Origin of the sequence: Paenirhizobium selenitireducens ATCC BAA-1503, from assembly GCF_000518785.1 — a bacterium.
In the GTDB taxonomy this organism is placed as follows: domain Bacteria; phylum Pseudomonadota; class Alphaproteobacteria; order Rhizobiales; family Rhizobiaceae; genus Allorhizobium; species Allorhizobium selenitireducens.
In genome coordinates this window covers 1-113,581 of record NZ_JAEG01000008.1, presented here as the reverse complement: position 1 = coordinate 113,581, position 113,581 = coordinate 1, and the positions used below count along the sequence as shown (strand labels likewise).

At 64.1% G+C, this 113,581-nt stretch carries 106 protein-coding genes, 1 tRNA gene and 1 pseudogene (1 of these 108 cut by a window edge); 70 read left to right on the top strand and 38 right to left on the bottom strand.

The annotated features are described in order from the left end of the window. The 4 genes in view from L867_RS0112225 to L867_RS0112210 are tightly spaced (at most 32 nt apart) and all read left to right on the top strand, a layout consistent with a single transcriptional unit that may run on beyond the window. Positions 1-279, top strand: partial view of an NAD(P)H-dependent glycerol-3-phosphate dehydrogenase gene (locus L867_RS0112225; protein WP_028737155.1) — the final stretch only. The gene continues 705 nt to the left of window position 1, outside the view; the window shows 279 of its 984 coding nt (coding positions 706-984); its start codon lies beyond the left edge, outside the window; it ends in the stop codon at positions 277-279. 32 nt (positions 280-311) lie between these two features. Further along, on the top strand, positions 312-605 hold the full coding sequence (locus tag L867_RS0112220; protein ID WP_028737154.1) for a YciI-like protein: 294 nt from the start codon (positions 312-314) through the stop codon (positions 603-605). A gap of 6 nt (positions 606-611) precedes the next feature. Continuing rightward, positions 612-1,043: an EVE domain-containing protein gene (locus L867_RS0112215; RefSeq protein ID WP_028737153.1), complete on the top strand. Its 432-nt coding sequence runs from the start codon at positions 612-614 to the stop codon at positions 1,041-1,043. Positions 1,044-1,052: 9 nt separating this feature from the next. After that, the gene (locus L867_RS0112210; protein WP_028737152.1) at positions 1,053-1,697 is read left to right on the top strand and encodes a class I SAM-dependent methyltransferase; all 645 of its coding nucleotides are present in this window, start codon (positions 1,053-1,055) and stop codon (positions 1,695-1,697) included. Positions 1,698-1,706: 9 nt separating this feature from the next. On the opposite strand, the gene L867_RS26430 is transcribed toward L867_RS0112210, so the two are convergent. Next, positions 1,707-2,075 (bottom strand): hypothetical protein, encoded by a 369-nt coding sequence (locus L867_RS26430; protein WP_051438947.1) that lies wholly within the window; start codon positions 2,073-2,075, stop codon positions 1,707-1,709. 301 nt (positions 2,076-2,376) lie between these two features. On the opposite strand from L867_RS26430, the gene sdhC reads away from it, so the two are divergent. The 17 genes from sdhC to L867_RS0112120 all read left to right on the top strand — a co-directional run bounded on the left by sdhC (position 2,377) and on the right by L867_RS0112120 (position 20,056). Continuing rightward, on the top strand, positions 2,377-2,772 hold the full coding sequence (gene sdhC / locus L867_RS0112200; RefSeq protein WP_028737151.1) for a succinate dehydrogenase, cytochrome b556 subunit: 396 nt from the start codon (positions 2,377-2,379) through the stop codon (positions 2,770-2,772). A 10-nt stretch (positions 2,773-2,782) separates the two neighbouring features. Next, the gene (gene sdhD, locus L867_RS0112195; RefSeq protein WP_028737150.1) at positions 2,783-3,163 is read left to right on the top strand and encodes a succinate dehydrogenase, hydrophobic membrane anchor protein; all 381 of its coding nucleotides are present in this window, start codon (positions 2,783-2,785) and stop codon (positions 3,161-3,163) included. Between the two features lie 5 nt (positions 3,164-3,168). Beyond that, on the top strand, positions 3,169-5,010 hold the full coding sequence (sdhA, locus tag L867_RS0112190) for a succinate dehydrogenase flavoprotein subunit (RefSeq protein WP_028737149.1): 1,842 nt from the start codon (positions 3,169-3,171) through the stop codon (positions 5,008-5,010). Positions 5,011-5,028: 18 nt separating this feature from the next. Continuing rightward, the gene (locus L867_RS0112185) at positions 5,029-5,808 is read left to right on the top strand and encodes a succinate dehydrogenase iron-sulfur subunit (RefSeq protein ID WP_028737148.1); all 780 of its coding nucleotides are present in this window, start codon (positions 5,029-5,031) and stop codon (positions 5,806-5,808) included. Positions 5,809-6,002: 194 nt separating this feature from the next. Next, on the top strand, positions 6,003-6,530 hold the full coding sequence (locus L867_RS0112180; protein WP_028737147.1) for a protease inhibitor Inh/omp19 family protein: 528 nt from the start codon (positions 6,003-6,005) through the stop codon (positions 6,528-6,530). A 74-nt stretch (positions 6,531-6,604) separates the two neighbouring features. Beyond that, positions 6,605-7,768: a cell division protein ZapE gene (gene zapE / locus L867_RS0112175; RefSeq protein ID WP_028737146.1), complete on the top strand. Its 1,164-nt coding sequence runs from the start codon at positions 6,605-6,607 to the stop codon at positions 7,766-7,768. A gap of 178 nt (positions 7,769-7,946) precedes the next feature. Then, complete coding sequence (gene mdh, locus L867_RS0112170) at positions 7,947-8,909, top strand: malate dehydrogenase (protein WP_028737145.1); 963 nt, start codon at positions 7,947-7,949, stop codon at positions 8,907-8,909. A gap of 32 nt (positions 8,910-8,941) precedes the next feature. Beyond that, entirely contained in the window at positions 8,942-10,135 is a 1,194-nt protein-coding gene (sucC, locus tag L867_RS0112165; protein WP_028737144.1) for an ADP-forming succinate--CoA ligase subunit beta, read from the top strand. A gap of 18 nt (positions 10,136-10,153) precedes the next feature. Further along, positions 10,154-11,056 (top strand): succinate--CoA ligase subunit alpha, encoded by a 903-nt coding sequence (gene sucD / locus L867_RS0112160; RefSeq protein ID WP_028737143.1) that lies wholly within the window; start codon positions 10,154-10,156, stop codon positions 11,054-11,056. Positions 11,057-11,218: 162 nt separating this feature from the next. After that, positions 11,219-14,203: a 2-oxoglutarate dehydrogenase E1 component gene (locus L867_RS0112155; protein ID WP_028737142.1), complete on the top strand. Its 2,985-nt coding sequence runs from the start codon at positions 11,219-11,221 to the stop codon at positions 14,201-14,203. A 60-nt stretch (positions 14,204-14,263) separates the two neighbouring features. Next, complete coding sequence (odhB, locus tag L867_RS0112150; RefSeq protein ID WP_028737141.1) at positions 14,264-15,496, top strand: 2-oxoglutarate dehydrogenase complex dihydrolipoyllysine-residue succinyltransferase; 1,233 nt, start codon at positions 14,264-14,266, stop codon at positions 15,494-15,496. A gap of 94 nt (positions 15,497-15,590) precedes the next feature. Beyond that, positions 15,591-16,226 (top strand): LysE family transporter, encoded by a 636-nt coding sequence (locus L867_RS0112145; protein ID WP_028737140.1) that lies wholly within the window; start codon positions 15,591-15,593, stop codon positions 16,224-16,226. Position 16,227: 1 nt separating this feature from the next. Further along, a complete protein-coding gene (locus L867_RS0112140) occupies positions 16,228-16,722 on the top strand; it encodes a hypothetical protein (protein ID WP_028737139.1) in 495 nt (164 codons plus the stop codon). After that, entirely contained in the window at positions 16,719-17,471 is a 753-nt protein-coding gene (locus L867_RS0112135; protein ID WP_028737138.1) for an SDR family oxidoreductase, read from the top strand. Before L867_RS0112140 ends, L867_RS0112135 begins: the two co-directional genes overlap by 4 nt. A 25-nt stretch (positions 17,472-17,496) precedes the next feature. Beyond that, complete coding sequence (gene lpdA / locus L867_RS0112130) at positions 17,497-18,903, top strand: dihydrolipoyl dehydrogenase (protein WP_028737137.1); 1,407 nt, start codon at positions 17,497-17,499, stop codon at positions 18,901-18,903. Between the two features lie 115 nt (positions 18,904-19,018). Then, positions 19,019-19,519, top strand: a complete 501-nt coding sequence (locus tag L867_RS0112125) for a cytochrome b (protein ID WP_028737136.1) — start codon at positions 19,019-19,021, stop codon at positions 19,517-19,519. A gap of 45 nt (positions 19,520-19,564) precedes the next feature. Then, a complete protein-coding gene (locus L867_RS0112120; RefSeq protein ID WP_028737135.1) occupies positions 19,565-20,056 on the top strand; it encodes a DUF2867 domain-containing protein in 492 nt (163 codons plus the stop codon). Here the strand turns inward: L867_RS0112120 and L867_RS0112115 are convergent. Next, a complete protein-coding gene (locus L867_RS0112115) occupies positions 20,046-21,140 on the bottom strand; it encodes a TraB/GumN family protein (RefSeq protein ID WP_028737134.1) in 1,095 nt (364 codons plus the stop codon). The two genes, L867_RS0112120 and L867_RS0112115, sit on opposite strands and share 11 nt — an antisense overlap. An 81-nt stretch (positions 21,141-21,221) precedes the next feature. Further along, on the bottom strand, positions 21,222-22,157 hold the full coding sequence (locus L867_RS0112110) for a tyrosine recombinase XerC (RefSeq protein ID WP_028737133.1): 936 nt from the start codon (positions 22,155-22,157) through the stop codon (positions 21,222-21,224). A gap of 140 nt (positions 22,158-22,297) precedes the next feature. Between L867_RS0112110 and L867_RS25135 the strand changes: the two genes are divergently transcribed. The 20 genes from L867_RS25135 (at position 22,298) to L867_RS0112010 (ending at position 48,562) form a co-directional block, all read left to right on the top strand. Then, positions 22,298-23,197 (top strand): GNAT family N-acetyltransferase, encoded by a 900-nt coding sequence (locus tag L867_RS25135; protein ID WP_037173261.1) that lies wholly within the window; start codon positions 22,298-22,300, stop codon positions 23,195-23,197. Between the two features lie 289 nt (positions 23,198-23,486). Further along, positions 23,487-25,850: a methyl-accepting chemotaxis protein gene (locus L867_RS27700; RefSeq protein ID WP_084638538.1), complete on the top strand. Its 2,364-nt coding sequence runs from the start codon at positions 23,487-23,489 to the stop codon at positions 25,848-25,850. Positions 25,851-25,984: 134 nt separating this feature from the next. Then, complete coding sequence (locus tag L867_RS0112095; protein WP_028737132.1) at positions 25,985-28,189, top strand: primosomal protein N'; 2,205 nt, start codon at positions 25,985-25,987, stop codon at positions 28,187-28,189. Positions 28,190-28,314: 125 nt separating this feature from the next. After that, positions 28,315-28,698, top strand: a complete 384-nt coding sequence (locus tag L867_RS0112090; protein ID WP_028737131.1) for an AGROH133_08824 family phage infection protein — start codon at positions 28,315-28,317, stop codon at positions 28,696-28,698. Between the two features lie 260 nt (positions 28,699-28,958). After that, positions 28,959-29,525, top strand: coding sequence for a F0F1 ATP synthase subunit delta (locus L867_RS0112085; protein WP_028737130.1), 567 nt, complete (start codon positions 28,959-28,961; stop codon positions 29,523-29,525). Beyond that, positions 29,525-31,054, top strand: coding sequence for a F0F1 ATP synthase subunit alpha (gene atpA, locus L867_RS0112080; RefSeq protein ID WP_028737129.1), 1,530 nt, complete (start codon positions 29,525-29,527; stop codon positions 31,052-31,054). Before L867_RS0112085 ends, atpA begins: the two co-directional genes overlap by 1 nt. 29 nt (positions 31,055-31,083) lie before the next feature. Then, the gene (locus L867_RS0112075; protein ID WP_028737128.1) at positions 31,084-31,962 is read left to right on the top strand and encodes a F0F1 ATP synthase subunit gamma; all 879 of its coding nucleotides are present in this window, start codon (positions 31,084-31,086) and stop codon (positions 31,960-31,962) included. A 24-nt stretch (positions 31,963-31,986) separates the two neighbouring features. Further along, the gene (gene atpD / locus L867_RS0112070; RefSeq protein ID WP_028737127.1) at positions 31,987-33,453 is read left to right on the top strand and encodes a F0F1 ATP synthase subunit beta; all 1,467 of its coding nucleotides are present in this window, start codon (positions 31,987-31,989) and stop codon (positions 33,451-33,453) included. A gap of 65 nt (positions 33,454-33,518) precedes the next feature. Next, a complete protein-coding gene (locus L867_RS0112065; protein ID WP_028737126.1) occupies positions 33,519-33,926 on the top strand; it encodes a F0F1 ATP synthase subunit epsilon in 408 nt (135 codons plus the stop codon). 200 nt (positions 33,927-34,126) lie between these two features. Continuing rightward, on the top strand, positions 34,127-35,062 hold the full coding sequence (locus L867_RS0112060; protein WP_028737125.1) for an L-lactate dehydrogenase: 936 nt from the start codon (positions 34,127-34,129) through the stop codon (positions 35,060-35,062). 153 nt (positions 35,063-35,215) lie between these two features. After that, complete coding sequence (locus tag L867_RS0112055) at positions 35,216-35,590, top strand: ArsR/SmtB family transcription factor (RefSeq protein WP_028737124.1); 375 nt, start codon at positions 35,216-35,218, stop codon at positions 35,588-35,590. Between the two features lie 106 nt (positions 35,591-35,696). After that, the gene (locus tag L867_RS0112050; protein WP_028737123.1) at positions 35,697-36,593 is read left to right on the top strand and encodes a LysR family transcriptional regulator; all 897 of its coding nucleotides are present in this window, start codon (positions 35,697-35,699) and stop codon (positions 36,591-36,593) included. 191 nt (positions 36,594-36,784) lie between these two features. Continuing rightward, a complete protein-coding gene (locus tag L867_RS0112045) occupies positions 36,785-37,264 on the top strand; it encodes a formate dehydrogenase subunit gamma (RefSeq protein ID WP_028737122.1) in 480 nt (159 codons plus the stop codon). After that, on the top strand, positions 37,261-38,817 hold the full coding sequence (locus L867_RS0112040) for a formate dehydrogenase beta subunit (RefSeq protein WP_028737121.1): 1,557 nt from the start codon (positions 37,261-37,263) through the stop codon (positions 38,815-38,817). Before L867_RS0112045 ends, L867_RS0112040 begins: the two co-directional genes overlap by 4 nt. A gap of 222 nt (positions 38,818-39,039) precedes the next feature. Beyond that, on the top strand, positions 39,040-41,919 hold the full coding sequence (fdhF, locus tag L867_RS0112035) for a formate dehydrogenase subunit alpha (RefSeq protein ID WP_028737120.1): 2,880 nt from the start codon (positions 39,040-39,042) through the stop codon (positions 41,917-41,919). A 146-nt stretch (positions 41,920-42,065) separates the two neighbouring features. Continuing rightward, entirely contained in the window at positions 42,066-42,884 is an 819-nt protein-coding gene (fdhD, locus tag L867_RS0112030; RefSeq protein ID WP_037173257.1) for a formate dehydrogenase accessory sulfurtransferase FdhD, read from the top strand. Beyond that, positions 42,874-43,104 (top strand): formate dehydrogenase subunit delta, encoded by a 231-nt coding sequence (locus tag L867_RS0112025; protein ID WP_028737118.1) that lies wholly within the window; start codon positions 42,874-42,876, stop codon positions 43,102-43,104. Before fdhD ends, L867_RS0112025 begins: the two co-directional genes overlap by 11 nt. An 84-nt stretch (positions 43,105-43,188) precedes the next feature. After that, on the top strand, positions 43,189-44,580 hold the full coding sequence (locus tag L867_RS0112020; protein WP_037173255.1) for a sigma-54-dependent transcriptional regulator: 1,392 nt from the start codon (positions 43,189-43,191) through the stop codon (positions 44,578-44,580). After that, on the top strand, positions 44,573-46,597 hold the full coding sequence (locus tag L867_RS0112015; RefSeq protein ID WP_028737116.1) for a sensor histidine kinase: 2,025 nt from the start codon (positions 44,573-44,575) through the stop codon (positions 46,595-46,597). Before L867_RS0112020 ends, L867_RS0112015 begins: the two co-directional genes overlap by 8 nt. Before the next feature lie 309 nt (positions 46,598-46,906). Next, entirely contained in the window at positions 46,907-48,562 is a 1,656-nt protein-coding gene (locus L867_RS0112010) for an OFA family MFS transporter (protein WP_028737115.1), read from the top strand. 129 nt (positions 48,563-48,691) lie between these two features. On the opposite strand, the gene L867_RS0112005 is transcribed toward L867_RS0112010, so the two are convergent. The 4 genes from L867_RS0112005 to rocF all read right to left on the bottom strand — a co-directional run bounded on the left by L867_RS0112005 (position 48,692) and on the right by rocF (position 53,429). Beyond that, positions 48,692-49,171 carry a chemotaxis protein CheW gene (locus L867_RS0112005; protein WP_028737114.1) on the bottom strand — a complete coding sequence of 160 codons (480 nt, stop codon included), beginning with the start codon at positions 49,169-49,171 and terminating at the stop codon, positions 48,692-48,694. Next, positions 49,171-50,949 (bottom strand): methyl-accepting chemotaxis protein, encoded by a 1,779-nt coding sequence (locus tag L867_RS0112000; RefSeq protein WP_028737113.1) that lies wholly within the window; start codon positions 50,947-50,949, stop codon positions 49,171-49,173. Before L867_RS0112000 ends, L867_RS0112005 begins: the two co-directional genes overlap by 1 nt. A gap of 307 nt (positions 50,950-51,256) precedes the next feature. After that, entirely contained in the window at positions 51,257-52,474 is a 1,218-nt protein-coding gene (gene rocD / locus L867_RS0111995; protein ID WP_028737112.1) for an ornithine--oxo-acid transaminase, read from the bottom strand. Positions 52,475-52,493: 19 nt separating this feature from the next. After that, positions 52,494-53,429 carry an arginase gene (rocF, locus tag L867_RS0111990; RefSeq protein WP_028737111.1) on the bottom strand — a complete coding sequence of 312 codons (936 nt, stop codon included), beginning with the start codon at positions 53,427-53,429 and terminating at the stop codon, positions 52,494-52,496. Between the two features lie 121 nt (positions 53,430-53,550). Between rocF and L867_RS0111985 the strand changes: the two genes are divergently transcribed. Beyond that, a complete protein-coding gene (locus tag L867_RS0111985; protein ID WP_028737110.1) occupies positions 53,551-53,976 on the top strand; it encodes an Lrp/AsnC family transcriptional regulator in 426 nt (141 codons plus the stop codon). A gap of 19 nt (positions 53,977-53,995) precedes the next feature. Here the strand turns inward: L867_RS0111985 and L867_RS0111980 are convergent, their stop codons facing one another. The 3 genes from L867_RS0111980 to L867_RS0111970 form a co-directional block, all read right to left on the bottom strand. Beyond that, on the bottom strand, positions 53,996-58,165 hold the full coding sequence (locus tag L867_RS0111980) for a translocation/assembly module TamB domain-containing protein (RefSeq protein ID WP_028737109.1): 4,170 nt from the start codon (positions 58,163-58,165) through the stop codon (positions 53,996-53,998). Between the two features lie 31 nt (positions 58,166-58,196). Then, positions 58,197-60,122 (bottom strand): autotransporter assembly complex protein TamA, encoded by a 1,926-nt coding sequence (locus L867_RS0111975; RefSeq protein ID WP_028737108.1) that lies wholly within the window; start codon positions 60,120-60,122, stop codon positions 58,197-58,199. A 153-nt stretch (positions 60,123-60,275) separates the two neighbouring features. Further along, a complete protein-coding gene (locus L867_RS0111970; RefSeq protein WP_028737107.1) occupies positions 60,276-60,539 on the bottom strand; it encodes a YMGG-like glycine zipper-containing protein in 264 nt (87 codons plus the stop codon). Positions 60,540-60,842: 303 nt separating this feature from the next. On the opposite strand from L867_RS0111970, the gene L867_RS0111965 reads away from it, so the two are divergent. The 4 genes from L867_RS0111965 (at position 60,843) to hemA (ending at position 66,071) form a co-directional block, all read left to right on the top strand. Continuing rightward, on the top strand, positions 60,843-61,331 hold the full coding sequence (locus L867_RS0111965) for a (2Fe-2S)-binding protein (RefSeq protein WP_028737106.1): 489 nt from the start codon (positions 60,843-60,845) through the stop codon (positions 61,329-61,331). Between the two features lie 140 nt (positions 61,332-61,471). Further along, positions 61,472-63,820, top strand: a complete 2,349-nt coding sequence (locus L867_RS0111960; protein ID WP_028737105.1) for a xanthine dehydrogenase family protein molybdopterin-binding subunit — start codon at positions 61,472-61,474, stop codon at positions 63,818-63,820. 14 nt (positions 63,821-63,834) lie between these two features. Beyond that, positions 63,835-64,635 carry an FAD binding domain-containing protein gene (locus tag L867_RS0111955; protein WP_028737104.1) on the top strand — a complete coding sequence of 267 codons (801 nt, stop codon included), beginning with the start codon at positions 63,835-63,837 and terminating at the stop codon, positions 64,633-64,635. A gap of 221 nt (positions 64,636-64,856) precedes the next feature. Beyond that, positions 64,857-66,071 (top strand): 5-aminolevulinate synthase, encoded by a 1,215-nt coding sequence (gene hemA / locus L867_RS0111950; RefSeq protein ID WP_028737103.1) that lies wholly within the window; start codon positions 64,857-64,859, stop codon positions 66,069-66,071. 62 nt (positions 66,072-66,133) lie between these two features. On the opposite strand, the gene dxr is transcribed toward hemA, so the two are convergent. After that, positions 66,134-67,327 (bottom strand): 1-deoxy-D-xylulose-5-phosphate reductoisomerase, encoded by a 1,194-nt coding sequence (gene dxr, locus L867_RS0111945; RefSeq protein WP_028737102.1) that lies wholly within the window; start codon positions 67,325-67,327, stop codon positions 66,134-66,136. A 117-nt stretch (positions 67,328-67,444) separates the two neighbouring features. Between dxr and L867_RS0111940 the strand changes: the two genes are divergently transcribed. The 3 genes from L867_RS0111940 to L867_RS27365 all read left to right on the top strand — a co-directional run bounded on the left by L867_RS0111940 (position 67,445) and on the right by L867_RS27365 (position 70,357). Continuing rightward, complete coding sequence (locus tag L867_RS0111940; protein WP_051438946.1) at positions 67,445-69,319, top strand: heavy metal translocating P-type ATPase; 1,875 nt, start codon at positions 67,445-67,447, stop codon at positions 69,317-69,319. Positions 69,320-69,419: 100 nt separating this feature from the next. Next, a complete protein-coding gene (locus L867_RS0111935) occupies positions 69,420-69,923 on the top strand; it encodes a YciE/YciF ferroxidase family protein (protein WP_028737100.1) in 504 nt (167 codons plus the stop codon). Between the two features lie 287 nt (positions 69,924-70,210). Further along, a complete protein-coding gene (locus L867_RS27365) occupies positions 70,211-70,357 on the top strand; it encodes a hypothetical protein (protein ID WP_156951562.1) in 147 nt (48 codons plus the stop codon). Between the two features lie 280 nt (positions 70,358-70,637). On the opposite strand, the gene L867_RS0111925 is transcribed toward L867_RS27365, so the two are convergent. The 3 genes from L867_RS0111925 to L867_RS0111915 all read right to left on the bottom strand — a co-directional run bounded on the left by L867_RS0111925 (position 70,638) and on the right by L867_RS0111915 (position 73,198). Then, positions 70,638-71,684: a hypothetical protein gene (locus L867_RS0111925; RefSeq protein WP_146086560.1), complete on the bottom strand. Its 1,047-nt coding sequence runs from the start codon at positions 71,682-71,684 to the stop codon at positions 70,638-70,640. Positions 71,685-71,836: 152 nt separating this feature from the next. Continuing rightward, positions 71,837-71,913: transfer RNA gene (locus tag L867_RS0111920), tRNA-Arg, on the bottom strand. A 121-nt stretch (positions 71,914-72,034) separates the two neighbouring features. After that, positions 72,035-73,198, bottom strand: a complete 1,164-nt coding sequence (locus tag L867_RS0111915; protein ID WP_028737098.1) for a M20 aminoacylase family protein — start codon at positions 73,196-73,198, stop codon at positions 72,035-72,037. A gap of 156 nt (positions 73,199-73,354) precedes the next feature. On the opposite strand from L867_RS0111915, the gene L867_RS0111910 reads away from it, so the two are divergent. Further along, positions 73,355-74,473, top strand: a complete 1,119-nt coding sequence (locus L867_RS0111910; RefSeq protein ID WP_028737097.1) for a D-alanyl-D-alanine carboxypeptidase family protein — start codon at positions 73,355-73,357, stop codon at positions 74,471-74,473. 14 nt (positions 74,474-74,487) lie between these two features. Beyond that, the gene (locus L867_RS0111905; RefSeq protein ID WP_028737096.1) at positions 74,488-75,678 is read left to right on the top strand and encodes a CobW family GTP-binding protein; all 1,191 of its coding nucleotides are present in this window, start codon (positions 74,488-74,490) and stop codon (positions 75,676-75,678) included. A gap of 18 nt (positions 75,679-75,696) precedes the next feature. On the opposite strand, the gene L867_RS0111900 is transcribed toward L867_RS0111905, so the two are convergent. The 5 genes from L867_RS0111900 to L867_RS27695 all read right to left on the bottom strand — a co-directional run bounded on the left by L867_RS0111900 (position 75,697) and on the right by L867_RS27695 (position 79,507). Beyond that, complete coding sequence (locus L867_RS0111900) at positions 75,697-75,924, bottom strand: sulfurtransferase TusA family protein (RefSeq protein ID WP_028737095.1); 228 nt, start codon at positions 75,922-75,924, stop codon at positions 75,697-75,699. Next, positions 75,921-77,192, bottom strand: coding sequence for a L,D-transpeptidase family protein (locus L867_RS0111895; protein ID WP_028737094.1), 1,272 nt, complete (start codon positions 77,190-77,192; stop codon positions 75,921-75,923). Before L867_RS0111895 ends, L867_RS0111900 begins: the two co-directional genes overlap by 4 nt. A 171-nt stretch (positions 77,193-77,363) precedes the next feature. Next, complete coding sequence (locus L867_RS0111890) at positions 77,364-78,317, bottom strand: acetyl-CoA carboxylase carboxyltransferase subunit alpha (RefSeq protein ID WP_028737093.1); 954 nt, start codon at positions 78,315-78,317, stop codon at positions 77,364-77,366. A 63-nt stretch (positions 78,318-78,380) separates the two neighbouring features. After that, entirely contained in the window at positions 78,381-79,325 is a 945-nt protein-coding gene (gene xerD / locus L867_RS0111885; protein ID WP_028737092.1) for a site-specific tyrosine recombinase XerD, read from the bottom strand. A gap of 17 nt (positions 79,326-79,342) precedes the next feature. Beyond that, a complete protein-coding gene (locus tag L867_RS27695) occupies positions 79,343-79,507 on the bottom strand; it encodes a hypothetical protein (RefSeq protein ID WP_028737091.1) in 165 nt (54 codons plus the stop codon). Between the two features lie 150 nt (positions 79,508-79,657). Between L867_RS27695 and L867_RS0111875 the strand changes: the two genes are divergently transcribed. The 3 genes and pseudogenes from L867_RS0111875 to L867_RS25125 form a co-directional block, all read left to right on the top strand. After that, a complete protein-coding gene (locus L867_RS0111875) occupies positions 79,658-80,254 on the top strand; it encodes a shikimate kinase (protein ID WP_028737090.1) in 597 nt (198 codons plus the stop codon). Then, positions 80,247-81,374 (top strand): 3-dehydroquinate synthase, encoded by a 1,128-nt coding sequence (aroB, locus tag L867_RS0111870; protein WP_028737089.1) that lies wholly within the window; start codon positions 80,247-80,249, stop codon positions 81,372-81,374. The genes L867_RS0111875 and aroB overlap by 8 nt, the downstream gene beginning before the upstream one ends. Positions 81,375-81,529: 155 nt before the next feature. Then, a pseudogene (locus L867_RS25125) lies at positions 81,530-82,258 on the top strand (transporter associated domain-containing protein); the annotation flags it as partial. 94 nt (positions 82,259-82,352) lie between these two features. Here L867_RS25125 and L867_RS0111860 read toward each other — a convergent pair. Further along, positions 82,353-82,634 (bottom strand): BolA family protein, encoded by a 282-nt coding sequence (locus L867_RS0111860; RefSeq protein WP_028737088.1) that lies wholly within the window; start codon positions 82,632-82,634, stop codon positions 82,353-82,355. A gap of 104 nt (positions 82,635-82,738) precedes the next feature. Between L867_RS0111860 and L867_RS0111855 the strand changes: the two genes are divergently transcribed. The 3 genes from L867_RS0111855 (at position 82,739) to cobT (ending at position 86,319) form a co-directional block, all read left to right on the top strand. Then, on the top strand, positions 82,739-83,359 hold the full coding sequence (locus tag L867_RS0111855; protein WP_028737087.1) for a J domain-containing protein: 621 nt from the start codon (positions 82,739-82,741) through the stop codon (positions 83,357-83,359). Positions 83,360-83,423: 64 nt separating this feature from the next. After that, positions 83,424-84,416, top strand: coding sequence for a cobaltochelatase subunit CobS (gene cobS, locus L867_RS0111850; protein WP_028737086.1), 993 nt, complete (start codon positions 83,424-83,426; stop codon positions 84,414-84,416). Between the two features lie 13 nt (positions 84,417-84,429). Continuing rightward, positions 84,430-86,319 carry a cobaltochelatase subunit CobT gene (gene cobT / locus L867_RS0111845; RefSeq protein WP_028737085.1) on the top strand — a complete coding sequence of 630 codons (1,890 nt, stop codon included), beginning with the start codon at positions 84,430-84,432 and terminating at the stop codon, positions 86,317-86,319. 29 nt (positions 86,320-86,348) lie between these two features. Here cobT and L867_RS26420 read toward each other — a convergent pair whose 3' ends face one another. Beyond that, complete coding sequence (locus L867_RS26420) at positions 86,349-86,774, bottom strand: hypothetical protein (RefSeq protein ID WP_051438945.1); 426 nt, start codon at positions 86,772-86,774, stop codon at positions 86,349-86,351. Between the two features lie 213 nt (positions 86,775-86,987). Here L867_RS26420 and L867_RS25115 point away from each other — a divergent pair, with 213 nt between their 5' ends. Next, on the top strand, positions 86,988-87,953 hold the full coding sequence (locus tag L867_RS25115) for an esterase-like activity of phytase family protein (RefSeq protein WP_084638553.1): 966 nt from the start codon (positions 86,988-86,990) through the stop codon (positions 87,951-87,953). A 27-nt stretch (positions 87,954-87,980) separates the two neighbouring features. On the opposite strand, the gene L867_RS0111830 is transcribed toward L867_RS25115, so the two are convergent. Then, positions 87,981-88,628, bottom strand: coding sequence for a queuosine precursor transporter (locus L867_RS0111830; RefSeq protein WP_028737084.1), 648 nt, complete (start codon positions 88,626-88,628; stop codon positions 87,981-87,983). A 114-nt stretch (positions 88,629-88,742) separates the two neighbouring features. After that, entirely contained in the window at positions 88,743-89,033 is a 291-nt protein-coding gene (rpmB, locus tag L867_RS0111825) for a 50S ribosomal protein L28 (RefSeq protein ID WP_028737083.1), read from the bottom strand. A gap of 247 nt (positions 89,034-89,280) precedes the next feature. On the opposite strand from rpmB, the gene L867_RS0111820 reads away from it, so the two are divergent. Genes L867_RS0111820 through L867_RS0111810 form a run of 3 tightly spaced genes read left to right on the top strand, consistent with a single transcriptional unit; the run spans position 89,281 to position 91,633 of the window. Beyond that, positions 89,281-90,045 (top strand): DUF3108 domain-containing protein, encoded by a 765-nt coding sequence (locus L867_RS0111820; RefSeq protein WP_028737082.1) that lies wholly within the window; start codon positions 89,281-89,283, stop codon positions 90,043-90,045. 35 nt (positions 90,046-90,080) lie between these two features. Continuing rightward, entirely contained in the window at positions 90,081-90,965 is an 885-nt protein-coding gene (yddG, locus tag L867_RS0111815; RefSeq protein ID WP_028737081.1) for an aromatic amino acid exporter YddG, read from the top strand. Positions 90,966-90,982: 17 nt separating this feature from the next. Continuing rightward, positions 90,983-91,633, top strand: coding sequence for a lysoplasmalogenase (locus L867_RS0111810; RefSeq protein WP_028737080.1), 651 nt, complete (start codon positions 90,983-90,985; stop codon positions 91,631-91,633). Positions 91,634-91,643: 10 nt separating this feature from the next. Here L867_RS0111810 and L867_RS0111805 read toward each other — a convergent pair whose 3' ends face one another. Together L867_RS0111805 and gloB are read right to left on the bottom strand one after the other, a co-directional pair. Beyond that, positions 91,644-92,084, bottom strand: coding sequence for a cupin domain-containing protein (locus tag L867_RS0111805; RefSeq protein ID WP_028737079.1), 441 nt, complete (start codon positions 92,082-92,084; stop codon positions 91,644-91,646). Then, positions 92,084-92,854 carry a hydroxyacylglutathione hydrolase gene (gene gloB, locus L867_RS0111800; protein WP_028737078.1) on the bottom strand — a complete coding sequence of 257 codons (771 nt, stop codon included), beginning with the start codon at positions 92,852-92,854 and terminating at the stop codon, positions 92,084-92,086. Before gloB ends, L867_RS0111805 begins: the two co-directional genes overlap by 1 nt. Positions 92,855-92,939: 85 nt before the next feature. Here gloB and L867_RS0111795 point away from each other — a divergent pair, with 85 nt between their 5' ends. From L867_RS0111795 to L867_RS0111785, 3 genes are all read left to right on the top strand, one after another. After that, the gene (locus L867_RS0111795) at positions 92,940-93,695 is read left to right on the top strand and encodes a class I SAM-dependent methyltransferase (RefSeq protein ID WP_028737077.1); all 756 of its coding nucleotides are present in this window, start codon (positions 92,940-92,942) and stop codon (positions 93,693-93,695) included. A 117-nt stretch (positions 93,696-93,812) separates the two neighbouring features. After that, a complete protein-coding gene (hisC, locus tag L867_RS0111790; RefSeq protein ID WP_028737076.1) occupies positions 93,813-94,919 on the top strand; it encodes a histidinol-phosphate transaminase in 1,107 nt (368 codons plus the stop codon). Next, positions 94,916-95,848: a prephenate/arogenate dehydrogenase family protein gene (locus L867_RS0111785; RefSeq protein WP_408605979.1), complete on the top strand. Its 933-nt coding sequence runs from the start codon at positions 94,916-94,918 to the stop codon at positions 95,846-95,848. Before hisC ends, L867_RS0111785 begins: the two co-directional genes overlap by 4 nt. Before the next feature lie 9 nt (positions 95,849-95,857). Here L867_RS0111785 and L867_RS0111780 read toward each other — a convergent pair whose 3' ends face one another. Beyond that, positions 95,858-96,871, bottom strand: a complete 1,014-nt coding sequence (locus L867_RS0111780) for a DUF2125 domain-containing protein (protein WP_028737074.1) — start codon at positions 96,869-96,871, stop codon at positions 95,858-95,860. Between the two features lie 64 nt (positions 96,872-96,935). Between L867_RS0111780 and L867_RS0111775 the strand changes: the two genes are divergently transcribed. Continuing rightward, the gene (locus L867_RS0111775; protein WP_028737073.1) at positions 96,936-97,472 is read left to right on the top strand and encodes a gamma-glutamylcyclotransferase; all 537 of its coding nucleotides are present in this window, start codon (positions 96,936-96,938) and stop codon (positions 97,470-97,472) included. Between the two features lie 3 nt (positions 97,473-97,475). On the opposite strand, the gene L867_RS0111770 is transcribed toward L867_RS0111775, so the two are convergent. From L867_RS0111770 to ftsE, 4 genes are all read right to left on the bottom strand, one after another. Then, on the bottom strand, positions 97,476-98,267 hold the full coding sequence (locus tag L867_RS0111770; protein ID WP_028737072.1) for a lysophospholipid acyltransferase family protein: 792 nt from the start codon (positions 98,265-98,267) through the stop codon (positions 97,476-97,478). Positions 98,268-98,355: 88 nt separating this feature from the next. Beyond that, a complete protein-coding gene (locus L867_RS0111765) occupies positions 98,356-99,075 on the bottom strand; it encodes a YdcF family protein (protein ID WP_084638552.1) in 720 nt (239 codons plus the stop codon). 76 nt (positions 99,076-99,151) lie between these two features. Then, the gene (locus L867_RS0111760) at positions 99,152-100,180 is read right to left on the bottom strand and encodes a cell division protein FtsX (RefSeq protein ID WP_028737070.1); all 1,029 of its coding nucleotides are present in this window, start codon (positions 100,178-100,180) and stop codon (positions 99,152-99,154) included. Beyond that, the gene (gene ftsE / locus L867_RS0111755; RefSeq protein WP_028737069.1) at positions 100,173-100,832 is read right to left on the bottom strand and encodes a cell division ATP-binding protein FtsE; all 660 of its coding nucleotides are present in this window, start codon (positions 100,830-100,832) and stop codon (positions 100,173-100,175) included. The genes L867_RS0111760 and ftsE overlap by 8 nt, the downstream gene beginning before the upstream one ends. A gap of 201 nt (positions 100,833-101,033) precedes the next feature. On the opposite strand from ftsE, the gene L867_RS0111750 reads away from it, so the two are divergent. The 3 genes from L867_RS0111750 to L867_RS0111740 all read left to right on the top strand — a co-directional run bounded on the left by L867_RS0111750 (position 101,034) and on the right by L867_RS0111740 (position 102,856). After that, positions 101,034-101,714 (top strand): hypothetical protein, encoded by a 681-nt coding sequence (locus L867_RS0111750; protein ID WP_028737068.1) that lies wholly within the window; start codon positions 101,034-101,036, stop codon positions 101,712-101,714. Between the two features lie 83 nt (positions 101,715-101,797). Beyond that, a complete protein-coding gene (gene hpt / locus L867_RS0111745) occupies positions 101,798-102,349 on the top strand; it encodes a hypoxanthine phosphoribosyltransferase (RefSeq protein WP_028737067.1) in 552 nt (183 codons plus the stop codon). 147 nt (positions 102,350-102,496) lie between these two features. Then, a complete protein-coding gene (locus tag L867_RS0111740; protein WP_028737066.1) occupies positions 102,497-102,856 on the top strand; it encodes a response regulator in 360 nt (119 codons plus the stop codon). A gap of 36 nt (positions 102,857-102,892) precedes the next feature. Here the strand turns inward: L867_RS0111740 and L867_RS0111735 are convergent, their stop codons facing one another. After that, positions 102,893-103,531, bottom strand: coding sequence for a TetR/AcrR family transcriptional regulator (locus tag L867_RS0111735; protein WP_028737065.1), 639 nt, complete (start codon positions 103,529-103,531; stop codon positions 102,893-102,895). A gap of 70 nt (positions 103,532-103,601) precedes the next feature. On the opposite strand from L867_RS0111735, the gene L867_RS0111730 reads away from it, so the two are divergent. After that, positions 103,602-104,321 (top strand): SDR family oxidoreductase, encoded by a 720-nt coding sequence (locus L867_RS0111730; RefSeq protein WP_028737064.1) that lies wholly within the window; start codon positions 103,602-103,604, stop codon positions 104,319-104,321. Between the two features lie 61 nt (positions 104,322-104,382). On the opposite strand, the gene L867_RS0111725 is transcribed toward L867_RS0111730, so the two are convergent. From L867_RS0111725 to argH, 4 genes are all read right to left on the bottom strand, one after another. Then, a complete protein-coding gene (locus tag L867_RS0111725) occupies positions 104,383-107,064 on the bottom strand; it encodes a TIGR02302 family protein (RefSeq protein WP_028737063.1) in 2,682 nt (893 codons plus the stop codon). Between the two features lie 175 nt (positions 107,065-107,239). Beyond that, positions 107,240-108,508, bottom strand: a complete 1,269-nt coding sequence (gene lysA / locus L867_RS0111720) for a diaminopimelate decarboxylase (RefSeq protein ID WP_028737062.1) — start codon at positions 108,506-108,508, stop codon at positions 107,240-107,242. A 13-nt stretch (positions 108,509-108,521) separates the two neighbouring features. Further along, complete coding sequence (gene lptM / locus L867_RS0111715; RefSeq protein WP_028737061.1) at positions 108,522-108,722, bottom strand: LPS translocon maturation chaperone LptM; 201 nt, start codon at positions 108,720-108,722, stop codon at positions 108,522-108,524. A 96-nt stretch (positions 108,723-108,818) separates the two neighbouring features. Beyond that, entirely contained in the window at positions 108,819-110,222 is a 1,404-nt protein-coding gene (gene argH, locus L867_RS0111710) for an argininosuccinate lyase (RefSeq protein ID WP_028737060.1), read from the bottom strand. A 24-nt stretch (positions 110,223-110,246) separates the two neighbouring features. Here argH and tlpA point away from each other — a divergent pair, with 24 nt between their 5' ends. Beyond that, positions 110,247-110,909, top strand: a complete 663-nt coding sequence (gene tlpA, locus L867_RS0111705; protein WP_028737059.1) for a thiol:disulfide interchange protein TlpA — start codon at positions 110,247-110,249, stop codon at positions 110,907-110,909. Between the two features lie 69 nt (positions 110,910-110,978). Here tlpA and L867_RS0111700 read toward each other — a convergent pair whose 3' ends face one another. The 3 genes from L867_RS0111700 to L867_RS0111690 all read right to left on the bottom strand — a co-directional run. Next, positions 110,979-111,860: a 3-hydroxybutyryl-CoA dehydrogenase gene (locus L867_RS0111700; RefSeq protein ID WP_028737058.1), complete on the bottom strand. Its 882-nt coding sequence runs from the start codon at positions 111,858-111,860 to the stop codon at positions 110,979-110,981. A 131-nt stretch (positions 111,861-111,991) separates the two neighbouring features. Further along, positions 111,992-112,921, bottom strand: a complete 930-nt coding sequence (locus L867_RS0111695) for an electron transfer flavoprotein subunit alpha/FixB family protein (RefSeq protein ID WP_028737057.1) — start codon at positions 112,919-112,921, stop codon at positions 111,992-111,994. A gap of 27 nt (positions 112,922-112,948) precedes the next feature. Continuing rightward, on the bottom strand, positions 112,949-113,581 hold a 633-nt coding region (locus L867_RS0111690; protein ID WP_028737056.1), incomplete at its 5' end, for an electron transfer flavoprotein subunit beta/FixA family protein.

Genomic DNA, 113,581 nt, shown 5'->3' with positions numbered 1-113,581 from the left:
CGGGGTCTGTCCGGCCTCGGCGATCTGGTCTTGACCGCCACCAGCCACCAGTCGCGCAACCTGCGCTTCGGCATTTCGCTGGGGCGCGGCGAGCCGATCGATTTTTCCCGCGGGCAGCTGGTCGAGGGCGCCTTTGCTGCGGCCGTCGCCTCGCGTCTGGCCGAGGGATGCTCGGTCGAGATGCCGATCACCGATGCCGTTGCCGCGGTCATCGAGGGGAGCCTCGACATCCCGACGGCCATCGAGCAACTGATGTCGCGTCCGATCACCACCGAGTGACGGGCTCAAGATAACGAAGGAGAGACGAGAACATGCTGTTTGCCGTGATCTGCACCGACAAGCCGGAACATCTGAACGTCCGGATGGAGACCCGCCCGACTCATGTCGAATGGCTGAACGGGCTCAACGCCGCCGGCACGCTGAAGATCGGCGGCCCGTTCCTCGATGCCGACGGCAAGCCCTGCGGCTCGATGCTGCTGATCGCCGCCGATGATCTCGATGCGGCCAAGGCGATCGCCGCGCAGGATCCCTATGCCCAGGTCGGTCTCTTCGCCCATGTCGAGATCAAGCCCTACAACTGGGTGTTCAACAATCCGGAGGCTTGAGGGCGAATGGCTTTCTGGCTCTATAAGTCCGAACCCTTCAAGTGGTCCTGGCAGATGCAGAAGGATGCGGGCGAGAAGGGAACCGAATGGACCGGCGTGCGCAACTATCTGGCACGCAACAACATGCGGGCCATGAAGATCGGCGACAAGGGCTTCTTCTACCACTCGAACGAGGGGCTGGAGGTCGTCGGCATCGCGGAAGTCTGCGCGCTCTCCCATCCGGATTCGACCGCCGAGGGCGATGCCCGCTGGGACTGCGTCGACATTCGCGCGGTGTGTGACATGCCGAAGCCGGTCTCGCTGAAGGACGTCAAGGCCAATCCGACGCTTGCCAACATGGCGCTGGTCACCTCGATGCGGCTCTCCGTCCAGCCGGTAACGGAAGAGGAATATCTCGAAGTCTGCCGCATGGGCGGCCTCGACAATCCGCCGCGCTGAGGAGTTGGCTTGAACACCGATCCAGAGACCTTCATCCGTGCCAATACCAGCCTGACGGCGCCGCCGCATGTGCCGGAAATCCGGTTGCGGCTGGCCAACGAGGTCCATGACCTCTGGCTGAAGACGGAAGAGGACCTCGAGGAGATCGGCCTGCCTCCGCCGTTCTGGGCCTTTGCCTGGGCGGGCGGGCAGGGGCTTGCCCGCTATATCCTCGATCACCCCGAAGAAGTGCGCGGCAAGCGCGTGCTCGATTTCGCCAGCGGTTCCGGGCTCGTCGCGATCGCGGCGAAGCTCGCCGGGGCAAGTGAGGTCATTGCCGCCGACATTGATCCCTGGGCGGGCACGGCGGTCGGGCTCAACGCCGCCGAGAATGGTGTCGAGATCGGCTTTACCGCGGAAGACCTGATCGGCAGGCCGATCGAGGCTGATATCGTGCTGGCCGGCGACGTCTTCTATGACCGGGATTTTGCCAGCGCGCTGACCGAATGGTTCGCGCATCTCGCTGCAGGCGGAACGCGGGTTCTCGTCGGCGATCCCGGGCGAAGCTATCGTCCGACCGAAAGGCTCGAGCCCCTCGCCACCTATGAAGTACCGGTCACCCGCGTCCTGGAAGACAGTGAAGTCAAAAGGACAACCGTCTGGCGTTTCCGCTGACGGATCTTGTCACTGAGGGCGAATGACGCAGACGCCGGCCTCGTAGGAGCAGGCGCTGTCGTCCATCTCGGCATCGATCTCGATGATCTTGGCTGCCGGCGGTCGGTACTTGATGACGTCGCTGCGGGATCCCTCGATCGCGAAGTAGATCCCCGAGCCTCGAACCCGCACCGCTGAAATCGAACCGGCGAAGGTACCGATGCCCGGAACGACGGAGGGAAGTCCTGCGCCGCCGACCACGGCGTCCTGGTGCTGACGGCCACGGTCGGGACTGTGCGGGGAGTGACCGTACTCACCGGCATTCAGCCATGTGGCGTTGAGAACAAGGGATAGGGTGCCGGCAATGACCAGTCCGGTGCGGGCAAGACGCGTGACCATGGATGCCTCTTCGTCGGGATCTTGGTGGTTAACAAAAGGTTAAGATCACCATGCCGGATATTTCCGGTAAAGTCATTGCGGCGCGTGATTTTTTAGCGATACATGATTAATCGGTGCGCCTTGGCATAAAGTTCTATTCATCCCAATCGATTAAAATCGAATCGGCGAGCGAATGGGCTTGTCGTCGGTCATTTCGGCGATTAAACGTCGCGTTTGATGCAATGCACCCACGTGTGGGATCAAGGCATTGCCCGGAGGATGTCCGAAAGTTCGGAACGCATTGAAACGCCGCGAGGTTCTGATGGCGAATCTGACAAATAACCGGCCCTTGTCGCCGCATCTGCAAATCTACAAGCCGATTCCCACGATGGTGATGTCGATCCTGCATCGCATCACCGGCGCCGCGCTGTACTTCGGCACCATTCTGGTCGCCTGGTGGCTGATCGCCGCCTCGACCGGTGCTGCCTATTTCGACTGGGTCAGCTGGTTCATGGGGACGATCATCGGCCGGCTCGTGCTGTTCGGTTACACCTGGGCCCTGCTTCACCACATGCTCGGCGGTCTGCGCCACCTGATGTGGGACGCCGGCTACGGTTTCGACAAGCATTTCTCCACCAAGCTCGCCAAGGCCAACATCATCGGTTCGGTGGTGCTGACCGTTCTCGTGTGGGCGATCGCCTACGCCGTCCGCTCCTGAGGTGACCAACATGGATATGCGCACTCCGCTCGGTAAGGTCCGCGGTCTCGGTTCGGCCAAGGACGGCACGGATCACTTCTGGCGTCAGCGGGTCACGGCCGTTGCCAATATTCCGCTCATCACATTCTTCATCGGCTTCCTGGTCTGCTATGGCGGCGCTCCCTATGCGGATGTCGTCGGCGCTCTGGCCAATCCGGTCGTCGCCGTCATCATGGGCCTGGTCGTCATTTCCGGCATCGTTCACATGAAGCTCGGCATGCAGGTGATCATCGAGGATTATATCCATCACGAACTCACCAAGATCGCCCTGCTGATGCTCAACATGTTCTTCGCGATCCTGATCGGCGGGCTCTGTCTTTTCGCCCTTCTGAAGATCGCCTTCGTAGGATAATCCCCATGGCACCGATCAACTCCCCCGCCCAGAACGGCAAGGCCTACAAGTATGTCGACCACTCCTATGACGTGGTCGTCGTCGGTGCCGGCGGTGCCGGCCTGCGCGCCACGCTCGGCATGGCCGAACAGGGCTTCAAGACCGCCTGCATCACCAAGGTTTTCCCGACCCGCTCGCACACGGTTGCGGCGCAGGGCGGCATCGCTGCCTCGCTCACCAACATGACGCCGGACTGCTGGCAGTGGCACCTCTACGACACCGTCAAGGGTTCCGACTGGCTCGGCGACGTCGATGCCATGCAGTATCTCGCCATGGAAGCGCCGAAGGCCGTCTATGAGCTTGAGCACTACGGCGTTCCCTTCTCGCGTAACGAAGAAGGCAAGATCTACCAGCGCCCGTTCGGCGGCCACATGCAGAACTACGGCGAAGGCCCGCCGGTGCAGCGCACCTGCGCTGCCGCCGACCGTACCGGCCACGCCATCCTGCACACGCTCTACGGCCAGTCGCTGCGCAACAATGCCGAATTCTTCATCGAGTATTTCGCCCTCGACCTGATCATGGCGCCGGATGGCCGCTGCACCGGTGTCGTCGCCTGGAACCTCGACGACGGCACGATCCATCGCTTCTCGGCCAAAATGGTGGTCCTGGCGACCGGCGGCTACGGCCGCGCCTATTTCTCGGCCACTTCGGCTCATACCTGCACCGGTGACGGCGGCGGCATGATCGCGCGCGCCGGCCTGCCGCTCCAGGACATGGAGTTCGTGCAGTTCCACCCGACCGGCATCTATGGTGCAGGCTGTCTGATCACCGAAGGGGCGCGCGGCGAAGGCGGCTATCTCGTCAACTCCGAAGGCGAGCGCTTCATGGAGCGCTATGCGCCCTCGGCCAAGGACCTTGCCTCGCGCGACGTCGTTTCGCGCTGCATGACGATGGAAATCCGCGAGGGTCGCGGCGTCGGCAAGAACAAGGACCACATCTACCTGCATCTCGACCACCTCGATCCGGCCGTTCTGCACGAGCGCCTTCCGGGTATCTCGGAATCGGCGAAGATCTTTGCCGGTGTCGACGTGACCCGCGAACCGATCCCGGTCCTGCCGACTGTTCACTACAACATGGGCGGCATCCCGACCAATTACTGGGGTGAAGTGCTGAATGCCGACGCCGACAATCCGGAACGCATCGCGCCCGGCCTGATGGCGGTCGGCGAAGCCGGCTGCGCATCGGTTCATGGTGCGAACCGCCTCGGCTCCAACTCGCTGATCGACCTTGTGGTCTTCGGCCGCGCCGCCGCCATCCGCGCCGGTCAGGTGATCGACAAGTCCGAGCCGATCCCGGCGCTCGACATCGCCGCCTGCGACAAGATCATGGAGCGCTTCGACAGCCTGCGGAATTCCTCCGGCTCGACGCCGACCGCCGTGCTGCGCGACAAGATGCAGCGCGCCATGCAGGAAGACGCGGCCGTGTTCCGCACGCAGGAAGCGCTGGAAAGCGGCTGCCGCCGCATTTCGGCGATCTGGAAGGAACTGCCGGACATCAAGGTCACGGACCGGTCCCTGGTGTGGAACTCCGACCTTGTCGAAACGCTCGAGCTGCACAATCTGATGGCCAACGCCATCACCACGGTCTACGGCGCGGAAGCGCGCAAGGAAAGCCGCGGCAGCCATGCGCGTGAAGACTATACCAGCGGCCCGTTCGCCGGTCGCGACGACGAGAACTGGCGCAAGCATACGCTCGCCTGGGTCTCCGAGGCCGGCGACGTGAAGCTGGACTATCGTCCGGTCCACACCGACCTGATCGCCGAAGGCATCGATCCCTACAAGATCGCGCCCAAGGCTCGCGTGTACTGATCTCGAGAGGAACTGGACATGGTTGAACTCGCTCTTCCGAAGAATTCGCAGATCAGTGAAGGCAAGGTCTGGCCGAAGCCGGCCAGCGCCAAGAACGTCCGCGAATACCGGATCTATCGCTGGAACCCGGATGACGGCCAGAACCCGCGCATCGATACCTACTATATCGACATCGATGACTGCGGCCCGATGGTTCTCGATGGTCTCCTGTACATCAAGAACAATATCGACCCGACGCTGACGCTGCGCCGCTCCTGCCGCGAAGGCATCTGTGGTTCCTGCGCGATGAACATTGACGGCACCAACACGCTCGCCTGCACCAAGGGCATGGACGAGATCAACGGTACCGTGAAGGTCTATCCGCTGCCGCACATGCCGGTGGTCAAGGACCTGGTGCCGGATCTGACCAACTTCTATGCCCAGCACCGCTCGATCGAGCCCTGGCTGAAGACGGTTTCGCCGCCGCCAGCCAAGGAATGGAAGCAGAGCCATTCCGACCGCCAGAAGCTCGACGGTCTCTACGAGTGCATCCTGTGCGCCTGCTGCTCGACCTCCTGTCCGAGCTACTGGTGGAACGGCGACCGCTATCTCGGTCCGGCCGTCCTGCTGCAGGCCTATCGCTGGCTGATCGACTCCAGAGACGAAGCGACCGGCGAGCGTCTCGACAACCTGGAAGATCCCTTCCGGCTCTATCGCTGCCACACCATCATGAACTGCGCGCAGACTTGCCCCAAGGGTCTCAACCCGGCCAAGGCGATCGCCGAAATCAAGAAGATGATGATCGAACGCCGCGTCTGACCGGCGACGAGGCAGCATGCGGGTTGCAATTCCAACCTTGCGACCCATGTAATTGCAAGCCGGCGAGGATCTCCTTTCGAGGTTCCGCCGGTTCGTGTATTTGCTAGTGTCTTGATTCGATCGTCCCATTCGCGATAATTCCGCCTTGTTTCGGGACGACAACCGGCCAAATGCGGTCAACCGGGAGTGTGATGATGAAGTTGAAATATGCGGCGACGGGCGTCGCGATCCTTCTGTCTCTGGCAGGCTGCCAGCGTACATCCTATAGCGGGCTCGATTCCGGCGCTTCTTCACTTCCTCCGCTAGAGGCGCAGCCTGTGCCTTCCGTCCAGTCCGGACAGCTGCCGCCGCCCGGTGCCGCCACGTCGCCGAATGGTTTCCCGGCAGCTCCCACGCCGGCGACCCAGACCGCCGCGACCGATGCCGCTCCCGCCACCGCGCTCGATGTGACCAAGGAATCCATGGTCGGCAACTGGCGCGTGTCGAACGCCGGCGCTTCGTGCGACATGTTCCTGACGCTTACCAATCTCGGCAGCGGTTCGCGCGGCGGCACACGCGGCTGCGCCGGCCCGCTCACCGCCATGGGCTCCTGGGAAGTGGCCGGCAAGCAGGTCGTGCTTAAGGACCGCAGCGGCAACGTGCTCGGCCGCCTCTACAAGTCCGCCGACGCGCGCTATGACGGCACGACCAATACCGGTCAGCCGATCAGCCTCAGCCGCTAAGTCTCCATCATCCATAGGCCGTGCGGCAGTCGCCCCGGCGACGCCGTCGACCCGTCTCCAAGCGGAGCCTGCGTATGCAGCCCATCCCCGACTATGCGCTGAGCGTCGCCGAGCAATTGCGCTCGATGACCGATGCGGGCACGCTGCAGGCCGACAAGGCCCAGATGGCGGTGGCCGGCCAGCTCGACCGCATCCTCCAGGACATGAAGCAGCGCAGGCCGGCGGCAAAGAAGAGCGCGCTTGGTTGGATGTTCGCCCAGAAGCGCAAACCGCTTCAGCCGGTGCGCGGGCTCTACGTGCATGGCAGCGTGGGTCGCGGCAAGACGATGCTGATGGATTTGTTCTTCAAGCTCGCGCCCGTCGAGAAGAAGCGACGCGCCCATTTCCACGAATTCATGGCTGACGTGCATTCGCGTATCCACGCGCATCGCATCAAGCTGAAGAACGGCGAGACGCGGCAGGCCGACCCCGTGCCGCCGGTCGCCGCGGCCTTGCGCGACGAGGCCGAACTCCTCTGCTTCGACGAGTTCACCGTCACCGACATCGCCGACGCCATGATCCTCGCGCGACTGTTCACCGAGCTCTTCGCCCGCGGCTGCACGCTGGTCGCCACGTCGAATGTCGAGCCCGACAATCTTTACCGCGACGGGCTCAACCGCGGACTGTTCCTGCCGTTCGTTGCGCTGCTGCAGCGCCATGTCGAGGTGACCACGCTCGATTCGCCGACGGACTATCGGCTCGAAAAGCTGGAGAGCCTTCCCGTCTATGTCTCGCCGCTCGACGCGGAGGCGGACCGGCTGATGGATCTGGCCTGGAAACGGATGACGGACGGGCGCCCCGAGGTGGCGACCGAGATCGAGATGAAGGGGCGTGTCGTTCCGGTGCCGCGTGCCGTCGACCGGGTCGCGCGCTTCACCTTTGCCGAGCTCTGCGAGCGGCCGCTCGGCGCATCGGACTATCTGGCGATCGCCAAGCGCTTCGATGTCGTCTTCATCGACCATATCCCGCATCTCGGGCCTGCCAAGCGCAACGAGACGAAACGCTTTATTATCCTTGTCGATGCACTCTACGACGCGTCTGTGCGGCTGTTCGCATCGGCCGCGGCGATGCCCGAGGCGCTTCTCACGGAGAAGAAGGGAACCGAAGGTTTCGAGTTCGATCGCACCGTATCGCGGCTCTTCGAGATGCGCAGCGCCGACTATTTGGCGCTTCACACCGGCCAGCGCGCGGATTTGTGACGATTCTGCGTCAGATATTTTGACGTTTACGTAAGAATTTTATGATCTAACCGATTGAAAATACTGCACCCAAATTAATCGGTTGCAGTTTTTCTCAAGTATCGTTATGCGAATTTTCACAATGCCCGGCTAAATACGGTCGTCAGCTTTGGTTTTGGATCTAAAAGGAAGCACTTCAATGGCGCGCAACAAGATCGCTCTTATCGGTTCTGGAATGATTGGTGGAACGCTGGCGCATCTCGCCGGCCTCAAGGAACTGGGCGATATTGTCCTGTTCGACATCGCCGACGGTATCCCGCAGGGCAAGGGCCTCGATATCGCCCAGTCCTCCCCGGTCGAGGGCTTCAATGCCAAGCTGACCGGCGCAAGCGACTATGCCGCCATCGAAGGCGCCGACGTTTGCATCGTCACCGCCGGCGTCGCCCGCAAGCCGGGCATGAGCCGCGACGATCTGCTCGGCATCAACCTCAAGGTCATGGAACAGGTCGGCGCCGGCATCAAGAAATATGCCCCGAACGCCTTCGTGATCTGCATCACCAACCCGCTCGACGCCATGGTCTGGGCGCTGCAGAAGTTCTCCGGCCTGCCGGCCAACAAGGTCGTCGGCATGGCCGGCGTTCTCGATAGTGCCCGCTTCCGCCTCTTCCTCTCCGAAGAATTCAACGTTTCGGTCCAGGACGTCACCGCCTTCGTTCTCGGCGGCCACGGCGACACCATGGTGCCGCTCGCCCGCTACTCGACCGTCGGCGGCATTCCGCTCACCGACCTCGTCAAGATGGGCTGGGTCACCAAGGAGCGCCTCGAAGAAATCATCCAGCGCACCCGTGACGGCGGCGCCGAAATCGTCGGCCTGCTGAAGACCGGTTCGGCCTACTACGCACCGGCCGCCTCGGCGATCGAAATGGCCGAGTCCTTCCTCAAGGACAAGAAGCGCGTCCTGCCCTGCGCCGCCTACCTTTCGGGCCAGTACGGCGTGAAGGACATGTATGTCGGCGTACCGACGATCATCGGCGCCGGCGGCGTCGAGCGCATCATCGAAGTCGAATTCAACAAGGCCGAAGAAGAAGCCTTCCAGAAGTCCGTCGGCGCCGTTGCCGGCCTCTGCGAAGCCTGCATCAATATCGCCCCCGCCCTCAAGTAAACGCCATTCGGCCCAGAACTAGGGACTAGACGATGAACATTCATGAATATCAGGCCAAGGCTCTTCTGAAGGGCTACGGCGCACCGGTTGCCGAAGGCGTTGCGATCTTTTCCGCCGAAGAAGCCGAAGCTGCTGCCAAGCAGCTTCCCGGCCCGCTCTACGTGGTCAAGAGCCAGATCCATGCCGGCGGTCGCGGCAAGGGCAAGTTCAAGGAACTCGGCCCCGACGCCAAGGGCGGCGTTCGCCTCGCCTTCTCGATCGACGAAGCCAAGGCTCACGCCAAGGAAATGTTCGGCAACACGCTGGTGACGGCCCAGACCGGCGAAGCCGGCAAGCAGGTCAACCGCCTCTACATCGAAGACGGCGCCGACATCGCTCGCGAGCTTTACTGCTCGCTGCTGGTCGACCGCTCCGTCGGCCGCGTCGCCTTCGTCGTTTCGACCGAAGGCGGCATGGACATCGAGGCTGTCGCCCATGACACGCCCGAGAAGATCCACACGATCGCCATCGACCCGGAAGCCGGTGTGACGGCTGCCGACATTGCGGCCATCTCCAAGGCTCTCGAGCTTGGCGGCGCTGCCGCAGAAGACGCCAAGTCGCTCTTCCCGGCGCTCTACAAGGCCTTCGTCGAGAAGGACATGGCGCTGCTCGAGGTCAACCCGCTGATCGTCATGAAGAACGACCATCTGCGCGTTCTCGACGCCAAGATGTCGTTCGACGGCAATGCGCTGTTCCGCCATGACGACGTGCGCGCCCTGCGCGACGAGACCGAAGAAGACGCCAAGGAAATCGAGGCCTCCAAGTGGGACCTCGCTTACGTGGCGCTCGACGGCAATATCGGCTGCATGGTCAACGGTGCCGGTCTCGCCATGGCGACGATGGACATCATCAAGCTGTACGGCAAGGAGCCGGCGAACTTCTGCGACGTCGGCGGCGGCGCCGGCAAGGAGAAGGTCGCGGCTGCCTTCAAGATCATCACCGCTGACCCGAAGGTCGAGGGCATCCTCGTCAACATCTTCGGCGGCATCATGAAGTGCGACGTCATCGCCGAAGGCGTTGTCGCAGCGGTTCAGGAAGTTGGTCTGAAGGTTCCGCTCGTCGTGCGTCTCGAAGGAACCAATGTCGAGCTCGGCAAGAAGATCCTGAACGAGTCCGGTCTGGCGATCACCGCCGCTGACGATCTGGACGACGCGGCGAAGAAGATCGTCGCGGCGATCAACGGCTAATTTGAAGGACCGGAAACAATGTCGATTCTCGTCAACAAGAACACCAAGGTCCTCGTGCAGGGCCTGACCGGCAAGACCGGTACCTTCCACACCGAGCAGGCTCTGGCTTACTACGGCACCCAGATGGTCGGCGGCATCCACCCGAAGAAGGGTGGCGAAACCTGGACCGGCTCCAAGGGCGAAAGCCTGCCGATCTTTGCGACCGTCGCAGAAGGCAAGGAAAAGACCGGCGCCGACGCGACCGTGATCTACGTGCCCCCGGCAGGTGCCGCAGACGCGATCATCGAGGCGATCGAAGCCGAGATCCCGTTCATCACCTGCATCACCGAAGGCATTCCGGTCATGGACATGGTGCGCGTCAAGGCTCGCCTCGACCGCTCCAAGTCGCGCCTGCTTGGGCCCAACTGCCCGGGCATCCTGACGCCAGAAGAATGCAAGATCGGCATCATGCCGGGCTCTATCTTCCGCAAGGGTTCGGTCGGTATCGTTTCGCGCTCCGGCACGCTCACCTACGAAGCCGTGTTCCAGACCTCGAATGAAGGCCTTGGCCAGACGACGGCCGTCGGCATCGGCGGCGACCCGGTCAAGGGCACCGAGTTCATCGACGTCCTGGAACTGTTCCTGGCGGACGAAGCCACGCAGTCGATCATCATGATCGGCGAAATCGGTGGCGCGGCTGAAGAAGATGCGGCGCAGTTCCTCATCGACGAAGCCAAGAAGGGCCGCAAGAAGCCGATGGCAGGCTTCATCGCCGGCCGGACCGCTCCGAAGGGCCGTACCATGGGTCATGCCGGTGCAGTCGTCTCCGGCGGCAAGGGCGACGCGGAATCGAAGATCGAGGCCATGGAAGCGGCCGGCATCAAGGTTTCGCCTTCCCCGGCTCGCCTGGGCAAGACGCTGGTTGAAGTCCTCAAGGGCTGAGACCACTTAACTACGACCAGGCAGGGGGACCATGCATGTGGTCCGCCTGCCTGATTTGGCGTTTTAGGAACTGGATCGCACGGGGCGGTCCAAGCAAGCGGCAGACCGGTCCCCGGTCATCACCTCAAGTCGGGAGGCGGACGCATACGTCCGCAGGACACCATGGCAAGGCAAGAAGCCAACGAGCAGTTTCAGATCACGTCGTTCCTCGACGGTTCGAACGCTGCCTATATCGAACAGCTCCACGCGTGTTACGAGGACGATCCGGCCTCCGTACCGGCCGAATGGCAGGCCTTCTTCAAGGCACTCGCCGAGAACCCGGCCGATGTGAAGAAAGCAGCCGCCGGCGCCTCCTGGCAGCGCAAGAACTGGCCGATCGCCGCCAATGGCGAGTTGGTTTCGGCGCTTGACGGCAACTGGGGCCAGATCGAAAAGGTCGTCGAGACCAAGGTGAAGGCCAAGGCGGAAGCCGCCGGCCAGCCGATTTCGAGCGAGCAGGTTCTTCAGGCGACCCGCGATTCGGTGCGCGCCATCATGATGATCCGCGCCTATCGCATGCGCGGCCACCTGCACGCCAATCTCGATCCGCTCGGCATCGCCGCCCCGGTCGAGGACTTCAACGAGCTGTCGCCGGCCGCCTACGGCTTCACCGAGGCCGACTACGGCCGCAAGATCTTCATCGACAACGTGCTTGGTCTCGAATACGCGACCATTCCGGAAATGCTTGACATCCTGAAGCGGACCTATTGCTCGACGCTCGGCGTCGAGTTCATGCACATCTCCAATCCGGAAGAGAAGGCCTGGATCCAGGAGCGCATCGAAGGCCCCGGCAAGGGCGTCGAGTTCACCGCGAACGGCAAGAAGGCGATTTTGCAGAAGCTGATCGAGTCGGAAGGCTTCGAGCAGTTCATCGACGTCAAGTACAAGGGCACCAAGCGCTTCGGCCTCGACGGCGGCGAATCGCTGATCCCGGCGCTCGAGCAGATCATCAAGCGCGGCGGCCAGGAAGGCCTGGAAGAAGTCGTGTTCGGCATGGCCCATCGCGGCCGCCTGAACGTGCTCACCAACGTGATGGCCAAGCCGCATCGCGCCGTGTTCCACGAGTTCAAGGGCGGCTCCTTCAAGCCGGACGAAGTCGAAGGTTCGGGCGACGTGAAGTACCATCTCGGTGCCTCGTCCGACCGCGAATTCGACGGCAACAAGGTTCACCTGTCGCTGACGGCCAACCCGTCGCACCTTGAAATCGTCAATCCCGTGGTCATGGGCAAGGCCCGCGCCAAGCAGGACCAGCTCGCCAAGGTCTGGGAAGGCGACATCATTCCGCTGCGCGAACGCGTCAAGGTCCTGCCGCTGCTGCTGCATGGCGATGCGGCCTTTGCCGGCCAGGGCGTGGTTGCCGAAATCCTCGGCCTGTCCGGCCTGCGCGGTCACCGCGTCGGCGGCACCATGCACTTCATCATCAACAACCAGATCGGTTTCACCACCAATCCGGCCTTCTCGCGTTCGTCGCCCTATCCGTCCGACGTCGCCAAGATGATCGAAGCGCCGATCTTCCACGTCAACGGCGACGATCCGGAAGCGGTCACCTATGCCGCCAAGATCGCCACCGAATACCGGATGAAGTTCCACAAGCCGGTCGTGGTCGACATGTTCTGCTATCGCCGCTTCGGCCATAACGAGGGCGACGAGCCCGCGTTCACGCAGCCGAAGATGTACAAGGCGATCCGCGCCCACAAGACGGTCGTGCAGATCTATGCCGAGCGGCTGATCGCCGAAGGCCTGATTTCCGAGGGTGAATTCGAGAAGATGAAGGCCGATTGGCGCGCCCATCTCGAACAGGAGTTCGAGGCAGGCCAGTCCTACAAGCCGAACAAGGCCGACTGGCTGGACGGCGCCTGGTCGGGTCTGCGTACCGCCGACAATGCCGACGAGCAGCGTCGCGGCAAGACCGCCGTGCCGATGAAGTCGCTGAAGGAAATCGGCCGCAAGCTGTCGGCCATTCCGGAAGGCTTCAAGGCGCACCGCACCATCCAGCGCTTCATGGACAACCGCGCCCAGATGATCGAGACGGGCGAGGGGATCGACTGGGCAATGGGTGAAGCCCTTGCCTTCGGTTCGCTCTGCGTCGAGGGCACCAAGATCCGCCTTTCGGGCCAGGACTGCGAACGCGGCACCTTCAGCCAACGCCACTCGGTCCTCTACGACCAGGAAACCGAAGACCGCTTCATCCCGCTCGCCAATCTGGCGCCGAACCAGGGTCGTTACGAGGTCATCAACTCGATGCTCTCGGAAGAGGCCGTACTCGGCTTCGAATACGGCTATTCGCTGGCCCGTCCGAATGCGCTGACGCTCTGGGAAGCCCAGTTCGGCGACTTCGCCAACGGCGCCCAGGTGGTGTTCGACCAGTTCATCTCGTCGGGCGAACGTAAGTGGCTGCGTATGTCCGGTCTCGTCTGCCTGCTGCCGCACGGCTATGAAGGCCAGGGTCCGGAGCACTCTTCGGCCCGCCTCGAGCGCTGGCTGCAGATGTGCGCCGAAGACAACATGCAGGTCGCCAACGTCACCACGCCGGCCAACTACTTCCACATCCTGCGCCGGCAGGTGAAGCGCGACTTCCGCAAGCCGCTCATCCTGATGACGCCGAAGTCGCTGCTGCGCCACAAGCGTGCGGTCTCCAGCCTGTCGGAACTGGCCGGCGAGAGCTCGTTCCACCGCCTGCTTTGGGATGATGCCGAAGTCGTCAAGGACGGCCCGATCAAGCTGCAGAAGGACAACAAGATCCGTCGTGTCGTCATGTGCACCGGCAAGGTCTACTACGACCTTCTGGAAGAGCGCGAGAAGCGCGGCATCGACGACGTCTACCTGCTGCGCATCGAACAGCTCTATCCGTTCCCGGCCAAGGCGCTGATCAACGAACTTTCGCGTTTCCGCAACGCGGAGATGGTCTGGTGCCAGGAAGAGCCCAAGAACATGGGTGCATGGTCGTTCATCGACCCCTATCTCGAATGGGTGCTCGCCCACATTGACGCCAAGTACCAGCGCGTGCGCTACACCGGCCGTCCGGCCGCCGCATCGCCGGCGACGGGCCTGATGTCCAAGCACCTCGCCCAGCTTGAAGCCTTCCTCGAGGATGCGCTGGGGGGCTGATGCCTCCCACCGCCGAGACCCCATCGACAGAAACGTTCTCTGATCAACGGAATTGAGATCATGGCCACAGAAATCCGCGTACCCACCCTGGGTGAATCCGTCAGCGAAGCCACTATCGGCACCTGGTTCAAGAAGGTCGGCGATGTCGTCAAGGCCGACGAGCCGCTCGTCGAGCTGGAAACCGACAAGGTCACCGTCGAAGTTCCGTCTCCGGTTTCCGGCGTGCTGACCGAAATCGTCGCCGCCAACGGCGAGACCGTCGGCCTCGGCGCCCTGCTCGGCCAGATCGCCGAAGGTGCTGCCGGCGCCGTCTCCGCCGAGCCGGCCAAGGCGGCCGCACCGGCTGCTGCCGCACCCGCGGCACCGGCCGTCTCCGCTCCGGCACCGGCCGCCGCTGGCGCCATGCCGGCTGCTCCTGCCGCTGCCAAGATGCTGGCCGAAAACAACCTGTCGGCCGATCAGGTCGACGGTTCGGGCAAGCGTGGCCAGGTTCTGAAAGGCGATGTGATCGCCGCGGTCGCCAAGGGTGTCACGACCGCCGCTGCTCCGGCACCGGCTGCCGCTCCGCGCCCGCCGTCGGCCACCGACGATGTGGTCCGCGAAGAGCGCGTCAAGATGACCCGCCTGCGCCAGACGATCGCCAAGCGCCTCAAGGATGCCCAGAACACGGCTGCCATGCTCACCACCTATAACGAGGTGGACATGACGGCGGTCATGAGCCTGCGCAACAAGTACAAGGACATCTTCGAGAAGAAGCACGGCGTGAAGCTCGGCTTCATGGGCTTCTTCACCAAGGCAGTGACCCACGCGCTCAAGGAGCTCCCGGCCGTCAACGCCGAGATCGACGGCACCGACATCATCTACAAGAACTACTGCCACATCGGCGTCGCCGTCGGCACCGACAAGGGCCTGGTCGTTCCGATCGTGCGCGATGCCGACCAGATGTCGATCGCCGAGATCGAGAAGGATATCGGCCGCCTCGGCAAGCTCGCCCGCGACGGCGCGCTGTCGATGGCCGACATGCAGGGCGGTACCTTCACCATCTCCAACGGTGGCGTCTACGGCTCGCTGATGTCCTCGCCGATCCTGAACGCCCCGCAGTCCGGCATTCTCGGCATGCACAAGATCCAGGAACGTCCGGTCGCCATCGGCGGCCAGGTCGTCATCCGCCCGATGATGTATCTCGCGCTCTCCTATGACCACCGCATCGTCGACGGCAAGGAAGCCGTCACCTTCCTGGTGCGCGTCAAGGAAAGCCTGGAAGATCCGGAGCGTCTGGTTCTCGATCTCTAAGACAGACCCTCGGGAGGCTGCCTCTGGCAGCCTCCCGTTCAATCCGGCATAGTGGCGAACCACGTTTGCGCTCACGGTCGGAAGGAAAACGAAAATGCACGCCTATCTCCTGGAACTCGCCTCGCTGATGGCCGTCTTCTCCTTCGCGATCGTCGCGCCGGGAGCCGACACGGCCATGGTCATGCGTCAGGCGATGGTGCACGGCCGTCGCGCGGCGATCCTGACCAGTGTCGGCATCGGCACGTCGCTGATGTTCCATGTGACCTACACCATCCTTGGTCTCGGCCTCATCATCTCGCAGTCGCTGCTGCTGTTCGGCGTGATCAAATGGGTGGGTGCCGCTTATCTCATCTACATGGGCGTCATGGCGCTGCGCGCCGGCGCGACCGATCTCACTCCCGCAGCGGGTGAGGCGGATGCGCCCCGGCAGAGCGCCTTTCGCGCCTTCGGCCTCGGCTTCCTCGCCAATGCGCTCAATCCGAAGCCGGTCCTGTTCTTCCTGTCGATCTTCTCGGCGCTGGTCAGCGCCTCGACCCCCGGCATGGTGAAGTTCGGCTATGGCCTGGTCATGGCGAGCTGCCTCATCGCCTGGTTCGTCGGCGTCTCCTTCTTCATGACGACGCCGCGCATGCGTGCGGTCTTCTCCCGCATGAGCAAGTGGATCAACCGGGCATCGGGCCTGGTGTTCATCGCCTTCGGCCTGAAACTCGCGGCGGCAAAGGCCAACTGAGATGAAGCGCCGGCTGACGTCGTCGATCGCAGTCATGTCGCTTGTCGCAGCCTTTCCGGCTGCGGCTGCCGATTGCCCGATCGAACGCGCCGTCTATGCCGAGGCGGAAACCAAGATCGAGATCCGTTTTCAGGCCAGCGGCGAAAGCTCGCCGGTCAGCCATCGTTTCGTGCTGGCAACCCCTGCGGACAAAATGACGGTCGAAGGTCACGTGATGTTCGATCCGGAGATCGAGCGGCCGGTGGCCATGGCCATGCACAACTGTCCCGAGGGCGACGTGACCGGGGCTGACCTCGCCGCCTGTACCGTCTGGACCGGCATCATCTATGCCAGCGACAAGGCCGGCCATGTCGATCTCCTGCCGTCCGAGGGCGCCGGCGCTCCGGAGAGCCTGATCCTTCCCGGTTTCGGTCCTGCGGTTTCGCGTTCGGTGCTCGGCAAGGATCTCTCCGCCATGCCTTGGGATATCTTCGAGCTGAAGGAATGCGCGAAATGACCGGCCGGCCTGTCGTTCTCATCACCGGAGGCAGCCGCGGCATCGGCGCTGCCGTTGCGCGCAAGGCCGCAAGCCAGGGATGGGACGTGCTGATCAACTACGTCGCCCAGGAAGACGCTGCGCGTGCGCTGGCAACGGAACTCCAGGCAACGGGCGCGCGGGCCGAAATCGTCAAGGGCGATACGGGTAGCGAGGACGGGATCGCGGCCATCTTCGCCGTGCTTGACCAACGCTTCGGCCGGCTGGATGCGCTGGTCAACAATGCCGGCGTGGTCGATCGCGCCGAACGGGTCGAGGATTTCAGCCGGGCCCGGCTCGACCGGATGTTTGCGATCAACGTGATCGGCAAGATCCGTTGCGCCGCCGAAGCCGTGCGCCGCATGTCCACGGTCCATGGCGGGCAGGGCGGCTCGATCGTCAATATTTCGTCGATGGCAGCGACGATCGGCAGCCCCGGGCAATATGTCGACTATGCCGCCTCCAAGGGCGCGGTCGACACCTTCACCGTCGGCCTTTCCAAGGAGGTCGCAGCCGAAGGCATCCGCGTCAACGCGGTTCGCCCCGGCATCATCGACACCGACATCCACGCCTCCGGCGGCATACCCGACCGGGCCAGCGCCATGGCGTCCGCCATACCGATGCAGCGTCCCGGCCTCGCCGATGAAGTGGCCGACGCGGTTCTCTACCTCATGTCCAGCCAGGCATCCTATGTGACTGGCGCCATCTTGAATGTCAGCGGCGGACGATAGTCGCCGAAAACGAAGGAAGCAGCCCATGTCTTACGATGTCATCATTATCGGCTCCGGCCCCGGCGGTTATGTATGCGCCGTGAAGGCGGCCCAGCTCGGCCTCAAGGTCGCGGTTGTCGAGAAGCGCGCCACCTATGGCGGCACCTGCCTCAATATCGGCTGCATTCCGTCGAAGGCGCTGTTGCACGCCTCCGAGATGTTCCACCAGGCCGCCCACGGTATGGATGCGCTCGGTGTCGAGGTGGCTGCTCCGAAGCTCAACCTTACGAAGATGATGGCGCACAAGGATGCGACGGTGAAGGCGAACGTCGAGGGCGTCTCGTTCCTGTTCAAGAAGAACAAGATCGACGGCTTCCAGGGCACCGGCAAGGTCGTTGCCGCCGGCAAGGTTTCCGTCACCAATGACAAGGGCGAGGAGCAGATCCTCGAAACCAAGAACATCGTCATCGCCACCGGCTCCGACGTCGCCGGCATTCCCGGCGTCGCCGTCGAGATCGACGAGAAGGTCATCGTTTCCTCCACCGGCGGCATCGCGCTCGACCAGGTCCCGGCCAGGATGGTGGTCGTCGGCGGCGGCGTCATCGGCTTGGAGCTCGGTTCGGTCTGGCTGCGCCTCGGCGCCAAGGTGACCGTCGTCGAATATCTCGACACGATCCTGGGCGGCATGGACGGCGAAGTTTCCAAGCAGTTCCAGCGCATGCTCGCCAAGCAGGGCATGGAATTCAACCTCGGCGCCAAGGTCACCGGCGTCGAAAAGGCCGACAAGGGTGCGAAGGTCACCTTCGAGCCGGTCAAGGGCGGCGAAGCCCAGACGATCGACGCCGACGTCGTGCTGATCGCCACCGGCCGCAAGCCCTATACCGAGGGCCTTGGCCTTGCCGAGGCGGGCGTTGCGCTGGACAGTCGTGGCCGCGTCGAGATCGACGGCCACTACCGCACCAATGTCGCCGGCATCTATGCCATCGGCGACGTCGTCAAGGGCCCCATGCTCGCCCACAAGGCGGAAGACGAAGGCGTGGCGCTGGCCGAAATCCTCGCCGGCCAGCATGGTCATGTGAACTATGACGTCATCCCGGGTGTGGTCTACACCCAGCCGGAAGTGGCCTCCGTCGGCAAGACCGAGGAAGAGCTGAAGGCCGCAGGCATCGCCTACAAGGTCGGCAAGTTCCCGTTCACCGCCAATGGCCGCGGGCGCGCCATGCTGGCGACCGACGGCTTCGTCAAGATCCTCGCCGACAAGGAGACCGACCGCGTTCTCGGCGGCCATATCATCGGCTTCGGCGCCGGCGAGATGATCCACGAAATCGCCGTGCTGATGGAGTTCGGCGGCTCGTCGGAAGACCTCGGCCGTACCTGCCATGCGCACCCGACCATGTCGGAAGCCGTGAAGGAAGCCGCGCTCGCAACCTTCTTCAAGCCGATCCATATGTAATTCGCTATTTGAAGGTTAAATCTTCGTCATCTTCCGGGCCGCGTCTTGCCATGCAGGACGCGGCCTTTATCATCCGGACGCAATTGCCGTTAACCGATTGACGAAAGGCAAGAAAATGCCGTCCTCCCCCGTTTTGTCCTATTCCATTCCGCAGCGTCTCATTCACTGGCTGATGGCCGGTCTCATCCTGTTCAACCTGCTCTTTGCCGAAGCCATGGAAGAGCTTTCCGAGGCGGTGGAAGAGGGACAGACCCCCACCCCCGACATGATCGCCTCGGCCAATATCCATGCCTATGTCGGCATTGCCGTGCTCTGTCTCGCGGTCATCCGGGTCATCCTGCGCCTCACCCATGGCGCGCCGGAAGCTCCCGCCGAGGAGCCGCCGCTCGGAAGGCTTGCCGCCAAGATCGCGCATGGCGCCTTCTACCTGCTGTTCTTCGCCATGCCGATCAGCGGTGCGCTTGCCTACTACGGCGGTGTGGAAGCTGCCGGCGGGCCGCATGCTGGTCCGATGAAGCTGCTGATGTGGGTCCTGATCGTCGTGCATGTCGGCGCGGTTCTCGTCCACCAGTTCGTTTGGAAGACGCCTGTCGCCCAGCGGATGACCAAGGGCTGAGGCTGCGACTTTCAGCCGTCGCATGAGACAAGAAGAGGAAGCGCCATGGCCGATGTTTTTCCCGAAGACCCGGCGCTTCCGCATCCCGCCTTGATGCAAGCAGACTGGGCGGATCGATATGCGGTGATCAGTCCGGAACCGGCGATGCCGGCGATCCGTGCAGCGCAATTGGCGCTCGGCCAATCGCCCGCCTGGGTTCGCCGTCTGCTCGACCTTCGAAATCGCGTTGTCGCGCCGTTCGGCCTGAAGGGCGCGGAGATGAAGCTGGGCGAGGCGGGTTCCGTCGGCGCCTTTCCAATCGTCAGTGAGCGAGACGAACAGGTCGTTCTGGGCTTCAACGACAAGCATCTGGATTTCCGTATCGTGATCGATGTGGCTTCTGCCGGAGCAGCCGGCAGCAGGGTCTCCGTCACGACGCTGGTCGACAGGCACAATGCCTTCGGCCGGCTCTACATTCTTGCGGTCACGCCCTTCCACAGGCTGATCGTCAGGACCACGCTTGGCCGTCTTGCGGATCCGGCGGTCGTCAGCCGTTGACGGCGCTGACAGTGAAGCCCTGCTTGCGCAGAAGCTCTATCAGCCCCTGCTCTCCCGAAAGATGCAAAGCGCCGACGGCGATGAAGACCTTGCCGTCTGCGAGCAGCGGTGCCGCGCGTTCGGCCATGATCCTGTTGCGGTCGGTCACGATGCGTTTTTCGAAGGCGGCATAGGCGCTTTCGTCCTGGCCGGGCTTGCTTGGCGCAACGGCTTCGAGCATCGGCATGGTCATGCCCGTGTCGCCGGCAAGGTAGAGCGCGGTCATGGTCTCGATGACATCGTCCATCTTGTCGCCGAGTTCCAGCGTCTCGATCAGCGCCTGAAGATGAAATTCGACCGGCAGGCCGGCCATCGCCTGCAACTGTTCCGCCAGGGTTTCGAGCCCGACGACCTTCTTGCCCGCCTTGATCGCATTTTCGGCAATATGCTTGTCGAGAAAGGAGGCGCCCGCCGCCTTGCGGGCGATTTCGCAGGCCGGAAGGGCGACAAAGCTGGACAGGATCCACGGCTTCATGCGAGCGACCGCGGCAAGGGCCAATCCGCGGGCCTTAAGCCCTGTCTCCAGCTTTTCCGCATCTTCGGCGGACAGGTGGTCGCGGATCGTCGTGCCATCCATGAACATGGTCAGTTCGGGATGCATCAGCATCGCCGCGGCGGCCTTCTTCTCGTCGAGGATCTCGTCGGATTCGATGACGATGGTCGATGCGTCGGCGGCCGCTTCGCTCGCTCCCTTCGGCATGGCCAAGACGCGCGGATCGGTCACGTGCATGGTGCCGAGCAGGTAGGACGGGCTCAGACCAGCCTTCTCGATTTTCCAGAATATGCCCTTGCCGTTCGGCGTCTTTGCCGCTTTGGCGACGATCTTGTCGTAGGCCGTGGGATCGGTTTTCTGCAAGGCCGGCAACAGGTCTTCGCCCGTGCAGGCCGGCGGTTCGCCAGCCCTCGCCGGGGAGACCGAGAACAGCACGAAAGCGGTGGCGACGAGCAGGGCGACATGCAGCGCGGCAATCAGCCAGAGGGCGGCGTCGCCGGCAAAGGAAAAGGGGTTTCGCTGGCGGAGCCGGTCGAAGGGGTGCGCGATCATGGGACTGTCCGTTTCAATCGCGGCAATCTAGCGGCCTGCCTCCTCACGTTCCCTTAACGCTTGTGGTTAACGGCGCCGCGCTCAGGCGCGGGGATGGGCTCGCTCATAGACGTCGAGCAGCCGTGCGGCATCGACGCCGGTATAGACCTGCGTGGTCGACAGGCTGGCATGGCCGAGCAGTTCCTGGATGGTGCGCAGGTCGCCGCCGCTGCCGAGAAGATGGGTGGCAAAGGAGTGGCGCAGCGCGTGCGGCGTCGCCGAATCCGGCAGGCCGAGCGCCGAGCGCAAGCGCTGCATCTCGCGCTGGATGATCGCCGGCTGCAGCTTTCCGCCGCGCGCCCCGCGAAACAGCGGTTCGCCGGCCTCCAGATGATAGGGGCAGAGTTTGACATAGGTTGCCACGGCCTCGTCGACGACCGACAGCAGCGGGACGAGCCGCGTCTTGGCGCCCTTGCCGGTGATGCGAAGCGAGGTCGGATTGCCGGCGAAAGCGGAGGGGGTGAGATCGAGCGCCTCGGAGATGCGAAGCCCGCAGCCGTAGAGGAGGGTCAGCACGGCCGCGTCGCGCGCGGCGATCCACGGCTCCTCGTTCATCTGTGCTTCCTGGCTGACCACGGTCAGTGCCTGGGTGCCGCTCAGTGGCTTGGGCAGTGACTTCGGCTGTTTCGGCGATCGTATCGCGCCGGCGCCGGCAGCATTGACCAGGCCCTTGCGCTCGAGATGCCGCAGGAACGATCGAAGGCCGGCCAGATGCCGGCCGAGCGAGCGGGCGCCGGCGCCCTGCTTGCGGCGGAAGGCGAGGAAGGCGCGCAGATCCGCCGGGCGCAGGGCAGATACGTCCTTGATGGTCGCCGGTCCGCCGACATGGGTGGTGAGGAAGCGCAGGAACTGGCGGGTGTCGCGCTCGTAGGCCTCCAGCGTATTGCCCGAGAGGCGCCGCTCTCCGCCGAGGCTTGCCAGCCAGGCGCCGCGTTCGGCCATCAGATCGTCGGCCGCGAGGATCAACAGTTCGTCCACGCCCGCTTCCTTTACTTATCTCGAATGCTTCGCCAACATGCACCCCCAGCGTTAGGGAATGGCTAACGCCGGTTCTGTCTGTCATGCTTCGATCACATTGGACTGCAATAGAAATTGATCGAAAATAGTCGGAGTTCCAGATGACGCGCCGTGATTCGATGACGACCTTCGGGCAGTTCGCCGAGGCGGTCGCGCTGGTCTCCCAGGGGAAGCCGGGTCATATCGTCGATACGTTGATCGCCGAGCGGGGCGAGAAGATCGTTCACAACCCGCTCTGGCCGGTCATGCGACCGTTTCTCTACACTTTGCTGCGCTATGCCAAGGCGATCGAGTTCGCCAACGACATCGCCAACATGCCGGGTTTCCAGGCCTTCGACTATCTGAGCGGCATCCTTCAGCTCGACATCAATGTGCGCTATGGCGAACGCATTCCCGGCCAGGGCGGCTTCATCATGGTCAGCAACCACCCGACCGGCATTGCCGACGGCGTGGCTGTGTTCGACCTGTTGAAGAACACCCGGCCCGACATGATGTTCTTCGCCAACCGCGATGCGATCCGGGTCAATCCGCGTTTCGCCGAGATCATCATTCCTGTCGAATGGCGCGAGGAGCACAAGACCAAGCTCAAGGCGCGCGAGACGCTGCAGCTTACCAACCGTGCCATCCAGGAGCAGAAGGCCACCGTTCTCTTCCCTTCCGGGCGCATCGCCTACTGGGCGAACGGGCGGTTGAACGAGCGGCCGTGGAAGACATCGGCCGTCGGGCTCTCGCGCAAGTACAATCTGCCGATTTTGCCAGTGCACATGTCGGCGCGCAATTCCGGGCTGTTCTACTGGCTCGCCAAGTGGTCCACCGAGCTGCGCGACATGACGGTCTTCCACGAACTGCTCAACAAGAAGGGCGACCGCTTCGACTTCACCGTCGGCAACCTGATCGAGCCTGGACACCTCAGTGGCGATCCGGTCGAGGTGACGGCCGCTCTGGAGCGGCATACCGTCCACGCCCTCGCCGCCGACGGCAATGCCGTCTTTCGCCTCTAGACACGGGCGGCGTCGCCTGTCGATTCCAGGTTGTGCGATTGGCGCGATCTCTGCGAACTCATCGATGATCGCCCGAGGTAGCGGGGTTTTGCCCTCGGGATTCGCGCCGGGAAAGATCCGTCGCACTTATGCGACAGTTTTCGAAAATGCTTAAATTCAGGCCGACCGATACGTCTATTTCGGTTCGCTTATGTTAACGACTTGCGACCTCAAGCTGGTGTCCGTCCAAAGGGGCAAGAGCGTCGACCGCAAGCCCCTCGCACCACGCACTCGGCAAGGGGAAAATCGAATGCGCTTCAAATCGATACAGCTAAAAATTGCAGTCCTGTCCGGCGTCTGCGTCCTGGCGGCCACGGCCGGCCTTGTCGGCTACGGCATCGTCTCCGCGGGCAATGCGCGTACATTCGTCGCCAGCCAGGTGACCGAGCTCACCGATGTGAAAACCAAGCAAAGCCTGCAGACGCTGGCATCGACGCAGGCCGGCATCATCCGGTCTTCGCTGGATGGTGCCTTCGATGCGGCGCGGGTCATGGCGCGCAGCTTCGAAATGCTGGCGGGCGATTCGGCATCGACGCCGCCGGAGACCCGGCGGGCGCAGCTGAACGCCGTGCTTCTCAATGTCCTGAAGGACAATCCGCGCTTCAACGGAACATACAGCGCCTGGGAGCCCAACGCGCTTGACGGCGCCGACGCGAATTTTCGCGACCGGCGCGAGCTCGGCTCGGACGCAACGGGACGTTTCCTGCCTTATTGGACCCGCGATGCCGCCGGAAAGATCGCGCTGCAGCCGCTTGTCGAATATGACAGTGCCGAACTGCATCCGAACGGCGTGATGAAGGGCGGCTGGTATATCGGCCCGCAGAAGGGCCAGGGCGAAAGCATCCTCGATCCCTTGCCCTATATCGTGCAGGGCAAGAACGTCTTTCTTGCCACCATGTCCGTACCGATCACGGTCAACGGCAAGTTTGCCGGTGTTGCCGGCGCCGATTTCGATCTCGGTTTCGTGCAGAAGCTGGCCGAACAGGTCAAGGCTTCGATCTATGACGGCAAGGCAACCGTCTCGATCGTCAGCCATATGGGACTCGTCGTCGCGTCGAGTGAAAATCCGGAGACGATCGGTCAGCCATTCGATCTGGCGAACAAGGGCCTGTCGCAATATCTGCCGGTCATCAAGGGTGGTCGTGACGAGGTTCTCGCCAGCGGCGATGCGTTCAAGGCCTTCTCGCCGATCGTCATTGGCCGCACGGCGACACCATGGTCGGTGATGATCGACGTGCCGCGTGCGGTTGCCATGGCCGAGGCGAGCCAGCTGGACAAGGACCTGACCGAGCGCAACGCCAGCGACGGGGCGCTCCAGATCCTTGTCGCGGCCATCATCGCCCTCGGCGGTGTCGGCGCCATGTGGTTCGTGGCCCGGAGCATTTCCGGCCCGATCCGGGCGATGACGACCAGCATGCGCACGCTCGCCGCCGGCAATACCGCCTGTGACATTCCCGGCATCGGCCGCGCGGACGAGATCGGCGCGATGGCGGCAGCGGTCGAAGTCTTCCGCAACAATGCGATCGCCAACCAGCGGCTCGAAGAACAGGCTGCGGCAACCCAGGAAGCAAGCGAGCTCGAACGCCGCCGCAACACGGAAATCGAGCGTGTGCGGACCGAGGCGATGACCCAGGCGACTGCGGGCCTGGCGGACGGCCTGAAACAGCTGGCCGCCGGCAATCTGTCGTTCGAGCTGGCGATCCCGTTCGCGCCCGAGTTCGAGAGCCTGCGCAGCGATTTCAACGCCGCCGTCTCGCAGCTCAGCAATACCCTGACATCGGTGGCCGAGGCATCCCGCTCGATCGATTCCGGCACCCAGGAAATCAGCCAGAGCGCCGACGACCTGTCGCGGCGCACGGAGCAACAGGCAGCCTCGCTGGAGGAAACTGCCGCTGCACTCGACCAGATTACTGCCAATGTCTCGAATTCCTCCAAGCGGGCCGAGGAAGCGAGGGCCGTCGCCGTGCAGGCGAATTCCAGCGCGGCGCATTCCGGTGCGGTCGTGGCGAGCGCCGTCGATGCCATGCAGCGCATCGAGCAGTCTTCCAACCAGATTGCCAATATCATCGGCGTGATTGACGAGATCGCCTTCCAGACCAACCTGCTGGCGCTGAACGCCGGCGTCGAGGCGGCACGCGCCGGTGAGGCAGGCAAGGGCTTTGCGGTCGTGGCCCAGGAGGTGCGGGAGCTGGCACAGCGGTCCGCCCAGGCGGCGAAGGAGATCAAGGACCTGATCCGCAATTCCAGCACGGAGGTCGAAAGCGGGGTCAAGCTCGTCAAGGATACCGGCGATGCGCTGAAGACGATCGAAGCCTATATCGTCACCGTGAACCAGCACATGGACGCGATCGCCATTTCGGCCCGCGAGCAGGCGGTGGGGCTCTCCGAGGTCAACACGGCCGTCAACCAGATGGACCAGGTCACGCAGAAGAACGCGGCCATGGTCGAGGAAGCCAACGCCTCCAGCGCGACGCTGGCGATGGAATCGCAGCGCCTGCGCGAACTCATCCGGCAGTTCCAGCTTGCCGACGGTGCGCGCGCTGCCGTCGCCCAGCTTCGGCAGGCCGGCGCGGAAATGGCGGCGGCGCGGCCGCGATATGCCGCTCGCGGCTGATCGGACGAGGAGCGGTACCGCCCAGGCGGTCCATTGAGCAGCACGCGGCTCGCAGTTCGTCTGCGGACCGCTTTCCTGTGCAAGTGGCCTTTTCGGTTTTCTTTCCGATCGCCGAGGGGCAAATATGGCGACCCATGAAAGACGATTCGCCCGGACTGTTCGGCCCGCTTCCCTCTTCCCGCGTCGTGCCGGTCCTGGTGCCGATGCCGGTGCCGGTTGCCTATAGCTATGCGGTGCCCGATGGCATGCCCGTGGAGGCAGGCTCTATCGTGCAGGTGCCGCTCGGGCCGCGCCAGGTCGTCGGCGTGGTCTGGGACGGCGAGGAAGCCAATTCCGTCGATCCGAAGAAGCTTCGGCCGATCACCAAGGTGTTCGACTGTCCGCCGCTCGACAAGCCCATGCGCACCTTCCTCGATTGGGTCGCCGCCTACACGCTCTCGCCGCCGGGTTATGTGGCCCGCATGGCGCTGCGCGCGCCGGCGGCCTTCGATCCGGAACCGATGGTCGAGGGTTTCCGCTTCTCCGGCATGGAGCCGGAAAGGATGACGCCGGCCCGGCGCAAGGTGCTCGATCTCGCCGGCGACGGGCTTTCCTGGACCAAGAGCGGCCTTGCCCATGCGAGCGGTGTGTCGACCAGCGTGATCGACGGGCTTGCCGCCCAAGGCGTGTTCGAAACCGTCTTCCTGCCGCCACCGCCGCTGGTGGCGAGGCCCGATCCCGATTTCGCCGAGCATCGTCTCGCCGGTCCGCAGAAGGAAGCGGCGGACGAAATTCTCGACGGGATCGCCAAGGGCGGGTTCTCGGTGGCGCTGATCGACGGTGTCACGGGCTCGGGCAAGACGGAAGTCTATTTCGAGGCGATCGCCGAAACGCTGCGACAGGGACGGCAGGTGCTGATCCTGCTGCCGGAAATCGCGCTCACCGCCAATTTCCTCGAACGTTTTCAGGATCGGTTCGGCGCCAAGCCCGGCGAATGGCATTCGGATCTGGCAACCCGCACGCGCGAAAAGGTCTGGCGACAGGCTGCGACCGGCGAGATCCGCGTCGTGGCCGGGGCGCGCTCGGCGCTGTTCCTGCCGTTCGAGGATCTGGGGCTGATTATCGTCGACGAAGAGCATGACCCCGCCTTCAAGCAGGAGGACCGGGTCTTCTACAATGCGCGCGACATGGCGGTGGTCCGGGCGCGAATTGCCGGCTTCCCGGTCGTGCTGGTCTCGGCGACCCCCTCGGTCGAGAGCCAGGTGAACTGCCAGGCGGGGCGCTACCGGCGCATCCACCTGCCGACGCGCTTTGCCGATGCGGCCATGCCGGATCTGCATCTGATCGACATGCGTCGCCATCCGCCGGAGCGGGGCGGCTTTCTTTCGCCGCTGCTTTTGAGGGCGGTCGGCAGGACGGTCGAGCGCAAGGAACAGGCGCTGCTCTTCCTCAACCGGCGTGGCTATGCGCCGCTCACCCTCTGCCGCGTCTGCGGTCACCGGTTCCAGTGCCCGCAATGCTCGAGCTGGCTGGTGGAGCATCGTTTCCGCGGCCAGATCCAGTGCCACCAGTGCGGCTATTCCGAGCCGACGCCGCAGGCCTGCCCGGAATGCGGCACGCTCGACCACCTGGTCGCCTGCGGGCCCGGCGTCGAGCGCATTGCCGAGGAGGTGGAGAAGCATTTTCCCGATGCGCGCACGCTGGTGCTGTCCTCCGACCTCGGCGGGGTGAAAAGGCTCAGGCTGGAGCTGGAGGCGATCGCCAATGGCGAAGCCGACATCGTCATCGGCACACAGCTCGTCGCCAAGGGGCACAATTTCCCTCTGATGACGCTGGTCGGCATCGTCGACGCGGATATCGGCCTTGCCAATGGCGACCCGCGCGCGGCCGAGCGCACCTTCCAGCTGCTGTCGCAGGTGACCGGCCGGGCGGGCCGCACGGGGCGCAAGAGCCATGGCCTGTTGCAGACCTTTCAGCCCATGCACCCGGTCATGCAGGCACTGGTCTCCGGCGATGCCTCGGCCTTCTACGAACGCGAGATCGCCGAACGCGAGCGGGCAGCCCTTCCGCCCTTCGGACGGCTGGTCTCGATCATCGTCTCGGCCGACAGCCGCGCCGAGGCGGAAACCCATGCGCGCCAGCTGCGCCAGTCGGCGCCGGTCGAGCGCGACATTGTCATCCTCGGCCCGGCGGAAGCCCCCCTGGCCCTGATCCGTGGGCGGCATCGCTTCCGGCTTCTCGTGCACGGCCGGCGCAACAGCGACATGCAAGGGTTCGTCCGGGCCATGCTCGCCAACGGGCCGAAGGAACGCCGGTCGATCCAGGTCCAGGTCGACGTCGATCCGCAGAGCTTCCTCTAGGCTTTCCCCCGAAGTCCGGTCCGGGCCGCGCAAAACTGCGGAAAAATGCCGCCCCGCCAATATCTCCAAGGGCCGCTTTGTGCGATAAGCGCCACGTTCGATTTGCTTTGAGACGGGGATCAAGGATGGAGTTCTATTTTCCGACGGAATTCGGCGAGCAACTCGCCTTCGGTGCGGCGGCCGTCGCTGCATTGATCGGTGCGCTGGTCATGTTCGCGCCGGGCCTCACACTCAAGTTCTTTGCCCTGCAGCCGCGCGAGCTTCGGCCCGAGGGCTATGGCGCTGCCCGTTCTGCCGGCGGCCTGATCGTCGGGTTCTCGGCGACTGCCCTGATGCTGGCCCAACCGACGCTCTATCTGGCCTTCGGTGCAGCCATGGCTCTCGCAGCGTTCGGACGGATCCTGTCGATCATGTCGGACCGGGGAAATACGCTCCGCAATTTTCTACTTCTGGTAGTGGAAATCCTGCTTGCAGCATTGCCGCTGTTCTATGTCTTCGGACTCGTCTGAAGAGAAAGATCGTGGTGTTGGCGCATGCTCTCACCAATTTGGCGCAGATTCCGAGAAATTTGCGACCAAGGCCTTGTCCTTAAGGCTTATTCCGTTATTACGCGTGTTGCGAGTCCACAGTTCCTATGCTAGACGGACCGCGAAATTCGAAAAACGCAAGCGGGAGACCGTTGTGTTTTTCAAGAAAACCTAACGATTTCAGGATGATGTTTCTCCCGTTCCGGGGTTGCGAAAATCCTGGGTCAAAAGCAGGGAATATTTTGCCCGTGGCAGACACATCCCAAGTCATTTCAGGCGTTGCGGAGCGCTATGCGTCGTCGCTTTTCGAGCTCGCGCTCGAGGCTGGCTCGCTCGACGCCGTCGGCGCCGATCTCAACCGTTTCCAGGCCATGATCGATTCGAGCGACGACCTGAAGCGGTTGGTACTTTCTCCGGTCTTTTCGGCCGAGGACCAGACCAAGGCCGTCGTCGCGCTTTGCGAGAAGGCCGGTCTTGATGGCCTGGTTGCGAACTTCCTGAAGGTCGTGGCCGGCAATCGTCGCCTGTTCGCCGTTTCCGGCATGATCGCCTCGTTCCGCCAGATCGCCGCCCGTCACCGCGGCGAGATCACGGCTGAAGTCGCCTCTGCCCACGCGCTTACGTCCGAACAGGAAAACGAATTGAAGGCGGCGCTGAAGAGCGTCACCGGCAAGGACGTCACGATCGTTGTCACGATCGACCCGTCCATTCTCGGTGGTCTGATCGTCAAGGTCGGCTCGCGCCAGATCGACACGTCTCTTCGCACCAAACTTTCCACCCTTAAGCTTGCACTGAAAGAGGTTGGCTGATGGATATCCGCGCCGCGGAAATTTCCGCAATTCTGAAAGATCAAATCAAAAACTTCGGCAAAGAGGCGGAAGTCTCCGAAGTCGGCCAAGTGCTTTCCGTCGGTGACGGTATTGCCCGCGTCTACGGTCTCGACAACGTCCAGGCCGGCGAAATGGTCGAGTTCCCCGGTGGCATCCGTGGCATGGCGCTGAACCTCGAAGCCGACAATGTCGGTGTCGTTATTTTCGGTTCGGACCGTGACATCAAGGAAGGCGACACCGTCAAGCGGACCGGCGCCATCGTCGACGTCCCGGTTGGTCCGGAACTGCTCGGCCGCGTCGTCGACGCGCTCGGCAATCCGATCGACGGCAAGGGCCCGATCAATGCGACCCGCCGTTCGCGCGTCGACGTCAAGGCTCCGGGCATCATCCCGCGCAAGTCGGTTCATGAGCCGATGTCGACCGGCCTCAAGGCCATCGACGCCCTGATCCCGGTCGGCCGCGGTCAGCGCGAGCTGGTCATCGGTGACCGCCAGACCGGCAAGACCGCCATCATTCTCGATACGATCCTCAACCAGAAGGCCATTCACGACAATGGTCCGGACTCTGAAAAGCTGTATTGCGTCTACGTCGCAATCGGCCAGAAGCGTTCGACGGTTGCTCAGTTCGTCAAGGTTCTCGAAGAGCGCGGCGCCCTCAAGTACTCGATCATCGTTGCCGCAACGGCTTCCGATCCGGCTCCGATGCAGTACATCGCGCCGTTCGCCGGCGCTGCCATGGGCGAGTATTTCCGCGACAACGGCATGCACGCGCTGATCGGTTACGACGACCTTTCCAAGCAGGCCGTTGCCTATCGTCAGATGTCGCTGCTGCTGCGCCGCCCGCCGGGCCGCGAAGCCTATCCGGGCGACGTTTTCTATCTGCATTCCCGCCTTCTCGAGCGCGCTGCAAAGCTGTCCGACGAAAAGGGTGCCGGTTCGCTGACGGCTCTGCCGGTCATCGAAACGCAGGGCAACGACGTTTCGGCCTTCATTCCGACCAACGTGATCTCGATCACCGACGGCCAGATCTTCCTCGAAACCGACCTGTTCTACCAGGGCATCCGTCCGGCCGTTAACGTCGGTCTGTCGGTTTCGCGCGTCGGTTCCGCCGCGCAGATCAAGGCGATGAAGCAGGTTGCCGGCTCGATCAAGGGCGAGCTTGCCCAGTATCGCGAAATGGCCGCCTTCGCCCAGTTCGGTTCGGACCTCGATGCCTCGACGCAGCGCCTGCTGAACCGCGGTGCACGCCTGACCGAACTCCTGAAGCAGCCGCAGTTCTCGCCGCTGAAGACGGAAGAACAGGTCGCCGTGATCTTCGCCGGCGTCAACGGCTACCTCGACAAGGTCGCAGTCAACCAGATCGGCAAGTTCGAGCAGGGTCTGCTCTCCTACCTTCGCTCGGAAGGCAAGGCCATTCTCGACGCCATCCGCACGGAGAAAGCCATCAGCGACGATACCAAGAGCAAGCTCAAGGCTGCTCTGGATCAGTTCGCCAAGTCTTTCGCGTAATCGGGGCTCAAGCCAAGGACGGATAACGGATGCCTTCACTTAAGGATCTGAAAAACCGGATCGCCTCCGTCAAGGCGACGCAGAAAATCACCAAGGCGATGAAGATGGTCGCCGCGGCGAAGCTGCGTCGTGCGCAGGAGGCGGCCGAGGCCGCTCGTCCCTATTCGCAGCGCATGGGTGCCGTCCTTGCCAACATCGCCCAGGCGGTCGGCAGCGATGACAGCGCACCCCGGCTGATGACCGGGACCGGCAAGGACGATGTGCATCTGCTCATCGTCTGCACCGCCGAGCGCGGCCTTTGCGGCGGTTTCAATTCGCAGATCGCCCGCTTTGCCCGTGACCATGCGCGCAAGCTTCTCGCCGCCGGCAAGACCGTCAAGATCTTCTGCGTCGGCAAGAAGGGCTACGACAGCCTGCGTCGCGAGTTCGCTGCCAATATCGTCGAGCGCACCGACCTTCGCGAAGTCAAGCGCGTCGCTTTCGAAAATGCCGACACGATTGGCCGCAAGGTCATCTCGATGTTCGACAAGGGCGAGTTCGACGTTGCGACCCTGTTCTATTCGGAATTCAAGTCCGTCATCAGCCAGGTGCCGACCGCACAGCAGCTGATCCCGGCCGCGGCTCCGGAAGCGGTTGCCGCAACCGGTGCGTCCGCCGTCTACGAATATGAGCCCGATGCCGGTGCGATCCTCAGCGATCTCATTCCGCGCAACATCTCGGTGCAGGTCTTCCGGGCGCTGCTCGAAAACGTCGCCGGTGAAATGGGCGCCAAGATGAGCGCGATGGACAATGCGACGCGCAATGCTGGTGAGATGATCAACAAGCTTACGCTCTCGTACAACCGTCAGCGCCAGGCCCAGATCACCAAGGAACTCATTGAAATCATTTCGGGCGCGGAAGCGCTCTGAGGTTAAGGAAAGAGGGTAAGAAACATGGCTAAGGCAGCTACCCCGAAGTCTACCGCGGCGAAGGCGTCCGCAATCGGTTCTGCAGGCAAGGTAACCCAGGTTATCGGCGCTGTCGTGGACGTCGCATTCGACGGCGAGCTGCCTGCGATCCTGAACGCGCTGGAAACCATGAACGGCGGCAACCGCCTCGTTCTCGAAGTGGCCCAGCACCTCGGCGAAAGCCAGGTTCGCACGATCGCCATGGACTCGACCGAAGGTCTGGTTCGCGGACAGGCCGTGTCTGACACCGGCGCTCCGATCACCGTTCCGGTCGGCCCCGAGACGCTCGGCCGCATCATGAACGTCATCGGCGAGCCCGTCGACGAAGCCGGTCCGCTGGTCACCTCCGGCAAGCGCGCCATCCACCAGGAAGCGCCGAGCTATGTCGAGCAGTCGACGGAAGCGCAGATCCTGGTCACCGGCATCAAGGTCGTCGACCTGCTCGCGCCTTACGCCAAGGGCGGCAAGATCGGCCTGTTCGGCGGCGCCGGCGTCGGCAAGACGGTTCTCATCATGGAACTGATCAACAACGTCGCAAAGGCGCACGGCGGTTACTCGGTATTCGCCGGTGTTGGCGAACGTACCCGCGAAGGCAACGACCTCTATCACGAAATGATTGAGTCGGGCGTCAACAAGCATGGCGGCGGCGAAGGCTCCAAGGCTGCGCTCGTTTACGGCCAGATGAACGAACCGCCGGGCGCTCGCGCTCGCGTCGCTCTGACGGGTCTCACCATCGCTGAAGACTTCCGCGACAAGGGCCAGGACGTTCTGTTCTTCGTCGACAACATCTTCCGCTTCACCCAGGCCGGTTCGGAAGTGTCCGCACTTCTCGGCCGTATCCCGTCGGCCGTTGGTTATCAGCCGACGCTCGCCACCGACATGGGTCAGATGCAGGAACGCATCACCACCACGACCAAGGGTTCGATCACCTCGGTTCAGGCCATTTACGTTCCCGCCGACGACTTGACCGACCCGGCACCGGCAACCTCGTTCGCCCACCTGGACGCAACGACCGTTCTGTCGCGTTCGATCGCCGAAAAGGGCATCTACCCGGCCGTTGACCCGCTCGACTCCACCTCGCGCATGCTCGACCCGCTGGTCGTCGGCGAAGAGCACTACGAAGTGGCTCGTAAGGTCCAGTCGACCCTGCAGCGCTACAAGGCTCTCCAGGACATCATCGCCATTCTCGGCATGGACGAACTGTCGGAAGACGACCGCATCGCGGTTGCCCGCGCCCGCAAGATCGAGCGCTTTCTGTCCCAGCCGTTCTTCGTCGCCGAAGTCTTCACCGGTTCGCCGGGCAAGCTGGTTGCGCTCGAAGACACGATCAAGGGCTTCAAGGGCCTGGTCAACGGCGAGTACGACCATCTGCCTGAAGCCGCCTTCTACATGGTCGGCTCGATGGAAGAAGCCATCGAAAAGGCCAAGAAGCTGGCTGCCGAAGCCGCCTGATGACGGACTTGGCGCGCGCTTCTCGGCGCGCGCCGTTCCCGCCTCTATAGAAGAAGTGAACAACCATGGCCGACAATTTCAATTTTGAACTCGTTTCGCCCGAGCGCCTGCTGCTTTCCGAAAAGGTGAGCGAAGTTGTCATCCCGGCAACCGAAGGCGAAATGACCGTCATGGCCCATCACGCGCCGACGATGACGACGATCAAGCCGGGTGTGGTTTCGGTTAAGCTGGCCTCCGGCCAAGTGACCAAATATGTCGTGTTCGGCGGTTTCGCCGATATCGTTCCGAGCGGTTGCACGCTTCTGGCTGAATCGGCCGTGGCGCTGAGCGACCTCAACCGCGAAACGCTGACCAAGCGCATCGAGGCTGCCCGCGCCGAACTGAATGCGGTCGAAGGCCACGAGCACAAGACCCGCCTTGAGCAGTACCTCGCCGAACTCACCCATCTGAACGGCGTGCTGATCCCGGCCTGAGCCGGTCGCACGAATACCGACGAACAAGGAGCGGCCTTCTGGGCCGCTTTTTTTATGCCTGGAGAGCGGTCGTGAAAAACTGTGCAGTGCCCCGTGGCTCTCGCGCTTTCCTGGCTCGGTCAAAGGGCGCTTGACGCACTGCCACACAATTGAAAGGTTCATGCGCTTAAGTCTGCTGCAACGCAAACGGAGGTGAGGGCATGAAGGTCGGGATCGTTGGAGCGGGCATGGTCGGCAGCTCGGCCGGCTATGCGCTGGCCATGATGGGAATTGCCAGCGACATCGTGTTCGTCGACAGGAATGCGGCGCTTGCCATTGCCCAGGCCGAGGACATTTCCCACGCGGTGCCGTTTGTTTCGGCCACCACGGTCACCGCCGGCGACTATGATGCCCTGGCCGGCACGCGGGTGGTGATCATTGCTGCCGGTGTCAGCCAGAAGCCCGGTGAGAGCCGGCTCGAACTGCTGGAGCGCAATGCGGCGGTGTTCCGCGAGGTGGTCGCCGAGGTGCTGCGCGCCACGCCCGACGCCATCCTGCTGATCGCGTCCAATCCGGTCGACATCATGACGCAGATCGCCACGCGGCTGTCCGGCCTTCCGCCGCAGCGGGTGATCGGCTCCGGCACCATTCTCGATACGGCGCGGTTCCGCAGCCTGGTTGGCCGCCATCTCGGCATCGCGCCGCAATCGGTGCATGCCTATGTGCTCGGCGAGCACGGAGACAGCGAGGTGCTGGCCTGGTCCAATGCCCGCGCCGGTTCGGTGGCCCTTCGCTCCTTCGCCGAGCAGGTCGGCAAGCCGCTGACCGAAGAGGAGCGCCATGCGATCGACGACGGCGTTCGCAACGCTGCCTATAAGATCATCAACGGCAAGGGATCGACCTATTACGGCATCGGCGCGGGGCTCGCCCGGATCGTCAAGGCGATCGCGCAGGACCAGAGGGACGTGCTGTCGGTGTCGATCGTGACGCCCAGGGTGGCCGATGTCGAGGACGTGGCGCTCTCCGTGCCGCGCATCATCGGGGCGACCGGCGTTGCGGCCGATCTTTTTCCGGACCTGAATGACGAGGAATATGCGGCACTTCATCGAAGCGCCGCCCTGCTCAAGGAGCGGGTCGAATCGGTCAGCCTGCGATAGCGGCCGCTGTGGCTGCCGCGAGGCGGCGGAACGTTGAACGGCGCGCGGAGAAATCGCTTTGCCGCCACTATTTGCCGGGCTAAGTCATTTTCGCCGCATTTGTATTGTCGTATAACGCTTTTCGAATGTGTATCGCGATCATTGGATGGTTTCATGGATTTGCCGCAGATCAGGGCCGGAATGGAGAAGGAACAGCTGGAGGGCTTCATGTCGAAGGCCCGCGCCGCCAGCACGCTTCTCAAAGCCCTGTCGCATGAAACCCGGTTGCTGATTCTGTGCATTCTCAGCCAGGGTGAAAAGACCGTCGGCGAAATCGAGTCCATCCTCGGGCTGCAGCAGGCCGTGGTGTCGCAGCAACTGGCGCGGCTCCGCCTCGAGCGGATCGTCACCACCCGCCGGGACGGCCGGCTGATCTATTACAATATCACCGATCCCTCGCTCACCGCGCTCGTGTCCGTGCTCTACGACATGTATTGCGGCCCAAAGGCCGTCGACATCCGCGTGGACGATTCCGAGGCGGAAGACTAAACTCGCCCATCCGGCCGGTCGCCGCCTTTCAGGCTTTTCACGGCGGCCGAAAGAGCGGTTTGCGCTTCCACTGCTTGGCGCTTAGTCTCGCGCGCGAGGAGTGCCCATGATCGACAAGCTCGAATTCTTCATTGCTCTTGCCCGTGCCCAGCATTTCGGCCGCGCGGCGGAGGAGTGCGGCATCACCCAGCCGACACTGTCGGCGGCGATCCGGCAGCTTGAGGATCACCTGGGCGTGATGCTGGTGAGCCGCGGCTCCCGCTATCAGGGGCTGACGCCAGAAGGTCAGCGCGTGCTCGAATGGGCCCGTCGCATCGTCGGCGATACGCGCACCATGCGTGAGGAAATGCGGGCGGCACGCCGGGGGCTTGCCGGCCATATCCGCATCGCGGTCATACCCACGGCACTGTCCATGGTGCCGCGAATCACCGCGCCGTTCCAGGAGAAGCATCCGGACGTCACCTTCTCGGTCAGTTCACGCACCTCGCTGCAGGTGCTGAGCCTGCTCGAAAACCTGGAGATCGATGCCGGGATCACCTATCTCGACAACGAGCCGCTCGGCCGCGTCACCTCGGTGCCGCTCTATGCGGAGCGCTATCACCTGATTGCCGCTGCGGGCACGCCGCTCAGCGATCGTGACCAGGTGACATGGCGGGAGGTTGCCGATCTTCGGCTTTGTCTATTGACCGCGGACATGCAGAACCGTCGCATCATCAACCAGCACATGGCCGAGGCTGGGGTTTTGGTGAAGCCGACCCTTGAATCCAATTCGATGATCGTGCTGTTCTCCCACATCCGAACCGGCCGATGGGCCTCGATCATGCCCCGTAACGTGGCTGAATCCTTCGGTTTCTCGGCGGAGATCCGGATGATCCCGATCGTCGAGCCGGAAGCGGCGCATTCCGTCGGTCTCGTTGCGCAATACCGGGAGCCTTTTACACCGCTCGTCTCGGCGCTGCTGCACGAGGCCCGCCGGCTCGCCGATCTCCAGGCGTTTCAATAGATTTCTTCTATCGTTGCACGGGACTGCTTTATTGACCAATCTCTGTTCAGAGGGGCATTCTGTCGCATCGTCAGGGAGTTCGACGGGAAAGCGGACTGCGTCGGCGCATTCAGATTAAAATAACCGACTGGACATTTGCTTTCTCCGTGTCAGCCTCTTGGCCAGTTCGTGTCGGTTTGGGAGGGCTGATCATGAATATTCGATCATCTGCGGATGATTTGGTTTCTCGCACGCAAGCGATCGTCGCCGAATTCAAGGGCCTCGAAGGTCCCCTGCTGCCGATCCTGCATTCCGTGCAGGAGAGCTTCGGCTATGTGCCGGACGAGGTGAAGCCGGTGCTCGCGGAGGCGCTGAACCTGTCGCGCGCCGAGGTGCACGGCGTCGTCAGCTTCTATCACGATTTTCGCGCCCATCCCTCCGGCCGCCATGTGCTGAAACTCTGTCGCGCCGAGGCCTGCCAGTCGCGCGGTGGCGAGGCCCTGGCCGACCGGGTGCGGGAACTGCTCGGCATCGATTTTCACGGGACGACGCCGGACGGCGCGGTGACGCTGGAACCGGTCTACTGTCTCGGGCTCTGTGCCTGCGCGCCCGCCGCCATGCTCGACGGCGAGTTGCACGGCCGGCTCGACGAACAGGGGCTCGAGGAACTGGTCGCGGAGGCGCGGCGATGAGCTTGACCATCTATGTTCCCCAGGATGCCGCGGCGATTGCCGTCGGTGCAGACAAGGTGGCGGTGGCGATCGAGCGGGAAGCCAAGCTTCGCGGCCTCGACGTGACGATCGTGCGCAATGGTTCGCGCGGTCTCTTGTGGCTTGAACCACTCATTGAGGTTCGCGCCGGGCACGGCCGCATCGCCTACGGACCGGTAACTGTCGCCGATGTGCCGGGCCTGTTCGAGGCGGACTTTGTGGCCGGTGGCGAACATCCGCTCTGCCAGGGGCTGACGAAGGAAATTCCCTATCTCGCTCGCCAGACGCGGCTGACCTTCTCCCGCTGCGGCGTGACCGATCCTCTCTCCCTGGCCGACTATCGCCACTACGAAGGGCTGAAGGGTCTGGAGAAGGCCGTGGCCATGGGCCCCGCCGACATCGTCAAGACGGTGACCGACAGCGGCCTGCGCGGTCGCGGTGGTGCAGGCTTTCCGACCGGCATCAAGTGGAAGACGGTCGCCGATGCTGCGGGTGATCGCAAGTACATCATCTGCAACGCCGACGAAGGCGACAGCGGCACTTTCTCCGACCGGATGATCATGGAGGGCGATCCCTTCGTGCTGATCGAGGGCATGATCATCGCCGGCATCGCCACCGGCGCCACCAAGGGTTATGTCTACACCCGCTCGGAATATCCGCATGCCATCAAGACCATGCGCGCGGCGATCGACATCGCCCGGGGCGCCGGCATTCTCGGGCCGTCGGTCATGGGTTCGGCGCATGCCTTCGACATCGAGGTGCGCATGGGCGCCGGCGCCTATGTCTGCGGCGAGGAGACGTCGCTGCTCAACTCGCTCGAGGGCAAGCGCGGCATCGTCCGGGCCAAGCCACCGCTTCCGGCGCTGCAGGGCCTGTTCGGCCGGCCGACCGTTGTCAACAACGTGATCTCGCTCGCCTCCGTGCCGGTCATCCTCGACCGCGGCGCCGCCTTCTACCGCGACTACGGCGTCGGCCGGTCGCACGGCACGATCCCGATCCAACTTGCCGGCAATATCAAGCATGGTGGCCTCTATGAGACCGCTTTCGGCCTGACGCTCGGCGAGATCATCTACGACATCGGCGGCGGCACGGCGAGCGGCCGGCCCGTCAAGGCCGTGCAGGTCGGCGGGCCACTCGGTGCCTATTTCCCGCCCTCCCTGTTCGACACCGTGTTCGACTACGAGGCCTTTGCCGCCAAGGACGGGCTGATCGGTCATGCCGGCATCGTCGTCTTCGACGATACCGCCGACATGCTGAAGCAGGCGCGTTTCGCCATGGAATTCTGCGCGATCGAGAGCTGTGGCAAGTGCACGCCCTGTCGCATCGGCTCGACGCGCGGCGTCGAGACGGTCGACCGGATCGCGAGAGGAATCGAGCCGGAGAAGAACAGGGCGCTGCTCACCGACCTCTGCAACACGATGAAGTTCGGCTCGCTCTGCGCGCTCGGCGGCTTCACCCCCTATCCGGTCATGAGCGCGCTCCATCACTTCCCCGAGGATTTCGCCCCGGCACCACTCGTGGAGGCGGCGGAATGAGCAGGTCTCTAATGTTTTCGCCGACGCCGACGTCCGGCTTCCTCTTCTCCCCATCGGGGAGAAGTGCCGAACGCAGTGAGGCGATGAGGGGGCCGACCGCGCTGACGCCAACCCCCTCATCCGGCGCTGCGCGCCACCTTCTCCCCGCTGGGGAGAAGAGGAGCCGCCGCCGCCTTGCCGCACACACCATCCGTTCTTTGTCATCAGCCCAGGAGGCACGACATGCCCCTCGTTTCTGAAATCGACTACGGTACGCCCGCGTCCCGATCCACCGAGACGGTGACGCTCACCATCGACGGACGACAGGTCACGGTCGCGGCCGGCACCTCCGTGATGCGCGCCTCGATGGAGGCCGGGATCCAGGTGCCGAAGCTCTGCGCCACCGACATGGTGGATGCCTTCGGCTCCTGCCGCCTCTGTCTCGTCGAGGTCGAGGGCCGCAACGGCACGCCGGCCTCCTGCACGACGCCTTGCGCGCCGGGCATGGTGGTCCATACCCAGACGGAACGGCTGAAGCAGATCCGCAAGGGTGTGATGGAGCTCTATATCTCCGACCACCCGCTCGACTGTCTGACCTGCGCTGCCAATGGCGACTGCGAACTGCAGGACATGGCGGGCGCCGTCGGCCTGCGCGACGTGCGCTATGGCTATGAAGGCGACAATCACGTCAAGGCGCGCAACGACGGCGACATCAACGCCAAGTGGATGCCGAAGGACGAGTCCAACCCCTATTTCACCTATGACCCGTCGAAATGCATCGTCTGCTCGCGCTGCGTTCGCGCCTGCGAGGAGGTGCAGGGCACATTCGCGCTGACGATCGAGGGCCGCGGTTTCGATAGCCGGGTATCGCCCGGCGCGCATGAGCATTTCCTCGAATCCGAATGCGTTTCCTGCGGCGCCTGCGTGCAGGCCTGCCCGACCGCGACGCTGACCGAAAAGTCGGTGATCGCCATCGGCCAGCCGGAGCATTCGGCCGTCACCACCTGCGCCTATTGCGGCGTCGGCTGTTCGTTCAAGGCGGAAATGCGCGGCGAAGAACTGGTGCGCATGGTGCCCTACAAGGATGGCAAGGCCAATCGCGGCCATTCCTGCGTCAAGGGCCGGTTCGCCTATGGCTATGCGACGCACAAGGATCGCATTCTCAATCCGATGGTGCGCGAGAAGATCAGCGATCCCTGGCGCGAAGTCACTTGGGATGAAGCTTTCGCCCATGTCGCCTCAGAGTTCCGCCGTCTCCAGTACCAGTATGGCAAGGATTCGATCGGCGGCATCACCTCGTCGCGTTGCACCAATGAAGAGACCTTCCTGGTGCAGAAGCTGATCCGCGCCGGCTTCGGCAACAACAATGTCGATACCTGCGCCCGCGTTTGCCATTCGCCGACCGGCTACGGTCTCGGTCAGGCCTTCGGCACCTCGGCCGGCACGCAGGACTTCGATTCCGTCGAGCATTCCGACGTGATCATGGTAATCGGCGCCAATCCCTCGGCGGCGCATCCGGTCTTCGCCTCGCGCATGAAGAAGCGCATCCGCCAGGGCGCCAAGCTCATCGTGCTCGACCCGCGCGAGACCGAGACGGTTACCTCGGTCCACGCCAAGGCTGATTACCATCTGCCGCTGAAACCCGGCACCAATGTCGCGGTCGTCACAGCGCTGGCGCATGTGATCGTCACGGAGGGCCTGTTCAACGAGGCCTTCATCCGCGAACGCTGCGACTGGTCGGAATTCGAGGACTGGGCCGCCTTCGTCGCCGAGCTGCAACACAGCCCGGAAGAGACGGAAAAGTTCACCGGCGTCGCGGCCGACCTCGTACGCGGTGCGGCGCGGCTCTATGCCAAGGGCGGCAATGGCGCGATCTATTACGGCCTCGGCGTTACCGAGCACAGCCAGGGCTCGACGACCGTCATGGCGATCGCCAACCTTGCCATGGCGACCGGCAATATCGGCCGCCCGGGCGTCGGCGTGAACCCGCTGCGTGGCCAGAACAACGTGCAGGGCTCCTGCGACATGGGGTCCTTCCCGCACGAACTGCCGGGCTATCGCCACGTCTCCGACGACGCGACGCGCGACACGTTCGAGAAGCTCTGGGGCGTCAAGCTCGACAGCGAGCCGGGCCTGCGCATTCCGAACATGCTCGATGCCGCCGTCGACGGTTCGTTCAAGGGCATCTACATCCAGGGCGAGGACATCCTGCAGTCCGACCCCGACACCAAGCATGTCTCGGCGGGCCTTGCCGCCATGGAATGCGTGGTGGTGCACGACCTGTTCCTCAACGAGACGGCCAACTATGCCCACGTCTTCCTGCCGGGCTCGACCTTCCTGGAAAAGGACGGCACGTTCACCAATGCGGAGCGCCGCATCAACCGCGTGCGCAAGGTGATGAGCCCGAAGAACGGCTTTGCCGACTGGGAGGTCACCCAGAAGCTTGCCCAGGCCATGGGCCTGCCGTGGAACTACAGCCATCCCTCCGAGATCATGGCCGAGATCGCCGCCACGACGCCAAGCTTTGCCAGCGTCACTTATGACTATCTGGAAAAGATGGGTTCGGTGCAGTGGCCCTGCAACGAGACGTTCCCGGAAGGCTCGCCGATCATGCACGTCAACGGTTTCGTGCGCGGCAAGGGCAAGTTCATCCGCACGGAATATGTGGCGACCGACGAACGCACCGGCCCGCGCTTCCCGTTGCTTCTCACCACTGGCCGCATCCTGTCGCAATACAATGTCGGCGCCCAGACGCGCCGCACGGAGAATGTCGCCTGGCATGCCGAGGATCGTCTCGAGATCCATCCGCACGATGCCGAGCAGCGCGGCATCAAGGAAGGCGACTGGGTGCGTCTTGCCAGCCGGGCAGGGGAAACAACGCTTCGGGCGGAAATCACCGAACGCGTTTCGCCCGGCGTCGTCTACACGACCTTCCACCATCCCGAGACGCAGGCCAACGTCATCACCACGGACTTCTCCGACTGGGCGACCAATTGCCCGGAATACAAGGTGACCGCCGTGCAGGTCGCGCCGTCCAACGGCCCGTCCGAATGGCAGCAGGACTATGAGGACCTGTCGCGCCAGTCGCGCCGCATCGCCGGCAAGCTGGAAGCGGCGGAGTAGGGAATGGACCAGGCTTACGGCTTTATGCCCCTCACCCCGACCCTCTCCCCGCGCGCGGGGAGAGGGGGTGGAGACGTTGCGGCATGTCTCCTTCTCCCCGCCCGCGGGGAGAAGGTGCCGGCAGGCGGATGAGGGGCCGACCCGTCATGAACACCTCCATCCCCATTCCCGAGCTGCAGTACCGCCACGGCATCCTGGCGACGGGTAGCCGCATCGTTCCGGAAGAAGTGCCGATCGCCTTTTCCTATGGCGGTTCGACCCATGCGGTGATGATGGCGACGCCCGCCGATCTGGAGGACTTCGCCCTTGGATTCTCGCTGTCTGAGGGCATTATTTCAGAACCCGCCGACATCGTCTCGATCGAGACGTTGATGGCCGGCGACGGCATCGACGTGCAGATCGTCCTGGCGGATGCCACGGCGGAGGCGCTGACCTCGCGCCGCCGTCATATGGCCGGTCCGGTCGGGTGCGGCCTGTGCGGCATCGAATCGATCGAACAGGCGATGCGACAGGTCCTGCCTGTCGAGGCCGGCGATTTCGGCCTGACGCCGGCGCAGATTGCCGAAGCCGTGAAGCTGCTGGGCAACGGGCAGAAGCTCAACCACGAAACACGCGCCGTGCATGGCGCCGGCTTCTTCGTGCCAGGCCAAGGCCTTGTCGTGTTGCGGGAGGACGTCGGACGCCACAATGCGCTCGACAAGCTTTCGGGCGCGGTGATCCGCGCCGGCTATTCCGGCCGCCAGGGCGCGGTCGTCGTCACCAGCCGCCTGTCGGTGGAGATGGTGCAGAAGACGGCGGCGCTGAAATGCCCCATTCTGATTGCCGTCTCGGCTCCGACGGCCCTTGCCATCCGCACGGCGGAGGAGGCCCAGATTACGCTCGTCGGCATTGCGCGGGGCGACGAGTTCGAAATTTTCACCAGATCAGAGCGCATCCTTGCCGGAGTGAACGCCCATGTCGCATGACACCACCGAAAAGCTCGTTCGCATGGCGAACCAGATCGCCACCTTCTTCCTGTCCCAGCCGGAAACGGTGCGCGTCGAAGGCGTCGCGAACCATATCAACAAGTTCTGGGAGCCGCGCATGCGCCGCGAGCTGTTCGAGCATGTCGACAAGGGTGGCGAGGGTCTTCTGCCGCTGGTCATGGAAGCCGCCAAGGTCATCAAGCGTCCGGTCGCAGCCTGAACAGGGGCGCCTGGTTCGCTTTGGCGTTTTCGTCCCGCCTCTGATATGCAGAACCGACGTTGAGCGAGGGAGGCGGGCGACACGGTGAGGGCTGAAACGGCACGAAAGGTCCAGGCGAGCGAGCGGGATCCGGAATTCGGTCCCTGGCTGGCGCAGGCGACGATCCTCGTGGTCGACGACGAGCCCGGCATGCGCAATTTTCTCGTGCGCACGCTCAGCCCCCGCTGCAAGCGGATCGAGGAAGCGGCCGATGCCGAAGAGGCATCGCGCAAGCTCGACCAGCACCATTTCGACGTCGTCATTCTCGATAACATCATGCCGGGCAAGAACGGCGTCGACTGGCTGATCGAACAGCGGGCGATCGGCTTCTTCGCCGACGCCATCCTGATGACCGCCTATGCCGATCTCGAAACCGCGATCCGTGCCTTACGCGCCGGCGCCGTCGATTTCGTGCTGAAGCCGTTCCGCTCCAACCAGATCCTCAACGCAGTGGCGCGCTGTCTCGACCGCATGCGATTGCAGCGGGAAAACTTCGTGCTGCGCTATGAGCTTCGGGCGACGGCCGACCATATCCTGCTGCGCGACAAACTGATCGGCGGTTCGGCCGCGATCCAGCAGGTGCGCGAGACGCTGGCCCGCGTCGCACCCTTGCCGACGACCGTGCTTCTGACCGGCGAATCCGGCACGGGCAAGGAGGTCGCGGCCCGCTCGTTGCATGCGCTTTCCGACCGTGCGGCCAAACCCTTCGTCCCGGTCAACTGCGCGGCCATCCCGCCGGATGTGATCGAATCCGAACTGTTCGGCCATGTCCGCGGCGCCTTCACCGGGGCTGAAGCCGGGCGTGAGGGCCTTTTCCTGCATGCCCAGGGCGGCACGCTCTTCCTCGACGAGATCGGCGAGATGCCGCTCGCGACGCAAAGCAAGCTCCTGCGCGTGATCGAGGATCGCCGGGTGCGTCCGGTCGGAGCGGAACGCGAAGTGCCGGTCGACCTGCGCTTCGTCTTCGCCACCAATGCCAATCTGGAAAAGCTCGTGCAGCAAGGCGGCTTCCGTCCGGATCTCTACTACCGCATCAACGTCATGCAGCTGAAGCTGCCGCCGCTGCGCGACCGGGGCGACGACGTTCTCGAGCTTGCCAGCCTGTTCATGCACAAGCTTTCGCAGCAGCTCGGCATGCCGCCCGTGCCGATCGACAAGGCCACCAAGGCCGCGCTGTCCGCCTATGCATGGCCGGGCAATGTGCGCGAACTGCGCAACCTGATCGAGCGTTCGCTCATCCTGGGCGGCTTCCCGGACGATTTCCGCGGCCAGCGGACCGGCGCGGTGGCGGCTCCGTCGGGAACGCTGGAGGAGGTGGAACGCCGCCATATCCTGGCCGTGCTCGGGGAGACCGGTGGGGATCGCGAGGAGACGGCCCGACGCCTCGGCATTTCGCGCAAGACCATCGACCGCAAGCTCGTGTCGTGGAATGCCTGAGGCGGAGACCCAGGAGCCGGTGCTGCGCCGCGGACGATCGATCCGCTACCGTCTCCTTGCCATCGCGCTTTTGCCGACGCTCGTCATTTTGCCGCTGTTGCTGGTCGCTACCATGGCACGCTGGGAGACGAAGTTCGATGCGCTCCTGACGTCCAAGGTCAATGCGGACCTCACCATCGCGCACCAGTATCTCGCGCGGATACTGGAGAATACCGGCGAGCATCTCTCGGCGCTGACCGGTTCGGTCGCCTTCCGGGAAGCGGCGACACGCGACGGCGGGGCCGGGCTGGCGGCCTATCTGGAGGAAAATCGCACGCGCCTCGGCCTCGACTTTCTCTTCCTCGTGCGACGGGACGGCATGGCGACCTTCCCCGTCGGACTTACGGGTCAAGGCCGCCTGCGAACGGACTGGCCGGTCCTCGACGCCGCATTGACGGGTGAGCCGAAGACGGCGATCGACATCTTCTCCCAACAGGAACTGGCGGCCATATCGCCGGAACTCGCGGCGCGCGCGAAGCTCGAACTCGTGCCGACGCCGAATGCGGTGGCGACCGATCGGGCGAGCGAGACGCGTGGCATGGTGGTGCATTCGGCAAGCCCGGCATCGCTGTCGGATGGCAGCGATGCGGCCCTGGTCGGCGGCGTCCTGCTCAACCAGAATCTCGTCTTCATCGATACGATCAACGATCTCGTCTATCGCGCTGCGAGCCTGCCGGAGGGCAGCCAGGGTACGGCGACGCTCTTCCTCGAGGACGTCCGGATCAGCACCAATGTCCGCCTGTTCGAGGGCCAGCGGGCGCTTGGCACCCGCGTCTCGGCGGCCGTGCGCCAGACGGTGCTGGACGAGGGGCGCGTCTGGCTCGACAGTGCCTTCGTCGTCAACGACTGGTATGTCTCGGCCTACGAGCCGATCAGCGACAGTTTCGGCCGGCGGGTCGGCATGCTCTATGTCGGCTTCCTCGAAGCGCCGTTCGCGCGGGCCAAGACCGAGACGATCATCGGCATCGTCGTCGCTTTCCTCCTGGTCACGGCCGCCAGCGTGCCGATCTTCCTGCGCTGGGCGCGGGCGATCTTCAAGCCGCTGGAACGCATGACCGGCACCATTGCGAGGGTGGAAGAGGGCGATCTCGGCGCACGATCCGGTCTCACCGACGGCAGCGACGAGATCGGTCGGGTGGCCGTCCATCTCGACAGTCTGCTCGACCAGTTGCAGCAGCGCGACCGGGACTTGCGGCGCTGGAACGACGAGCTCAATGATCGGGTGGCCGAGCGCACGGGCGAACTCGAACTGGCGAACCGGCAGCTGGAGGCGACGACCAAACAACTCGTCATGTCGGAGAAACTGGCGGCGATCGGCGAGATCACGGCGGGCGTCGCCCACGAGATCAACAATCCCATCGCCGTCATGCAGGGCAATCTCGACGTGGTGCGCAGCGTGCTCGGCGACAGGGCGAACGATCTTTCCACCGAACTCCGGCTGATCGACGAGCAGATCCATCGCGTGAGCCAGATCGTTACCAAGCTGCTGCAATTCGCCAAGCCGGAGGAATATGCCGGCTATGTCGAGCGCCATCATGTCGCCGACGTGATCTCGGACTGCCTGCCGCTCGTGCAGCATCTGCTCGGCAAGGCCGACATCGAGATCGAGCGGGACGATGGTGCGACCCGGCAGGTCCTGATGAACCGGACCGAACTGCAGCAGGTGCTGATCAACCTGATCGTCAACGCGATCCATGCCATGCCTGATGGCGGCAGGCTTCGCCTTGTCAGTCGCGATGAGACGCGCGATGGTCAGGACGGCATTCGTGTCGACGTGGAGGATACCGGCATCGGCATGACGCCCGATGTGCTTGCCCGCATCTTCGATCCGTTCTTCACCACCAAGCGGCGGCAGGGCACCGGCCTCGGTCTGTCGATCAGCCAGACGCTTGTCCGGCGGCAGGGTGGGACGCTCAACGTCGAGAGCCAGCCGGGCAAGGGGACAACCTTTTCCATCTGGCTTCCCGAGGCGAATTGAGCGACGCTTGACGGACGTTTTGTCCGTTGCATCGAGACATTTTGTCCGTATCCGTGTTCGTGCCTCTGCTAAGTTATTGAAAATTGTTAAATTCGGGTTGGCACGGCGGTTGCTACCCAATTCCTGTTCCCAGCGCGTCCCTTGGAGACGGGGTGCGGGTGGGGCAGGGAGGGAGCGGCACGGGCCGCTTCTGGATTGGACCGGTCCCGTGATGTGTCTTGTCGATGGAGCGACAGGGCACAAGCATCGCGGACAACCGGGTCGGGGACAGAGCCATCGGCACGACCGATGGCAGGGAGGATTTCAGATATGTCTGCTACGACCGAAACATTGACCGGCGGCTATGGGGGCGGTGGCCTTCTCGACCGCGAACGCATTGTTGCTAGACCGGGATTCAATCGCTGGCTCGTGCCGCCGGCCGCCCTTGCCATCCATCTGTGCATCGGCATGGCCTATGGCTTTTCCGTCTTCTGGCTGCCGCTCACCAAGTCGATCGGCATAAGCCAGTCCGTCGCCTGTCCGGACCTGACGCTGGCATCTGCGCTTTTCACCACGTCCTGCGACTGGCGGGTCAGCGATCTCGGCTGGATTTATACGCTGTTCTTCGTCCTGCTCGGCTCATCCGCCGCGATCTGGGGCGGCTGGCTGGAGCGGGTCGGTCCGCGTCGGGCCGGCTTCGTCTCGGCCTGCTGCTGGTGCGGCGGCATCCTGATCGCGGCAATAGGAGTCATGACCCATCAGCTGTGGCTGATGTGGCTCGGCGCCGGCGTGATCGGCGGCATCGGTCTGGGCCTCGGCTACATCTCGCCGGTCTCGACGCTGATCAAATGGTTCCCCGACCGTCGCGGCATGGCCACCGGCATGGCGATCATGGGCTTCGGCGGCGGTGCGATGATCGGTGCGCCGCTGGCCGACATGCTGATGAACACCTTCAAGAGCGAAATCTCGGTTGGTGTCTGGCAGACCTTTGTCGTCATGGCCGGCATCTATTTCGTCTTCATGATGGGCGGCGCCTTCGGCTACCGCATCCCACCGGCTGGCTGGCGCCCCGAAGGCTTCGTGGCGCCGGTCGCCAAGGACAGCATGATCACCAGTCGTCACGTGCACCTGAAGAACGCCCACAAGACCAAGCAGTTCTGGCTGATCTGGGCGGTTCTCTGCCTCAACGTCTCGGCCGGCATCGGCGTGATCGGCATGGCTTCGCCCATGCTGCAGGAGATCTTCGCCGGCTCGTTGCTCGGCTTGCCCGAGCTGAAGTTCTCCGATCTCAGCAAGGAGCAACTGACGGCGATCGCCGCGATCGCCGCCGGCTTTACCGGGCTTCTCTCGCTGTTCAACATCGGCGGGCGCTTCTTCTGGGCTTCGCTCTCCGACAAGATCGGCCGCAAGAACACTTATTACGTCTTCTTCCTGCTGGGTATCCTGCTCTATGCCTCGGCCCCCTGGGCGGCCGGGATCGGCAGCAAGGTGTTCTTCGTCGCCGCCTTCTGCATCATCCTGTCCATGTATGGCGGCGGCTTCGCCACCATTCCCGCCTATCTGGCGGACATCTTCGGGACCCAGTTCGTCGGCGCGATCCATGGCCGTCTGCTGACCGCCTGGGCGACCGCGGGCATCATCGGCCCGGTGGTGGTCAACTACATCCGCGAGGCGCAGATCGCGGCGGGCATACCGCGCGCTCAGGTCTACGACTTCACCATGTATATCCTGGCCGGAATGCTGGCGCTCGGTCTGGTCGCCAATTTCCTGGTCAAGCCGCTTTCCGACAGGTGGTTCATGTCGGATGAAGAAGTGGCGTCGCTGCAAGCCAAGACGAAGGCCGCGGCCGCTGGCCCCACCGGATCCTTCGGCATCGGCACGGGCGGCCTCGACTCCAAGGCGCTGGTCGCCTGGGCCGTGGTCGGCATTCCGATCCTCTGGGGCGTGTGGATCACGCTGCAGAAGACCTTCGTTCTGTTCGGCTGAGGCATCGGAATCGACGAGGGATGGAGACAGCATTCCTTGTCTCCACCTCCGGTCAACGGACAAAGAAAAAGGGCTCCGCATTGCGGAGCCCTTATTGTAACTGCTGCGATCTGGCGAAGTGCCGGAAGATCAGGCGGCGAGCTCTTCGATTTCGCTGCCCTTGAACATCTTGGCGAGGTTCAGGAAGCATATCATGCCATGTTCGTTGGCGATGATGCCTTCGGAGAAGGACTTGTCGAAGGAGGCCGAGATTTCCGGAACCGGCTGAACCTGGCTCGAAGGGATCGTCAGGATGTCCGAGACGCGGTCGACCAGCATGCCGATGACCATGTTGTGGACTTCGGCGACGACAATGGCGGAGCGCTCGTTGGCGACGGTGCTCTTCATGCCGAGCTTGTAGGCGAGGTCGATGATCGGGATGACCGAGCCGCGCAGGTTCATCACGCCGATGACGTCTGCAGGGGCATGCGGGATCGGCGTCGACGGCGCCCAGCCGCGGATTTCGCGGATGGTCGTGGTCTTGACGCAGAATTCCTGATCATGCAGCCGGAAGGCGATGATTTCGAGGGTTTCGCCGTTGAAGCTTGTCGAGTTGATCGCGGTCGCCATTAGAATTCTTCCCAACTTTCCTGTGCCTGGGCAGTCGCAGCGCCACCGGTTGCGGCACGAGCGACCTTCGCCATGAGTTTGCGTGCCGGTGATGCGACAGGTCGGGCATCGGGACGCGCTACGGATACTGTAGCTGAAGAGTGTTGCCCAAATCTAAATTGAGCCAGGAGATTGCGAAGGGTTTCGGCTTCCCTGGCAAGGCTGTGGCTGGCTGCCGTCGTTTCCTCGACCATGGCGGCGTTCTGTTGCGTGCCCTGGTCCATCGCGTTGACGGCCTTGTTGATCTCCTGCAGGCCCGTCGCCTGTTCACGCGACGCTTCGACGATGGCGATGACGTTGAGGTTGATGTCCTGGACTTCCGTGACGATCTGCTCCAGCGCCTTGCCGGTCTGCCCGACGAGGTTGACGCCGTTGCGGACCTGTTCGCCGGACGTGGTGATCAGGGCCTTGATCTCCTTGGCGGCATTGGCGGACCGTTGGGCGAGCTCACGAACCTCCTGGGCGACGACCGCGAAACCCTTGCCGGCTTCGCCGGCGCGGGCAGCTTCAACGCCGGCATTCAAGGCCAGCAGGTTGGTCTGGAAGGCGATGTCGTCGATTACGCCGATGATGTTGGAGATCTCGCGGGACGAGGATTCGATCTGCCCCATGGCATTGATCGCACTCTTGACCACTTCCCCGGACTTTTCCGCGCCGGCCTTGGTTCTGGCCACGAGGGAGCCGGCTTCTTCGGCGCGCTTGGAGCTGTCGCTGACGGTCTGGGTGATTTCCTCCAGCGCCGCCGCGGTTTCTTCCACCGCTGCCGCCTGCTGTTCTGTGCGTTTCGCCAGATCGTCGGAGGCCGACTGGATCTCGCGCGAACCGGCGGCGATCGCATTGGTGTTCTCGCCGACCGTGCTCATCGTCGCCTGCAGCTTGTCCAGCGAGTTGTTGAAGTCGACGCGCAGGCGGTCCAGGCCGGGCAGGAGCGGATGATCGATCCGTACCGTCAGGTTGCCGTCGGCAAGCGCGGTGAGACCGCTCGCCACATCATCCACCGAACGGACGCGCTCGGTAATGTCGGTGGCGAATTTGACGACCTTGAAGACCTTGCCGTTCATGTCGAAGATCGGGTTGTAGGAAGCCTGGATCCAGACCACCTTGCCGCCCTTGCCGATCCGCTTGAATTCTTCGGCGACGAACTCGCCCCCTGCGAGTTTCTGCCAGAAGCGCTGGTAGTCGGCGCTCTGGGTATAGGCCGGTTCGCAGAACATTGCATGATGCTTGCCCTGGATCTCCCCGAGGCTGTAGCCGAGCGTCTTGAGGAAATTGTCGTTTGCCGTCAGAACCTCGCCCGTCGTGGTGAATTCGATGACGGCCTGGGCTCTGGAGACTGCAGCGAGCTTGCCGGCGTCTTCCGCCGCTTTCAGCTTTGCGGTTGTGATGTCGGTGGCGAACTTCACCACCTTGTAGGGCTTGCCGCCACTGAAGACCGGGTTGTAGGAGGCCTGAATCCAGACATCCTTGCCTGTCTTGGTGATCCGCTTGTACTCGCGGGCATCGAACCGACCAGCTGCCAAACCTGCCCAGAAATCCTTGTAGTCTTGTGTCGCAGTATAGGTCGGATCGCAGAGCATCCGATGATGCTTGCCCTTGATCTCCGACAGTTCATAACCCAGTGCCCTACAGAAATTTTCGTTGGCGGTCAGAATATTACCGCTCAGATCGAATTCAATAATTGCTTGCGATTTACTCATGGCGGCCAGGATCGCCTTGGCGTCCGAGCCAAATAGTGACATGCTCACGTCTACACCCCCTCATTTGCGCTCGGTTCTCGAAGCGATACCGTGCCGCACATTGCCCAATCTTCAAAAAGCTGACGTCGTTAAGCCGAAACGGAAGAATTGCGCTCGGCCCCCCTAAAATCTAGGGGGCAAAAGTTAAGGGCTCATAAACGATCTTGAAAAGATCCCGTCCTGCATTCCGACTTCCCAAGTATTTCCTTGGTATTGACTATGGTGCGTGTACTAATAGTTGATGCATGTGGCCCCGTGTGAGGACCGTTTGCCTCTCCTTCATTGATTTTGTTTGGCTGGAAGCGCCGCCTCAGTGCGCAGCCGGCGCCTTTGCCAATGCCGCATCGATCTTTTCCAGTGCCCAGTCCACTTGGTCCTTCGTGATGACCAGCGGCGGTGCAAGACGGATGGTATCGACATGGGTATCCTTGGCGAGCAGGCCGGCATCTTTCAAGGCATAGCAGTACTGGCGCGCGCCGCCGACTTCCGGATCGAGTTCGACCGCCAGCATGAGACCGCGGCCACGGACGTCCTTGACGATGTTCGAGCGGATGGACTTAAGCCCCTCGAGGAAGTACTCACCCATCGCGGCGGAGTTCTCGATCATCTTTTCCTCGACCAGCACCTTGAGCGCCTCGCGGGCGATGGCGCAGGCGAGCGGATTGCCGCCGAAGGTCGAGCCGTGCTGCCCAGGCTTCAAGACGCCGAGCACCTCGGAATTGGAAAGCACGGCGGAGACCGGGTAGAACCCGCCGGACAGCGCCTTGCCGATCAGCGTCACATCGGCCTCGATGCCTTCGTGTTCCTCGGCCAGCATCTTGCCGGTGCGGCCAAGGCCGGTCTGGATCTCGTCGAGAATGAGGGTGACGTTCTTCTCCGTGCAGAGCTCGCGCACGCGCCGCAGATAGCCGGCGGGCGGGATGATGACGCCCGCCTCGCCCTGGATCGGTTCGATCAAGGCGCCGACGGTGTTCTCGTTGATCGCTGCCTCAAACGCATCTGCGTCGCCGAAGGGTACGGTGCGGAAGCCGGGCGTGAAGGGGCCGAAGCCGCCGCGCGCATCCGGATCGGTCGAGAAGGAGACGATGCTGAGCGTGCGGCCGTGGAAGTTGCCGGAGCAGACGATGATCTCGGCCTTGCCCTCCGGCACGCCCTTGGTCTCATAGCCCCATTTGCGCACGGCCTTGATGGCGGTTTCGACCGCTTCGGCGCCCGAGTTCATCGGCAGGATCTTGTGCGAGCCGGTGAGTGCTGCCAGTTCTTCGTAGAGAAGCGCCAGCTGGTCGTTGCGGAAGGCGCGCGAGGTGAGCGTCAGCTTGGAGGCCTGTTCCGTCATGGCGGCCAGGATGCGCGGATGGCAGTGGCCCTGGTTGACGGCCGAATAGGCGGACAGGCAGTCGAGATACTGCTTGCCTTCGCTGTCCCAGACATGAACGCCCTGGCCGCGCGTCAGTACGACGTCGAGGGGTTTGTAGTTGTGCGCGCCGAGGCGCTGTTCGGTGGCGATGAGCTCTGCTGTGTTCGACATCGTTGGTCCTCGGGTTGCTTCAGGCGGCGCGGGTGGGGCGGTCGAGAATGCGGCGGCCGAACAGGCTGGCCGCCAGTTCGACGATGACGCGGGCGCTCTTGCCGCGATCGTCGAGGAAGGGATTGAGCTCGACGAGGTCGAGCGACGAGACGAGGCCGCTATCGTGCAGCATCTCCATGATCAGGTGCGCCTCGCGGAAGGTCGCGCCTCCCGGAACGGTGGTGCCTACGCCGGGCGCGACATCCGGGTCGAGGAAGTCCACGTCGAGGCTGACATGCAGCAGGCCGTTGACCTTGGACACGTCGGCGATGATGCGCCGCATGATCGCGCCCATGCCGTCCTCGTCGATGGCGCGCATGTCGAAGACGTTGACGCCGTTCGCCGTGATCGCCTGGCGCTCCTCGTCATCCACCGAACGGATGCCGACCTGGTAGACCTGGTGCGGATCGACGAAGGGTCGGCCGGCCGGCAGGATCGGCGCGAACTCGGCCTTACCGCAGAAGAAGGCGACCGGCATGCCGTGAATATTGCCGGAGGGCGAGGTGGACGGCGTGTTGAAGTCGGCATGGGCGTCGAGCCAGAGGACGAAAAGCGGACGGCCGAGTTCCCGGGCGCGCCGCGCCATGCCGGAAACGCTGCCCATCGACAGGCTGTGATCCCCACCGAGCAGGACGGGAAGCGTGCCTTCGGCCGCAGCTCTATAGGCCCGGTCCTCGATGGCGCGGGTGAAGGCGGCGACGACCGGAAGATTGCGGGCATGCGCATGCTCGCCGAGCTCCGTGGCCGGCGTCGGGCGCAGGTCGCCAGCGTCGGTGACGCGGTAGCCGAGTTCGCCGAGTGCTGATCCGATCCCGGCGATCCGCAGCGCCGCCGGGCCCATGGCGCAGCCGCCGCGGCCGGAGCCTTCCTCCAGCGGAACACCGATCAGCGTGACGGCCTTGGTCTTGTCGTTCATCAGGATCTCCTCGTGTGCGAGGCGTGATCTTCGTCAATGTGCGCGTTAGCAAAAAGATGGAAAATGATCAGAAAGTGAGTAAGATTGCGCAAAATGCCAGCCAACTCTGACGAAGTGTAGAATGGACGACCTGGATCGCGATATTCTCAGCGCCCTGCGCCACAATGCCCGCATTCCCGCATCCTCGCTGGCGGCGATGACGGGGGCGTCGCGGGCCACGATTGCCGCCCGTATCGACCGCATGGTGGCCGACGGGACGATCGCGGCCTTCACCATCCGCACCGGCAGCGAGATCCGCCCGGCCGGCGTCCGGGCCATCGTCATGATCGAGGTGGTGGGCAAGTTCGCCGATCGCGTCGCGCATCAGCTGCGCGGCCTGCCCGAGGTCCGGGCGCTGCACAGCACCAACGGGCGCTGGGACTTCATTGCCGAACTGGAGGACCGCGATCTCGCCTCGTTCGACGAGACGCTGCGGCGGATCCGCCTCATCGAGGGGATCAACACGACGGAATCGAACATCCTGCTGAAGACCAGCAAGGTCGGCTGACCGCTGATCCCTTGGCGGCTCAGTATTCCTTTTCGTAGAAGATGCCTGCCCCGACGCCTTCGGCTCCCGCTTCGCCCTTCAGCTTCACGCCGCGGCCGATGTCGAGGTTGATCACCGCCTTGGTCTGGCCCGTGCCGCCCTGCTGCAGTTCGATATAGGTCTTGTCGTTCAGGTACTTGCCGGCGCTGACCTTGGCCTGACCCGTCTCGTCGGTGGAAATGTCGAGGTCGTCGACGCCGAGCGTCGAGCGCAGCGCCTCGAACAGCGAGGTGGAACGGCCGCCGGCGAGCTGGGCTGCGGCGTCGGCGAGCTGGGCGATCTGCAACGGCGAAAGACGGGCCATGGACTGGCCGAAGATCAGCTGCGCCAGGATCTCGTCCTGCGGCAGGGACGGCGACGACGAGAAGGAGACGGATGGATCGTTGGAAAAGCCGGCGATCGTGATGGTGATGGTCGTGGTGCCGGAGGTGGTCGTCGCTTCCAGGTCGAGGATCGGCACCAGCCCGCCGCCAAACGTGATCGTGCCGCGGGTGAACTGCATGCGCTTGGTCAGGATCGACAGGCGGCCGCGCCTGAGGTCGAAGGCGCCGGAGACATTGGGTGCCTGGGCGGTGCCCGTCACCGCGATCGTGCCCCCGAGCTCTGCATCGATGCCGCGGCCCCGCACGAAGATCTGCGTCGGCGACGAGACCGTGAGGTCGAGGCCGATGGAGGACTGGCTGCCGTGGCGTTCGGTCTTGGTGATCGTCGCCATCTGCTGGAGCACCGCCGGTGGCGCATGCTTGTGCTGGATGTCGAGTTCGGACAGGCTGGTCGGCAATTTTTCCGGAATGGTGATCGCGGTTTTCGACAGGTCGATCCTGCCGGTCAGCACAGGGCCTGAGAGCAGCGGTCCCTTGACGGTCAATTGTCCGTCTGCGGTGCTCGCCACCATCGTGCCGTCGACATAGACGGCCTTGTCTAGGGTAATGGCGATGTCGGCCGGCAGACCGGGCGACAGGATGTCGATCGTGCCGCCGCCGGAAATGCTGCCGCCGCTGGCGAGCTTGCCGGTAAGGCCGGTCACCGAGGCGCGGTTACCCTGCAAGGTAACGGTCGCCGCCAGCTGCTCGACAGCCAGGTTGCGGCGGACGTCGATCAGGCGGGCGCCGGCGGTGCGCACGGTGCCGGTGATCTGCGGTGCGCCGAGACCGCCGGCGACGGAAACATCGAGATCGGCCGCACCTTCGAGCACAAAACCCTGGCGCGACAGCATGCCGGTGAGTGCGGCAAAGGGCAGCTTGCCGGTGAACTTCATGGCGATCGGGCGTTGGCCGGAAAGGCTGAACGTTCCGCCACCGGAAAGGCCGAGCCCGGCCTGGCCGGTGACCCTTGTGTCGAGCGACAGCCGGCCGTCGCGGAAATCGCCTTTGGCGGAAACCGAGAACGCCCCGATCCCGGTCGATCGGGTCTGGGCGACGGCGGCGTTTGCCCAGTCGAGTGCATAGGTGACGACCGGTGCGGCAGGCGTGCCCTTGACCGCGACCGTGCCCGAGATCGTGCCGTCGGGTGCGAGCGTGGGGGCCACGGTCGCGACGAGCGAGGCGGGCACGTTGCGAAGCGCCGCATTGAGCTCGAGTGTCTCGCCCGCGCTGCCCGTAATGTCGACAGAGCCGGAGCCGGCGGAAATCGTCGCCGTCTCTATCGTCACCTTGCCGCCGGCAATGGTCAGGGCGGCGGGTTTGGCAAGCTTAAGCGGGATGCGGCGCGGTACGGCGGACAGCGTGTCGAGCGCAACCCGCAAGCCTGCAGCCTGCTGCTCGATGCGGCCCTTGGCCGTGAGCGGCGCACCGTCGTAGCGGCCGTCGAGGTCGAAGGCAGTGCTGGAGCCCTGTCGTGAAAATCCGAGCTTGGGCGTCTCGATGCGATTGGCGCCGACCGACACGGCGGAGGCGCTGAGCCTGCCTTCGGCGGCAAAGGCGGCAAGGTCGGAGATGGCAAGGCGGATGTCGGGTGCGTCGATTGCCAGCGTATCGCGTTTGAGCGTCGCGCCGGTCGCCGCGATGGTGGCCGACAGCTTGCCGCCGCTCTCCGCAAGGTCGACGGAGCCCTTGAGGTCGCCGCTCGCGTTCTGGCCCGCCAGGGCGGCGATCAGGCCGACTTCCGGCAGGTCGAAACGCAGCGTTCCCGAGGGTGCGAAGGCTGGCGAGAAGGCAAGGGTGCCTTCGATCCGGTTGGGGCCGACCGTGACGGCCAGCGCCGGAATGGAGGAGCGGCCGTTCTCGGCGACGAGATCGGCGGTCGCCTCGATGGCCTGACTATCGAGCGTGCCGGACATTTTCAGCGCGCCCTTCGGCGCCGTCCTGTCGGCGGTTCCCTCGATCTCAAGCGCCAGGTTCTCCAGTTTGCGTCCGGCGGCGATGGCTGCCGCGCTTTTCAACGACAGCGTGCCGGCCAGCGCATCGAGTGGTCCTTCGGCCGAAAGGGCGAATTCGGCGCCGCCGCTGATGTTGTCCACCAAGGCAGCAAGGTCGCTGATCCGGCCGGCGAGCTCGGCCTTTAGCCTGTTCTCCGCATCAAGGGTCACCGAACCGGTCGCCTCGCCGAGATTGCTGGACAGCTTCAGGTCGGACAGCGCCAGATTGCGCGGCAACGTATAATCGAGCGTGCCGGCAAGGCCGATCGTGCCGTCGAACTTGCCCGCCAAGCTCGCCGGCAGGACGCCGGGAATGGCGAAGAGTTCGAAGCGGCTGGTGAGCGTCTTGTCGTCCAGCGCATAGTCGCCGTTGAGCTTGCCGCCGATCGTGGTGCTTTCGATCGTCGTGCCGTCGAAACCGAGCCTTGTCGCGCCGATCGTCAGCGGTGCCTTGATGGTCAGCGGCGTCTTGAGGATACGGTCGAGTTCGGCATCAGTGAGCTGGCTTGCGGCAACGGAAAGCGTGGTCTGAAGAGGTCCCGTGCGGGTGGCGAGATCGAAGCTGTTGCTCCTGGCTGCCAGGTCCACGCCGGAGAACTTGCCTTGCGGCAGCTGCAGCGAGGCGAAACGGCCGGTGAGGTCTATCGTGGCGCCATTGGCCGGGCCGCTGACGGTGAGCGCGAGCTGCTCGATGTCCGCCGCGATGGTCTGCTCGCCGCTCGTCCAGCTGAACGGAACCGGTCCTGCGGTCCCGACCAGCCGGGCCTTCAGGTCGTTCGTCCCGTTGGCGGCGTAGCGGCCCGATGCGGTCAGATCGAGCGCGGCGGTCGAGAGCTTGCCTTTGTCGATCGTCACCGCGCCATTCCTGTCCAGGCTGGCCGCGAGGTCGATCACCGTTTCCCCTTCGAAGAGCGGGCGAAGCGTCGGCGGCAGCAGGGCGTTGAAACGTCCGCCGCCGGTGGCGGTGATGCTGCGCAGGCCGGCGGCCACGCGGTGGGATGCATCGACGGCGAGCGTCGGACGGCCATCGACCGCGGCCGTCACCTTGCCCTTCCAGTCGGTGAGCGGGCCGTCGCCGTCGACGCCGATGCGCAGAGCCGGGCTACCCGGCAGCCGCAGCAGGCCGGCGAGCAGGCCGCCCGCCGGTTCGTTGACTTCGCCGGTCAGGCGCAGGCGATTGTCGGCGGGCGCGTAGACGAGGTCGGCGGTTGCCTCGGCATCCGGCGCCTCGGCGCGCGTGGCTCGAAGCTGCGCCTCGATCCGCTCGGTGACGGCCTGGCCGGAGCCGGAGAGCGACAGCCGGATGTCACGGCCGGCGAGGCGCTGGCCCAGATCGATGATGGGAAGGTCGAGCGATTTCACGTCGATCTCGACCGGCAGGGCGAAGCCGGAACCGCTTTCCTCTTCCGCCGTCACTTCCGTGGTTGCGATGGGCGCACGATCGATGCGGACAGCGCCGGCGGCGATGCGCTCGGCCGTCAGGCGGCCGCCGAGCAGATCGAGAGGCGACCAGTCCATGGCGAGGTCGCGGATTTCGGCATAGGGGCCCCGGCTGTCGGCCAGCGATACGCTTTCGATCCGCAGATCTCCGCCGAGAAGCGGCCCCGCGCCGGTGATGGTGATCTGCCGGTCGGGCGTCGAGAGCATGGAGGCAAGCTGGCCGGCCACGAAGCTGCCGCCCACGGTGGTGAAGCCGGCGAGAAGGACTGCCACGCCGCCGAGCACCAGGGTCACGCCCGCGCCATAGGCGATCAGGCGAAGAACAAATCTCGTGAGGCGTTTCAGCAGGCGCATGCGGCTTTCTTTGTCCTTCTCGGGGTTCGGCTCAGAAGCTCTGGCCGATGCCGGCATAGATGCCGTACTTGCTTCCGCCGTCGTAAGGATCGAGCGGCATGGCGACGTCGAGGCGCAGCGGGCCGAACGGCGTCTGGTAGCGCAGTCCGATGCCCGCCCCCATGCGGATATCGGAGAAATCGGGATAATTCGCGGCAGTCACCGACCCGATGTCGAGGAAGGGAACGATGCCGATCGTCTCGGTCACGTTCACCCGCGCCTCGAACGAGCCGAGGGCGTAGGCCCGTCCGCCCGTCGGATCGCCGGCGGCGTTCTCCGGCGAGATCTCCTGATAGGCATAGCCGCGCACCGAGCCGCCGCCGCCGGCGAAGAAGCGCCGCGTCGCCGGGATCGCCTCGAGATCGCCCGCGCCGACCATCATGCCGGCGGACAGCTTTGCCGCCAGCACGATGCGGTCCTCGGCGCCGAGGCTGTAATAGCCGGAAATCGAGCCTTCGAAGGTCGAGAAGAAGGTCTCCCCGAGGATCTCGTAGCTCGGGATGGCGCTCAGGGCCGCATTGAAGCCCTCGGTCGGGTTGAGCTTGTTGTCGCGGGTGTCGCGGGTATAGCCGATCGGCACGCCGAAGGTCAGATAGGTATTGTTGCCGAAGGCGTCGTCAATGTCGTCATAGGAGAGCGAAACGCCGGCCGACACCTTGTCATAGTCGGTGATCTCGTAGGCGAAGGCCACCTTGCCGATGACCGAGGCGGCGTCATAGGACTCGGTCGTCAGGGTCGTGCCCTTGATGCTCGCTTCGAGCGTCCCCGAAGGGAAGAAGGCGCCGGGCTTGATGAAGGTGATGCCCGCGCTGTAGTCGAGGTCCTCGACGCCGCTAAAGTTGCCGAGGCCGCCGACCTTGCCTTCGAGTCTCAGCGATTCCGCTTGGCCGAACAGGTTGCGGTGGCCCCAATAGCCCTCGACGCCAAGGCCGTCGATCGACGAAAAGCTCGCGCCGACGCCGAAATAGCGATGCTTGCCCTCGGCCACGACGATGCCGAGCGGCAGTGAACCATCCGCTTCAAGCCCGTCCGCCTCGTCGATCGTGACGCTGGAGAACACGCCGAGCGCCCGCAGCCTTTCGGCTGCCTTGCGCAACTGCTCCGGCGAATAGGTCTGGCCCGGCCGCAGCCGCGAATAGCGGGCGATGAATTCCGGATCGACCTTGCGGGCGCCCTTGACCGTCACCTCGCCGATCGGTGCGACAGGCCCGGCCTGGACGGCAAACACCACATCGACCGTCTGCTTTTCGTGGTCGGCGACGACGTCCCGGCGTGCCAGCTCGGCAAGCGGACGGCCCTCGGCCTTCAGATCGTCGACGATCTTTTCCCCGGCCTTGAGGATGACCAGCGAGCCGGCCGGCCCGCCCGGCACCAGATCATAGTCGGCCGGGTCGAGGCCCGCGGCATCGCCCTCGAGCGTGACGGATCCCAGCGCGAAGGCGGGACCGGGATCGACGCGGATGGTGACCGGGATCGGGCCGTCGCGGCCAAAGGTCGGGATGGGCGGTAGATTGTCGATGTCGCGGCCGTCGACCGTGACGCTGACGACTCCGCCATAACGGGAATTCTCATAGAGGGTTGCGACCAGTCGGTCGCGATCGTCGCGCGCCTTGATGACCAGTCCGAGGTCGCCCGACACGGGCGCCTCTTGCCCCTGCACCAGCAGGGATGTGCGCTCCAGCGCCTCGGCAAGGTCCTTGTCGGCGCCATCGGTGTCGAGGGTGATGCTGTAACGGACCGGATCGATGACGTCGTTGACCGCCTCGTCCTCGCCGAAAATCGTGATGCCGAAGATCTTGAAGGCGAGCGCCTCGCCAGTCAGTACCGGACCGAACGCCAGGGCCAGACCCAGCCCGAATGCGGTGCCGGTCCTCCGAAACGCAAGACTGTTCTTCGGTGATATCGGATTACTCGGCATGCATACATTTGCTCGTTGCGGTCTGATCGGTTTGCCGCGTTTGCCGCCAGCAGCCCGAGCTTAGTCGCAAAATCGCCGAAAGGGGTAATTTTTTTGAAAATTGTCCGCAAATGGAGGTCCCGGCGTGCGCCGGAACCTCCACTCATGCGTGAATTAGTAGCCGCGCGGGCAATCGTCGACGTAGCGACGGCCGTAACGGTCGCGGTAGTAGCACTGGCCGGGCTGGTCGGCCACGTTGCCGATGACGGCGCCGGATACGCCACCGATCGCCGCGCCGACGGCCGCGCCGCGAACGTCACCGGTGATCGCGCCGCCGATGATCGCGCCCGAAGCCGCGCCGATCGCGGCGCCTTTTTCGGTCTGGGTGCAGCCTGCGACCGACAAGCCGATCAGAACGAGCACAAGAGCTTTCTTCATGATTTTTCTCCACTGTTTACGCGTCCGGCTGGGCCGGTACATGTCTTCTCCGCCCGATGCCCCCAGGCATCCTCTCTTGGCGGTCGCGGCTCAAGAATAGCCCGCAATTCGCGAAAGTCCACGAAATAGAAAGTCGAATATGAAGCTCCATTATTCGCCTCGTCGCACGCCACAGTAACGAGCGGATTTATGCTGCGGCGCGAAATATAAAAAATCCGTTTGGACGCACTCTTCCTGTTGATCGGCCGGAGAAAAAGACAAATGATAGCCGCTGTGTCCGGGAGAGACACGAGGAGGAACAATATGGCAAAAGTAACGCTGACGGTGAACGGCCGTTCGGTGAGCGGCGAGTGCGAAGACCGCACCTTGCTCGTCCATTTCATTCGCGAAAAACTCGGACTGACCGGAACCCATATCGGTTGCGACACGACCCAATGCGGCACCTGCGTCGTGCATATGGACGGCAAGTCGGTGAAGAGCTGTTCGATCCTGGCGGTCCAGGCTTCGGGCTCGGCGATCACCACGATCGAGGGTCTGGCAAGCAATGGCGAGATGCACCCCGTCCAGGCGGCCTTCAAGGAACATCACGGCCTGCAGTGCGGATTCTGCACGCCGGGCATGGTGATGACTGCGGTCGACATGATCAGCCGTCACGGTGGCAACCTCGACGAGGCAACCGTGCGCCATGAGCTGGAAGGCAATATCTGTCGTTGCACCGGCTACCACAACATCGTCAAGGCCGTGCTTTCCGCCAATGCCGAGATGCATGGCGGGCGCCAGGCAGCCGAATGAGGCGCTAACGAGGCAACAGGCAGTAGCCAATAGGCAGCAGGTCGCAGCAGCGTCCCACAAAGGATCTGCGATTCGACTGCCCACCGCCTACTGGCTGCTGCCTAATATCCCCCTATCCCTGTTCTCTGGAGGAGAAGACTATGGGTGTTGAAGGAATCGGGGCGCGTGTCACGCGCAAGGAAGACAAGCGCTTCCTGACCGGCAAGGGCCGGTATACGGACGACATGGTCGTTCCGGGTATGAAATTCGCCTACTTCGTGCGTTCGCCCTATGCCCATGCCAAGATCAAGGGCGTGGATGCGACGGCTGCCAAGGCCATGCCTGGCGTGATCGACGTGCTGGACGGCAAGCAGCTGCTGGCCGACGGCATCGGCAACATCATCTGCGGCTGGATGATCCATTCCAAGGACGGCACGCCGATGAAGATGGGCGCCTGGCGTCCGCTCGCGGTCGACACGGTGCGCTATGTCGGTGACGCGGTCGCCATCGTCGTTGCGGATACCTATGGCGAGGCCTGCGACGCGGCGGAAGCCGTGGTCGTCGACTATGATGAACTGCCGGTCGTGACCGAAGCCGTGACGGCGCTCGGTACCGGAGCGCCGCAGCTTCATCCGGAAGCGCCGGGCAACCTGATCTTCGACTGGGAAATCGGCGACAGCGCCGCTGCCGACCGGGCGATCGCCGCGGCCGCCCACGTCACCGAGATCGAGATCCACAACAACCGCCTCTCGCCCAACCCGATGGAGCCGCGCGCCACGCTCGGCATCTACGACACGGCCGAGGACCACTACACCTGCTACACGACATCGCAGAACCCGCATGTCGCACGCCTCGTCATGAGCGCCTTCTACAATGTGGCGCCGGAAAACAAGCTGCGCGTCATCGCGCCTGATGTCGGCGGCGGCTTCGGCTCGAAGATCTACATCTATCCTGAAGAAATCGTCTGTCTCTGGGCTTCCAAGAAGACCGGGGTCCCGGTCAAGTGGACGTCCGACCGCACCGAGGCCTTCCTCACCGACGCCCATGGCCGCGACCATGTCTCCAAGGTCAAGATGGCCTTCGACAAGGACAACAACGTCATCGGGCTGAAGGTCGACACGATCGCCAATCTCGGCGCCTATATGTCGCTGTTCTCCTCGTCAGTGCCGACCTATCTCTACGCGACGCTGCTTTCCGGGCAGTACGCGATCCCGGCGATCCACTGCAATGTCCGCACCGTCTACACCAACACGGTGCCGGTCGATGCCTATCGCGGCGCTGGTCGTCCGGAGGCGACCTACCTGCTCGAACGCACCATGGAAACGGCGGCGCGCGAACTCGGCGTTTCTCCGGCGGAACTGCGCCGGCAAAACTTCATCCGCACCTTCCCCTACCAGACGCCGGTCATCATGAACTATGACGCCGGCAATTACGAAGCCTCGCTCGAAGCGGCGATGGGGGCTGCCGACTGGAACGGCTTCCCGGCTCGCAAGGCGGAAGCGGCCGGCCGCGGCATGAAGCGCGGCATCGGCATGAGCTGCTACATCGAAGCCTGCGGCATCGCGCCGTCGGCTGCGGTCGGCTCGCTCGGCGCCGGCGTCGGCCTTTGGGAATCAGCCGAAGTCAGGGTCAATGCGGTCGGAACCGTCGAAGTCCTGACCGGGTCGCACAGCCACGGCCAGGGCCATGAGACGACCTTCGCCCAGCTGGTCTGCGAGCGGCTCGGCGTGCCGATCGACAATGTCTCCATCATCCACGGCGACACGGACAAGGTGCAGATGGGCATGGGCACCTATGGTTCCCGCTCGGGCGCCGTCGGCATGTCGGCGATCGTCAAGGCGCTCGACAAGGTCGAGGCCAAGGCGAAGAAGATCGCCGCGCACCTGATGGAAGCGGACGAGAGCGACATCGTCATCGAGAACGGCGAGCTCAAGGTCGCCGGTACCGACAAGTCCCTCCCGTGGTTCCAGGTGGCGCTTGCGGCGTATACAGCCCACAACCTGCCGGGCGGCATGGAACCGGGCCTGAAGGAGGGCGCCTTCTACGATCCGTCCAACTTCACCTTCCCGGCCGGCTGCTACATTGCCGAGGTCGAGGTCGATCCGGAAACCGGCAAGACGACGATCGTCCAGTTCGTCGCCGCCGACGACTTCGGCAATATCATCAATCCGATGATCGTCGAGGGCCAGGTGCATGGCGGCATCGCCCAGGGCGTGGGACAGGCCCTGCTGGAAGGCGTGCGTTATGACCCGACCACGGGCCAGCTGCTGACCGCCAGCTACATGGACTATGCCATGCCGCGTGCCGACGACCTGCCGTCGTTCAGCCTGTCGCATCAGAACACGCCGTGCCCGGGCAATCCGCTCGGCATCAAGGGTTGCGGCGAAGCCGGCGCCATCGGTTCTCCGCCGGCGCTGATCAACGCCATCACCGATGCCATCGGCACCAACAACCTCAACATGCCTGCAACGCCGCTTGCCGTCTGGTCGGCATTGCAGGCTGCAGAGTAACGGGAGGACGACGCATGTTTCTCTATTCGACCAGCTATCATCGCGCCTCCTCCGTCGAGAACGCCGGAAGCCTGCTTTCCGGGGCTTCCGACGGCAAGTACGTGGCGGGCGGCCAGACCTTGGTCGCCACCCTCAAGCAACGCCTGGCACAACCGTCGGATCTCATCGATCTCAGGCACATCCCCTCGCTCAAGGGGATTGCCGTGGATGGCCGCACCGTGACGATCGGCGCGGGCGTGACCCATGCCGAGGTCGCCGGATCGGGACTGATCCGCGCGGTCTGTCCGGCAATCTGCCATCTCGCCTCGCTGATCGGCGATCCGCATGTCCGCCATCTCGGTACGATCGGCGGATCGATCGCCAACAACGATCCGGCGGCGGACTATCCGGCCGCCATGCTCGGGCTCGGCGCGACCATCGTCACCGATCGCCGGCAGATCACCGCCGACGATTTCTTCGTCGGCCTGTTCGAGACCGCTCTCGAGGAGGACGAGATCATCACGGCCGTCAGGTTCACGGCGCCGGAGCGGGCGGGTTACGCCAAGTTCGCCAATCCCGCTTCGCGTTTCGCCATGACCGGGGTGTTCGTCAGCAAAGGGTCGGCTGGCGTTCGTGTTGCCGTCACCGGAGCCGGTTCGGGCGGGGTGTTCCGTCACCCGGGACTTGAAGCCGCGCTTGCCGGCAATTGGTCCGCGGACGCGCTGGCTGCCGTCTCCATCGATCCGACCGATCTGATGGCCGATCTGCATGCGACCGCGGAGTATCGCGCCAATCTGGTGAAAGTGATGGCGAAGCGGGCCGTCTCCGCCTCCTGAGGGCAGCGGAGAATCGCCATACGGAAAAAGGACGGCTGCGGCCGTCCTTTTTTCTGCAGCTTGACGCAGATCAAGTTTGCCAGGATTTGGATCGGCTAGCAAATGACTGGAAGGATTCAAAAATTGCGCCATTTGTCGCAGTTTAGAATGAATTTACAGTGCTGGGGTTGACCGAACGCGCGTTGGATCTCAAAAAGGGCTGAACAGACTGGAGTCGGGAAATGGATTTCGAGGCGTTTTTCAAGGGCGAACTGGAAGGTCTTCACGAAGAAGGACGTTACCGGGTTTTCGCCGATCTTGAGCGACAGAGGGGCAATTTCCCGCGCGCCACGCGCTATACCGAAAACGGCCAGCAGGACGTCACCGTCTGGTGTTCCAACGACTATCTCGGCATGGGCCAGAATGCCGGAGTGATCGAGGCGATGAAAAACGCCATTGACCACTGTGGAGCGGGTGCCGGTGGCACCCGGAATATCTCTGGCACCAACCACTACCACGTCCTCCTCGAGCGCGAACTGGCCGAACTGCACGGCAAGGAATCGGCGCTGATCTTCACCTCGGGCTATATCTCGAACTGGGCGGCACTCGGCACGCTCGGCCAGAAGATCCCCGGCCTGATCATTTTCTCCGACGCGCTGAACCACGCTTCGATGATCGAAGGCATTCGCTATGCGAAATGCGAGCGGGTCATCTGGAAGCACAACGACGTCAAGGACCTCGAAGCCAAGCTCAAGGCCGCCGACCCGAAGGCGCCGAAGATGATCGCCTTCGAATCGGTCTATTCGATGGACGGCGATATCGCGCCGATCAAGGAGATCTGCGATCTCGCCGACAAGTACGGCGCGATGACCTATCTCGACGAAGTGCACGCAGTCGGCATGTATGGTGCCCATGGCGGCGGCATTGCCGAGCGCGAGGGCCTGATGGACCGCCTGACGGTCATCGAAGGCACGCTGGGCAAGGCCTTCGGTGTCATGGGCGGCTACATCACCGGTTCCGCGGCACTCTGCGACTTCGTTCGATCCTTTGCTTCGGGCTTCATCTTCACCACGGCCCTGCCCCCGTCGCTGGCCGCCGGTGCCGTCGCCTCGATCCGGCATCTGAAGACCAGCCAGCTGGAGCGCTTCGCCCATCAGGAGCGCGTGCGTCGTCTGCGTTCCATGCTCGATGCCCGCGGCATTCCGCATATGCCGAACCCGAGTCACATCGTTCCCGTCATGGTCGGCGACGCCGCCAAGTGCAAGTGGATCTCCGACCTGCTGCTCGATAATTTCGGCATCTACGTGCAGCCGATCAACTATCCGACCGTGCCGAAGAAGACCGAGCGCCTGCGCATCACGCCGACGCCGCTGCATTCGGATGGCGACCTGGAACACTTGGTCGGCGCCCTGCACCAGTTGTGGTCGCGCTGCGCGCTGGCCCGCGCCGTCGCCTGAGGCGAAGCGGGGCTTCCAGCCAGCAAACGCTCTATCTGTCGATTGAATGAACCGCCTGCTGGTCAGGCGGTTTTTTCGTGCGCCGCGATGATCTCGCCGGCGACCTTGCGCGCTTCGGCATCGGCGGCAAAGACCTCGGCAATCGTGCCTGCCGCGCCGCAATCGATCAGGCGGTCCATCGTCGCCTCCACGATGTCGGCCATGCCGAGGAAGCCGATCTTCTCCTCGACGAAGGCGTTGAAGGCCGTCTCCTCGGCGGCATTCATGATCGCCGCCTGCAGGCCGCCACGGGTGAGTGCCGTGCGGGCGAGCCGGAGCGCCGGGAAGCGCGTCTCGTCCGGCGCCTCGAAGTCGAGACGGGACAGCCTGGCGAAGTCGAGCCGCTCGACATTGAGGCTTGGCCGTTTCGGATAGGTCAGGGCATAACCGATGGCGGTGCGCATGTCCGGCGGGCCGAGCTGGGCGATCACCGAGCCGTCGCTATAGCCGACCATCGAGTGCACGATGGATTGCGGATGCACCACGACCTCGATCTGCTCCGGGGATACGTCGAAGAGATGCTTGGCCTCGATCATTTCGAGGGCCTTGTTGAACATTGAGGCGCTGCCGACGGAGATCTTCAGGCCCATCGACCAGTTGGGGTGGGTCCTGGCCGTTGCGACGGTGACGCTCGCCATCTGCTCGCGCGTGAAGGTGCGGAAGGGGCCGCCGGACGCGGTGAGGATGATCCGCTCCAGTGCTGCGCGCTGAGTGTTGTCGAGGCACTGGAAGATCGCGCTGTGCTCGCTGTCGACCGGGATGAGCCGCCCGCCGCCGGCCTTGACCGCCTCGACGAAGAGTTCGCCGGCCGAAACCAGGCATTCCTTGTTGGCGAGCGCGATGTCGGCCCCACGGGCGGCGGCGGTCAGGGTGGGGGCCAGACCCGCCGTGCCGACGATCGCCGCCATCACCCAGTCGGCATCGAGGCTTGCCGCCTCGTCGAGACCGGAGCGGCCGGCCGCCACGTCGATGCCGCTGCCCGACAGGACATCCTTCAATGCCATGTACTGGCTTTCGTCGGCCGTGACGGCGAGCTTCGCACCCGTGGCGCGGGCCTGCTCGGCAAGAAGCTCGATATTGCCGTTGCCGGTCAAAGCGCCGATCTCGAAGGCTTCGCGGCCGCCGAGCTGGTTGACCACGTCGAGCGTGTTGACGCCGATCGAGCCGGTCGAGCCGAGAATCGTCAGGCGGCGCGGCGGTTGGGTGTCGAGGGTCATTCGGGCTGTCCGCAAGATTGCTTCAATCGCAGATGCGTCTACAAGGGATTGCTGAATGCGGCAAGCTTCGTATCCTGCGGCCTGTCGCCCGTCGTCGTGCCTATTCGGAGGTCTTTCATGCAGGGTATCGTCGGGAGTCTGCGGCGCTATGGCCAGCCTTTGCTGGCATTGGTCGCGCTGGCGACGCTGGCCGGGGGTGGCATTGCCTATTTCACCGCGCAGCCGGAATGGGCTTCCGGCCTGTGGTCCCTCGGCACGGCGCTCGTGCTCCTGGCGCTTTTGGTCGAGATCGCCCTCTCGCTGCTGCAGGGGCGTTTCGGCCTCGATGTCATCGCCGGGCTCTCCATGGGCGCCGCGCTCGCCTTCGGCGAGCCGCTGGCCGGCAATATCGTCGCGCTGATGTATGCGGGTGGCCAGCAGCTTGAGAACTTCGCCGAGGGCCGCGCAAGGCGAGAAATGACGGCCCTGCTCGGGCGCACCGCCCGCACCGCCATGCGCTATGCCCGGGAGGGACTGGAGGAAGTCCCGATCGAGGCGCTGATGCCCGGCGAACGCATCCTCGTGCGTCGTGGCGAGGTGGTGCCCGTCGATGGACGGCTGGCCGGCGGCCGGGCCGATATCGACATGTCGGCCTTGACCGGTGAAGCTATGCCTGCCCGTTTCTTTACCGGCAACGACATGCCGAGCGGCGGCACCTCGATCGGCGCCGCCTTCGATCTCGATGTAGTGCGCACCGCTGCCGACAGCACCTATGCGGGGATCGTGCGGCTTGTCGAACAGGCGCAGCAGAGCAAGGCGCCGATGGTGCGGCTGGCGGATCGTTATGCGCTCTGGTTCCTCGCCCTGACGGTACTGATTGCCGGCGGCGCCTGGTGGGCGAGCGGCGATCCCTTGCGGGCGCTTGCCGTCCTTGTCGTTGCGACGCCCTGTCCGCTCATTCTCGCCGTGCCCGTGGCGATCATCTCCGGCATGTCGCGTGCCGCCTCGCTCGGGGTCCTGATCAAGAGCGGCGGTGCCCTGGAAAGGCTCGCCCGCGTGCGCACCGCCGTCCTCGACAAGACCGGCACCATGACCAGCGGCAAGGCGGGCGTCGTCGAGATCCGCACCGTCGACGGGATCGATCCGGAAGAGATGCTGCGGCTTGCCGCTTCGCTGGACCAGGCCTCGAACCATGTCAGCGCCGAGGCGCTGGTGCAGTCCGCACATGCGCGCCGCATGGCCCTGTCGTCTCCGACCGATATCGTCGAAACGCCCGGCTCCGGTGTCGAGGGCAGGATCGACGGCCGATCGCTGGTGGTCGGCGGCAGCGACTTCGTCCGCGGCAGGTGTTCGGCCGGCGACCCCTACGCGCTGGGCCGCGACCTGCCGCCAGGCACCGCCGTCGTCGCCGTGGGTATGGACGGGGTCGTTGCCGGCATCATCCTGCTGTCGGACCAGATCCGCGACGATGCGCATGCGACGATCGATTCCTTCCGCGCTGCTGGCGTCACCCGCTTCGTGCTCGCCTCGGGGGATCATGACGATGCGGTGCGCGCCGCGGGCCTGTCTCTCGGCGTCGACGAGGCGATCGGAAATCTTCTCCCCGCGGAAAAGGTCGAGGTCGTCGTCGCCGAGGGCCTCAAGGCGTCGGTGATGATGATCGGCGACGGTGTCAATGATGCGCCGGCGCTGGCCGCGGCCGATGTCGGTGTGGCCATGGGCGCTCGCGGGGCTGCCGCCTCATCCGAATCGGCGGATGTTGTTCTGCTCGTCGATCATCTTGCGCGGCTTCCCGCCGCCCTCCTCGTCGCGCAACGGACACGGCGCATCGCGCTTCAGAGCGTCGCCGTCGGGCTGTCGCTATCGTTGCTTGCCATGGTTGCGGCGGCGCTGGGCCATCTGCCTCCCGTTCAGGGTGCACTGCTCCAGGAACTGATCGATGTCGCCGTGATCCTCAATGCCCTGCGGGCGCTGAGCGTGCCGGCGGGCATTCGGCCGCATCGCCAGGAATAGGCCGCAGCCCGGTTGCAGATTCCGGCGGACCGCCGGAACAAAGCGACCGGCAAGCTAGTTGAGAGGGGGTGAATTCCCTTCCCAACCAGGAGAAACCCCCATGGCACAGAAGACTCTCGACGACCTTTTCTACGAGACGCTCAAGGACATCTACTATGCCGAGCGCAAGATCCTGAAGACCCTGCCGAAGATGGCTCGCGGCGCCCAGGATCCGAAGCTGAAGGCCGCTTTCGAAAAGCACAAGGAAGAAACCGAAGGCCAGATCGAGCGCCTGCAGCAGGTGTTCGAGATCATCGGCAAGCGTCCGCGCGCCAAGACCTGCCCGGCCATCGACGGCATCATCGAGGAGGGCGAGGAGATCATGGAAGAATTCAAGGGCGCACCGGCTCTCGATGCCGGCCTGCTCGCTGCCGCTCAGGCTGTCGAACACTACGAGATCAGCCGCTACGGCACGCTGAGCGCCTGGGCAAAGCAGCTCGGCCTCAAGGATGCGGCCAAGCTGCTCGACGAGACGCTGGCCGAGGAATCGGCAACCGATGGCGCACTCTCGAAGCTTGCCGAGTCGGCCGTCAACACGGCTGCTATGGAAAAGAAGGCGGCCTGATCCAGGGCTCGATCGGGTCCGGCCGTGGCCGGACCCGATCGGGGTCCTGAGGTACACGGCTGCCGGTCCGCTTCGGCGGAGCGATTTGAAAGGGGAGCCTGTCCGGCTCCCCTTTTGCTTGCGCGTAAATCAATTTGAGACTTAGGGATCGTGTCCCGGCTCGGTTCAGCGAAAGCGTATGGAAGCGAGGCAGTTTTGCGTCGATCGCTTGTATTTTATGCAGTTTCTTAAGGGCCGGATAAGCTGCGGCGCCTAGTCTTCATCACGGGGATTTGAGGAGAAACGGCGTGACCACCCGGCTGAAGGCGCTGATCGTCGCGATCAATATTTCCATACTGATGTGGGCCGGCCTGATCGGCGGTGCGTTCTGGATGCTCTCCGACGGCGAGATACTCGACCGCCAGATCACCGCGAGCATTTCTTCCTGCCGCTGACCGGGCAGGGATAACCTCTCAACCGCTGGTGAAGTCCATTCAATTGAACTGACGGGCAATCGAACGACTGCCGAGGGCGATCAGGGCGAGTTTGACGATATGCCCCTCTACCTGCGTTGCAGAAATGAGCGTCGGGCTACGGAGAAGCTGCAAGCGCCCGACAAATCGGAAACCAGATGACGAGCCGGAGGGCGGCTGGTCTGCACCGCCCCTCCGCTCCTGCAACGGCTTTGACCTGCCAAGCGTTTCGCTCCGCCACAGCGAGGCGAAACGAGGCCGGTCATTTCTTGGTTTTCTCGACTTCGGCCAGGATCTTCTGGCTGCCGCCAAAGCCCAGTCCAAGCAGGTGGCGGTGATATTCCTTCGCCAAGTCTGTCTTGATCTGTGCTGAGGCCATCGGCAGCGTCTCTTCGTCCACATCCGTATAGGTGGAGACAAAGAAGTAGCGCGGCGACATCATGTGCTCGCCACAATGCAGCATCGCCGAGTTGGTGATCAGAACATCGCCGGGGTCGGTGGCCACCCACACGATATGACGGTCGATCTCGTCAACCGCCGAGAAGTCCTTGGTCTTGTGCAGCTTCACAAGCTCTTCGCGATGCGTATCGAACCATTCGATCGGCTTCTTGATGCCGACGCGTTTGGCTTGCTCGGCAAAGATCCTCTCATTGTGAGTGAAGGGGATCACGCCAAGCATGCCGCCCTGCATGTGTTCAGGCGCGCAATAGTGGAGCACGCGGACGATGCGCTTTTGCGGATTGCTGATATGGTAGGCGGAACCGACCTTTTCGCAAAGCTGACGATAGTCCCGATGCAGGCCGCGCGCGCTGTAGTGGGCTGCAACCGAGCTGCCGAATTCGGTCGCATTCTTTCCGAGAATCTTCTGCACCGCCTCACGCACGTATGTGTTCGCGGCATAGGGCCAGAAACGTTTGTCATTGAGGACGGGCGATCCGCCGGTGAAACCCTTCGCGGTTCCCTTGAAGACACTCAGGTAGTCGATGGGCTTGAGCTTGGACATCTCGACGCAGAGCTTGTGAAGCTGTGCGCTCTCCTGGGGCGTGTAGACACCCCGCACTTTGACGACCGAGAATTTCTCGAAGAGCGCGGCAATGTCTGCTGCCGGTGTCGAGGCGTCGGCTACTCCGAAGGTCGGAACAAGGCCGAATGGATTCATACCTCTGGAAAATTCATCGAAGTAGGTACCCAAACGCCGCGTGGCCCTTGCCGAGGGCACTACCTCTTGAGGCCCTGCAATTTCTTCCGCGTTAGTCAATGCCACAGGTTTTCCTCCCAATGCCCTAGCCACCAATGAAGTCAAACTCATAGCTCTGCCTCCCCGAGCTTTCGCAATCATTGGTAGCCTAGAGCCGGTGACAAGAGTGCGTCAAGTCCAGTCGGTGAAAGCAGAAATGCTCGAGGTTTGGCGGAATGCGTGCTCCAGGCGGTCAAAGGAGCGCCTTATCGTGCATGGCCGTATGGTGATCCCGGCGCGATTCGAACGCGCGACCCCCAGATTAGGAATCTGGTGCTCTATCCTGCTGAGCTACGGGACCACTCACCGAACTCCATACAAAAGCCGGACCTTGAAGCCAAGCGTTTTTGCGAGGGTGACAAGCCGGAGCGGTGGCGCATGCGGCTTGCCCTCGGGGTGGCCCCGGCGGGCGAGCCGCACGGTCAGTCGGTCAGGCGCTGTTCGGCAAGGCGCACCCAATAGGAGATGCCATAGGACAGGACTTCGTCGTTGAAGTCGTAGGCCGGGTTGTGCAGGCCGGGCGTATCGCCATGGCCGATCATGATGTAGGCGCCGGGGCGGGCCTGCAGCATGAAGGCGAAGTCCTCGCCCGCCATCGACGGATCGACGTCCGTGTCCACCTTGTCCCTGCCGGCGACATCCATCGCGGCGCGGGCGGCATGGTCCGTCTCGTCCGGATGATTGACCGTGACCGGGCAGGCGCGCTCATAGACCACTTCGGCTTCCGCGCCGTTGGCGCTGGCGATGCCGCGGGCGATCTCGCGGATGCGGGCTTCGGCAAGGTCGCGCACCGCCTCGTCGAGCGAGCGCACGGTTCCCGCGAGGGCTGCCTCTTCCGGGATGATGTTGTGGGTCGTTCCGGCGTTGAAACGGGTGACCGAGACCACCACGGAGCGCAGCGGATTGGCGTTGCGTGAGGCGATCAGCTGCAGATTGGTGACGATCTGCGCGCCGATGGCGATCGGATCGATGGCCTTGTGCGGTTCGGCCGCATGGCTGCCGCGTCCCTTGACGGTAATGAAGAACTTGTCGGGCGCGGCCATGATGCCGCCCTTGCGGATCGCGAAGGTGCCGACCGGCTGGCCCGGCATGTTGTGCATGCCGTAGACTTCCTCGACGGCAAAGCGCTCCATCAGGCCGTCCTGGACCATGGCGAGCGCCCCGGCCCCCCCTTCTTCCGCCGGCTGGAAGATCACCACGACACGGCCGTTGAAATTGCGCGTCTCCGCAAGATGCCTGGCCGCCCCCAGCAGCATGGCGGTGTGGCCGTCATGGCCGCAGGCATGCATCCTGCCCGGCACCTTCGACGCCCAGGGCTTGCCGCTGATCTCTTCGAGCGGCAGCGCGTCCATGTCGGCGCGCAGGCCGATCGCGCGGGTGCTGGTGCCCCGTCCCTTGATCACGCCCACCACCCCGGTCCGGCCTATCCCGGTCACGATTTCGTCAACGCCGAACTCCGCAAGCTTGGCCGCGACGAAGGCTGCGGTGTTCTCGACGTCGTAGAGAATCTCGGGATTGGCATGGAGATGGCGGCGCCATTCGCTGACCTCCGCCTGGAGTTCGGCGGCGCGGTTCAATATCGGCATGTTGCTGTCCTGCTCGTCTATTTCAGCTATCGCGTGAAGGCCGGCGCAGAATCTGCGCCTTGAGATTGACGTATTCAATGGCTCTTGCCATTGCTTTCAGTCATAGGTCAATTATCTGGTCTTTGCGAGACAGATCCGCATCGAAGAGGTTTCATCGTGTCGTCGAACCATAAAGCCAAGTCGCCGAACGCGCGCGTCTCCCGCCGTTTCGCGGCTCTGGCCTGCGCAATCGCCGCCTGCCTGCCGAACCTGGCGCTGGCCAATCCGCAAATCGTCGTTGACGTCAACAGCGGCCAGGTCATCGCCCACGAGGATGCCTTCCGCAAGTGGTATCCGGCCTCGCTCACCAAACTGATGACCGCTTATACCACCTTCAAGGCGATCCGCTCCGGCGAGCTGTCGCTGGAAAGCATCGTGGTGATGAGCGAGAAGGCCGCCGCTCAGCCGGCGAGCAAGATGTACTACAAGCCGGGCTCGAAGCTGACGCTCGACAGCGCGCTGAAGATCCTGATCGTCAAGTCGGCGAATGACGTGGCCGTCGCCATCGGCGAACGGGTCGGCGGCACGCTCGACAATTTCGTCGCCCGGATGAATGCCGATGCGCAGAGCCTCGGCATGACCTCGTCCCGCTTCGTCAACCCGAACGGCTTGCCCGGCAAGGGCCAGTATACGACGGCGCGCGACCTCGCGGTGCTGGCAGTGGCGCTGCGCCGCGAGTTCCCCGAATATGCCGGCTATTTCGCTCTCGAGGGCATCAATACCGGCAAGAAGGAATATCCGAACTACAACCTGCTGGTCGGCCGCTTCGACGGTGCCGACGGCATGAAGACCGGCTATATCTGTGCCTCCGGCTTCAACCAGGTGTCCTCGGCGACCCGCAACGGCCGCACGGTGGTGTCTGTGGTGCTTGGTGCCGACAGCCTCGGGGCCCGGGCCGACCTCTCGGCCGAGTTGTTGCAGAGGGCCTTGACCACGCCGCGCGGCGCTGGCCCGCGGCTGGACGGCCTCGCCCCCTATGGTGCTGGGCGCGACACGGTGGCCGACATCAGCGCGGAAGTCTGCAATCCACAGGCCCGGAAGGTGCGCAGCGAAGGCCGCGACGAAGCCGGCCGGATGAAGCTTCTGTCGCCCTACATCCACGAAATGGGCCGCCCGCCGCGCACCGTCTTTGCCGGCCTGATCCCGGGAACCGAGCCGCCGGCGAAGAAGCCGGGGACAGCTGGCGCCAACGAGATCGCCAACGTGCCGATCCCGAAGCCCCGCCCGACCTTCTGATCCTGGAGCAAGCCATGTCTGGAGCCAACGGCCGGATCCCGGTGTCGATCATCACCGGTTTTCTCGGTGCTGGAAAGTCGACGCTGCTCAACCGGATCCTCAAGGATCCGGCCATGCACGATGCCGCGGTCATCATCAACGAGTTCGGCGAGATCGGCATCGACCACATGCTGGTCGAGGCGTCGAGCGATTCCGTCATCGAGCTGGCCGATGGCTGCCTGTGCTGTACGGTTCGCGGCGAGCTGGTGGACACGCTGGCCGAGCTGATCGACGGCATGCAGACCGGCAAGATCAAGCCGCTGTCGCGCATCGTCATCGAGACGACGGGCCTCGCCGATCCGGCGCCGGTCATGCAGTCGGTGATGGGGCATCCGGCGATCGCGCAGCACTTCGATCTCGACGGCGTCATCACCGTGGTCGACATGGTGCACGGCTTGTCGACGCTCGACACCTATCCCGAGGCGGTGCGCCAGGTGGCGGTGGCCGACCGGCTGATCCTGAGCAAGGCCAGTCTGGCCGATCCGCGCGCCCGAACCGCTCTCGTCGAGCGGCTGCGTTTGCTCAATCCGCGCGCGGAGCTCACCGACGGCGACAGACCCGAAGCCGGCAGCGCCGCCATTCTCGCCAATGGCCTTTATGATCCGACGAGCAAGATCCCCGATGTCAATCGCTGGCTGAAGGACGAGGCGCCGGCCGATCAGCATGAGCATTCGCATCATCATGATCATGATCATGGCGATCACTGCGAACTCTGCGACCACGATGGGCATGACCATGGTCATGAGCACCATCACCACGACCATCATCATCATGACGCCAATCGTCACGATGACCGGATACGCTCCTATTCGATCGTGCACGATCAGCCGATCGATCCGGTGGCGCTGGAAATGTTCATCGACATCCTGCGCTCCAGCCAGGGCGAGAAGCTCTTGCGCATGAAGGCCGTGGTGGCGCTGACCGACCGGCCCGACCGGCCGCTGGTGCTGCATGGGGTGCAGTCGATCTTTCATCCGCCGGTTCGCCTTGCGGCCTGGCCGGACCCCACGGATCGCCGCACCCGGCTGGTGCTGATCACGCGCGATCTCGAGGAAAGCTATGTCCGCGAGCTGTTCGATGCGTTTACCGGACGGCCGCAGATCGACAGACCTGATCGCGCGGCGCTCGAAGACAATCCGCTCGCCATTCCCGGCATGAAGATGTGAGGAGCGACGCCGGGGCGTTCAGCCCTTGCGGATGCGGAAACGGTGGCCGTTGTCGAGTTGCGTCGTCTCCAGCAGCTCGTGGCCGTCCTCGTTGCAGAAATGCGGAACGTCGATCACCGCCAGCGGGTCGGTCGTCTCTATGCTCAGTTCCTCGCCGCGCTGCATCGTCGTCAGCCGACGCCGGGTCTTCAGCACCGGCAAGGGGCATTTCAGCCCCTTGAGGTCGTAGAGCGCGTCGCCGCTCATTGCTTCTGCCAGAACTTCCAGAACGGCTTCTTGCCGGTTTCGGCGGTCTGCACCGGGGCCGGTGCCGCCATCGGGTTGGGCTGCGGCACGGGAACACTGGCGGCCTGCCCGGCGGGTGCGGTCGGCGCGACGGCAGGCGATGCGGCGACGGGTGCCGGAGCCGCCTGACCGGCAGGCGTGGCTGCGGGTGTGGACTGGTTCGCCGGCGCGGCAGCGATGCGTGCAATGGCGGCCGGTGCGGTGGCGGCCGGGGCGGGGTTCGCCGGATTCGCCACTTCATCGATCTTCAGCAGCTTGCCGGCCTTCAGCGCCGAGCCCGTCGGCGCATAGGCCAGATCATGCCCCTTGCGCTGGTCGGCGACGATTGCCTTGCGTTCGGCCTCGGTCGGATCATACCAGACCTTGCCGTCAAACTTGTTCAGGGCCTTGGCATAGTCCTTGGAATAGGTGGCATTGTAGGAGGCCAGCGCCATCTGCAGGGCGGGCGGCGTGGTCATGGCCGGGCAGGCGGCGGTCGGGCTCAGGCTCTTGCCGTCCGCGACCTGCTGGTTGAACACGTACTTCTTCTCGCAGATGCCCACGTCCGGCGGACGCTTGGTCACTTCGAAATTGTCGTAGCCGACCTTCAGCATCTCCCAGAAGCCAAAGTGCGGGCTATGCTTGTGGCGTGCCATGTTCTCCGCAGTCATGCGGAAGGGGAAGGCCTGGAGCTGGATGGTCTCCTGGCCGCCCTTGAACGCGTCGCGGGCAAAGGCATAAATCTCGAGGATCTGCGCGTCCGTCATCGAATAGCAGCCCGAAGACGAGCAGGCGCCGTGGATCATCAGGTTGGTGCCGTTGCGGCCGTTCGCCTGGTCGAAACGGTTCGGAAAGCCCGTGTTGATCGCGAGATAGTATTTGGAATTCGGGTTCAGGTGGTGGGGCGAGAGCGGATAGAAGCCCTCCGGCGCCTGGCGGTCGCCTTCCTTCACCTTGGGTCCGAGGCGGCCAGACCAGGCACAGATCTGGTATTCCTTGATCTTGTCGAAGCGATTGTTGGTCTTCGCCTTCCAGATCTCCAGCACGCCCTCTTCCTTGAAGATGCGGATGGCGATCGGCGAGGTGCGCTCCATGCCCTTGGCCTTCATTTCAGCCAGGATGCTCGAGGGCAGCGGATGTTCGACCTTGTTCGACACCGAAGCGGGGTCGAAGCTGTCAAGCGTGTCATTGCAGCCGGCAAGAACGGCGGCGGCGAAGGTCAGGGCGAGGGCGGTCGATTTCAAGCGCATTGCGAAAGGCTCATCTCGAACAGGGCAAAACTGCTTTCGTCAGAAAGCGGACCTTTCTAATTTATGATCACAGTCTTCACAAATCATAAACCAAGGACGCTTTTCAAGCCGAACGGATTCGCGCCATAGCCTGTGAAAACAGCAGCATTGTGACGGGCGCCGGCGCCCGCCTCAGAGATTGCGGCCGATGTTGAGGAACTTCTGCCGCCGCTCCGAGCGCAGCTGGTCGCCCGGACGGGGCGAAAGCTCGCCGAGCGCCGTGGCGATCACGTCGCCGGCCGCCTGGATCACCGCCTGCGGATCGCGATGCGCACCGCCGACGGGCTCGGAAATGATGCCATCGATGACGCCGAGACCCTTGAGGTCCTCCGCCGTGATCTTCATGTTGGTCGCGGCCTCCTTGGCGCGGGTGGAATCGCGCCAGAGGATGGATGCCGCACCTTCCGGCGAGATGACGGAATAGATCGCGTGTTCCAGCATGTAGACGCGGTTGCCGGTTGCGATCGCGATGGCGCCGCCGGAGCCGCCTTCACCGAGCACGACGGAGACGATCGGGACGCGCAGGTTGAGGCACATTTCGGTCGAGCGGGCGATCGCTTCGGCCTGGCCGCGTTCTTCCGCGCCGATGCCCGGATAAGCGCCGGCCGTGTCGATCAGCGTGATGACCGGCAGGCCGAAGCGGTCGGCCATTTCCATGACGCGGATCGCCTTGCGGTAGCCCTCGGGGCGGGGGCTGCCGAAATTGTGCTTCAGGCGCGACTTGGTGTCGTTGCCCTTTTCCTGGCCGATCACGGCGACGGGCTGGCCGCGGAAGCGGGCGAGGCCGGCCTGGATCGCGGCATCCTCGGCGAATTTGCGATCGCCGGCGAGCGGCGTGAAGTCGGTGAACAGTTCTGCAGCGTAGTCGACGAAGTGCGGGCGCTGCGGATGGCGGGCGACCTGCGTCTTCTGCCAGGCATTGAGCTTCGAGTAGATCTCTTCCATCGCCTCGCGGGCACGGGCTTCCAATCGACCGATTTCCTCGGACGTGTCGATGCTCTCGTCCTCTTCCGCGAGTTTCTTCAGCTCGTGGATCTTAGCTTCGAGGTCGGAGATTGGCTTTTCGAAGTCGAGATAATTATGCATGAAATCGGGTTCCGATCGTTTTGCCCTATGCCGTTCGGGCGCTTGGCACCGGTGTTGACGGCTCTAATCAAGGTTTTTGGCCTTTTTTGCAAGAGGGTGATGCGTCTGCACCAGCTCCCGCAGGCGTTCATCAAGCACATGCGTATAGATTTGTGTCGTTGAAATGTCGCTGTGGCCGAGCAGTTCCTGTACCACGCGCAGGTCGGCGCCGTTGGCCAGCAGGTGGCTGGCGAAGGCATGACGCAGCACGTGTGGCGAGACGCTCGCGGCCGGCAGACCCGCCCGGATCGCCAGATCCTTGAGGTCGCGGGCGAAGACCTGGCGCGGCAGGTGGCCCTCCTTGCTGGCGGCAGGAAACAGGAAGGGGCTTGGTTCGCGATCGCCGCGCTCGGCGGCCATCTCGGCGCCGTAGCGGGAAAGGGCCGCAATTGCTGCCTTGGACAGCGGCACCAGGCGTTCCTTGTTGCCCTTGCCGCGGACGACGAGAAAGCGGCCTTCCTGGGTCAGCACCTTGACGGGCAGCGCGACAAGTTCGCTCACCCGCATGCCGGTAGCGTAGAGAAGCTCGATCAGCGCCAGCAGGCGGATGCGGGAAAATTGCCCCGGGCCTGGCAGGTCTGCCTCCTGTTCGGCGAGCGTCAGCAGCTTGCCGACCTCGTCGATGCTGAGGAACTTCGGCAGCGGGCGCGCCTTCTTCGGCGAGTCGAGGATTGCGGTCGGGTCGTCGCCGCGTAGTCCCTCGGCATAGAGGAACTTGTAGAACTGCCGCATGGTGGAAAGCCGCCGCGCCTGCGAGGTCGGCTGGAAGCCGCGTTTGGCGAGATCGCCGAGATAGGCGGACAGGTCGCTGCTCCCGGCAGAGCCGAGGCTCACCTGGCGTGCGTTGAGAAAGGAATGGAGATCGTTAAGGTCGCGTTCGTAGGAGGAGAGAGTATTGGCGGCGGCGCCGCGTTCGGCGCTCATCATCTCCAGGAAGGCCTCGACGCGGGCCTGGCTCAGGTCGGCCACGGCTTTCCTCCCTCTGCCTACTGGCCGGCTTGCTCTTCCGGCGGATTGACCTGCTCGGAGGGGATGCGCACCGTCACGTCGCGCTCGCTCGGCTCGACGAAGACAACGAGTGACCACATTGCCAGATAGACCATCCCGACGATCGTGGCGCAAAAGAAGAGAAAGCGAAAGAGCGTCGGCATTGTCTGGTCCAAAGGGCTGCAAGCGGCGCCGCATGTGGGCCGGCGCCGAAGGCTTTGCAAGGCATGGTGCCATCGCATTCATTCCAGCGTATGGCTTGACGCTTGGCGTTCATTTGTCAATACCGTTGGGAAACGGATGCGAACAGGCCGATGAACGAAACCACATTTCCCGTTTCCCCCACCTTGGGCGAACGCGCGCGGGCGGCGCTGGGACGGCGCAATCTCGTCTTCGTCGGTTTGATGGGTGCCGGCAAGTCGGCAATCGGCCGCATGGCCGCGAGCCAGCTCGGACTGCCCTTCATCGACACCGACAACGAGATCGAGCGCGTCTCGCGCATGACGATCAGCGAACTCTTCGCCGCCTATGGCGAGGAGGAATTCCGGGCGCTGGAGACCCGGGTCATCAAGCGGCTGCTGCGCACCGGCCCGCGGGTCATCTCGACCGGCGGCGGCGCCTTCATCAACGAGAAGACCCGCAAGCAGATCGAGCGGGGCGGGATCTCGCTCTGGCTGAAGGCCGATCTCGACGTGCTGTGGGAGCGCGTCAACAAGCGCGACCACCGGCCCCTGCTGAAGACCGAAAACCCCAAGCAGACGCTGGAAAACCTGATGAACCAGCGCTATCCGATCTATGCTCTGGCCGACATGACGATCCAGTCGCGCGACGAGCGCAAGGAGACGATCGTCAGGGAAGTGATGGAAGCCATTCTCGACTATACCGGTAAAGGCAGCAAGAACGATGACTAAGACAGAGAGCGAAGAGCGGCTGGTGCACGTCCCGCTCGGCGAGCGCGCCTACGACATCCTGATCGGCCCCGGCCTGATCGGTCGCGCCGGTGGGGAGATTTCCACCCGCATCAAGGGCCGCAAGGCGGCGATCATCACCGACGAGAATGTCGGCGCGATCTATCTCGATCAATTGATGGACAGCCTGCAGACCGATGGCATCGAGGCGGTGTCGCTGACGCTTCCGCCGGGCGAAAAGACCAAGAGCTTCGACTACCTGACCAAGGTCTGCGATCTCTTGCTCGAAGCGCGTATCGAGCGCAACGACGCGGTGATCGCGCTCGGCGGCGGCGTCATCGGCGACCTGACCGGCTTTGCCGCCGGCATCGTGCGTCGCGGCGTGCGCTTCGTCCAGGTCCCGACCTCGCTGCTGTCGCAGGTCGACAGTTCCGTCGGCGGCAAGACCGGCATCAACACCCGCCACGGCAAGAACCTCGTCGGCATCTTCAACCAGCCGGATCTGGTGCTGGCCGACACCGATGTGCTGAATTCGCTGAGCTCGCGGGAATTCCGGGCGGGCTATGCGGAAGTGGCGAAATACGGCCTGATCGACAAGTCGGACTTCTTCGAGTGGCTGGAACGCAATTGGCAGGAGGTGTTCTCCGGCGGGCCCGCGCGCATCGAGGCGATTGCTGCGAGCTGCCAGGCCAAGGCGGATGTCGTGGCGGCCGACGAGCGCGAGAACGGCCGCCGGGCGCTGCTCAATCTCGGCCACACCTTCGGCCACGCGCTGGAGGCGGCGACCGAGTATGACAGCAAGCGTCTCGTGCATGGCGAGGGCGTCTCGATCGGCATGGTGCTGGCGCACCGCTTCTCCAACCGCCTCAATCTGCTCGGCGTCGAAGACGTCGCCCGCGTCGAAGCGCACCTGAAAGCGGTCGGCCTGCCGACGTCGATGGACGAGATTCCGGGAGAACTGCCCTCGACTGATTTCCTGATGGAGGCGATCGGCCAGGACAAGAAGGTCAAGGGCGGCAAGCTCACCTTCATTCTCACCCGCGGCATCGGCCAGTCCTTCGTCGCCGACGACGTGCCCGCCTCGGAAGTCTTCACCTTCCTGGAGGACATGCGGGCCCAATGACGTCCGAAAGGGGTTTGCTGTCGCGTATCGTCAATGCGGTGATCCGGGGCCTTCTCCGCTTCTCCGGCGTCCGGCTGTCGCAACGGACGCTCGGTCTGTCAGGCTATGACGATCTCGAGGAGGCCCTCCAGCTTGTGCATCGCGACACGCATCTCGACAAGGCCGACCGCGACCGTCTCGGCGGGGTGCTCGATCTCGGCGAGCTGGAAGTCTCGGACATCATGATCCATCGCACCGCCATGCGGGCCGTCAATGCCGACGAGCCGCCGGAGGTGGCGGTGCGCGCCGTGCTCGAAAGCCCCTATACCCGCATGCCGCTCTGGCGCGGGTCCACCGACAACATCATCGGCGTGGTCCATGCCAAGGACCTGCTGCGGGCGCTGGCCGAGCCCGATGTCCAGCCGGGCAATCTCGACCTGGTCAAGATCGCCCAGAAGCCGTGGTTCGTGCCGGATACGACCAATCTCAAGGACCAGCTCGCCGCCTTCCTGCGGCGCAAGATGCATTTCGCCGTCGTGGTCGATGAATATGGCGAAGTGCAGGGTCTGGTGACCCTCGAGGATATTATCGAGGAGATCGTCGGTGACATTTCCGACGAGCACGATCTCGAAATCCAGGGTGTGCGCCAGGAGGCCGACGGCTCGATCGTCGTCGATGGCGCCGTGCCAATCCGCGACCTCAACCGGGCGCTCGACTGGAGCCTGCCGGACGAGGAGGCGACGACGATCGCCGGCCTCGTCATCCACGAGTCGAAGTCGATCCCCGAGGAGCGCCAGGCCTTCACTTTCTACGGCAAGCGCTTCATCGTGATGAAGCGCGAAAAGAACCGCATCACCAAGCTGCGTATCCGTCCGGCCGAGGAAGCCGCCGCCAAACCGAACTAGCCGGGAACGCGCCAGGCGGCGCGGCCTCGGCTTGACAGCGGGGCGCTTGCGGACCATGTGATAGGCAACAACGCTTCCCTACGGCACGAAAAGCCTACCAGCGGGTCTCTTCGCCCGGTGCTGCGGGTTCGATCGCCAGCGCATGCAGGCCTTCGTCGATCTCCGGCTGCAGCAATTCCGTGATCGCCCTGTGGCGCGCCAGGCGCGTCATGCCGGTGAACGCCGCGGCCACGATGCGCACGCGCATGTGGCTTCCTTCCGCACCGTCGAAACCCGGTTGGTGACCGGCATGATGGCTGCTTTCATCAATGACGAAAAGGCGTTCTGGCGCAAAGGCCTCACGCAGTTTCGCCTCAATTCTGGTGCGTACAGACATGGCATTCCTTGGCGCTCAGCCGGCCGGGCAAAGCCTCACAAAGCCCAGAACAATCCCATTTGTCAATTCTTGTTGTCGGTTGCCGGAGGCACCATAATCAATAGATGAAACTCGACTCAAAATACTTCGACCGGATCCGCACGCGCCGCAAGCGCGAGCCGGAACCGGAGAAAGCCGCGCCGACCTGTCAGTGGGACGGCTGCGAGAAGCCTGGCGTGCATCGCGCACCCGTCGGCCGCAACGCCGAGGGGCAGTTCTTCCTGTTCTGCTTCGAGCACGTGAAGGAATACAACAAGGGCTACAATTATTTCTCCGGCCTGTCCGACACCGAGATCGCCCGCTACCAGAAGGAGGCGGTCACCGGCCATCGCCCCACCTGGACGGTCGGCGTCAACAAGGCGGCGAAGTCGAGCCCGCTGCATTCGACCGCGCGTTCCGGATCGGCCGCTTCGCAGGCCCGCATCAAGGATCCCTTCGGCTTCGTCAAGCAGGGCGGCGGCGGCCGAACCCAGCCGCAGGCCCGCAAGCTGAAGAGCCTGGAGGCCAAGGCACTCGACACGCTCGGGCTTGCGGCGAATTGTAGCGCCCAGGAAATCAAGAGCCGCTACAAGGAGCTTGTAAAAAAACACCACCCGGATGCAAATGGCGGAGACAGGGGTTCGGAAGAGCGTTTTCGCGCTGTCATTCAGGCGTATCAATTGTTAAAGCAGGCGGGTTTCTGTTAATCGAAGGTGCTTGCAGCGCGCTTTATTTGGAAGGCCGGTCGGTGGCGCCCGGCATGGAGAGACGATGAGCAAAATTGAACTTGATATTTCCAATCTCCCCGACACCACCGTGTCGGTGCGCGAGGTTTTCGGCATCGACAGCGATCTGCGCGTCCCGGCCTACAGCAAGGGTGACGCCTACGTGCCCGATCTCGATCCGGACTATCTCTTCGACCGGGACACGACGCTCGCCATCCTCGCCGGTTTCGCTCATAACCGCCGCGTCATGGTCTCCGGCTTCCACGGCACCGGCAAGTCGACCCATATCGAGCAGGTCGCCGCGCGCCTCAACTGGCCGTGCGTGCGCGTCAACCTCGACAGCCATGTCAGCCGTATCGACCTCGTCGGCAAGGACGCGATCGTCCTGAAGGACGGCAAGCAGATCACCGAATTCAAGGACGGCATCCTGCCCTGGGCCTACCAGCACAATGTCGCGCTCGTCTTCGACGAATACGACGCCGGCCGACCGGACGTGATGTTCGTCATCCAGCGCGTGCTGGAGAGTTCCGGCCGCCTGACGCTTCTCGACCAGAGCCGCGTCATCCGTCCGCACCCCGCCTTCCGCATCTTCGCGACCGCCAACACGGTCGGGCTTGGCGATACCACGGGCCTCTATCACGGCACGCAGCAGATCAACCAGGCGCAGATGGACCGCTGGTCGATCGTCACGACGCTGAACTACCTGCCGCACGAGAAGGAAGTCGACATCGTTCTCGCCAAGGTGAAGAGCTTCAATCAGACCGAGCAGGGCCGTGACACCGTTTCGCGCATGGTCCGGCTGGCCGATCTGACGCGTTCCGCCTTCGTCAACGGCGACCTGTCGACCGTGATGAGCCCGCGTACCGTCATCACCTGGGCGGAAAATGCCGAGATCTTCGGTGATGTCGCCTTCGCCTTCCGCGTCACCTTCCTCAACAAGTGCGACGAACTCGAGCGCACGCTGGTGGCCGAACAGTATCAGCGGGCCTTCGGCGTCGAGCTGAAGGAAAGCGCTGCCAACATCGTCCTGAGCGCCTGAGAGGGCGATCAAGATGGCAGGTCGCGGCGACAATACGAGAGCAAAGCCCGGTTTGGGCCCCGACGTTGAACCGCTTCGGCGGGCGATAACCGGCTGCGTGCGCTCGGTTGCGGGAAGCGCCGACGTCGAGGTGGTGTTCGCCAACGAGAGGCCCGGCCTTGCCGGCGAGCGCGTGCGCCTGCCCGAACTGTCGAAGAAGCCGACCGCCCATGAACTCGCGGTGACGCGAGGGCTCGGCGATTCCATGGCCTTGCGCATCGCCTGCCACGACCAGAAGGTCCATGCGACCATGGCGCCGCAGGGCGCCGATGCGCGCTTGGTGTTCGACGCCGTCGAGCAGGCGCGGGTCGAATCGATCGGCGCGCTCAGGATGAGCGGCATGGCCGACAACATGAACGCCATGCATGCGGAGAAATACGCCAAGGCGAATTTCTCCGGCATCAACCGCCAGGAAGACGCGCCGATCCAGGAAGCCGTCGCCATGCTGGTGCGCGAGAAGCTGACCGGCGAGAAGCCGCCCGAATCGGCCGGCAAGGTGCTCGACCTGTGGCGTCCCTTCATCGAGCAGAAGGCCGGTGCCGATCTCGACAACCTGCCGTCGGCGATCAACGACCAGCAGGCCTTCGCCCGGGTGATCCGCCACATGCTGTCCGCCATGGAAATGGCCGAGGATGTCGGTGATGACACCGAGGAGAGCGAGGACGAAAGCTCGACCGACGAGGACCAGCCGCGCTCCAACGAGGAAGACCAGGAAAGCGCCGAGGAGGAGGCCGGTTCCGAACAGGCTCCCGCCGAGGAGAGCGAAGCCTCGCAGGAGCAGATGGACGACGGCGAGATGGACGGCGCCGAGATCTCCGACGACGACATGACGGAAGAGGGCGAGGACGACAGCGAGACGCCCGGTGAGATGCGCCGGCCGGCAAGCCCGTTCGACGACTTCAACGAAAAGGTCGACTACAAGATCTTTACCCAGGAATTCGACGAGATCGTCACGGCGGAAGAGCTTTGCGACGAAGCCGAGCTGGAGCGCCTGCGCGCCTTCCTCGACAAGCAGTTGGCCCATCTGCAGGGCGCGGTCGGGCGCCTCGCCAACCGCATGCAGCGCCGCCTGATGGCGCAGCAGAACCGCTCCTGGGAATTCGACCTGGAAGAAGGCTATCTCGACCCGGCGCGCCTGACGCGTCTGGTGATCGATCCGATGCAGCCGCTCTCCTTCAAGAAGGAGAAGGATACCAAGTTCCGCGACACGGTGGTAACGCTGGTGATCGACAATTCCGGTTCCATGCGCGGTCGGCCGATCACGGTTGCCGCCACCTGCGCCGATATTCTCGCCCGCACGCTGGAGCGTTGCGGCGTCAAGGTCGAGATTCTCGGTTTCACCACCAAGGCGTGGAAGGGCGGTCAGTCCAGAGAGAAGTGGCTGGCCGGCGGCAAGCCGCCGACGCCCGGCCGTCTCAACGACCTGCGCCACATCATCTACAAGTCGGCCGACGCGCCCTGGCGGCGCTCCCGCCGCAATCTCGGCCTGATGATGCGCGAAGGCCTGCTAAAGGAAAACATCGACGGCGAGGCGCTGATGTGGGCGCATGGCCGCCTCATGGCCCGCTCCGAGCAGCGCAAGATCATGATGATGATTTCCGACGGCGCGCCTGTCGACGATTCGACGCTGTCGGTCAATCCGGGCAATTACCTCGAACGGCACCTGCGCGCCGTGATCGAACAGATCGAGACGCGTTCGCCGGTCGAACTCCTGGCGATCGGCATCGGCCACGACGTGACGCGTTATTATCGCAAGGCCGTGACGATCGTCGATGCAGACGAGCTGGCCGGCGCGATGACCGAGCAGCTCGCGGCCCTTTTCGAAGACCAGCAGACCACCGGAAAGCGCGGCCGCGGCCGCTGACGGATTGGACCCGGCTGGGCCCGGCGCCGTCAGATCTCGGCGTCAGCCTGGTCGAGTTCCGTGACCTCGCCGGAGGTAGCCCCCTTGTCGACGCCCAGCTGGTTCTTGATGCGTTCGGCGATCTCCTCCTCGATGGCCTTGCGGGCCTCGGGATCCATCGCCGCCAGCGATTCCTCGGTCAGCCCCTTGTCCTCGAGATATTTGGCGCGGATCATCTCGGCGACGTCCATGTGCGCCCACTTGGAGAATTCCGCGAGCAGGTCCTTCGCCTCCGTGCGCTCTTCCTCGTCGATCGACGTGTCGTAGGACACGCTGTTCTCATCCTCGAGCGAGAAGGTCGAGCCGCCGCCATAGGACAGCAGCGCCTGGGAAAAACCGTCGCCGCCCGCGTCGGCCGTCCGGCCGGTGCGCATCGGCGAGGTGGAATATTGCGTGTCGTTGGAAATGGCGATCATGTGCGGTTCCTCAATACGTCCTTTGAAGGCAATGGCGGAAATCTTGCACGCCGAGCTTGTGCCTGACTGGGGCCGGAGCGGTCGGAACCTCGCCATCCGCGGGTGGTGCAGTTTGACCCACGGTTCGATCGTGGCATAAGGGGCCAGCCGTTTCCTGGATAGTTCAAGGTCAAGATATTGCGATCCTGCCTCCCTCTCGTCTTCCTTTGCGCCCTGACAGCCGGGACCGCTTCGCCCCAGATCGCGCGCGCGCAAGCGGCACCGGTCGAAGCGACCGCGATTACCGCCTTCCGTCCGGGGTCAACCGAGACCCGCTTCGGTGCGCTGGAATTTGTCGGCGGACTGGAGCTCTCCTCGTCCGAGCCGCTGTTTGGCGCCTGGTCGGCGATCCGGTTCCTGTCGGGCGGCGAGCATTTCCTCGGCGTCCTCGACACGGGGCATTGGCTTTCTGGCCGGATCAGCCGTGATGCGCAGGGCAGGCTGTCCGGCCTTTCGGACGTGACCATCGCCTCGATGCTCGATGCCGATGGGCGCGGCGATCAGAGCAAGTACAGCGTTGATGCCGAAAGCCTGGCGATCCGCGGCGACGATGTGCTGGTCGGCTACGAGCAGCGGCATCGGATTTCCGGCTACCGGCCTCTTTCGGCGATCGAGACCGCGCGGCCGTTCCGCATGTCCTTTCCGCTGCCGTTTCCGGTCGGCGAGCTGCGCAACAATGGCGGTCTGGAAACCCTGGCGCTCTCGCCGGAGGCAAGCCCGCTGCAGGGGGCGCTGGTTGCGGTGGCGGAGAAGAGTGTCGACGGCAATGGCAACCTGTTCGCCGGCATTCTCGACGGCCCGTTGAAGGGAGCGTTCCGGGTCGTGGCCCATGACGGCTTCGACGTGACCGACGGCGACTTCCTGCCTGACGGCGACCTGCTTCTGCTGGAGCGAAGGTTCACCTTCGCCAGCGGGGTCGGCCTGCGCATCCGCCGGATCGACGGCGCGAGCCTCAAGCCGGGTGCCGTGGTCGACGGTGAGATCATCCTCGAGGCAGGCATGGGCGAGGAGATCGACAATATGGAAGGTCTGGACGTCGTATCCGGTGCCGACGGTTCGACCCGCATCATCCTCGTGTCGGACGATAACCACTCGATCCTGCAGCGCAGCCTGATGCTGGAATTCAGGCTCGTCGACTGAGAGCGACGACGAGCCTGAAGCCGTTTGTCAGCGCGCGGTGCGGGCCGGCACGGCGGCCGGCATCGGCCGAAGGATGCTCATCAGGGCGCCATAGGGCAGAAGCATCACCACGCCCACCAGCATCTTGACGGTGAAGTCGCCGATCGCCCAGGAAATCCAGCGCGGCGCATCGGTTGCGAGTATGCCGAGGATCGGTGCCCATTCGATGGCGAAATCGTCGTTCGATCCGATCAGGGTGAAGACCGGCGCGAAGGCCAGCGAAAAGAAGATCACCGTATCGAGCACCGATCCAAAGACGGAACCGAGCAATGGCGCCTTCCACCAGGTGAGCTGCCGCAACCGGTTGAATACGGTGATGTCGAGCAACTGGCCGGCGAGATAGGCCGTCCCCGACGCAATGGCGATGCGCGGCGACGATGTCACGAAGGACAGCGCGACACCGACGACGAAGCCGATGAACACGACCTTGCGGGCGGTCTTCGGGCCGAACTGGCGATTGGTGAGGTCGGTGACGAGGAAGGCGACCGGATAGGTGAAGGCACCGTAGGTCAGAAGGTCGCCGAGCGCGATGCCGGCAAGCTGGCCCGAGAGCGGGTACTGCACGAGCACGTTCGAAGCGACGACGATCGCCGTCATCAGCAGGCTGTAGAGAAGGATATGGCGTGTCTTCAGCATTTTTTTATCCTGGGTGATGCCACCAGTTGGAGTAACGATTTGGCGAAAAGGAAAAGGCTTGTCCGGGGTGCGCCCGTTCAAGCCTTGTACCTTGTCGAAGAAAGGAGAAGTCGCTTACGCGGCTTCTGCGGTCTTCTTGACGATCTGGCGGCGCAGCAGACGTGCGCGCATCGACAGTTCGGTTTCGTCGGCCTTCAGGAGGAAGGCGTCGAGACCGCCGCGATGTTCGACCGAGCGGAGAGCCGCTGCCGAAACGCGCAGGCGGTAACGCTGGCCAAGAGCATCCGAGATCAGCGTGACGTCGCACAGGTTCGGAAGGAACTTGCGCTTGGTCCTGTTGTTCGCGTGGCTCACATTGTTGCCCGACTGGACGCCCTTGCCGGTCAATTCGCAACTGCGGGACATGATACACCTATATTTTTCTTGGCCATCGCATCGCTTCCGGGAAAATACCGGCAAGGCAATCCAACGGCGTTTGATTGGAAAGTTGCGGTTCTATAGTCAGACTGGCCGGGCGCGTCAAGCCAAACCTTGGATTTTCCCGCACGCTCGGGATAAACGCGCTATTTTATTGCCATAGTCGCACCCGAGGATGACTATCATCGCGACTCGCCGGCTGCAAAGGGCGGGATCGCATTCAGGGGGGCGGTCTTTGCGTTTCTTGAACCTTGTCTGCAGTCTGCTCGTTTTCGCCGTAGCGCCCGCCGCCGCCGAGAGCGTGCGCTATCGCACCGACTACCGTGTGACGCTCGGGGCGCTTCCGATCGCCCGGGCCTCCTTCGTCACCGAGGTCAACCAGAAGAACTACACGATCACCGGCAGCTTCAACTCCTCGGCCATCGTCAACGTCATCACCAAGATTTCCGCCCGGACCGATATTTCGGGAACCTTGACCGGTGATCGCATGCAGGCCGATCGCTACACGCTGGTCTACCAGAGCGGCAAGAAGAAGCAGACCTATGACGTGCGCTACAGCGCCGGCGACGTCACCGAGACGATCGTTCATCCCGAGCCGAAGCGCCGGCCGCGGAACTGGATTGCCGTCGGACCCGAGGACCTGAAATCGGTGCTTGATCCGATCAGCGGGCTCATCATCCCGGAGGGCGAGGCGGCCTGTCCGCGCACCCTGCCGATCTATGACGGCGAGAGCCGCATGGATCTCGTGCTCACGCCGAAGGGGCGGAAAAGTTTCACGATCGACGATGTCGAGAACGAGGCGATCGTCTGCTCGATCCGCTATGTGCCGAAGTCCGGTTTCCGCAAGGGACGCAAGGACATCGAGTACCTGCGCAAGGCCGAGGGCATGGAAATCTGGTTTGCCAAGACCGGCACCCTGAAGGTATATGCTCCAGTCTATGCACGCGTTCCCACACAAATGGGAACCATTTATGTATCGGCGGTCGGTTTCGACGACTGAGGGCCGCGGGTCTGAACCCCGCGAGGGGAGACGACGTGAAGACCAGGGCGACGCTTATCGGGTTCACCGCCATTCTGATGTGGTCGTTTCTCGCACTGATGACGGCCGCGTCCGGCACGATGCCGCCCTTCCAGCTCTCGGCGATCACCTTTGCCATCGGCAGCCTGCCGGGCATCATCACCTTCATCCTGAAGCCTGAGCGCATCCGCCAGCTGCGCCAGCCGGCCAAGGTTTGGTTGACCGGCGTGGTCGGGCTGTTCGGCTATCATTTCCTCTACTTCACGGCGCTGCGCAACGCGCCGGCGGTCGAGGCGGGGCTGATCGCCTATCTCTGGCCGCTGCTGATCGTCGTCGGCTCCGCATTGCTGCCGGGTGAACGCCTGCGCTGGTATCATGTGGTCGGCGCGCTCGCGGGGCTTGCCGGCACGGTGCTGATCGTCGCCAAGAACGGCATCGATTTCGATCCGGCCTATGGTTTCGGCTATCTCGCCGCCTTCCTGTGCGCCTTCACCTGGGCGGGATACTCGCTGATCACCCGCCGCTTCGAGGCCGTCTCGACCGATGTCGTGACCGGCTTCTGCCTGGCCACCTCGGTCCTGTCGGCGCTCTGCCACCTCGGCCTTGAGACCACCGTCTGGCCGGAAAACCTGTCGCAATGGGCGGCCGTGGTCGGCCTCGGCATCTTCCCCGTCGGCCTGGCCTTCTACGCCTGGGACCACGGGGTGAAGAACGGCGACATCCAGATCCTCGGCGCGTCGAGCTATGCGGCGCCGCTCCTGTCGACGCTGATCCTCACCCTCTTCGGCTTTGCCGAACCTTCGCTGCGCATCGCCATCGCCTGCGTGCTGATCACCGGCGGCGCCATCCTCGCGGCGCAGGACATGATCCGCCGGCCGGCCAAGGCCGAAGCGGACGCGTGACCGGGGGAGAGGCGGCGATGGAGATCTTCGCGACGATCGTCCTTGCCCTCGCGGTGCTGATCGGCCTGTCCTATTTCGCCATTCTGCCGAAGCCGGCCAGCCCCCGCCGGGCGCTGTGGAAGACGCTGCCGGTCTCGCTTCTGGCGCTCTATGCGCTCCTGATGGAGGCGCCGGACCTCATGGTGCTGGGGCTGGCCTTGAGTGCGCTCGGCGACGCCTTCCTGGCCTATGAAGGCGAGAAGAACTTCATGGGCGGGCTCTCGTCCTTCCTGCTCGCCCATATCGCCTATGGTGCGCTGTTCTATGAAATCGGCGATCTCCGGATCCTGACAGGCGAGGCCTGGCGGCTCTCCGCTGCCGGTCTTTCGGTCGCCCTTGCCGTGCTGCTGGTGGCCTATCTGTGGCGCCCCGCGGGCAGGCTCGCACCGGCCGTGCTGGCCTATGCAACGGCGATCGCTGCCATGGCGATCCTGTCGCTCAGTGTGCCGCCGATTGCGGTTTTCGTCGGTGCTGCACTCTTCCTGTCGTCCGATGCGGTGCTGGCGGTCGAGACCTTCAGGATGGAGAAGAGCCATCCGATGCGCCGGCTCGCCGCGCTCTACGTCTGGGCCAGCTATTTCGCCGCGCAGGTCGTGCTGACGCTTGCGGTCGTCGCCTTCGCCTCCTAGCCGAAACGCGTTAAGCGTCCGCCTGCCGGCTCTCCTCCGGCATCCAGCCGGGCGGCGCCATCTCGAAGCTCGCATAGTCGAAGCCTGGCGCCACCGTGCAGCCGACCAGCGTGTAGTCGCCGAGGCTTTCGGCCGCCTGCCAGCCATTGGCCGGAATGATCGCCTGCGGTCTCTCGCCGCGCAAAAGATCGGCACCGAGCACAATGGTTTCGACGGCCGTTCCCTCAGGCGCGCTGTAAAGCGCCAGCGGCGCGCCGGCGTGGTAGTGCCAGACCTCGACCGCGTCGCGCACCCGGTGCCAGTGGGACCGTTCGCCCGCCTTCAGCAGATGGTAGATCGCCGTCGAATGGCCACGCGGCCCGCCGGCTGCGTCGCGAAAGGTCTCGACGAACCAGCCGCCCTCGGGATGCGGCTGCATGCCGAGGGCCTCGATCACGGCCTCGGCATCCATCAGAAATGATCCTTGCGCTTGCGGATCTCGGCGAACACTTCCTCGTCGCTCGATCCTTCCATCAGGAGGTTGCGACGGATCGACGGGTCGGCGGCGCGCAGGAAGGGGTTTGTTTCCTTCTCCAGCCCGATCGTCGTCGGAATGGTGAACTCGCCCTTCTGTCGCTTTGCCTCAATCTCGGCGGCGCGGGTCTTCAGCCGCTCGTTTTCCGGGTCGATCGTCAGGGCGAAGCGGGCGTTCGACAGCGTATATTCATGGCCGAAATAGACCGCGGTCTCGTCCGGCAGGGCGGCGAGTTTCTGCAGCGAATGCCACATGTCGGTCGCCGGCCGTTCAAACAGCCGGCCGCAGCCCAGCGCAAACAGCGTGTCGGCGGCAAACAGCAGCTTGTCGTCGGGCAGGTGGTAGCAGACATGACCGGCGGTGTGGCCGGGCGTTTCGATTACCCGCACTGTATGGCCGCCGAAGTCGAAGCTGTCGCCGTCGGCGACCGCCTGGTCGAGGCCGGGGATCGCCAGCGCCTCCTCGCGCGGGCCGATGATCTCGCAGCCGTATTTCTCCTTGAGCGCCAGGTTCGCCTCGACATGGTCGCCGTGATGGTGGGTGGTGAAGATGTGGGTGATCTTCCAGCCGCGCCGTTCGGCGGCCGCCACGATGGCATCCAGCTCCGGCGCATCGATCGAAGCGGTCACGCCGCTTTCCGGGCAGTGGACGAGGACGCCGAAATTGTCGCTTCGGCAGGGGAAGACGTCGAGATCGAGGGGTTTCATCAGGTCGGGGTCCCTTCTGCTTGCTTGGGCGAAATGTAGCGCCTTCAGCCTTGAAGTCCATCCGCCGCCTGCTAACAATGGCGCCATGCATGTCGATATCGTCGATCTCCGCCAATTCTACCATACCATGCTGGGCCGCATGGCGGAGCAGTCGATCGCCATGGCGTTGTCGTCGCTGTGGGCGCGCCTGCCGCAGGAGCGGCTCGTCGGCATCGGCTATGCCGTGCCCTTTCTCGACCGCTTCCGCGCCGATACCGAGCGTACCTTCGCCTTCATGCCGGCCGGGCAGGGGGCGGTGAACTGGCCGGTGGGCGAACCCTCGGCCACGGCCCTGGTGTTCGACGAGGAACTGCCCTTGCCGGACGCCTCGATCGACCGGGTGCTGATGGTCCATTCGCTGGAATTCGCCGAAAACCCGCGCGAGACGCTGAAGGAGGTCTGGCGGGTGCTGGCCCCCGGCGGGCGTCTCGTCATTGTCGTGCCGAACCGGCGCGGCGTGTGGGCGCGCATGGAGCACACACCCTTCGGCTCGGGCCGGCCGTATTCGCGCGGCCAGCTGACGGCGCTGCTGCGCGAAACCAATTTCACCCCCGGCGCCAGCGCCGAGGCGCTGTTCTTCCCACCGTCGAAGATCCGCGCCCTGCTGAAACTGCGCAGCAGCTTCGAGCGCATGGGCCGCATGCTCTGGCCGGCCTTTTCCGGGGTGATCGTCGTCGAGGCGCAGAAGCGGCTCTACCAGGGCCTGCCGGTCGCGTCGCGGGCCTCCAGGCGCGTCTTCGCCCCGGTTCTGGCGCCGCAGGGCGTGCCGACCACGCGGGCCCGATCGGACGGCAAGGCCTGACGCGGCCGGTGGCTGCGACCGCCTCGACCCTCGACAAAACCGCCTTTCCGTTCTAAGGGCTCTCATCCCCTATCGCCGGGCGCCCGCCCGTGTTTTCAACGACAGAAAGCCAGTTCGATGAGCAGCGACATCATGAAGCCCACCCCGCGTCCGGGTATCCTCGACATTGCCGCCTATGTGCCCGGCAAGGAGCATGCCCCCGGCGTCGCACGGGTCTTCAAGCTGTCGTCGAACGAGACGCCAATGGGCCCGAGCCCGAAGGCGATCGACGCGTTCAAGCAGAGCGCCGGCCATCTGGAAATCTATCCCGACGGCCAGGCCACGACGTTGCGCGAGGCGATCGCCGAAGTGCACGGGCTGAACAAGGCCAACATCCTGTGCGGCAACGGCTCCGACGAACTGCTCGGCCTGCTCTGCCATGTCTATCTCGGCGCGGGCGACGAGGGCATCATCACCGAACACGGCTTCCTCGTCTACAAGATCCAGATCATGGGTGCGGGCGCGACCCCGGTCGTGGTCAAGGAGAAGGACTGCACCGTCGACGTCGATGCGATCCTCGCCGCCGTCACCGAGAAGACGAAGATCGTCTTCCTCGCCAATCCGGGCAATCCGACCGGCACCTATGTGCCGGTCAGCGAGATCCGCCGGCTGCATGCCGGACTGCCGGGCAATGTCATCCTCGTGCTGGATGCGGCCTATGCGGAATATGTCCGCCGCAACGACTACCAGGCCGGCATCGAGCTCGTCTCCGGAGCCCGCAACGTCGTCATGACCCGCACCTTCTCCAAGGTCTACGGGCTTGCGGCGCTGCGCGTCGGCTGGGCCTATGCGCCGCTGGAGATCATCGATGCGCTGAACCGCGTGCGCGGTCCGTTCAACATGAACGCGCCGGCGATCGCCGCCGGAGCCGCCGCCGTGCGCGACCAGGATTTCGTCGCGATGGCCGTCGAGCACAATCTCGCCTGGGTCGAGAAGGTCACCACGGCGCTTTCCGCGCTCGGCCTCAAGGTCACGCCGTCGGTTGCCAATTTCGTGCTGATCCATTTCCCCGAGGTCGACGGCAAGCGTGCGGCGGAAGCCGATGACTTCCTCACCAGCCGCGGCTTCATCCTGCGTGCGGTCAAGGGCTACGGCTTTGCCAATTCGCTGCGCATGACGATCGGCAGCGAAGAGGCCAATCGCGGCGTCATCGGCGCGCTCACCGAGTTCATGGGGCGTTCCTGATGCCGGAGCCCATGTTCGACCGCATCGCGCTGATCGGCATCGGCCTGATCGGCTCCTCGATCGCCCGCGACGTCAAGGCGCTAGGCCTCGCCCGCGAGGTCGTGGTCTCGACCCGCAGCGCCGAAACGCTGAAGCGTGCCGAGGAACTTGAGCTGGGAACCTCCTACGCGCTGTCGGCGGCGGATGCCGTCGAAGGGGCCGATCTCGTCATCGTCTCGGTGCCCGTCGGTGCGTCCGAAGCGGTCGCCCGGCAGATCGCCCCGCATCTGAAGCCCGGCGCGATCGTCACCGATGTCGGCTCGACCAAGGCTTCCGTCATAGCCCAGATGGCGCCGCACATGCCGAAGACCGTGCACTTCATCCCCGGCCACCCGTTGGCGGGTACGGAAAAATCCGGCCCCGACGCCGGCTTCACCGGCCTGTTCCAGGGCCGCTGGTGCATCTTCACGCCGCTGCCGGGAACCGATCCGGCAGCCCTTGCCAAGCTCAAGGCCTTCTGGGAAGCGCTGGGCTCCAAGATCGACGAGATGGATCCGGAGCATCACGACAAGGTGCTCGCAATCGTCTCGCACCTGCCGCACATCATCGCCTACAACATCGTCGGCACGGCCGACGATCTGGAGACGGTGACGCAATCGGAAGTGATCAAGTATTCGGCCTCGGGTTTCCGCGACTTCACCCGTCTCGCCGCCTCCGACCCGACCATGTGGCGCGACGTCTGCCTGCACAACAAGGATGCCATCCTCGAAATGCTGGCGCGTTTTTCCGAGGATCTCGCCTATCTGCAGCGGGCGATCCGCTGGGGCGAAGGCGACAAGCTGTTCGAACTCTTCACCCGCACGCGCGCCGTCCGCCGCTCGATCATCGAGGCCGGCCAGGACGTCGACGTGCCGGACTTCGGCCGCCACTCGCTCGACAAGAAGGCCTGACCGCCCAACTCAGAGGGGCGGCAGGACGGCGATCGGGAAGATGCCCAACGAGACCACGCCGTTGGTCACGGTCAGGTCGGCGCTGCCCTTGTCCTTGCCGGAAAACAGCGCCCCGAGCACACTGGCGGCATTGTCTATCGTTTCCCGCTCGTCCGGAAACGCATTCCGCAGGGTCTCCTGCCAGGCCATGATGCCCTCGATCTCGACGTGGAGCTTGCCCGACAGCATGCCGTCCGTGCCGATCGACACCGGGCCGGAAAGCGTCAATACGCGCCCCTCGCCCATGTCGGCGACGAACCGGCGGATCTCACCTTCGCTGCCGTAGAGCCCTTCGCCGCGGTCGCCCTCGAGATCGAGATATTTCGCCTTGCCGATCAGGGTCATGTCGATGCTCGCCGAGAGCGGCGGCAGAAGCGGAGGCTGGCCATGCAGCGACAGAACCGCGTCCCGGGCAAGGACCGCCAGATCGAGATCATCGCCGGAACGGCGCACATGCGCCTCGGCATGCGGGGTCTTTGTCTCGATGGTCTCTCCGTCGACCTGCGCCGTCAGCAGGGATTGCAGGTCCTTGACCTCGATCGAGCTGCGGTCGATGCCCGACAGACCGGTGTTGAGGCTCGAGCGCATCTGCGACCATTGCAGCGCCAGCGAAAAGCCGAGACTGGAGCGCAACTGCCCCGGTCCCTCCAGTTCCCACAGCACGTGGCCCGGCGCATAGACCTGGGCCGCCGAGCGAAAGGCGCCGAACGTGGCCGAAAGGCCGTGGAAATGGTCGTCGACCGAAAGCGCCGTGCAGGTCACGCCGATGCGGAAGGGATAGCCGCCGACGTTCATGTCCGGACAGGCGGCCTCGATGGCGGCCGGGTTGTCGCCGCTAAGGATCGCGGCGAGTTTCTTTTCCAGCGCCCCTGCCGCGCCAAACCACAAGCCGCTATAGACGAGCATGCCGACGGCGACGGCGATGCCGAGTCGCACGACCTTGCGGGTGGCGGGACTGCGGTTTTCCTCACGCGACGTTGCCATCTGGCGCTCCAAACGTAAAATGGTGATCCGGCAATCCGGCCGGTATTCTGGAATGACCGGCGATATGGACGAATTTTGGGTGTTTGGCTACGGATCGCTGATGTGGAATCCGGGCTTTTCCTACGAGGAGCGGATGCAGGGCCGGATGATCGGCTATCGGCGGTCGCTCTGCGTCCGATCCTGGCATCATCGAGGGACGAGGGAAACGCCCGGTCTGGTGCTCGGCCTCGACCGTGGCGGGTCCTGCCGTGGCCTTGCCTTCCGGGTGGCGTTGCGTGACCGTGAAGAGACGATCGAATACCTGCGCCAGCGCGAATTGGTGACCTTCGTCTACCTTGAGCGCATTCTGCCCGTCAGGCTCGATGACGGTCGCAAGGTACAGGCGCTGACCTACGTCGTTGATCGTGCCCATCATCAATATGGCGGTGCGGTTTCGATCGAGGAAGCGGCGCGCATCGTCAACCAGGCGGTCGGCGTCTCCGGGCCCAATCCGGTCTATGTGGCGAACACGGTCGCGCATCTGCAGGAAATGGGCATCCGCGACCACTGGCTCGAACAGGTGGTCGCGGAAATCGAACGGCTCGAAAACATCGTGGCCTGACGTTCAGGCCGTCTGTTCCGCCTGCAACTCCTTGAGCCGCTGCACGGCCGTCGGCGGCAGGGGCACCTGCGGGTTGTCGCGCACGGTCTCGATCAGCAGTTCATCGCTCGCCTTTTCCAGCTTTTCGATCAGCGTCTGGTAAAACACGTCGGGGTCCAGTCCCGCCTCGATCGGCGGCAGGATCCTCACCTTGAAATGGCCGGGGAAGCGCAGGAACTTGCGGCGCGGCCAGAACAGGCCCGGATGCATGGCGACGGGCACGACCGGGACGTCGAGATCGCGGTAGATGCGGGCGATGCCGTACTTGTAGGCGGGCTCGGCGCCGGCCGGGCGGCGGGTGCCTTCCGGATAGATGATCAACTGGCGGCCGGCCGCCATTTCCTGCTTGGCCCGTTCCATGACCTTGACCATCACCTTGCCGCGGGCGCCGCGATCGACCGGGATCATCTTCTGGCGGGCGACATACCAGCCGAAGATCGGGATCCACATCAGTTCGCGCTTGAGGATGTAGACCGGATCGTCGAGCCAGGGGAGCAGCGCATAGGTGTCCCACAGGGACTGGTGCTTCGGCGCCAGGATGTAGCCGCCCTGCGGGATGTTCTCCAGGCCTTCCACTGTGAAGGTGGTGCCGACGATCTTTTCCATCAGCCAGTGGTTGGAGCGCGCCCAGTTCTTCGGGATGGCGAAGGCCTTCTTGCGCGACGCCAGGAAATAGTACGGCGACTGCAGCACCATCTGCAGTATCAGACTGGTGTAGAAGAGCGTGTTGAACAGGATGGAACGCAGGATGATCATAAGGCGCTTTTCCTCGGGCGGGCGTGAAAACGTCCCTATCGCAATTCGCCCAGGATAAAAAGCGCCGTCGCGGGATTTCCTCGGCGGCTCAGCCGGAGGTCTTGGCGATTTTCGCCGTCGAGCGCAGCCCGTCGCCGCTGCCCCAGCCGATGAGGCCGCGGGCATAGGCGATCAGCGTCTTGCCATATTCCGACAGCAGCGTGCGCAGCACGTCGGGCTCGGCATACCAGTCGGTGTGCTTGAGGTCGGAATTGACCACCGGATAGGGAATATAGGTCGTTGCCCGATCCCTGCGGCGCAGTTCCATCAGGCTACGCGGCATATGGTAGTTGTTGGTCACGACGAGGACCGAGGTGTAGCCGTGATCGTGGATCCAGCGCGAGATCTCGTTGGCATTGCCGATCGTGTCGAGCGCTTCGTAGCCCACATCGACACAGCAATCGAACAGATCGCGCGAGGCTTGCGTCATCTTGCGGATCTGGGCCGGCGAGGTCGTCGGATGCGCGCCGGAAATGAGCAGGCGGCGACCGGAACCGCGCCGCAGCAGTTCGACCGCCTGGTCGATGCGCTGGTAGCCGCCGGTCAACACGACGATCGCATCGGCGCGTGCCTGGGAGGGCGGGGCAAGCGTGGTCACGGAATCGGCGAACCACAGGAAACCGGCGAGGAAGACGGCGACGAGGAAGATGGCGGCCAGCCCGCCATAGCGCAAAACGCGGCGCAAGCGTCCCCGGCGGGCGAAAAGGCCGCCGGCGCTATGCTGCGGCTGTTGCTCGCGGAATGCTCTGTCGCGACTCATCTGACCCATCGTCATGATACGTGCATAGCTTGCTTATTCCATGCGGAACAGGCGGCTTTGTGGCATTCAACAGGCATTCGCCGCATCAGTCGCCCAGCAGGCCGTCGGTGCGTGCCGGGTCGGAGCGGATGAGGTCGATCTCGTAGATCGTCCGGATCACGGTCAGCCGCGCCGTCAGCGTGGTCAGGAGCGCGATCACGATCATGGTCGCGAAAATCCCCAGATAGCCGAGATAGCCGATGGAAAACGTGCCGAACAGGGCCGCCGCCTGGTCGCTCTCGGGCGTGGCGAGCGAGCGGCTCTGCCAGTAGCCGGCGAGTGCGAACAGGCCGGCCGCCAGAAGACCGCCGGCGGCGGCACCCTTCAGGCTGATCTTCAGGAAGTGCTTCTGGAACTCCTGGGCGACGAACGAGCCTTCGGCGCCGACGAAGTGCAGCACCTCGATGATATGGCGATTGCCCGACAGCGCGCCGCGCGTGGCGAAGACCACGGTCAGCACCATGGCGGTGAAGACGAGCACGAGGACGCCGGATCCGATCAGCACGGTGGTCCGCGCCATCTGCACGAGGCGGTCGACCCAGGTGCGGTGGTCGTCGAGGAAGGCCTGCGGCACCTCGGTCTTCAACAGGTCGCGCATGGCGGCGAAGTCGGGCGGGTTGGCTTCGTCGATGGTGACGATGACGAGGCGCGGCACCGGAAGTTCATTGAGGTCGAGGCCCGTGCCCAGCCACGGCTCCAGCAGCCGGGCGGTCGCCTCGTCGTCCATGATCTGGCCTTCCTTCGTGCCGACGAAGGTCAGCGCCAGGTCGCGCGCCTTGATCAGCGCCTTATCCATGTCCAGACCGTCGTCCGGCTTGATCTGGATGGTGATCTCGCGGGCGATCTGGCTCTGCCAGCCGGCCGCGGTGGCGCGCACCATGCTGACGGCGCCGAGCGTCAGGCAGGCGAGGAAGGCCATGATGGCGATCACCACCAGCAGCGCATTGCCCTGGATGTTGGAGGGCGGCAGGATCGGGCCTGTCGGCCTGACCGTCATCTCGGTCCGGCGCGGTGCCTGGGGCTTGGTGGCGGCCGCGCGCGGTGCGCGCCGGTCGTTCTGGTCGCGCTCAGTCATAGATGTCGAGCCGCCCGTCTGTGAGGATCATGCGCCGGGCGTCGACCTGGTCCATCAGCGCGAGATCGTGGGTGGCGATCACCACGGCGGTGCCGAGACGGTTCAATTCGAGGAAAAGGCTGAGCAGGCGCCGCGCCATCGGCGGGTCGACATTGCCTGTCGGTTCGTCGGCCAGCAGGATCTCCGGCCGGTCGATCAGGGCGCGGGCGATCGCCACGCGCTGCTTTTCACCGCCCGACAGGACCGGCGGCAGAACGTTGATGCGCTCGCCGAGGCCCACCCATTTCAGCAGTTCCAGCACGTCGCCGCGATAGCCCGTCTCTTCCTTGCCGCGAACCCGCAGCGGCAGCGCGACGTTCTCGTAGGTGGTCAGGTGATCGAGCAGCTGGAAATCCTGGAAGACGATTCCGACGCGTCGGCGCAGCATGGGCAGTTCGGCGCGCGGGATCTTGGTGATGTCGCGGCCGAAGCTGCGGATCAGTCCGCGCGTCGGCTGCAGCGACATGAACAGCAGGCGCAGCAGCGTCGTCTTGCCGGCGCCAGACGGGCCGGTCAGGAACTGGAAGGAACGCTTCGGAATATCGAAGGTCAGGTCGCGGAGGATCTCCGGTCCCATTCCATAGCGCAAGCCGACATTTTCGAAGTGGATCAAGGGTTCAGCCAGTCTGACAGATCGCGTGGGTCTGCACCATGTTAACGAAGAGGGTTAACAGCCGGTAAATTCCGCCCGAAAGATGGCGCCTTCCGACGCATCTTTTCGAAGCATTAACCATTTGAATTTACGACTGGAGGGGATTCGTTTCAATGCCCAGATTTGGCCGGTCGGCGGGTCTATGCGAAAGGCACCGGAAAGATGAACGCATTCCGCTCGAGACGAGGGCCGGCGACGCCGGAAGTCGACCTTCTGCCGCCCGCGCGACCCCGGCGTCCGCAGAGATCCATCCTGAGTGCCTCGGCCGACGTGATCGATGCACATTTCGTCTCCGTGCCCGTCACGACGCGCGAGGTGCCGCGCCGGCCGGACGCTGCACGAAGCTCCAACGACAATCGCCGGTTCTCTGGATCCGACCGCCGCGCCGCCGGTGTCAACCGCTGGGCGAGCCTTGCCGGCGGGTCGCTGCGCCGTACCGAGAAGGCGCTGCAATCCTTTTCCGATCGCGGCTTTGCCGCCTTCGTCGCCCTGGTCTTCGTGGTGATCTTCGCGCTTGCGGGCCTGATCGTCGGGAGCCCGGCGGAGCAGGCGAGTGCCGGTCCGCTGGACATCACCCATGTCAGCCTCACCCCGCGTGACGCCGACGGCATGCGCATTCTCCAGGTCAATGCCATCATCGAAAACCGCAGTGCGGCGAAAAGCCAGGTGCCGAAGCTCAGGGCCGACCTGATCGCCGGCGGACAGGTCATCGCCAGCACCTATATCGCCACACCGGTCGGTGAGATCGACGCGGGCCACAGCCGCGGCATCACGGCGCGATTGCTGCATCCCGGTGGAAAAACGCCGGAACTCAGGCTTTCCTTCGAGGAATCGGGTGCCTGACGCCCCCGACTGTGCTATCGGCCAACACTTTCCATGACCGGCCGTGACGTCCGGCCCAGCCGCAGCGCTCAAAGGAGTAAGCCATGCCCGTCGTCCGCGGAAAAAACATCGAGCCGCTCTACACCGCCCGGCAGATCGATGAGCGCAACCACCAGCTCGCCGCCGAAATCGCCAAGGGTCCGGCGAACGACCTGCTGGTGATCGCGGTCCTCAAGGGCTCGTTCATCTTCGCCGCCGACCTCATCCGTGCCCTGCACGATGTCGGGCTTGCGCCCGAGGTCGAGTTCATCACCCTGTCCAGCTATGGCACGGGTACCGTCTCGCAAGGGGTCAGGATCGTCAAGGACATCGACAGCGACGTGCATGGCCGCGACGTTCTGCTGATCGACGACATCCTCGAATCCGGCCGCACGCTCAAGTTTGCCAAGGAACTGCTCCTGGAGCGCGGTGCCTCCAACGTGTCGCTGGCCGTGCTGCTCGACAAGAAGGTGAAGCGCGTGGAACAGCTCGAGGCCGATTATGTCGGCTTCGAATGCCCGGACTATTTCGTCGTCGGCTACGGCATGGACGTCGCCTATGCCTTCCGCGAACTGCCCTTCGTCGGGGTCGTCACCGGAGACGTTGACGAGGCCTGAGCCTTTCCCCCCGGGCGAAGTGTCGCCCCGGAGCGAAGAGCAGTTGTTAACCATGGGGGCGGTCAGCCCCCTTGGCGTTTACCGATCGCAAACGAAACTCTGGTGATTTCGCTCTCGGACAATGAATGGACCCGGAGCAAGGCGATCATGGCGAAAATCCTCATTACGGAAGACGAAGATTCGCTGCGCTCCTTCGTGGCCCGCGCGTTGCGTCTCGACGGTCACGAGACCTTCGAGGCCGCCGACGGTGCCGAAGGGCTCGAACGCCTTGCGGAAGAGAGCTTCGATCTGTTGCTGTCGGATATCCGCATGCCGGTGATGGATGGCATCGAGCTTGCCCACCGCGCCGCCTCGTCCTTTCCCGACCTCAAGATCCTGCTGATGACCGGCTATGCCGAACAGCGCGAACGGGCAGACGACCTGTCGGCCAAGATCGTCGACGTGGTTTCGAAACCCTTCGCCCTTCCCGACATCCGCAAGGCCGTCGCCATGGCGCTCGCCCAGTGAACTGCGCCCGTCGCAGCTCTTGATCGCGACGGACCGTCAGGTCTCCCCGGTTATCTGCGCTTTCAGATAGGCCTGGCACATCGAGGTCAGCTGAGCCCGCAATGCAGCGGCCTCATCTTCCGAAAGCTGCCGCTCGAAGGCGTTGCGCACCGTTCCGAATATGACCGTCACGAGCGTCAGATTGACGTGCTCGACATTCTCGAAGCGCGCATCCGGGGCTGTGCGGAGCATGGCGACGGTCGCCGCATCGACCCGTCGGGCGAAGGTCTCGATCAGCGCTTCGTTGTCCAGTTCGACCACGGACCGGTATAACGCCCGCGTCACATCGGCCCGTTCCGTCTTCGCCCGCCAGTAGGTGTCGATGAGCGCTTCGGCCATCCTCCCGACGGGTGCGCCGTGAGACGCTCGGCATGTCGTCTCGATCTTTCCCGCCAGGACCTCAAGATAGCGTTCGTTCAACGCATAGATCAGCGCCTGCTTGTGCGGAAAATACTGGTACATCGTCCCGACCGAGACCCCGGCCCGCTCGGCCACCCGCGTGGTGGTCAAACGATGCGGTCCAGCGCTCAGCAAAACCTGAATGGTCGCTTCGAATATCGCATCCACCGTGGCGGTGGCGCGTGCCTGACGCGGCCTTTTCCGGGGCGTCAGGGCTCGGGGCGTTGCGGGAGCCAAAAGCGAATCCTCAAACTGAACGATCCTTCATATATTTGTCGGCATCGCAGCAAAAGGAAAGGGAGTTCGGATGGCCGATACACGGATTGCACTTGCTACCGGAGCCAACAAGGGAATCGGCCTCGAAATCGCCCGGCAGCTCGCCGAGGCGGGTATCCATGTCATCATCGGCGCGCGCGACGCGGAACGGGGCCGCGCGGCAGCAGCAGATCTCGCCGGCGAGGGGCTGTTGGCGGAGGTCCTTGCGCTCGACCTGCTGGATCCTGCATCGATCGTCGCGGCCGCCGGACAGATCGGCGAGACGCACGGCAAGCTCGACATCCTCGTCAACAATGCCGGCATTTTCGACCCTGCCGACGGTCCGCCAGGCAAGGCGTCGCTCGACGCGGTGCGTCGGGTCATGGAGACGAATTTCTTCGGCACGCTCGCCGTCACCCAGGCCATGCTGCCGCTGTTGCGTTCGGCCGGCACCGCCCGGATCGTCAACCTCGCCAGTTCGCTTGGCTCGCTGGCGCTGAACGGCGATCCGCAATCGCCTTACTATTCGGCGCAGTTCATCGGCTACAATGCGTCGAAGGCGGCGCTGAACATGCTGACGGTCCAGCTCCACGAAGAGCTGCGCGGATCGGGCATTGCGGTAAATTCGGTAAGCCCCGGGTTCGTCAAGACCGATCTCACGGGTTACGGCACGATGACCCCGCAGGAAGGCGCGCGACTCCCCGTGCGATTTGCGCTGGAAGAGCTCGGGTCCGGTCGCTTCGTGGAGCCCGGCGGCACCACTCCCTGGTAGATCGGAAGCGCCGAGATCCGAACCCGACTGACAGGCGAACCCGGTTGGACCGGCAGTTACCCTACTGGATGTCGAGAAGCCGTTCGAGATAGCGGCGCTCGAATTCCGGGCCGGCATTGTCGCCGAGTTTCTTGCGGATTGCTTCGAGGATTTCCCGCGCCCGCTGCACGTCGATCTCGTCGGGCACGTTGACGCGCTCGCCGAAGTCCGGGCCCGTGGTGGCGCGCGGGCGCCCCAGCGGGTCGCGGCCGGTCTGGTTGCCCTGGCCCTGGCCCTGCTGCTCGCCCTGCCCCTGCTGGCCGCGCATTGCCTGCATCATCTGGTTCATCATGTCGCGCGCACCCTGGCGCAGCGCTTCGAGCGCCTTGCCCTGGCCTTCCACCGCCCGCTCGCCCTGGCTCTTGCCGAGCGCCTCGCCGGCGCCACGCATCTCGCGCTCGGCCTGGCCGAAGCCTTCGCCCGGCTTGACGCCGAGGTCGCCGAGGCCCTTCTGCAATTCGTCCAGCTTCTTGCCCAGCGTGTCCTGCTGGGCCCGCAGGTTCTTCAGCGCCTCGCGCAGTTCTTCGGCCGTCATCCGGTCGGTCGGCGAGCCTTGCTGGTCTTCCTGTCCGTCCTGGCCCTGCTGCGGCTGCTGGCCGTCTTCGCCCTCTGGCGGCATCTGCTCGAGGAATTCGCCGTCCTCGCCGTCGCCCGGGTCGCCGCGCTGCATGCGGTCCTTCAGCGCCTGGTCGAGCTTGAAGGTCTCGTCCATCAGCTTCTGCTGGTCCTGCATGATCTCGCCGAGCTTGTCGATCTGCTGGCGGACCTGGCTGTTCTCCTGCTGCTGGCCGCCGCGCTGCGGGCGTCCGGCCTGCAGGTTGTTCATCATGCGCTGCAGTTCGGAGAGCATCTGGCGCGCCGCGTCGCGATTGCCGGAGCGGGCCAGGTTCTCGATCTGGTTCATCATGTTTTCCAGGTCGCGCTGGCGCAGCACGTTCTGCGCCGACTGCTGCTGCTGGCCCTCGGCATTCGGCTGGCGCTCGGCCATGGCGGTCATGAATTCCTGCATGGCGGCGCGCAGCTCGTCCATCAGCTTCTTGATCTCTTCGTCCGGCGCATTGCGCTCCAGCGCGTCGGCCAGCGCCTGCTGGGCGTCGCGCAGCTTGCGTTCGGCCAGCGACAGCTCGCCACCGTCGATGCCAAGGGCGATTTCCCACAGATAGTCGGCGGTGTTCTCCAGCTCGCCGGTCGAGCGGGCAAGCTTCATGCGCGCCTGTGCCGACTGGAGCAGAAGGTAGTGCGTCGTGTTGGGAATGGTTTCCTCGGGCCGGATGGTCAGCGCTTCGTTGAGGGCGATCGCCTGCCGCAGGTCGCGGATGTCGAGGGCGAAGACCTGGCGCTCCTCGGCGACGGCTGCCGCCAGCGGCTCGACGAAGGCGCGGGCCGGCAGCACCATTTCATGCGGCGGACTGCGGCCGGTCTGGCCCGCGCCGTCGGTCGCCACGAGCGTGATCCTCACCTTGCGGCCCGAAAGCGGATGCTCGGTGATGTTGCGGCTCGACAGGCCCTTGGCGTCGCGGGCATTGTGGCGCGGCAGGTCGAGCTTGTACTCCGGCAGGGCATAGAGCGGAATGGCGTCCGCCTTTTCCGCCAGCGGTTCGATCTCGGCATAGGCCTTGGCAAGCCCGTAATCGTCCCTGGCGGTAAAGCCGATCTCCAGTGCGCCGTTGGCGCTGCGGCGTGGCAGACCGTCGAAGGCGATTTCCGGTGCCTTGTCGGGGATGACGTCGATCGCCCATTGCCGCCCGCCGACCAGAAGCTCGCCGCTTGCGTCGAGCTTCCATTCGTGGACGCGTGCCGCATTGGCGTTGGCGTTGGCAGTGGTGGAGGGCGGAGCGCCCGTGGGTGCCAGGGGTGTCTCACCCTCTGCTTTCGTCGGGTCGTTCATGGCGATGTCGACCACCGTGCCGTCATCGGCCCGGCGGAACAGCACCTTCTCATCGGCGCTGCCGCCGCTGATGCGGACCGTCGCCTGAGCATTCTGCGGGACCCGCGCTTTGCCGGCTGCCGCCTGGCTGTCCCCTTGGATGTCGCGGCCGGAAAGGAAGACGGGTGGCTGGCCGGTATAGGCAGGCGGGGTGATCCAGGCGTCGATCCTGAGGCCCGGCGCGTCGCTGGTTGTCGGCTGCCGGCGAAAGGCATCGGCGATCACGCCGGCGCCATTGGAGCCGGAATAGGCAAGGGCCGTGACGAACAGGAGGGCGGGCACGGCGCGCAGCGCGTAGCGGTCGAAACGGGCGATGTCCGGCCGGGGCAGGCCGGCGTCCAGCGCAGCGATCGTCTCGGCCATACGGCGCTGGTGCTCGACCCAGAGCGCGCGGGCAAAGGGTGTCTCGAAGGCCGGCTCGTCGTCCTGCACGGCAACGGGCTGGTGGGCGAGATGGTTGCGCTCTTCGAGCAGCCGGTCGGCCTCCTCGCCGGCGGGCCAGCGCAGGCGGGCAAAGGGCAGGAGGCTTGCGACGAAGACGAAGGTGAGGAGAAAAACGAGGCCGAGGCGGACAGTATCCGGCAACTGGCGATAGACGCCGAGCCAGGCGAGCGAGACGAAGATCGCGGCAATACCGGCAAGCGGCAGGAACAGCGGCAGCAGCCGTTCGGCAAACAGCACCAGCCGCGCCAGGAAGCGCTTGATCGCCACCCGCCGTGCCAGCGCCGGGTCGGTGCGAAACGCACCCGTTCTCGTGCCGCCCGGCTGAGGGGTCATCGGTCGGGTCTCCGTTTGGCCCGCGGCTCGACTGTTCGGCGAGCAAGGCGCGGATCTGCTGTCCTTACGAGAAATAAGGATAGCATCCTTTGTGGCGAAGACGAGGGCGGCAGGCCGATCCGGCCCGCTTTTTTGAACCGGTCGCCGAAAAGTGAACGGCGACCGGGTGTTTCGGTCAGGCCAGCCAGGCCGGAATCGAATCGAGCGCGATCATGTCCTCGTAGCTGGGGCGCGGGCGAATCACGTGGAATTCGCTGCCGTTGACCAGCACTTCGGGGATCAGACGGCGGGTGTTGTAGGTGCCCGCCTGCACCGCGCCATAGGCGCCGGCCGAGCCGACGGCGAGCAGGTCGCCGGAGCGCGGCATGGCCATTTCCCGGTCGAGCGCCAGATAGTCGCCCGTTTCGCAGACCGGGCCGACGATGTCGGCGCGGATGCGCGGGGCGCTGGCAGCCGAGATCACCACCGGGCGAACCTCATGATAGGCCTCGTAGAGGGTCGGGCGGATCAGGTCGTTCATCGCGGCGTCGACAATGACGAAGGTCTTGTCGCCGCCGTCCTTCACATAGATCACTTCCGTCACCAGGATGCCGGCATTGCCGACGATCAGGCGGCCGGGTTCGGCGATGATCTTGCAGTTGAGGCCGGAGAGCTGTTCCAGCACGACCTTGGCATAGGCAGTGGGTTCCGGCGGCGGGTTGTTGTCGTCCTTGTAGGGAATGCCGAGGCCACCGCCGATGTCGACATGGGCGATCGCATGGCCGTCGGCGCGCAGCGTATCGACGAGCTCGCGCAGCAGCCGGAAGGCATCCTCGAAGGGCTGCATCTCGGTGATCTGGCTGCCGATATGCATGTCGATGCCGGCCACCTCAATGCCGGGCAGGGTGGCTGCCCGGGCATAGACGGCACGGGCGCGGTCGAAGGAAATGCCGAACTTGTTTTCCTTCTTGCCGGTCGAGATCTTGGCATGGGTCCGGGCGTCGACGTCCGGATTGACGCGGAAGGACACATGCGCCGTCTTGCCGGCCTTTTGCGCCCGGCTCGCCAGCACTTCCAGTTCCGGCTCGCTCTCGACGTTGAAGCAGTAGATGCCGACGTCCAGCGCCAGGTCCATTTCCTGCACGGTCTTGCCGACGCCGGAGAACATGATGCGGTTGGCCGGTACGCCGGCGGCAAGCGCACGCCGGAGCTCGCCTTCGGACACGACGTCGACGCCGGCGCCGAGCCTTGCCAGGGTCTTCAGGACCGCCTGGTTGGAATTGGCCTTCATCGCATAGCAGACCATGGAATCGACGCCGGAGAAGGCCTTGGCGAACACCTTGTAGTGCCGCTCCAGAGTCGCGGTCGAATAGCAGTAGAACGGCGTGCCGACGGCCCTGGCGATTTCGGGTACGGAAACGTCCTCGGCGTAGAGCACGCCGTCGCGGTAGTCGAAGTGGTTCACGGGCTTGGACCTGTCAGAGAAGGGGGTCGAGGACGAAGGGCTTGTCGGGGACTGTCGGCTGGGCCTGCTTTTCGCCGGGCGCCAGCTTGTTCTGCTGTGCGGCCGGCATGCTCGGCGGATCGAGATCGGCCTTGCGGCCGCAACCCGAAAGCACCAGGGCCGTCACCAGCATGAGGCCTGCGGCCACCGTCCCACGTCGAAGCGTCTTCACCATCACCCTATCCACCGAAAATCTCGTCTTCTAGCCTGTAGCGAAAATCGGGGCGCTTGTGCACCCTCAATCTCGTGATGGTCCCGCAAACGACCGTGATCAGTTGCGCTCTCGCCACCAGGCGATCTGCTTGCGGACCTCGGACGGCGCCGTGCCGCCAAAGCTCTTGCGGCTGGCAACCGAGGCCTCGACGGTCAAGACGTCGAAAATGCCGGCGGTAATGGCCGGATTGATCGATTGCAGGTCTTCCAGCGAAAGCTCGGCGAGGTCGCAAGCCTTGGCTTCCGCCATGGCGACGGCCTTGCCGGTTGCATGGTGAGCATCGCGGAAGGGAAGACCGGCTTCGCGCACCAGCCAGTCGGCGAGATCGGTCGCGGTCGAATAGCCGGAACCGGCCGCGGCCTTCATCTTGTCGGTGCGGATGGTCATGTCGCGCACCATGCCGGTCATCGCGGCGATCGCCAGTTCCAGGCTCTCGGCCGAATCGAAGACCTGTTCCTTGTCTTCCTGCATGTCCTTGGAATAGGCGAGCGGCAGGCCCTTCATCACGGTCAGCAGCGCCACCAGCGAGCCGTTGATGCGGCCGGTCTTGGCGCGCACCAGTTCGGCAGCGTCCGGGTTCTTCTTCTGCGGCATGATCGACGAGCCGGTCGAAAACGCATCCGAGAGCCGGATGAAGCCGAACTGCGGCGTCGACCAGATGACGATCTCTTCGGCAAGCCGCGACAGATGCGTGGCGCAGATCGAGGCGATCGACAGGAATTCCAGCGCGAAATCGCGGTCGGATACAGTGTCGATCGAGTTGCGCGTCGGCTCGCGGAAGCCAAGCGCCTTGGCCGTCATGTGGCGGTCGATGGCAAAGCCGGTGCCGGCGAGCGCCGCTGCCCCGATCGGGCTTTCGTCCATGTGCTCGATCGCGTGGCGCACCCGCTGGCGGTCGCGACCGAACATTTCGACATAGGCCATGCAGTGGTGGCCGAAGGTCACCGGCTGGGCGGTCTGCAGATGGGTGAAGCCCGGCATGACGGTGTCGGCATGTTCCTCGGCGCGGTCGAGGAAGGCGGCGATCAGCGCGGTCAGCGCGGTCTCGACCTTCTGCAACTCTTCCTTGACCCAGAGGCGGAAGTCGAGCGCGACCTGGTCGTTGCGCGAGCGGGCGGTGTGCAGGCGGCCGGCGGCGGGGCCGATCAGTTCGGCCAGCCGCGCCTCGACGTTCATGTGGATGTCCTCGAGCTTGCGCGAGAACACGAACTGGCCGCTTTCGATCTCTGACAGGATCGTGTTCAGGCCGTGAACGATCTTGTCTTTGTCCTCGGCCGAGATAATGCCTTGATGCGCCAGCATGGTCGCATGCGCGATTGAGCCGCGGATGTCCTGGGCGTAAAGCTTCTTGTCGAAACCGATGGAGGCATTTATCTCCTCCATGATGGCCGCGGGGCCGGAAGCGAAGCGACCACCCCACATCTGGTTGGAGGATTTCGTGTTCTTGGTGTCCTCGGCCATGCCTTGCCCATCCTGGAGACTGCAATGACAGAAAAAAGACCGCTCGGACTTCCTTCCGCCAAGCTTGTTGCGATTGCGGCGGTCGCCGGGATCCTTGCCGGCGCGGTGGCGGTATACGTGAAGCAGACCACGTCTGGCAATGGGACCGAGGTCGCCGATGCCGCGCAGTGTGCGGCTTCCGTCGAAAAAGCGGCCTCCCTGAAGCCGTTCACCACCGGCGACGTCGCCGCCATGGTCGCGACAGCGGAGCCGCGGGTGATCGACGGGCTGTCCTTCAAGGACCAGGCGGACAAGGACCTGACGCTCGCCGATTTCTCCGGCAAGACGGTTCTCCTCAATCTCTGGGCCACCTGGTGCGTGCCCTGCCGCGAGGAAATGCCGGCGCTCAATGCGCTGCAGAAGGCCGAGGGCAGCGAGACGTTCCAGGTGCTGGCGATCAACATCGACACCGGCGCGATCGACAAGCCGAAGGCCTTTCTCGCGGAAACCGGGGTCGATGCACTGGGGCTCTATCGCGATGCCAGCATGGGCGTATTCAATGCGATGAAGAAGGAGGGCCTGGCCTTCGGGCTGCCCGTGACGCTGCTGATCGACGGCAAGGGCTGCCTGCTCGGCTCGATGAACGGCCCCGCCGCCTGGGACGGCAAGGATGCCTCGGCGCTGATCAAGGCCGCCGTCGGAAGCTGAGCCAGATTATGTGTGGGGGTGTCCCGGAGGCACGCCGGTGCCTCCGCCTCGCCAGTCCCGTGCGGGCCTTTAGCGCGTGGGGACCGGCACTTCGCCGCGATAGTCGTAGAAGCCGCGGCCTGCCTTGCGGCCGAGCCAGCCGGCCTCGACATATTTCACCAGCAGCGGGCAGGGGCGATACTTGCTGTCGGACAGGCCGTCATGCAGCACCTGCATGATCGACAGGCAGGTGTCGAGACCGATGAAGTCGGCAAGCTGCAGCGGGCCCATCGGATGATTGGCACCGAGCCGCATGGCGGTGTCGATCGCCTCGACCGAGCCGACGCCTTCATAGAGCGTATAGATCGCCTCGTTGATCATCGGCAGCAGGATGCGGTTGACGATGAAGGCGGGGAAATCCTCGGCGACGGTGATCGTCTTGTCGAGCGAGCGGACGAAGGTCTTGGCCGTGTCGAAGGTGGTCTCGTCGGTGGCGATGCCGCGCACCAGTTCGACCAGCTTCATCACCGGCACGGGGTTCATGAAGTGAATGCCCATGAAGCGTTCCGGGCGGTCCGTGGCGGAGGCGAGCCGGGTAATGGAGAGCGACGAGGTGTTGGTGGCGAGCAGCGCTTCGGGTTTCAGCACCGGGCAGACCTGGGCGAAGATCTTGCGCTTGACCGTTTCGTCCTCGGTCGCGGCCTCGATCACCAGGTCCATCGGCGCCAGGTCGTTGATGTCGGCGCTGCCGGAAATGCGCGACAGGGCCGCCTTGCGGTCCTCGTCGGAGAGCTTGCCGTTGGTCACCTGGCGGGCGAGGTTGCCGTTTATGGTGGCAAGACCAGCCTCGATGCGGTCCTTGGAAAGGTCGTAGATCATGACCTTGTAGCCGGCGAGTGCCGATACATGAGCAATGCCGCAGCCCATCTGGCCCGCGCCCACGACACCCACATTGCCGATAACCGTCGTCATTTAGTTCTCCTCACCACTCCGCAGTCGCATTTTTACAAAAAATGCCGGGCCAACGAAAGCCGGCCCGGCAAATTGATAGACCCGCGCGGGGCGTTTTTCCAGTCTTTTCGCAGTTGCGAAAGGAATGGAGTTCAGAGCGCCTTTTCCAGTTCCGGCAGGGCTTCGAAGAGGTCGGCGACCAGGCCGTAGTCGGCGACCTGGAAGATCGGTGCCTCTTCGTCCTTGTTGATCGCGACGATGACCTTCGAATCCTTCATGCCGGCGAGGTGCTGAATGGCGCCGGAGATGCCGCAGGCGATGTAGAGCTGCGGCGCAACCACCTTGCCGGTCTGGCCGACCTGCCAGTCGTTCGGCGCGTAGCCGGCGTCGACTGCAGCGCGCGATGCGCCGACGGCGGCACCGAGCTTGTCGGCCACCGGCAGGATGACTTCCTTGAACTTCTCGGCGGAGCCGAGCGCACGGCCGCCCGAGATGATGATCTTGGCCGAGGTCAGTTCCGGACGGTCGGAGCTCGACAGCGCGTCGTTGACGAAGGACGAGACGCCCGGATTGGCAGCAGCGCCAACGGTCTCGACGGCAGCCGAGCCGCCTTCGCCGGCAGCCGCGAACGAGGCGGTCCGTACGGTGATCACCTTCGTGGCGTCGCTTGACTGCACGGTCTGGATGGCGTTGCCGGCATAGATCGGACGCTTGAAGGTATCGGCCGAGACGACCTCGACGATTTCCGACACCTGCATGACGTCGAGCAGGGCGGCGACGCGCGGCATGACGTTCTTGGCCGAGGAGGTGGCGGGCGCGATGATGGTATCGTAAGCGCCGGCCAACGAGACGATCAGGGCGGCGAGCGGTTCTGCGAGGTTGTTGGCAAGGCTCGCATCGTCGGCGAGCAGCACCTTGGATACGCCCGAGAGCTTGGCGGCGGCATCGGCCGCAGCCTTGGCACCGGCACCGGCGACCAGCACATGAACATCGCCGCCGATCTTTGCGGCCGCCGTCAGCGCCTTGGCGGTCTGGTCGGACAGGGTTGCGTTGTCGTGTTCTGCCAGAAGAAGAATGGCCATGTTTCTATGTCTCCTATCCCGGTCCGATTACAGCACGCCGGCTTCGTTCTTCAGCTTGTCGACCAGCTCGGCGACCGACTTGACCTTGATGCCTGCCTTGCGGCCGCTCGGTTCTTCGGTCTTCAGCACCTTCAGGCGCGCCGTGGTGTCGACGCCGAAGTCGGCGGGCGTCTTCTTGTCGAGCGGCTTCTTCTTCGCCTTCATGATGTTCGGCAGCGAAGCGTAGCGCGGCTCGTTGAGGCGCAGGTCGGTGGTGATGACCGCCGGCAGATTGACCTCGATGGTTTGCAGGCCACCGTCGACTTCGCGGGTGACGGATGCCTTGCCGTCGCCGATCTCGACCTTCGAGGCGAAGGTGCCCTGTGCCCAGCCGAGCAGCGCGGACAGCATCTGGCCGGTCTGGTTCGAATCGTCGTCGATCGCCTGCTTGCCGGTGATCACCAGACCGGGCTGTTCGGCGTCGATGACGCCCTTCAGCAGCTTGGCGACGGCGAGCGGCTCGACGGCGTCATCGGTCTCGACCAAAACGGCACGGTCGGCGCCCATGGCGAGTGCGGTGCGGAGCGTTTCTTCGGCCTTGGCCGGGCCGATCGAGACGACCACGACTTCCGATGCCTTGCCGGCTTCCTTGAGGCGAAGCGCCTCTTCGACGGCGATTTC

What these genes read in the sequence shown, in the direction of transcription:
- L867_RS0112120 (WP_028737135.1), top strand. Translation starts at nt 19,565, where the DNA reads ATGGCCGATGTTTTTCCCGAAGACCCGGCGCTTCCGCATCCCGCCTTG.
- zapE (WP_028737146.1), top strand. Translation starts at nt 6,605, where the DNA reads ATGCAGCCCATCCCCGACTATGCGCTGAGCGTCGCCGAGCAATTGCGC.
- L867_RS0111940 (WP_051438946.1), top strand. Translation starts at nt 67,445, where the DNA reads ATGCAGGGTATCGTCGGGAGTCTGCGGCGCTATGGCCAGCCTTTGCTG.
- L867_RS0112215 (WP_028737153.1), top strand. Translation starts at nt 612, where the DNA reads ATGGCTTTCTGGCTCTATAAGTCCGAACCCTTCAAGTGGTCCTGGCAG.
- L867_RS0111970 (WP_028737107.1), bottom strand. Translation starts at nt 60,539, where the DNA reads ATGAAGAAAGCTCTTGTGCTCGTTCTGATCGGCTTGTCGGTCGCAGGC.
- L867_RS0111730 (WP_028737064.1), top strand. Translation starts at nt 103,602, where the DNA reads ATGGCCGATACACGGATTGCACTTGCTACCGGAGCCAACAAGGGAATC.
- L867_RS0112055 (WP_028737124.1), top strand. Translation starts at nt 35,216, where the DNA reads ATGGATTTGCCGCAGATCAGGGCCGGAATGGAGAAGGAACAGCTGGAG.
- tlpA (WP_028737059.1), top strand. Translation starts at nt 110,247, where the DNA reads ATGACAGAAAAAAGACCGCTCGGACTTCCTTCCGCCAAGCTTGTTGCG.
- lptM (WP_028737061.1), bottom strand. Translation starts at nt 108,722, where the DNA reads ATGGTGAAGACGCTTCGACGTGGGACGGTGGCCGCAGGCCTCATGCTG.
- L867_RS0111985 (WP_028737110.1), top strand. Translation starts at nt 53,551, where the DNA reads ATGGACGACCTGGATCGCGATATTCTCAGCGCCCTGCGCCACAATGCC.
- L867_RS26430 (WP_051438947.1), bottom strand. Translation starts at nt 2,075, where the DNA reads ATGGTCACGCGTCTTGCCCGCACCGGACTGGTCATTGCCGGCACCCTA.
- L867_RS0112125 (WP_028737136.1), top strand. Translation starts at nt 19,019, where the DNA reads ATGCCGTCCTCCCCCGTTTTGTCCTATTCCATTCCGCAGCGTCTCATT.
- L867_RS0112010 (WP_028737115.1), top strand. Translation starts at nt 46,907, where the DNA reads ATGTCTGCTACGACCGAAACATTGACCGGCGGCTATGGGGGCGGTGGC.
- rpmB (WP_028737083.1), bottom strand. Translation starts at nt 89,033, where the DNA reads ATGTCCCGCAGTTGCGAATTGACCGGCAAGGGCGTCCAGTCGGGCAAC.
- L867_RS0112115 (WP_028737134.1), bottom strand. Translation starts at nt 21,140, where the DNA reads ATGATCGCGCACCCCTTCGACCGGCTCCGCCAGCGAAACCCCTTTTCC.
- L867_RS27700 (WP_084638538.1), top strand. Translation starts at nt 23,487, where the DNA reads ATGCGCTTCAAATCGATACAGCTAAAAATTGCAGTCCTGTCCGGCGTC.
- L867_RS0111860 (WP_028737088.1), bottom strand. Translation starts at nt 82,634, where the DNA reads ATGTCTGTACGCACCAGAATTGAGGCGAAACTGCGTGAGGCCTTTGCG.
- L867_RS0111775 (WP_028737073.1), top strand. Translation starts at nt 96,936, where the DNA reads ATGGACGAATTTTGGGTGTTTGGCTACGGATCGCTGATGTGGAATCCG.
- sdhD (WP_028737150.1), top strand. Translation starts at nt 2,783, where the DNA reads ATGGATATGCGCACTCCGCTCGGTAAGGTCCGCGGTCTCGGTTCGGCC.
- L867_RS0112045 (WP_028737122.1), top strand. Translation starts at nt 36,785, where the DNA reads ATGAATATTCGATCATCTGCGGATGATTTGGTTTCTCGCACGCAAGCG.
- L867_RS0111980 (WP_028737109.1), bottom strand. Translation starts at nt 58,165, where the DNA reads ATGCGCCTGCTGAAACGCCTCACGAGATTTGTTCTTCGCCTGATCGCC.
- L867_RS0112185 (WP_028737148.1), top strand. Translation starts at nt 5,029, where the DNA reads ATGGTTGAACTCGCTCTTCCGAAGAATTCGCAGATCAGTGAAGGCAAG.
- fdhD (WP_037173257.1), top strand. Translation starts at nt 42,066, where the DNA reads ATGAACACCTCCATCCCCATTCCCGAGCTGCAGTACCGCCACGGCATC.
- L867_RS0112135 (WP_028737138.1), top strand. Translation starts at nt 16,719, where the DNA reads ATGACCGGCCGGCCTGTCGTTCTCATCACCGGAGGCAGCCGCGGCATC.
- L867_RS0111810 (WP_028737080.1), top strand. Translation starts at nt 90,983, where the DNA reads ATGGAGATCTTCGCGACGATCGTCCTTGCCCTCGCGGTGCTGATCGGC.
- L867_RS0111965 (WP_028737106.1), top strand. Translation starts at nt 60,843, where the DNA reads ATGGCAAAAGTAACGCTGACGGTGAACGGCCGTTCGGTGAGCGGCGAG.
- L867_RS0112155 (WP_028737142.1), top strand. Translation starts at nt 11,219, where the DNA reads ATGGCAAGGCAAGAAGCCAACGAGCAGTTTCAGATCACGTCGTTCCTC.
- L867_RS0111890 (WP_028737093.1), bottom strand. Translation starts at nt 78,317, where the DNA reads ATGCATAATTATCTCGACTTCGAAAAGCCAATCTCCGACCTCGAAGCT.
- L867_RS0112000 (WP_028737113.1), bottom strand. Translation starts at nt 50,949, where the DNA reads ATGTCACTATTTGGCTCGGACGCCAAGGCGATCCTGGCCGCCATGAGT.
- L867_RS26420 (WP_051438945.1), bottom strand. Translation starts at nt 86,774, where the DNA reads ATGATCGCCATTTCCAACGACACGCAATATTCCACCTCGCCGATGCGC.
- L867_RS25135 (WP_037173261.1), top strand. Translation starts at nt 22,298, where the DNA reads ATGACGCGCCGTGATTCGATGACGACCTTCGGGCAGTTCGCCGAGGCG.
- L867_RS0111900 (WP_028737095.1), bottom strand. Translation starts at nt 75,924, where the DNA reads ATGAGCGGCGACGCGCTCTACGACCTCAAGGGGCTGAAATGCCCCTTG.
- L867_RS0112005 (WP_028737114.1), bottom strand. Translation starts at nt 49,171, where the DNA reads ATGGCGACCGCGATCAACTCGACAAGCTTCAACGGCGAAACCCTCGAA.
- mdh (WP_028737145.1), top strand. Translation starts at nt 7,947, where the DNA reads ATGGCGCGCAACAAGATCGCTCTTATCGGTTCTGGAATGATTGGTGGA.
- L867_RS0112075 (WP_028737128.1), top strand. Translation starts at nt 31,084, where the DNA reads ATGCCTTCACTTAAGGATCTGAAAAACCGGATCGCCTCCGTCAAGGCG.
- L867_RS0111780 (WP_028737074.1), bottom strand. Translation starts at nt 96,871, where the DNA reads ATGGCAACGTCGCGTGAGGAAAACCGCAGTCCCGCCACCCGCAAGGTC.
- rocF (WP_028737111.1), bottom strand. Translation starts at nt 53,429, where the DNA reads ATGAACGACAAGACCAAGGCCGTCACGCTGATCGGTGTTCCGCTGGAG.
- L867_RS0111915 (WP_028737098.1), bottom strand. Translation starts at nt 73,198, where the DNA reads ATGCCGATATTGAACCGCGCCGCCGAACTCCAGGCGGAGGTCAGCGAA.
- sucC (WP_028737144.1), top strand. Translation starts at nt 8,942, where the DNA reads ATGAACATTCATGAATATCAGGCCAAGGCTCTTCTGAAGGGCTACGGC.
- L867_RS27695 (WP_028737091.1), bottom strand. Translation starts at nt 79,507, where the DNA reads ATGCCGACGCTCTTTCGCTTTCTCTTCTTTTGCGCCACGATCGTCGGG.
- L867_RS0111925 (WP_146086560.1), bottom strand. Translation starts at nt 71,684, where the DNA reads ATGAGTTTGACTTCATTGGTGGCTAGGGCATTGGGAGGAAAACCTGTG.
- L867_RS0112060 (WP_028737125.1), top strand. Translation starts at nt 34,127, where the DNA reads ATGAAGGTCGGGATCGTTGGAGCGGGCATGGTCGGCAGCTCGGCCGGC.
- L867_RS0111795 (WP_028737077.1), top strand. Translation starts at nt 92,940, where the DNA reads ATGCATGTCGATATCGTCGATCTCCGCCAATTCTACCATACCATGCTG.
- L867_RS0111855 (WP_028737087.1), top strand. Translation starts at nt 82,739, where the DNA reads ATGAAACTCGACTCAAAATACTTCGACCGGATCCGCACGCGCCGCAAG.
- L867_RS0112090 (WP_028737131.1), top strand. Translation starts at nt 28,315, where the DNA reads ATGGAGTTCTATTTTCCGACGGAATTCGGCGAGCAACTCGCCTTCGGT.
- L867_RS0112145 (WP_028737140.1), top strand. Translation starts at nt 15,591, where the DNA reads ATGCACGCCTATCTCCTGGAACTCGCCTCGCTGATGGCCGTCTTCTCC.
- L867_RS0111765 (WP_084638552.1), bottom strand. Translation starts at nt 99,075, where the DNA reads ATGGGTCAGATGAGTCGCGACAGAGCATTCCGCGAGCAACAGCCGCAG.
- atpA (WP_028737129.1), top strand. Translation starts at nt 29,525, where the DNA reads ATGGATATCCGCGCCGCGGAAATTTCCGCAATTCTGAAAGATCAAATC.
- L867_RS0111725 (WP_028737063.1), bottom strand. Translation starts at nt 107,064, where the DNA reads ATGACCCCTCAGCCGGGCGGCACGAGAACGGGTGCGTTTCGCACCGAC.
- L867_RS0112180 (WP_028737147.1), top strand. Translation starts at nt 6,003, where the DNA reads ATGAAGTTGAAATATGCGGCGACGGGCGTCGCGATCCTTCTGTCTCTG.
- hemA (WP_028737103.1), top strand. Translation starts at nt 64,857, where the DNA reads ATGGATTTCGAGGCGTTTTTCAAGGGCGAACTGGAAGGTCTTCACGAA.
- gloB (WP_028737078.1), bottom strand. Translation starts at nt 92,854, where the DNA reads ATGAAACCCCTCGATCTCGACGTCTTCCCCTGCCGAAGCGACAATTTC.
- odhB (WP_028737141.1), top strand. Translation starts at nt 14,264, where the DNA reads ATGGCCACAGAAATCCGCGTACCCACCCTGGGTGAATCCGTCAGCGAA.
- L867_RS0111700 (WP_028737058.1), bottom strand. Translation starts at nt 111,860, where the DNA reads ATGACGACGGTTATCGGCAATGTGGGTGTCGTGGGCGCGGGCCAGATG.
- lpdA (WP_028737137.1), top strand. Translation starts at nt 17,497, where the DNA reads ATGTCTTACGATGTCATCATTATCGGCTCCGGCCCCGGCGGTTATGTA.
- cobS (WP_028737086.1), top strand. Translation starts at nt 83,424, where the DNA reads ATGAGCAAAATTGAACTTGATATTTCCAATCTCCCCGACACCACCGTG.
- cobT (WP_028737085.1), top strand. Translation starts at nt 84,430, where the DNA reads ATGGCAGGTCGCGGCGACAATACGAGAGCAAAGCCCGGTTTGGGCCCC.
- L867_RS0112095 (WP_028737132.1), top strand. Translation starts at nt 25,985, where the DNA reads ATGAAAGACGATTCGCCCGGACTGTTCGGCCCGCTTCCCTCTTCCCGC.
- hisC (WP_028737076.1), top strand. Translation starts at nt 93,813, where the DNA reads ATGAGCAGCGACATCATGAAGCCCACCCCGCGTCCGGGTATCCTCGAC.
- L867_RS0112015 (WP_028737116.1), top strand. Translation starts at nt 44,573, where the DNA reads ATGCCTGAGGCGGAGACCCAGGAGCCGGTGCTGCGCCGCGGACGATCG.
- L867_RS0111740 (WP_028737066.1), top strand. Translation starts at nt 102,497, where the DNA reads ATGGCGAAAATCCTCATTACGGAAGACGAAGATTCGCTGCGCTCCTTC.
- L867_RS0111935 (WP_028737100.1), top strand. Translation starts at nt 69,420, where the DNA reads ATGGCACAGAAGACTCTCGACGACCTTTTCTACGAGACGCTCAAGGAC.
- L867_RS0111975 (WP_028737108.1), bottom strand. Translation starts at nt 60,122, where the DNA reads ATGCCGAGTAATCCGATATCACCGAAGAACAGTCTTGCGTTTCGGAGG.
- argH (WP_028737060.1), bottom strand. Translation starts at nt 110,222, where the DNA reads ATGGCCGAGGACACCAAGAACACGAAATCCTCCAACCAGATGTGGGGT.
- L867_RS0112140 (WP_028737139.1), top strand. Translation starts at nt 16,228, where the DNA reads ATGAAGCGCCGGCTGACGTCGTCGATCGCAGTCATGTCGCTTGTCGCA.
- L867_RS0111750 (WP_028737068.1), top strand. Translation starts at nt 101,034, where the DNA reads ATGAACGCATTCCGCTCGAGACGAGGGCCGGCGACGCCGGAAGTCGAC.
- L867_RS0111960 (WP_028737105.1), top strand. Translation starts at nt 61,472, where the DNA reads ATGGGTGTTGAAGGAATCGGGGCGCGTGTCACGCGCAAGGAAGACAAG.
- L867_RS0112025 (WP_028737118.1), top strand. Translation starts at nt 42,874, where the DNA reads ATGTCGCATGACACCACCGAAAAGCTCGTTCGCATGGCGAACCAGATC.
- L867_RS0112040 (WP_028737121.1), top strand. Translation starts at nt 37,261, where the DNA reads ATGAGCTTGACCATCTATGTTCCCCAGGATGCCGCGGCGATTGCCGTC.
- L867_RS0112220 (WP_028737154.1), top strand. Translation starts at nt 312, where the DNA reads ATGCTGTTTGCCGTGATCTGCACCGACAAGCCGGAACATCTGAACGTC.
- L867_RS0111760 (WP_028737070.1), bottom strand. Translation starts at nt 100,180, where the DNA reads ATGACTGAGCGCGACCAGAACGACCGGCGCGCACCGCGCGCGGCCGCC.
- hpt (WP_028737067.1), top strand. Translation starts at nt 101,798, where the DNA reads ATGCCCGTCGTCCGCGGAAAAAACATCGAGCCGCTCTACACCGCCCGG.
- sdhA (WP_028737149.1), top strand. Translation starts at nt 3,169, where the DNA reads ATGGCACCGATCAACTCCCCCGCCCAGAACGGCAAGGCCTACAAGTAT.
- L867_RS0112065 (WP_028737126.1), top strand. Translation starts at nt 33,519, where the DNA reads ATGGCCGACAATTTCAATTTTGAACTCGTTTCGCCCGAGCGCCTGCTG.
- fdhF (WP_028737120.1), top strand. Translation starts at nt 39,040, where the DNA reads ATGCCCCTCGTTTCTGAAATCGACTACGGTACGCCCGCGTCCCGATCC.
- dxr (WP_028737102.1), bottom strand. Translation starts at nt 67,327, where the DNA reads ATGACCCTCGACACCCAACCGCCGCGCCGCCTGACGATTCTCGGCTCG.
- L867_RS0111805 (WP_028737079.1), bottom strand. Translation starts at nt 92,084, where the DNA reads ATGGATGCCGAGGCCGTGATCGAGGCCCTCGGCATGCAGCCGCATCCC.
- atpD (WP_028737127.1), top strand. Translation starts at nt 31,987, where the DNA reads ATGGCTAAGGCAGCTACCCCGAAGTCTACCGCGGCGAAGGCGTCCGCA.
- L867_RS0111905 (WP_028737096.1), top strand. Translation starts at nt 74,488, where the DNA reads ATGTCTGGAGCCAACGGCCGGATCCCGGTGTCGATCATCACCGGTTTT.
- sucD (WP_028737143.1), top strand. Translation starts at nt 10,154, where the DNA reads ATGTCGATTCTCGTCAACAAGAACACCAAGGTCCTCGTGCAGGGCCTG.
- L867_RS0112050 (WP_028737123.1), top strand. Translation starts at nt 35,697, where the DNA reads ATGATCGACAAGCTCGAATTCTTCATTGCTCTTGCCCGTGCCCAGCAT.
- L867_RS0111695 (WP_028737057.1), bottom strand. Translation starts at nt 112,921, where the DNA reads ATGGCCATTCTTCTTCTGGCAGAACACGACAACGCAACCCTGTCCGAC.
- L867_RS0111830 (WP_028737084.1), bottom strand. Translation starts at nt 88,628, where the DNA reads ATGCTGAAGACACGCCATATCCTTCTCTACAGCCTGCTGATGACGGCG.
- aroB (WP_028737089.1), top strand. Translation starts at nt 80,247, where the DNA reads ATGACTAAGACAGAGAGCGAAGAGCGGCTGGTGCACGTCCCGCTCGGC.
- L867_RS0111895 (WP_028737094.1), bottom strand. Translation starts at nt 77,192, where the DNA reads ATGCGCTTGAAATCGACCGCCCTCGCCCTGACCTTCGCCGCCGCCGTT.
- rocD (WP_028737112.1), bottom strand. Translation starts at nt 52,474, where the DNA reads ATGTCGAACACAGCAGAGCTCATCGCCACCGAACAGCGCCTCGGCGCG.
- sdhC (WP_028737151.1), top strand. Translation starts at nt 2,377, where the DNA reads ATGGCGAATCTGACAAATAACCGGCCCTTGTCGCCGCATCTGCAAATC.
- L867_RS0111770 (WP_028737072.1), bottom strand. Translation starts at nt 98,267, where the DNA reads ATGATCATCCTGCGTTCCATCCTGTTCAACACGCTCTTCTACACCAGT.
- L867_RS0111875 (WP_028737090.1), top strand. Translation starts at nt 79,658, where the DNA reads ATGAACGAAACCACATTTCCCGTTTCCCCCACCTTGGGCGAACGCGCG.
- L867_RS0111955 (WP_028737104.1), top strand. Translation starts at nt 63,835, where the DNA reads ATGTTTCTCTATTCGACCAGCTATCATCGCGCCTCCTCCGTCGAGAAC.